The 115,343-nt window shown below is 40.4% G+C and carries 95 protein-coding genes and 10 pseudogenes (2 of these 105 only partly in view); 44 read left to right on the forward strand and 61 right to left on the reverse strand.

Annotated features, from left to right (window positions below; genetic code table 11):
* A protein-coding gene (locus ACGEDC_RS13850; protein WP_055024357.1) for a DUF481 domain-containing protein crosses the window boundary here: on the forward strand, positions 1-251 show its end. 892 nt of this gene lie to the left of the window's left edge; 251 of the gene's 1,143 nt are visible here — the last part of the coding sequence; its start codon lies beyond the left edge, outside the window; the stop codon is at positions 249-251.
* Between the two features lie 39 nt (positions 252-290).
* Here ACGEDC_RS13850 and ACGEDC_RS13855 read toward each other — a convergent pair whose 3' ends face one another.
* The 3 genes from ACGEDC_RS13855 to ACGEDC_RS13865 all read right to left on the reverse strand — a co-directional run bounded on the left by ACGEDC_RS13855 (position 291) and on the right by ACGEDC_RS13865 (position 2,533).
* Positions 291-1,001 carry a phosphatase PAP2 family protein gene (locus ACGEDC_RS13855; RefSeq protein ID WP_394493939.1) on the reverse strand — a complete coding sequence of 237 codons (711 nt, stop codon included), beginning with the start codon at positions 999-1,001 and terminating at the stop codon, positions 291-293.
* 186 nt (positions 1,002-1,187) lie between these two features.
* Positions 1,188-2,147 carry a ketopantoate reductase family protein gene (locus ACGEDC_RS13860; RefSeq protein ID WP_394493941.1) on the reverse strand — a complete coding sequence of 320 codons (960 nt, stop codon included), beginning with the start codon at positions 2,145-2,147 and terminating at the stop codon, positions 1,188-1,190.
* Positions 2,148-2,161: 14 nt separating this feature from the next.
* Positions 2,162-2,533 (reverse strand): VanZ family protein, encoded by a 372-nt coding sequence (locus ACGEDC_RS13865; RefSeq protein ID WP_065108956.1) that lies wholly within the window; start codon positions 2,531-2,533, stop codon positions 2,162-2,164.
* 169 nt (positions 2,534-2,702) lie between these two features.
* On the opposite strand from ACGEDC_RS13865, the gene ACGEDC_RS13870 reads away from it, so the two are divergent.
* From ACGEDC_RS13870 to ACGEDC_RS13880, 3 genes are all read left to right on the forward strand, one after another.
* Positions 2,703-3,188, forward strand: a complete 486-nt coding sequence (locus ACGEDC_RS13870) for a YajQ family cyclic di-GMP-binding protein (protein ID WP_055024353.1) — start codon at positions 2,703-2,705, stop codon at positions 3,186-3,188.
* Between the two features lie 174 nt (positions 3,189-3,362).
* Complete coding sequence (gene parM / locus ACGEDC_RS13875; protein ID WP_394493944.1) at positions 3,363-4,358, forward strand: plasmid segregation protein ParM domain-containing protein; 996 nt, start codon at positions 3,363-3,365, stop codon at positions 4,356-4,358.
* A 286-nt stretch (positions 4,359-4,644) separates the two neighbouring features.
* Positions 4,645-5,337, forward strand: a complete 693-nt coding sequence (locus ACGEDC_RS13880) for a hypothetical protein (RefSeq protein WP_394493946.1) — start codon at positions 4,645-4,647, stop codon at positions 5,335-5,337.
* A 214-nt stretch (positions 5,338-5,551) separates the two neighbouring features.
* On the opposite strand, the pseudogene ACGEDC_RS13885 reads toward ACGEDC_RS13880, so the two are convergent.
* The 4 genes and pseudogenes from ACGEDC_RS13885 to ACGEDC_RS13900 form a co-directional block, all read right to left on the reverse strand.
* Positions 5,552-6,915: pseudogene (locus ACGEDC_RS13885) on the reverse strand (AmpG family muropeptide MFS transporter).
* 120 nt (positions 6,916-7,035) lie between these two features.
* Entirely contained in the window at positions 7,036-7,374 is a 339-nt protein-coding gene (locus ACGEDC_RS13890; RefSeq protein WP_055024350.1) for a hypothetical protein, read from the reverse strand.
* Positions 7,375-7,679: 305 nt separating this feature from the next.
* Positions 7,680-8,264 (reverse strand): peptidylprolyl isomerase, encoded by a 585-nt coding sequence (locus ACGEDC_RS13895; protein ID WP_055024349.1) that lies wholly within the window; start codon positions 8,262-8,264, stop codon positions 7,680-7,682.
* 26 nt (positions 8,265-8,290) lie between these two features.
* Complete coding sequence (locus ACGEDC_RS13900; protein ID WP_055024348.1) at positions 8,291-8,857, reverse strand: YajG family lipoprotein; 567 nt, start codon at positions 8,855-8,857, stop codon at positions 8,291-8,293.
* Positions 8,858-9,087: 230 nt separating this feature from the next.
* On the opposite strand from ACGEDC_RS13900, the gene ACGEDC_RS13905 reads away from it, so the two are divergent.
* Both ACGEDC_RS13905 and ACGEDC_RS13910 read left to right on the forward strand, forming a co-directional pair.
* Positions 9,088-10,113, forward strand: coding sequence for a DUF2804 domain-containing protein (locus ACGEDC_RS13905; protein WP_055024347.1), 1,026 nt, complete (start codon positions 9,088-9,090; stop codon positions 10,111-10,113).
* A gap of 84 nt (positions 10,114-10,197) precedes the next feature.
* Positions 10,198-11,064, forward strand: a complete 867-nt coding sequence (locus ACGEDC_RS13910; RefSeq protein ID WP_394493949.1) for a sterol desaturase family protein — start codon at positions 10,198-10,200, stop codon at positions 11,062-11,064.
* A 315-nt stretch (positions 11,065-11,379) separates the two neighbouring features.
* Here ACGEDC_RS13910 and ACGEDC_RS13915 read toward each other — a convergent pair whose 3' ends face one another.
* From ACGEDC_RS13915 to ACGEDC_RS13940, 6 genes and pseudogenes are all read right to left on the reverse strand, one after another.
* Positions 11,380-12,318: a sugar kinase gene (locus ACGEDC_RS13915; RefSeq protein ID WP_394493951.1), complete on the reverse strand. Its 939-nt coding sequence runs from the start codon at positions 12,316-12,318 to the stop codon at positions 11,380-11,382.
* Positions 12,319-12,360: 42 nt separating this feature from the next.
* Positions 12,361-13,659 (reverse strand): MFS transporter, encoded by a 1,299-nt coding sequence (locus tag ACGEDC_RS13920; RefSeq protein ID WP_055024344.1) that lies wholly within the window; start codon positions 13,657-13,659, stop codon positions 12,361-12,363.
* On the reverse strand, positions 13,656-14,003 hold the full coding sequence (locus ACGEDC_RS13925) for a cupin domain-containing protein (protein ID WP_055024343.1): 348 nt from the start codon (positions 14,001-14,003) through the stop codon (positions 13,656-13,658). Before ACGEDC_RS13925 ends, ACGEDC_RS13920 begins: the two co-directional genes overlap by 4 nt.
* A gap of 9 nt (positions 14,004-14,012) precedes the next feature.
* On the reverse strand, positions 14,013-16,304 hold the full coding sequence (locus ACGEDC_RS13930) for a heparinase II/III domain-containing protein (protein ID WP_394493954.1): 2,292 nt from the start codon (positions 16,302-16,304) through the stop codon (positions 14,013-14,015).
* 2 nt (positions 16,305-16,306) lie between these two features.
* Positions 16,307-18,618 (reverse strand): annotated as a pseudogene (locus ACGEDC_RS13935) (polysaccharide lyase 6 family protein).
* A 205-nt stretch (positions 18,619-18,823) separates the two neighbouring features.
* Complete coding sequence (locus ACGEDC_RS13940; protein WP_055024342.1) at positions 18,824-19,078, reverse strand: hypothetical protein; 255 nt, start codon at positions 19,076-19,078, stop codon at positions 18,824-18,826.
* Between the two features lie 335 nt (positions 19,079-19,413).
* Between ACGEDC_RS13940 and ACGEDC_RS13945 the strand changes: the two genes are divergently transcribed.
* Positions 19,414-20,154 carry a FadR/GntR family transcriptional regulator gene (locus ACGEDC_RS13945; RefSeq protein WP_055024341.1) on the forward strand — a complete coding sequence of 247 codons (741 nt, stop codon included), beginning with the start codon at positions 19,414-19,416 and terminating at the stop codon, positions 20,152-20,154.
* Positions 20,155-21,057: 903 nt separating this feature from the next.
* Here ACGEDC_RS13945 and ACGEDC_RS13950 read toward each other — a convergent pair.
* Positions 21,058-22,194, reverse strand: a complete 1,137-nt coding sequence (locus tag ACGEDC_RS13950) for a methyltransferase (RefSeq protein WP_394493957.1) — start codon at positions 22,192-22,194, stop codon at positions 21,058-21,060.
* Between the two features lie 225 nt (positions 22,195-22,419).
* Between ACGEDC_RS13950 and ACGEDC_RS13955 the strand changes: the two genes are divergently transcribed.
* Both ACGEDC_RS13955 and ACGEDC_RS13960 read left to right on the forward strand, forming a co-directional pair.
* Positions 22,420-22,827, forward strand: coding sequence for a hypothetical protein (locus tag ACGEDC_RS13955; RefSeq protein ID WP_055024338.1), 408 nt, complete (start codon positions 22,420-22,422; stop codon positions 22,825-22,827).
* Between the two features lie 171 nt (positions 22,828-22,998).
* Positions 22,999-24,795 carry an ABC transporter transmembrane domain-containing protein gene (locus ACGEDC_RS13960; protein ID WP_394493959.1) on the forward strand — a complete coding sequence of 599 codons (1,797 nt, stop codon included), beginning with the start codon at positions 22,999-23,001 and terminating at the stop codon, positions 24,793-24,795.
* A 199-nt stretch (positions 24,796-24,994) separates the two neighbouring features.
* Here the strand turns inward: ACGEDC_RS13960 and ACGEDC_RS13965 are convergent, their stop codons facing one another.
* On the reverse strand, positions 24,995-26,593 hold the full coding sequence (locus ACGEDC_RS13965; RefSeq protein ID WP_055024336.1) for an AMP-binding protein: 1,599 nt from the start codon (positions 26,591-26,593) through the stop codon (positions 24,995-24,997).
* Between the two features lie 487 nt (positions 26,594-27,080).
* Here ACGEDC_RS13965 and ACGEDC_RS13970 point away from each other — a divergent pair, with 487 nt between their 5' ends.
* Complete coding sequence (locus ACGEDC_RS13970) at positions 27,081-29,666, forward strand: TonB-dependent receptor plug domain-containing protein (RefSeq protein WP_282166572.1); 2,586 nt, start codon at positions 27,081-27,083, stop codon at positions 29,664-29,666.
* Between the two features lie 55 nt (positions 29,667-29,721).
* Here ACGEDC_RS13970 and ACGEDC_RS13975 read toward each other — a convergent pair whose 3' ends face one another.
* Positions 29,722-30,252 (reverse strand): thioredoxin family protein, encoded by a 531-nt coding sequence (locus ACGEDC_RS13975; RefSeq protein WP_080915139.1) that lies wholly within the window; start codon positions 30,250-30,252, stop codon positions 29,722-29,724.
* A gap of 239 nt (positions 30,253-30,491) precedes the next feature.
* Here ACGEDC_RS13975 and ACGEDC_RS13980 point away from each other — a divergent pair.
* Positions 30,492-31,108, forward strand: a pseudogene (locus ACGEDC_RS13980) (LysE family translocator).
* 66 nt (positions 31,109-31,174) lie between these two features.
* Here the strand turns inward: ACGEDC_RS13980 and ACGEDC_RS13985 are convergent.
* Positions 31,175-31,501: a DUF3144 domain-containing protein gene (locus tag ACGEDC_RS13985; protein WP_055024332.1), complete on the reverse strand. Its 327-nt coding sequence runs from the start codon at positions 31,499-31,501 to the stop codon at positions 31,175-31,177.
* Positions 31,502-32,097: 596 nt separating this feature from the next.
* On the opposite strand from ACGEDC_RS13985, the pseudogene ung reads away from it, so the two are divergent.
* Positions 32,098-32,756, forward strand: a pseudogene (gene ung / locus ACGEDC_RS13990) (uracil-DNA glycosylase).
* 119 nt (positions 32,757-32,875) lie between these two features.
* Here the strand turns inward: ung and ispB are convergent.
* Positions 32,876-33,847, reverse strand: coding sequence for an octaprenyl diphosphate synthase (ispB, locus tag ACGEDC_RS13995; protein WP_055024330.1), 972 nt, complete (start codon positions 33,845-33,847; stop codon positions 32,876-32,878).
* Between the two features lie 277 nt (positions 33,848-34,124).
* Between ispB and rplU the strand changes: the two genes are divergently transcribed.
* The 7 genes and pseudogenes from rplU to ACGEDC_RS14030 all read left to right on the forward strand — a co-directional run bounded on the left by rplU (position 34,125) and on the right by ACGEDC_RS14030 (position 38,345).
* Complete coding sequence (gene rplU, locus ACGEDC_RS14000) at positions 34,125-34,436, forward strand: 50S ribosomal protein L21 (RefSeq protein ID WP_055024329.1); 312 nt, start codon at positions 34,125-34,127, stop codon at positions 34,434-34,436.
* A gap of 17 nt (positions 34,437-34,453) precedes the next feature.
* Entirely contained in the window at positions 34,454-34,708 is a 255-nt protein-coding gene (gene rpmA / locus ACGEDC_RS14005) for a 50S ribosomal protein L27 (protein WP_055024328.1), read from the forward strand.
* Positions 34,709-34,941: 233 nt separating this feature from the next.
* Positions 34,942-36,108, forward strand: coding sequence for an Obg family GTPase CgtA (gene cgtA, locus ACGEDC_RS14010; protein WP_055024327.1), 1,167 nt, complete (start codon positions 34,942-34,944; stop codon positions 36,106-36,108).
* A 24-nt stretch (positions 36,109-36,132) separates the two neighbouring features.
* Entirely contained in the window at positions 36,133-36,897 is a 765-nt protein-coding gene (locus ACGEDC_RS14015; protein ID WP_082419968.1) for a threonine/serine ThrE exporter family protein, read from the forward strand.
* Positions 36,894-37,361 (forward strand): threonine/serine exporter family protein, encoded by a 468-nt coding sequence (locus ACGEDC_RS14020; RefSeq protein WP_055024325.1) that lies wholly within the window; start codon positions 36,894-36,896, stop codon positions 37,359-37,361. Before ACGEDC_RS14015 ends, ACGEDC_RS14020 begins: the two co-directional genes overlap by 4 nt.
* Positions 37,362-37,389: 28 nt before the next feature.
* A pseudogene (locus ACGEDC_RS14025) lies at positions 37,390-37,865 on the forward strand (dihydrofolate reductase).
* Positions 37,866-37,952: 87 nt separating this feature from the next.
* Entirely contained in the window at positions 37,953-38,345 is a 393-nt protein-coding gene (locus ACGEDC_RS14030) for a DUF3718 domain-containing protein (protein ID WP_055024323.1), read from the forward strand.
* 580 nt (positions 38,346-38,925) lie between these two features.
* On the opposite strand, the pseudogene ACGEDC_RS14035 reads toward ACGEDC_RS14030, so the two are convergent.
* The 7 genes and pseudogenes from ACGEDC_RS14035 to lptD all read right to left on the reverse strand — a co-directional run bounded on the left by ACGEDC_RS14035 (position 38,926) and on the right by lptD (position 47,865).
* A pseudogene (locus ACGEDC_RS14035) lies at positions 38,926-40,946 on the reverse strand (HAMP domain-containing methyl-accepting chemotaxis protein).
* A 122-nt stretch (positions 40,947-41,068) separates the two neighbouring features.
* Entirely contained in the window at positions 41,069-41,884 is an 816-nt protein-coding gene (locus ACGEDC_RS14040) for a symmetrical bis(5'-nucleosyl)-tetraphosphatase (RefSeq protein WP_080915144.1), read from the reverse strand.
* Positions 41,885-41,888: 4 nt separating this feature from the next.
* The gene (gene apaG, locus ACGEDC_RS14045) at positions 41,889-42,269 is read right to left on the reverse strand and encodes a Co2+/Mg2+ efflux protein ApaG (RefSeq protein WP_394493968.1); all 381 of its coding nucleotides are present in this window, start codon (positions 42,267-42,269) and stop codon (positions 41,889-41,891) included.
* A 54-nt stretch (positions 42,270-42,323) separates the two neighbouring features.
* On the reverse strand, positions 42,324-43,127 hold the full coding sequence (rsmA, locus tag ACGEDC_RS14050; RefSeq protein WP_055024319.1) for a 16S rRNA (adenine(1518)-N(6)/adenine(1519)-N(6))-dimethyltransferase RsmA: 804 nt from the start codon (positions 43,125-43,127) through the stop codon (positions 42,324-42,326).
* A gap of 7 nt (positions 43,128-43,134) precedes the next feature.
* The gene (gene pdxA / locus ACGEDC_RS14055; RefSeq protein WP_065108973.1) at positions 43,135-44,121 is read right to left on the reverse strand and encodes a 4-hydroxythreonine-4-phosphate dehydrogenase PdxA; all 987 of its coding nucleotides are present in this window, start codon (positions 44,119-44,121) and stop codon (positions 43,135-43,137) included.
* Positions 44,122-44,130: 9 nt separating this feature from the next.
* Positions 44,131-45,435: a peptidylprolyl isomerase SurA gene (surA, locus tag ACGEDC_RS14060; RefSeq protein ID WP_394493971.1), complete on the reverse strand. Its 1,305-nt coding sequence runs from the start codon at positions 45,433-45,435 to the stop codon at positions 44,131-44,133.
* 132 nt (positions 45,436-45,567) lie between these two features.
* A complete protein-coding gene (gene lptD / locus ACGEDC_RS14065; RefSeq protein WP_394493974.1) occupies positions 45,568-47,865 on the reverse strand; it encodes an LPS assembly protein LptD in 2,298 nt (765 codons plus the stop codon).
* Positions 47,866-48,000: 135 nt separating this feature from the next.
* On the opposite strand from lptD, the gene ACGEDC_RS14070 reads away from it, so the two are divergent.
* The 5 genes from ACGEDC_RS14070 to ACGEDC_RS14090 all read left to right on the forward strand — a co-directional run bounded on the left by ACGEDC_RS14070 (position 48,001) and on the right by ACGEDC_RS14090 (position 52,247).
* A complete protein-coding gene (locus ACGEDC_RS14070) occupies positions 48,001-48,999 on the forward strand; it encodes an aminoglycoside phosphotransferase family protein (RefSeq protein ID WP_394493977.1) in 999 nt (332 codons plus the stop codon).
* Between the two features lie 47 nt (positions 49,000-49,046).
* Positions 49,047-49,727, forward strand: a complete 681-nt coding sequence (gene murU / locus ACGEDC_RS14075) for an N-acetylmuramate alpha-1-phosphate uridylyltransferase MurU (RefSeq protein ID WP_055024314.1) — start codon at positions 49,047-49,049, stop codon at positions 49,725-49,727.
* 52 nt (positions 49,728-49,779) lie between these two features.
* Positions 49,780-50,556, forward strand: a complete 777-nt coding sequence (djlA, locus tag ACGEDC_RS14080) for a co-chaperone DjlA (RefSeq protein WP_055024313.1) — start codon at positions 49,780-49,782, stop codon at positions 50,554-50,556.
* Between the two features lie 66 nt (positions 50,557-50,622).
* Positions 50,623-51,237: an outer membrane beta-barrel protein gene (locus ACGEDC_RS14085; protein WP_394493980.1), complete on the forward strand. Its 615-nt coding sequence runs from the start codon at positions 50,623-50,625 to the stop codon at positions 51,235-51,237.
* A 59-nt stretch (positions 51,238-51,296) separates the two neighbouring features.
* Positions 51,297-52,247, forward strand: a complete 951-nt coding sequence (locus tag ACGEDC_RS14090) for a D-2-hydroxyacid dehydrogenase (RefSeq protein WP_394493982.1) — start codon at positions 51,297-51,299, stop codon at positions 52,245-52,247.
* Positions 52,248-52,426: 179 nt separating this feature from the next.
* On the opposite strand, the gene purT is transcribed toward ACGEDC_RS14090, so the two are convergent.
* Entirely contained in the window at positions 52,427-53,623 is a 1,197-nt protein-coding gene (gene purT / locus ACGEDC_RS14095) for a formate-dependent phosphoribosylglycinamide formyltransferase (RefSeq protein WP_119968861.1), read from the reverse strand.
* Between the two features lie 272 nt (positions 53,624-53,895).
* On the opposite strand from purT, the gene ACGEDC_RS14100 reads away from it, so the two are divergent.
* A complete protein-coding gene (locus ACGEDC_RS14100) occupies positions 53,896-54,285 on the forward strand; it encodes a DUF3302 domain-containing protein (protein ID WP_080915151.1) in 390 nt (129 codons plus the stop codon).
* A gap of 2 nt (positions 54,286-54,287) precedes the next feature.
* On the forward strand, positions 54,288-55,436 hold the full coding sequence (locus ACGEDC_RS14105; RefSeq protein WP_055024308.1) for an HlyD family secretion protein: 1,149 nt from the start codon (positions 54,288-54,290) through the stop codon (positions 55,434-55,436).
* Between the two features lie 183 nt (positions 55,437-55,619).
* Here the strand turns inward: ACGEDC_RS14105 and ACGEDC_RS14110 are convergent, their stop codons facing one another.
* Positions 55,620-56,168 (reverse strand): DUF4136 domain-containing protein, encoded by a 549-nt coding sequence (locus tag ACGEDC_RS14110; RefSeq protein WP_394493984.1) that lies wholly within the window; start codon positions 56,166-56,168, stop codon positions 55,620-55,622.
* Positions 56,169-56,418: 250 nt separating this feature from the next.
* On the opposite strand from ACGEDC_RS14110, the gene ACGEDC_RS14115 reads away from it, so the two are divergent.
* On the forward strand, positions 56,419-56,724 hold the full coding sequence (locus tag ACGEDC_RS14115; protein WP_065108980.1) for a DUF1289 domain-containing protein: 306 nt from the start codon (positions 56,419-56,421) through the stop codon (positions 56,722-56,724).
* Positions 56,725-56,743: 19 nt separating this feature from the next.
* Here the strand turns inward: ACGEDC_RS14115 and ACGEDC_RS14120 are convergent, their stop codons facing one another.
* From ACGEDC_RS14120 to glnD, 8 genes are all read right to left on the reverse strand, one after another.
* Positions 56,744-57,997, reverse strand: a complete 1,254-nt coding sequence (locus tag ACGEDC_RS14120) for an ATP-binding protein (protein ID WP_394493986.1) — start codon at positions 57,995-57,997, stop codon at positions 56,744-56,746.
* Between the two features lie 17 nt (positions 57,998-58,014).
* Entirely contained in the window at positions 58,015-58,695 is a 681-nt protein-coding gene (locus tag ACGEDC_RS14125) for a winged helix-turn-helix domain-containing protein (protein WP_080915154.1), read from the reverse strand.
* Positions 58,696-58,725: 30 nt separating this feature from the next.
* Entirely contained in the window at positions 58,726-59,142 is a 417-nt protein-coding gene (locus ACGEDC_RS14130) for a DUF3019 domain-containing protein (protein ID WP_065108982.1), read from the reverse strand.
* A 2-nt stretch (positions 59,143-59,144) separates the two neighbouring features.
* On the reverse strand, positions 59,145-59,687 hold the full coding sequence (locus tag ACGEDC_RS14135; protein ID WP_338057699.1) for a MipA/OmpV family protein: 543 nt from the start codon (positions 59,685-59,687) through the stop codon (positions 59,145-59,147).
* On the reverse strand, positions 59,591-60,019 hold the full coding sequence (locus ACGEDC_RS14140; RefSeq protein ID WP_394493989.1) for a MipA/OmpV family protein: 429 nt from the start codon (positions 60,017-60,019) through the stop codon (positions 59,591-59,593). Before ACGEDC_RS14140 ends, ACGEDC_RS14135 begins: the two co-directional genes overlap by 97 nt.
* A gap of 176 nt (positions 60,020-60,195) precedes the next feature.
* Positions 60,196-60,456: a hypothetical protein gene (locus tag ACGEDC_RS14145; RefSeq protein WP_065108984.1), complete on the reverse strand. Its 261-nt coding sequence runs from the start codon at positions 60,454-60,456 to the stop codon at positions 60,196-60,198.
* Positions 60,457-60,635: 179 nt separating this feature from the next.
* The gene (locus tag ACGEDC_RS14150; protein WP_082419967.1) at positions 60,636-61,175 is read right to left on the reverse strand and encodes a YcxB family protein; all 540 of its coding nucleotides are present in this window, start codon (positions 61,173-61,175) and stop codon (positions 60,636-60,638) included.
* Positions 61,176-61,206: 31 nt separating this feature from the next.
* Entirely contained in the window at positions 61,207-63,825 is a 2,619-nt protein-coding gene (gene glnD / locus ACGEDC_RS14155) for a [protein-PII] uridylyltransferase (protein ID WP_394493992.1), read from the reverse strand.
* Between the two features lie 125 nt (positions 63,826-63,950).
* Here glnD and ACGEDC_RS14160 point away from each other — a divergent pair, with 125 nt between their 5' ends.
* From ACGEDC_RS14160 to ACGEDC_RS14170, 3 genes are all read left to right on the forward strand, one after another.
* Positions 63,951-64,655 carry a 16S rRNA pseudouridine(516) synthase gene (locus ACGEDC_RS14160; RefSeq protein WP_394493994.1) on the forward strand — a complete coding sequence of 235 codons (705 nt, stop codon included), beginning with the start codon at positions 63,951-63,953 and terminating at the stop codon, positions 64,653-64,655.
* 160 nt (positions 64,656-64,815) lie between these two features.
* Positions 64,816-65,724 carry a LysR family transcriptional regulator gene (locus ACGEDC_RS14165; protein WP_394493996.1) on the forward strand — a complete coding sequence of 303 codons (909 nt, stop codon included), beginning with the start codon at positions 64,816-64,818 and terminating at the stop codon, positions 65,722-65,724.
* Positions 65,725-66,130: 406 nt separating this feature from the next.
* A complete protein-coding gene (locus ACGEDC_RS14170; protein WP_394493998.1) occupies positions 66,131-68,431 on the forward strand; it encodes an OmcA/MtrC family decaheme c-type cytochrome in 2,301 nt (766 codons plus the stop codon).
* A 273-nt stretch (positions 68,432-68,704) separates the two neighbouring features.
* Here ACGEDC_RS14170 and ACGEDC_RS14175 read toward each other — a convergent pair whose 3' ends face one another.
* The 7 genes from ACGEDC_RS14175 to ACGEDC_RS14205 all read right to left on the reverse strand — a co-directional run bounded on the left by ACGEDC_RS14175 (position 68,705) and on the right by ACGEDC_RS14205 (position 78,718).
* Entirely contained in the window at positions 68,705-70,231 is a 1,527-nt protein-coding gene (locus ACGEDC_RS14175) for an MFS transporter (protein ID WP_055024296.1), read from the reverse strand.
* Between the two features lie 306 nt (positions 70,232-70,537).
* The gene (locus ACGEDC_RS14180) at positions 70,538-71,782 is read right to left on the reverse strand and encodes a hypothetical protein (RefSeq protein ID WP_394494001.1); all 1,245 of its coding nucleotides are present in this window, start codon (positions 71,780-71,782) and stop codon (positions 70,538-70,540) included.
* Positions 71,783-71,824: 42 nt separating this feature from the next.
* The gene (locus ACGEDC_RS14185; RefSeq protein ID WP_394494003.1) at positions 71,825-74,176 is read right to left on the reverse strand and encodes an EAL domain-containing protein; all 2,352 of its coding nucleotides are present in this window, start codon (positions 74,174-74,176) and stop codon (positions 71,825-71,827) included.
* Entirely contained in the window at positions 74,176-74,781 is a 606-nt protein-coding gene (locus ACGEDC_RS14190) for a hypothetical protein (RefSeq protein WP_394494005.1), read from the reverse strand. Before ACGEDC_RS14190 ends, ACGEDC_RS14185 begins: the two co-directional genes overlap by 1 nt.
* 325 nt (positions 74,782-75,106) lie before the next feature.
* Entirely contained in the window at positions 75,107-75,442 is a 336-nt protein-coding gene (locus ACGEDC_RS14195; RefSeq protein ID WP_192022295.1) for a PBPRA1643 family SWIM/SEC-C metal-binding motif protein, read from the reverse strand.
* Positions 75,443-75,694: 252 nt separating this feature from the next.
* A complete protein-coding gene (locus ACGEDC_RS14200; RefSeq protein ID WP_055024292.1) occupies positions 75,695-76,111 on the reverse strand; it encodes a hypothetical protein in 417 nt (138 codons plus the stop codon).
* Positions 76,112-76,195: 84 nt separating this feature from the next.
* The gene (locus ACGEDC_RS14205; protein ID WP_394494008.1) at positions 76,196-78,718 is read right to left on the reverse strand and encodes a carboxypeptidase-like regulatory domain-containing protein; all 2,523 of its coding nucleotides are present in this window, start codon (positions 78,716-78,718) and stop codon (positions 76,196-76,198) included.
* A 201-nt stretch (positions 78,719-78,919) separates the two neighbouring features.
* Between ACGEDC_RS14205 and ACGEDC_RS14210 the strand changes: the two genes are divergently transcribed.
* On the forward strand, positions 78,920-79,060 hold the full coding sequence (locus tag ACGEDC_RS14210) for a hypothetical protein (RefSeq protein ID WP_394494010.1): 141 nt from the start codon (positions 78,920-78,922) through the stop codon (positions 79,058-79,060).
* A gap of 308 nt (positions 79,061-79,368) precedes the next feature.
* Here the strand turns inward: ACGEDC_RS14210 and ACGEDC_RS14215 are convergent, their stop codons facing one another.
* The gene (locus ACGEDC_RS14215; protein ID WP_394494012.1) at positions 79,369-80,160 is read right to left on the reverse strand and encodes a hypothetical protein; all 792 of its coding nucleotides are present in this window, start codon (positions 80,158-80,160) and stop codon (positions 79,369-79,371) included.
* 195 nt (positions 80,161-80,355) lie between these two features.
* Positions 80,356-80,823, reverse strand: coding sequence for a hypothetical protein (locus tag ACGEDC_RS14220; protein ID WP_055024289.1), 468 nt, complete (start codon positions 80,821-80,823; stop codon positions 80,356-80,358).
* A gap of 682 nt (positions 80,824-81,505) precedes the next feature.
* On the opposite strand from ACGEDC_RS14220, the gene ACGEDC_RS14225 reads away from it, so the two are divergent.
* Complete coding sequence (locus ACGEDC_RS14225) at positions 81,506-82,006, forward strand: hypothetical protein (protein ID WP_394494014.1); 501 nt, start codon at positions 81,506-81,508, stop codon at positions 82,004-82,006.
* 131 nt (positions 82,007-82,137) lie between these two features.
* Here ACGEDC_RS14225 and ACGEDC_RS14230 read toward each other — a convergent pair.
* From ACGEDC_RS14230 to pepA, 3 genes and pseudogenes are all read right to left on the reverse strand, one after another.
* Positions 82,138-85,052 (reverse strand): annotated as a pseudogene (locus tag ACGEDC_RS14230) (valine--tRNA ligase).
* Between the two features lie 58 nt (positions 85,053-85,110).
* A complete protein-coding gene (locus ACGEDC_RS14235) occupies positions 85,111-85,563 on the reverse strand; it encodes a DNA polymerase III subunit chi (protein WP_055024286.1) in 453 nt (150 codons plus the stop codon).
* A 187-nt stretch (positions 85,564-85,750) separates the two neighbouring features.
* Positions 85,751-87,259 (reverse strand): leucyl aminopeptidase, encoded by a 1,509-nt coding sequence (gene pepA / locus ACGEDC_RS14240; protein WP_055024285.1) that lies wholly within the window; start codon positions 87,257-87,259, stop codon positions 85,751-85,753.
* A gap of 255 nt (positions 87,260-87,514) precedes the next feature.
* Here pepA and lptF point away from each other — a divergent pair, with 255 nt between their 5' ends.
* Together lptF and lptG are read left to right on the forward strand one after the other, a co-directional pair.
* Positions 87,515-88,624 (forward strand): LPS export ABC transporter permease LptF, encoded by a 1,110-nt coding sequence (lptF, locus tag ACGEDC_RS14245; protein WP_394494017.1) that lies wholly within the window; start codon positions 87,515-87,517, stop codon positions 88,622-88,624.
* On the forward strand, positions 88,624-89,682 hold the full coding sequence (lptG, locus tag ACGEDC_RS14250; RefSeq protein WP_055024283.1) for an LPS export ABC transporter permease LptG: 1,059 nt from the start codon (positions 88,624-88,626) through the stop codon (positions 89,680-89,682). The genes lptF and lptG overlap by 1 nt, the downstream gene beginning before the upstream one ends.
* Before the next feature lie 127 nt (positions 89,683-89,809).
* Here lptG and ACGEDC_RS14255 read toward each other — a convergent pair whose 3' ends face one another.
* From ACGEDC_RS14255 to ACGEDC_RS14265, 3 genes are all read right to left on the reverse strand, one after another.
* Positions 89,810-90,925: a GGDEF domain-containing protein gene (locus ACGEDC_RS14255; protein ID WP_394494019.1), complete on the reverse strand. Its 1,116-nt coding sequence runs from the start codon at positions 90,923-90,925 to the stop codon at positions 89,810-89,812.
* A gap of 307 nt (positions 90,926-91,232) precedes the next feature.
* Positions 91,233-91,742, reverse strand: coding sequence for an RDD family protein (locus tag ACGEDC_RS14260; RefSeq protein ID WP_055024281.1), 510 nt, complete (start codon positions 91,740-91,742; stop codon positions 91,233-91,235).
* A gap of 15 nt (positions 91,743-91,757) precedes the next feature.
* Positions 91,758-92,024: a DUF2960 domain-containing protein gene (locus ACGEDC_RS14265; RefSeq protein WP_055024280.1), complete on the reverse strand. Its 267-nt coding sequence runs from the start codon at positions 92,022-92,024 to the stop codon at positions 91,758-91,760.
* A gap of 274 nt (positions 92,025-92,298) precedes the next feature.
* On the opposite strand from ACGEDC_RS14265, the gene ACGEDC_RS14270 reads away from it, so the two are divergent.
* Complete coding sequence (locus ACGEDC_RS14270) at positions 92,299-92,877, forward strand: DsrE family protein (protein ID WP_394494022.1); 579 nt, start codon at positions 92,299-92,301, stop codon at positions 92,875-92,877.
* 132 nt (positions 92,878-93,009) lie between these two features.
* On the opposite strand, the gene ACGEDC_RS14275 is transcribed toward ACGEDC_RS14270, so the two are convergent.
* Both ACGEDC_RS14275 and proB read right to left on the reverse strand, forming a co-directional pair.
* The gene (locus tag ACGEDC_RS14275; protein WP_394494024.1) at positions 93,010-94,257 is read right to left on the reverse strand and encodes a glutamate-5-semialdehyde dehydrogenase; all 1,248 of its coding nucleotides are present in this window, start codon (positions 94,255-94,257) and stop codon (positions 93,010-93,012) included.
* The gene (gene proB / locus ACGEDC_RS14280; protein WP_394494026.1) at positions 94,254-95,360 is read right to left on the reverse strand and encodes a glutamate 5-kinase; all 1,107 of its coding nucleotides are present in this window, start codon (positions 95,358-95,360) and stop codon (positions 94,254-94,256) included. The genes ACGEDC_RS14275 and proB overlap by 4 nt, the downstream gene beginning before the upstream one ends.
* A gap of 946 nt (positions 95,361-96,306) precedes the next feature.
* Between proB and ACGEDC_RS14285 the strand changes: the two genes are divergently transcribed.
* Entirely contained in the window at positions 96,307-96,789 is a 483-nt protein-coding gene (locus ACGEDC_RS14285) for a MarR family winged helix-turn-helix transcriptional regulator (protein WP_055024276.1), read from the forward strand.
* 115 nt (positions 96,790-96,904) lie between these two features.
* Here the strand turns inward: ACGEDC_RS14285 and ACGEDC_RS14290 are convergent, their stop codons facing one another.
* The 4 genes and pseudogenes from ACGEDC_RS14290 to ACGEDC_RS14305 all read right to left on the reverse strand — a co-directional run bounded on the left by ACGEDC_RS14290 (position 96,905) and on the right by ACGEDC_RS14305 (position 102,064).
* Positions 96,905-97,675 carry a DUF2913 family protein gene (locus ACGEDC_RS14290; protein ID WP_394494029.1) on the reverse strand — a complete coding sequence of 257 codons (771 nt, stop codon included), beginning with the start codon at positions 97,673-97,675 and terminating at the stop codon, positions 96,905-96,907.
* A 159-nt stretch (positions 97,676-97,834) separates the two neighbouring features.
* The gene (locus ACGEDC_RS14295; RefSeq protein WP_080915173.1) at positions 97,835-98,470 is read right to left on the reverse strand and encodes a peroxiredoxin-like family protein; all 636 of its coding nucleotides are present in this window, start codon (positions 98,468-98,470) and stop codon (positions 97,835-97,837) included.
* A gap of 287 nt (positions 98,471-98,757) precedes the next feature.
* Positions 98,758-100,059 carry a DEAD/DEAH box helicase gene (locus ACGEDC_RS14300; protein ID WP_065109002.1) on the reverse strand — a complete coding sequence of 434 codons (1,302 nt, stop codon included), beginning with the start codon at positions 100,057-100,059 and terminating at the stop codon, positions 98,758-98,760.
* A 218-nt stretch (positions 100,060-100,277) separates the two neighbouring features.
* Positions 100,278-102,064, reverse strand: a pseudogene (locus ACGEDC_RS14305) (aminopeptidase P family protein).
* A gap of 221 nt (positions 102,065-102,285) precedes the next feature.
* On the opposite strand from ACGEDC_RS14305, the gene ACGEDC_RS14310 reads away from it, so the two are divergent.
* Entirely contained in the window at positions 102,286-103,500 is a 1,215-nt protein-coding gene (locus ACGEDC_RS14310; RefSeq protein ID WP_394494032.1) for a M24 family metallopeptidase, read from the forward strand.
* Positions 103,501-103,657: 157 nt separating this feature from the next.
* Here the strand turns inward: ACGEDC_RS14310 and ACGEDC_RS14315 are convergent, their stop codons facing one another.
* From ACGEDC_RS14315 to ACGEDC_RS14335, 5 genes are all read right to left on the reverse strand, one after another.
* Positions 103,658-104,128 (reverse strand): FKBP-type peptidyl-prolyl cis-trans isomerase, encoded by a 471-nt coding sequence (locus ACGEDC_RS14315; RefSeq protein WP_394494034.1) that lies wholly within the window; start codon positions 104,126-104,128, stop codon positions 103,658-103,660.
* A gap of 100 nt (positions 104,129-104,228) precedes the next feature.
* Positions 104,229-104,573 carry a DUF1294 domain-containing protein gene (locus ACGEDC_RS14320; RefSeq protein ID WP_394494036.1) on the reverse strand — a complete coding sequence of 115 codons (345 nt, stop codon included), beginning with the start codon at positions 104,571-104,573 and terminating at the stop codon, positions 104,229-104,231.
* 105 nt (positions 104,574-104,678) lie between these two features.
* Positions 104,679-105,302, reverse strand: coding sequence for a YceI family protein (locus ACGEDC_RS14325; protein ID WP_394494039.1), 624 nt, complete (start codon positions 105,300-105,302; stop codon positions 104,679-104,681).
* An 8-nt stretch (positions 105,303-105,310) separates the two neighbouring features.
* The gene (locus ACGEDC_RS14330) at positions 105,311-106,531 is read right to left on the reverse strand and encodes a DUF418 domain-containing protein (protein ID WP_394494041.1); all 1,221 of its coding nucleotides are present in this window, start codon (positions 106,529-106,531) and stop codon (positions 105,311-105,313) included.
* 98 nt (positions 106,532-106,629) lie between these two features.
* Entirely contained in the window at positions 106,630-107,103 is a 474-nt protein-coding gene (locus ACGEDC_RS14335; RefSeq protein WP_055024269.1) for a hotdog fold domain-containing protein, read from the reverse strand.
* A 337-nt stretch (positions 107,104-107,440) separates the two neighbouring features.
* Here ACGEDC_RS14335 and ACGEDC_RS14340 point away from each other — a divergent pair, with 337 nt between their 5' ends.
* From ACGEDC_RS14340 to ACGEDC_RS14370, 7 genes and pseudogenes are all read left to right on the forward strand, one after another.
* The gene (locus ACGEDC_RS14340) at positions 107,441-108,331 is read left to right on the forward strand and encodes a DUF368 domain-containing protein (protein WP_394498355.1); all 891 of its coding nucleotides are present in this window, start codon (positions 107,441-107,443) and stop codon (positions 108,329-108,331) included.
* 177 nt (positions 108,332-108,508) lie between these two features.
* Positions 108,509-109,468, forward strand: coding sequence for a YbgA family protein (locus tag ACGEDC_RS14345; RefSeq protein ID WP_372037444.1), 960 nt, complete (start codon positions 108,509-108,511; stop codon positions 109,466-109,468).
* A 51-nt stretch (positions 109,469-109,519) separates the two neighbouring features.
* Positions 109,520-110,985, forward strand: a pseudogene (phrB, locus tag ACGEDC_RS14350) (deoxyribodipyrimidine photo-lyase).
* Positions 110,986-111,246: 261 nt separating this feature from the next.
* Positions 111,247-112,458: an NnrS family protein gene (locus tag ACGEDC_RS14355; RefSeq protein WP_394494044.1), complete on the forward strand. Its 1,212-nt coding sequence runs from the start codon at positions 111,247-111,249 to the stop codon at positions 112,456-112,458.
* A 96-nt stretch (positions 112,459-112,554) separates the two neighbouring features.
* On the forward strand, positions 112,555-113,910 hold the full coding sequence (locus ACGEDC_RS14360; RefSeq protein WP_394498357.1) for an ammonia-forming cytochrome c nitrite reductase subunit c552: 1,356 nt from the start codon (positions 112,555-112,557) through the stop codon (positions 113,908-113,910).
* Positions 113,911-114,249: 339 nt separating this feature from the next.
* The gene (locus ACGEDC_RS14365; protein WP_055024364.1) at positions 114,250-114,693 is read left to right on the forward strand and encodes a nuclear transport factor 2 family protein; all 444 of its coding nucleotides are present in this window, start codon (positions 114,250-114,252) and stop codon (positions 114,691-114,693) included.
* Positions 114,690-115,343: pseudogene (locus tag ACGEDC_RS14370) on the forward strand (SDR family NAD(P)-dependent oxidoreductase) (it continues 110 nt past the right edge of the window). Before ACGEDC_RS14365 ends, ACGEDC_RS14370 begins: the two are co-directional and overlap by 4 nt.

Raw genomic sequence — 115,343 nt, forward strand, 5'->3', positions numbered from 1 at the left:
CGGTTTATGATACCGAAATAACCAGCGATATCGATTTTATCACTTCTTATCGGGTGCAATACGGTGATGATGATTCTGGTGGTTATACTCATCATGCTTTAGCGACACTTGAGATTGAGTTAACCGATATCTTCGATTTAGATTTATCGTTTGTCTGGGATCACACTGCGAGCCCTCAACCTGATTCTGACGGCAATACGCCAAAAGAAAATGATTACCAGTTTATCGTGGGTTTTGGTATCGATATCTAACCGTTAATCGGTCTCAGTTAAAGTCAACGAATCATCAAATTAGGACCTATTGAAAGGTCCTTTTTTATGTCTGAAATTCTTGTTGTGACAATAATAATTAATACTCAGTTGGCTTACGAGTAACCCAAGCGTTGCGCCCGTGAGAATATCGCCCAAATAATGATAATTTTGCAGTAATTGCTCTAAAACTACCGCCAACATCGCAAATATCCATATCAACTTAAAACGAGGGAAACATTGCCAAAACAACGATGCGAATGTAAACGTCAATAGGGTGTGTCCTGACGGGAAAGAATGAAAGCCTGCCGATAAAGAAAACGGATAAAATGCCTCTACGCCATGGGATATCCAAGAGAGGTTATTGTTAGTCCAAGTTTCTGGCCAAGTGCGGCCAAACACTATCTTGGCGCTGACTCTGATAATAGTGGCGTTGATTGCAACCAATAAGATGATATTTCTTAGATGATAAAGGCGCAGTTGATAGGGCTTAATTAGGCTAAGCACAACGATGATGAAGGCCAATATTTCCAGCACCAAAGGACTTTTGGATAATGACTCTAGCACAGCATGTGTTTGGCTTGAGTAGGCAAAGCTGGCTATTTTTACATGCATTACATGATGTATATATTCAGCTAGTGGGCGGTCAAAGTAGGTTATACAAAATAAAACCCCAAGCAGCATACTGATATACCCTGCAACAATAGCGGGCCTGAAAGGTTGGTAAGTGGGCGTAAAAGTCGGTTTGGTCATAAGACTAAGGCAGCTTTTTATTAGTGAGTACAAGGCTGTTTGTATAAGCTCAAGGCTGTTATTTTAAGGCTCAGGGCTGTTATCTTAAAGCTCAGGACTGTTATCTTAAAGCTCAAGGCTGCTATCTTAAAGCTCAAGGCTGTTTATATAAGCTCAGGGCTGTTATCAATAAGTCTAGCGTCAATCCTATAATGAGCTGACATCATCCACGAGTTGGTCATTCACAGGGGTAGCAATATGATGATATTTCGCCCGTGACGTGACATAGCCATTAATTTGATGTATTTCAGTTTGACGTTGGTGCGCAATATCTTGATGCATTGAGGAGTAGTTATTCGCCGTCAGTGCGATAACCTGATAGACGTTTTCAACCATTACTTGTTTGGATAGTATTACGCCGTCTGCATTAGCCACCATGATACATTCGTCGATAATATTATCTATGCGCGCTTGGTATTGCGGTTTAGCGAGTTGACCGTTACGGCACTGTTCTATGGCCGTAAGTGGATTAATCGCACAGTTGATGACCAGTTTTTGCCAAAGGGCTAAACGAATGTCCTCGCTTTCGTGACAATCAGGTATTGCTTGGGTTAACAGTGCCAATTGCTTCTCTGTTAATTTTTTGCCTTTTAAATGGCCCAACATTGTCTTACCTGTACCGGTTTGACGCACATGAAGCTTGTTGCATTTTAATGCCGCTTGCGATGTTGTGCCAAGATAAAGGTTAATGTCGTCTCTTTGATGTTGTGCCAATAAAGCGAGGGTATCTAAATGCGGTCCCATGCCATTATGCAACAACAGCAATGTGCATTGCTGCGGCAGGCTATCGATGAGTGGCCTGATGGCATGCGTCACTTGATAAGACTTTACACAAACGATGATTAACGAAACTGAGGCAAGTTGAGTGTGAGTTATCGTGTTTACATCGCAAATCATCCCTTCAATGATCTGCGTCTCGCTGGTGGCTTCCTTTGAAAAAGGTTCAAATGTCAGTGCGTGTTCTTTGATTATATCCCTACCGAGTAATATCGGCTGAGTGAACTCAGATAACTGCTTGTAAACCAACATGCCGATGGCGCCAGCACCAAGAATGGCAACCGTAGGTTTAGTGGCGGCAACCGTTTTGGTTGTGTGAGGCTGAAGCATAATGGGCTCGCTGATTATACTTTTGAAGCAGGTTTAGGGAGTAATTTAGCCGCTTGGTACTTTCTAAATACAAATAAAAAAAGATAGAACAATGCAATCCCCAGTACGTCAGCGACCACATCGGCAACCGAGGCGCTTCGGTAAGGTATTTGGGATTGGATAACTTCAATTAAAATCGCATAAGCAGTGAGGACAGAGCACATCCAATACCATTTAGGTTTAAACGCAAAGTAAGCGAGAAACGCCAACCCTAAAAAGCTGACCGTATGGCCGACTTTATCCATATTTGAGAAGGTAACTGGGTAATTAGGTTTGGAAAAGACTAAGTAACTCACCACAAGTACTGCGACTACAAATGCGCCTGTAAAAAAAAGTTTTAATTTCATGCTGTGGTTAACTTAGCCTGATGCAATATCGTTTCGATGCAGCAATGATAGAAAATACCACGATTAATGTCATTAACTTCCAGATAATTATTGTTTTCTATTTTATGGAGGGTTTGCCCAGTGGTGGAAAATGCTAGAATAGTGGCATCGTAAATAGGGGAGAATTCCAATGCCATCTATGGATATTGTGTCAGAAGTTGATGAAGTCGAACTACGTAATGCTGTCGAAAACTCACGTCGTGAGCTTGCTGGGCGTTTTGACTTTCGTGGTAAAGAAGCTGAAATCGAACATAAAGATAATGTGGTTACACTGAAAGCTGAAGATGATTTTCAGTGTCGTCAATTGGTAGATATTTTACGTATACAATTAAGTAAACGTAACGTTGAACCATCAGCGATGGAAGTGGATGAAAAGTCAGTTCATAGCGGTAAAACCTTCAGTTTAAAAGTAAAGTTTAAGCAAGGGATTGATAGTTTAATTGCCAAAAAGTTGGTTAAACAAATCAAAGACAGCAAATTGAAAGTACAATCGGCGATTCAAGGCGACTCTGTTCGTGTGACGGGTAAAAAGCGTGATGATTTGCAAGCGGTCATGCGCTTAGCAAAAGAGTCCGAATTAGGGCAGCCTTTTCAGTTTAATAATTTTCGTGACTGATAAGTTTCAATTCGCTTATTTGAATGATGCAAGCGCCGTAGCCGTTAAAGGTTACGGCGTTTTTTATTACCTAAATCATTAATCGATAAAAATTCATTTTTTATTTAAGTTGTGAGCGTTTGCGGTCGCCTTGTTGCTGCACACCTTTCATTAAGACACTTTAAGATTCGCGTTATGAGCACTGCAAAAATGAAATTTGCCATCGATGATGGTTCTACCAATGTCAAAATTAGCTGGATTGAAAATGACAAAGTACATTGTGTGACTTCTCCTAATTCGTTTAGGAAAGATTGGAAAAGTGCTGCATTACTCAATGGAAAGAAGATATTTAATTATCAAATAGGTTCGACCAAATACACCTTTGATGCCACATCGGACAGAGCGTTATCAACCACTCATGTGGCATATCAGTACGATGATTTAAACCTATTATCAGTGCATCATGCCTTGCTTCAAACGGGTGTAGCGCCATGCCCTGTGAGCATTTTGGTCACCTTACCAATTACTGAATATTACAATGCTGATGATTGCCAAAAGAATGAAGCCAACATCGCCCGTAAAAAAGAAAACTTATTGCGTGAAATTTCGCTCAATAAAGGTGAGTTATTCGAGATAGTGGATGTTGAAGTGCTGCCTGAAAGCTTGCCTGCGGTGTTAACAACGTTAGTGGATTCTGGTATCAATGCCTTTACTAAATCGTTAGTCATTGATGTTGGTGGCACAACCTTGGATATGGGCGTGATCGTTGGTGAATTTGATGACGTGTCGAGTGTATACGGCAATGCCACTATCGGAGTATCTATGGTGACAGACGCCGCGAGAAAAGCCTTGGCAGCAGCTGATAGTGACGCAAGTTACTTGGTGGCAAATGAGCTAATTAAGCACCGTCATGACCGTGAGTTTGCTTGTGAAGTTATTAATGATTTAAGCAAAGTTGATTGGGTGCTTGAATGTATTGAGAACAAAATTCAAGAACTCGGTAATGCAATTGCTTATGAAGCCAAAACCTTTATGCGTAACCCTAACCGCGTTTATCTTGTGGGCGGTGGCGCTATGCTGATTGAAGAAGCTGTGCATGACGTTTACCCAAGCTTAGGTGAAAAAATCGTGTTACTTGAACAGCCTCAAGAAGCCCTATCTCGTGAGATCTGTTGTTATCACGCAGCTTAATAGGTAACTTTTATGCGAATTCAGTGTACGTTTAATTTAGCGCCAGAGCTACATAAGCAACATAGCTTTGCTATTGATAATTTAAGAGCTTGGCAAGAAACGGAAAAAAGCCGTGGTGATGATAAAGATATTGCCCTTCAGCGGCGCAGTCACTTTCATCGAGACATCTACCTCAGCGGCCTTTATTTGCACCAAGTCTCGGCTGATTTACCTAGGCTAATTAGTGAGCAATATCATGTGGATGGCGTCAGTGCTGCTCGATTAATGAAGCAAATAAGCTTATTTGATGACACTGAAAGTGATCTCAGCAATAGAGCCTGGCCTTGCCACATCGCATCAAGGTCTAGAGGAAGCTCAATGGCAACAGTTAGAAGCTATATTGGCAAGTCACCGAGAGGAAGTCTTAAAGCAGCAGGAGGCGAGTGCACAGCAAGAGCTTCAAGCGCAGCAAAGCTTGTATCAAAGCCATTTTGAAAAAATGCAGCTCAATACAACAGAAGCCGTCGGCGGATTAGAAGCGTCGCTGTGTGGCAAGCTTACCACTGAACTGCAAGAGACAATTAACAGTGCTGATATTAATCGAGTTGATATTAATTGTGTTGAAATTAGTAATGCGCTAACGACATTAAGCGAGCAAGTAGCATCGGTTGAACACAATAACCAAAAAATGCTATCTGCACTGACACAACAAATTGAATCAATGTCGGCAAGCTTGCCTGATAATATGCTTTCAGCTCAAGATGACCGTGTGCCATTCACTGATATTCAAACCTCCATTGAGACTAATCAAAAAGCGATTCAGCAGTCTATTTTGCTATTACAACAACAGTTAACCAGCCAATTTCAAGCGGTAGCAGATAAGCTAAATCAAGGATTATCGGTCAGTGGCTCTCAAATGGGCGCTACAGAGTTGGCTGAGTCTCAGCTAACGTCTCAATTGGCTCGAGCCAGCAAAGTTAAGTCAAAAGGCTTGTGGTAACTGCAGTGCTGTATATGTAATGCGTATAAAAAGCCCAACGTTAAGTTGGGCTTTTTGTTGTGACTAACTGTATTCGATGACGTGTGAATGCTGCTGTGCTGTATACGTGTTAAGTCTGTTAACTCTGCTAAGTGAGTTTATTGGCGTCACTATTTACGTCAGCGCTTTTTCGTTAGCGCTATTTGCATCAGGGTTTGCTGATGCTGTTTGCTTATCAGCCTGTTGGCAGGGGAGGGTAGCGCTGTAATAAGCTAATCATCAATAAAACAGGGAAGCCAATTAAACTGGCAGCAATAAAGAAGTTAACGTAGCCAAATGCGTTTACATATACCCCAGAAAACCCTGCAATAAACTTAGGAATAGCAGCATAATTGACGACAGTAATGCATATTGGCTGGCACTGTATCCGCTGCTAGTTAAGCTGGATAGGTAAGCAATAAAGGCGGCAGTTGCAATCCCTGCACTAAAGTTGTCTACCGAAATGGCAAAGGTTAGAAATGGCACGTTGTAACCAATGTACGCCTGCCAAGCAAACAGTAGATTGGTGACTGCAACAAGTAAAGCACCGACAAATAAAATCTTCATCGTGCCATAACGCATAATTAAAATGCCGCCCGCACCAGCACCGAGTAAAGTCATGATTAATCCATAAACTTTACTTAAAAACGCAATTTCTTCTTTGCTAAAGCCCATATCGACGTAAAACACATTTGCCATAATTCCCATCACAATATCTGAGATCCGATAACAAGAAATCAGTAATAAAATCAGGATGGCACTTTTGCCGTAGCGCTTGAAAAAGTCGACAAATGGCAACACGCTTGCACTGTATAACCAGGCCATAGCACTTGCCATTTTAGTCGGGTATTTTTGAGCAAATTTTTGCTTTAATTGGCGTTCGTTCTCATCAGCATCTTTAGTATCAACTTGGGGCTCCTTACAGAATAAGGTGGTAATGAGCCCCACTGACATGAGCATTGCCATGACAAAGTAAGCGGTTTGCCATGCCTCTAAATTATAGTCAGTGTTACCTGGGTCAACCCATGCGGCTATAGATAATGCGCCAGCTGTGGCCACTATCATAGCGCCGCGATAACCCACTTGGTACGCAGCAGCTAATGCCGCTTGCATGTCTTGAGGTGCAGATTCTATTCGAAAGGCATCAATCACAATATCTTGAGTGGCAGAGGCAAAAGCCAGAATGAGAGCAAAAATGGCTAGCTGTTCTAAATCAACGAGGGGATCGCTTTGTGCCATACCTAATATCGCAGCTACAAGACCAAGTTGGGCAAAGAGCATCCAACCTCGTCGCCGTCCAAATAACCGTGTAAATACTGGCAGTGCCATTCTGTCAACCAATGGTGACCAAGCCCACTTAAAGGCATAGGTGAGGGCTATCCAGCTAAAATAACCTATAGCCGCACGGTCAACACCGGCTTCTCTAAGCCAAAAGCTAAGAGTGGAAAACACCAGCATGAGAGGCAAGCCTGCAGAAAACCCAAGCAATAACATTGCAAGGACACGTTTGTGATAATAAACAGATAAGGCTTCACGGGTACGAGATAACAGTTCTGACATTAAGGCAACTGATTGAAGGAGAATGGCTCTAGCTTATGCTGCGCTGCTCATTGGTTCAAGCCATTCTGATTGGAAATTTAACCTATTATAAAAACAGGGATAACAAAGGGAAACTTTTGGTTAATTTGTCGGCCGTAAACCGATACAACCTGATGGCATTGTGCCACCTATATTAATGTAATCGCAGCAATCATCGACTTGTTGACGTAAGAATTGATTACCTCTAATTACAATCGCGGGCCATTGGTCAAAACAATGGAGAAGATGCCAAAATACTTTTTCTGTGTCGGTAGGAGTTTGGGGTTCGAAAGTCGGGCTATCGGCAATAGATTGCCACTCTTCAAGTACGTCCCACATGTAGAGCTTAATTTCGCTGTGCTCTAATTGGTTATTTAAAAATGCTTTCCCATAATAGGCAAGCTGCGGCGCCTTTGTTTCTATGAAGTCATTTGGGGTCATTGATGACATCCTTTTTTAAATACAATCCATGAACAAAATCTGATAAATGAATACAAGAGTGTGAGCTTGTGATGTCACACGGAAATCAAAACACGGGAGTAAAACAGTGAATAGGTTAGGTAAGTATAGTCAGGATTGTTGAATATTTACTCGAATTTACATTGTCATCGAAAATTCAGTGTTTTGTTCTGGAATAATTTGTAAACCAAAGATAACAGGCTAAAAAAACTGGAGTAAAATCAGTGTTTCACTCCAGCTGTTGTTGAAAAAATGATTTAATAAAAAGTGGCAATTATGGCCCTTTTTTATTTTTTCAGTAGTGTCGCTTTATTCAGTTTGATTTCTTTGATAGGGAAATCAGGCCAGTTTAATTCATCGTTATGGCCAGTCGGCACATAAGACATAGCTTCTAAAACTGCCATTCCTTCAATGACTTCGCCAAATACCGCATATCCCCAACGGCGTTTTGAAGGGTTAAGGTTTTTATTGTCACCTACATTAAAGTAAAACTGACGGGTCGCAGAATGCGGATCATTATCACGAGCCATGGCAATCGTGCCCATACTGTTTGATAACCCGTTTCCTGATTCGTTAAATAGTGGATCCATAGATTCACGTTCTTCAAGCTCAGGGCTCAGGCCGCCACCTTGAACAACAAAGTCAGCGATAATACGGTGAAAAATCGTATTGTCGTATTCACCTTTAACGACATAAGTAAGGAAGTTGTCGACAGTGAGCGGGGCACGGGTGCGATCCAATTCAACGACGATTTTACCCATAGTGGTATCAAACTCGACTTGTGGGTAAAGCGTGTTAGGTTGAATATCAATGGCGGCTTGGCTCACCATGGATGTCAGTAACAAAATGCTGGCAGCAATCCACTTTAGCATGAGATCTTCCTTATTCGGGGTGAGTGTTATTGTTGTAAAAACTGATGCAGTTCTGCATCGTTTATGATTTTAGTGGTTAACTCATCAATGAGTTTGTTCATGTCTAATTCAAGAGTGGCAAAGTCAGGGCTAAATGGGCCTTTTAACATGCCTCTTGCATTGTAAATCTTAGTGAATTCTTGGTTCTCGTTTTTTGCGACAACATTGATAGTTAATGCTGTTTTTGCTTCAAAACCGAATGTTGACTCTGTGACATCTGTAAGTAGATAGTCTAATTGGAATTGTGCGGTGTGGCTGGCCGCTGGGTCGACTTGATAACCAGCATTTCTCATTGCCTTTTTAAATACGTCATCAAGCTGTTGCCTAATAGGTTCACTTGGGCTGACCAATTTTGCAGCTTCGCCTTCTTTGTTAAATCTCACAATAAAGTTAGCTTTACGAACGTCAATGGTGCTGACTGCAACAGAATCAAAGCGATCAATTTTATACTCTGATACAGGCACATTGGGGTTTAGTGCAATATGAGTGGGTGTATGACTGGCGCAAGCGGTTAAAAATAGGGCGGAGCAAAGCACTAATGACAATGATTTCATAACTAAAAATAATAAAAAATGGTGGGCTCAGAATAACAGATTTTAAGTACCAATCCAGCCTAATTAGTGCAGTTAATTAGCGTAACCTGATATCCATATTGAGGATTTGAGCAGTAAAAATATTATTCGCAAATTCACGCTATTTGACTTCAACTGTTAATTTGTTCACGTTAGAGTAATTAGTGCGCAAGCGTAATAAACCACATACAGAGATAACACACGGAATAAGTATGTCAATGAATCACTTACAACTTGCACCTGACAAGCTAATGAATGCTGAAGGACAACCTATATTTGGTCATTTTGATGGTGCGGTATCAGATCTAAGCATTAAACAGTTTCACTATTTCAATGAAATGGATAAGCCTTGCTCTTGGTGGGCAAAGTACTTTGATTATAAGCAGTTTCAGTTTATCAATATCACCACGCCTAGGTATATCATTGGTGTTGCTATAGCTGATATCCGCTATGTTGGTAGTAGTTTTTGTTATTTGTATGATATTGAAAAAAACCGCTTAACTGAAACTCAAGCCTTAAAACCACTGTCATGGGGAATGTCGGTTTCGCGCTCTCCTTTGCAAGGTAAAGCCCGTATTAAGCACAAACAAGGTCCTATTGTTTTTTCCATCAAAGAAGGCGTATGGCAACTCAGTATTCAAACTGACGATATTCAGGCCGAGTTAACGTTAGAGCCGCCTGTGCTGAGTTTACCTATGAGCTTATGTACCCCAACGGGGTATAACGGCTGGACGTACACCCAAAAACACAATGGCTTAAAAGTTAAAGGCAGCTTAACCATTAAGCATGAGCCACAGCCTTTACAATACGCACTTGGCGGCTATGACTTCTCTGCGGGGTATATGCGCCGTGAAACGAGCTGGCGCTGGGCGTCAATCAATGCGCAGGTTGAGCATGGCGTGCTTGGACTTAATCTTGCTGCTGGCGTAAATGAAACAGGTGCAACGGAAAATGTGCTTTGGATAAATGGCGAGCGACATTTATTGCCTGCGGTTAAGTTTGATTTTAATCGACATGTAAGTGACGATTATTGGCAGCTTAGCACCGCTGATAACCAAGTGGATTTGACCTTTAGGGCGTTAAATTGTCGTAGTGAAAAACGTAATTTTGGCTTTTTGAAAAGTAACTTCAGACAGTACATTGGTTATTTTAGTGGCCATATTATTGATAATAATAACCGTAAACATGTTTTACGAAACCAGCTTGGGCTGACAGAAGATCATTTTGCTAAATGGTAGGCCTTGTTTAATAACGACATGCAGGGTTCAGAAACTAACATCAAAAAATAAGTTCAAAATAATAATAACTAGGATGGACATTCAATGGATTTGAATTCAATTATCGATCACCCCGAAGCACTACTTTTAGTGCTTGCGCCTGTGTTCTTTATTTGCATTTTATTGGAGTGGTTTTTAGGGGATTTACGCCACAAATTACCGCTTTCTGCTCGTTATCAAAAAGCGGAGGTCTGGTGTAATGTTTGTTTAGCTGGCATGCATCAATTGACTGACATTCTTGCTGGCCTGTTAATCGCGAAAGTGTATTTATACTTTTTTGGCTGGAAGTTATTTGATATTGAGATGGGGGTACTCAGTTTCCTCTTATTGATGGTGTTACAAGACTTCTTTTATTACTGGTTTCATCGTGCAAGTCACCGGATCCGTTGGATGTGGGCCGCACATGTGGTGCATCACAGCTCTGAAAATATGAATTTTAGTACAGCCTTCAGGCAGAGCTTAATGTATCCATTGGCTGGAATGTGGTTATTCTGGCTACCCTTGATAGTGATTGGTTTTGAACCTAATTGGGTGGTGTTTGTGGTGTTACTGAACTTAGGGTTACAGTTTTTTGTGCACACCCAAGCGGTGAAGACGCTTGGACCAATTGAGTGGATTTTTAACACGCCTTCCCATCACAGAGTTCACCATGGTCAAAACCCTGAGTATATAGATAAGAACTATGCTGGGGTGTTGATCATATGGGATAAGATATTTGGTACCTTTGAGCCTGAAAAAGCGACGGTTATTTATGGGATTACAAAACCGGTAAATAGCATGAATCCGATAGTGGTTAGCTTTGCCGAATGGCGAGATATGTTCAAAGATGTCAGTCAGCCTGACTTATCGATTAAGCAGCGCTTGTCGGTGTTATTCGCGCCGCCACAACAAGAAACGTCTACAAAGAAGTAAGCACATAAGCTGCTAATTCTTGTCGCTAGATACTCTTTCAATGTTATGCGGTTCTTAGATTGGGGATTTGGGTGATTGTGGCAACTGAAGTTTTATTGATGGGGTTAGGGGCGAGATAGGAAATGGCCTAACCTACATTATTGATACCTGAAAGGGAGTGGATACCAATAAAGTAGGTTGAGCCAAATAAAAAAGGGCTCTTTGGGTACAGCCCCAGCTTAAATTATCTTTAGCTAATTCATTAGCCTGCATTAATTGAACCGCTGAGCAATGAGTAGTTAATCGGCGACTCATCAACACGAGGACAAATGTTTTTTACGATAGAGATAATGTCTTGCTAAACTGATTAAACTCGACCTTGTCTACGATTGCGCCTTTATGCTGAATAACAAATGCAGCCGATTTAGAGGCAAGGTCAATGGCATCTAATACCGCAATACTATTCATTCTTGCCCCTAAATACACACCGTTAAACGAGTCACCAGCGGAGGTGGTATCCACCACATTCGTGACAGGTTTTACCTTAAATTCAACTGGCTCAGATTGGTTAAATAATGCGACGACAGATTCAGGACCATTTTTAATGATGAGCTCGTCAATGCCGAATGGGGCTAAAAAACCTATCATGTCAGCAGCGTTATTTATGGCGTAAAGTTGTTCAAAATCGTCAATACCCGGTAGCAGAGTATCGGCGGCATGAAATGCCAGCTCAAATTGCGCTTTGGCTTCGTTCGGGCTTTGCCATAATCGAGGTCGATAGTTTGGGTCAAACACGATTTGCACACCGGATGCTTTTAATTGCTTCACCATAGACCAGAAATCATTTCTAGCCTGAGGCTCTACAACAGCTAATGAAATGCCTGAAAAGAAAAACATGTCACCAGCAGACAATTGCGCTATTTGCTCAGATTGAATGTGCTGCATAACTTGACGGGCTGCAGCATTTTCACGCCAATAGGTAAAGCTACGCTCACCATGTTCATCCAACTGTATCGAATATAAACCAGGGATCTTTGTGTCCGATGTAAACACTAAATCCGTACCAATGTTCTCATCTTTAAAATACTGAATCATATTAAGGCTGAATGGGTCTTTACCTACCGCTGTGACCAATTGCACGTTCACATCTGCAAACGTGCGCTTTAGATAAACAGCCGTGTTAAAAACATCACCAGCGAATGATTGCTTCATGGTGTTTGATGAGGTTGTCATCAACTCAATCATACATTCGCCAAGTAAAAACATGTTTTTCATTTACGGAGCCTTATTCACAAGGATTAAAAAAATATTGCTAAGTTATTGAGGCTTTTTGACAGGCTCAATTTTAGGAATCAACACCCAAACAGCAACAATGGCAATAACAGCTAATGACGCGCCAATAACAAACGCTGGTGTGTAGTTACCGTCTGCAGTGAGGTATGGCACTAATGCTGTTAAACCTAATGCACCTAATTTAGCAGCCATGCCAGAGAAACCTGCTAGTGAACCAACGGCTTTTTTACCGAATAAGTCACTAGGTAGCGTTTGCACATTACCAATAGCTGTTTGGAAGCCAAATAAGATCACCGCCATAATGATTACCGCAGTTGTTGGGCCACCAGGACTCGCCATGCTTATGAGTGCTGGGAGCATGATTAAACAACCTAAAGTGATCGTCAGTTTACGGGTCTTGTTAATATTCCAACCCGCTTTTATGCGATTTTGCGCTAGCAAACCACCGAACCAAGCTCCCAGCATTGCACCTACATATGGAACCCAACCGTAAATACCGATAGATTTAACATCCATACCGTAAACTTCGTTGAGGTAAATCGGGATCCAGAATACAAATAACCACCAAATAGGATCGATTGCAGCAGAGGCAATGATCACGCCCCAGCTTTGTTTGTGCTTTAACAGTTGACCTGTTGTTGGGTTATATTCTTCTTGGTCGCATTCACCTGAGTCGTCAGTTACTTTTTGACCTGTAAGAATATATTCACGTTCTGCTTCGGTGATCCAAGGGTGAGACTTAGGTGGTGCTTTAACCAAGATAATCCATGGAATAAGCCACAATAGACCGACTAGACCGATAACCACAAAAATCATTTGCCAGCTAAAATAAACTGTCATGTAAGCAATGAGTGGAATAGAAATAATACCGCCAATTGCTGCACCAGAATTGAAGATACCTTGTGCTAAAGCACGTTCTTTAGCTGGGAACCAATCAGCGTTACTTTTAGCCGCTCCAGGCCAGTTACCTGCTTCTGCTACACCGAGTATGGCGCGGAAAAAACTGAAACTTAATGCGCCTTGAGCGAATGCATGTAACGCAGTCGCAATCGACCAAACACCAATTGATAGAACAAACCCGAGGCGTGTACCGACCCAGTCAAAAATTTTGCCAAATATGGCTTGACCAAAGGCATAAGATAAAATGAACACAATAGAGATATTGGCGTAAATCTGTTTACGTTCTAGGGCAGACTCATCAGGGAAGATGTCTTCCACAATATCAGGCCACAGTACGCTAAGTGCAGAACGGTCAATGTAGTTAATAATTGTCGCAATGGCGATCAATAAAATTACCCACCAACGAAGGTTGTTGATTTTCATGCTAATCCCTCTACAAAATCTTCTCGAGCAGGACTGAAAGTATCAATTAAAATACCGCCAGTTGGGCAGGTTGCCCCATGGTCTGCATGGGGCGGAATGAAACAACTGTCTCCAGCTCTTAGGATTTTAGTGACACCATCGATATTGAAGTGAAATTCCCCTTCAACAACATAAGTCACTTGAGAATGACGATGGGCGTGGTTATAACCAATAGCACCTTTCTCGAACCAAATTTTGACGGCCATTAACTCATGGTTAAAGCCAAGCATTTGGCGTTTAAGACCGCCACCGATATCTTCGATTTCCGTTTCATTGCCAAATGAAAAGTGTTCACTCTGTTTCATTGTTAACTCCTACTGCGAAATTTGTATTAACTGGTATCTAGTGTCAAAACTGTATGTTTTGCCTAGATAAGAAAAGCGCTGGGTTGTGTTGTTATCTTTGTTGTTGTCCAAGCTATTCTTGGTTTGGTGGTTTATGGCAAGTACAAAAGCTGTACTACCTTGATTACTGAGAACGCTAAACCCGACAATGCTGAGATCACCTTGACGTTCATAAGTTAGGGTCTCTAAATTGCTGGTGGCATTAAGGGTGTATTCAGCCGATGGGTTATATTCGCCATGGGGCTCCAATACGCTCACAAAACGATGTTGCTTGCTATTGGTACGTTGAATAAAGCTATGCTCATTACGTAGGTTAAAGTCAGGGTCATTGGCCCCTAGCTGAGTAAATAACACGTCAGTATTGCCATCAACGATACTGCTATGGGTATAAAACAGACCGTTGTCGTTTAACCAAGTGACTTTTGCTACCCCTTTTTTAGGCGTCGCATTCGCTTTAAGCCACAGGTGTTGATAACCCGCTTGCTTACCAAGTGGGGTTAACTTTTCTGTTGCAGCTTGACGAGCAAAGTTGCTGTCGATTAGTTGCCCTTGGTAGTGTAATGGCAGATCATATTGATGTGAGTTGTCGCTATTAACCTCGACGATATCAAACACAAGTGGCGTGTCTTTGTCATCAACTTTGACAGAAACCAATGCCATGGTTCGGCTTATATTGACGTCATCATAAGCGGTATCGATATGAGCAGATGCTAGCGTTAATTTGTCATCATGATGATAGAAGTCGACGATAGGGTGATTTTTATTACCCACTTTTACATCACCTTTAAAATGACTGGTCTCGTCGACAACTAAGGTGTTGTGCGCAACGGTTTGTTTTGCCCATGTCTTATTTTCAGGTAGGTAACGTCCACCGGCTTTGGCTTCAATATTTAAGAATCTAGCAGCGCCATAATCTGAGACAATTTCTTCGCCTGCATCATAAAATTGCCATGTAAGCTTATCAAAATGACCGTGACCTAAGCCTTGAGCTGTTGCTTTGAATACGATTGCCTGATCAGTCGGGGTGTGCTGACGCATTACAATTAATGCACCTTCATCACCATTTTTACCATCAAGGAATTCACGTGAATTAAAAGGATAGTGGCTTGGCTTATTCGCATCGATTGCTTGCGCTAACTTAAGGCCATCTCCAGTGAGTAAGATTCTGTTTTGTTGTTTTGCAATATCAACTAAATCATTATTAGCTGTTAAGCCATAAGCAATGCTGACCGCAATCACAAGTTCAGTGGTATCTATGCCTTTACTCTTAATTGCATCATTTAACGGAAAGAATAAACGGTTGTAGCTTAATTCAACTGTGCTGTAGATAGCTTTGAGTAAAATATTATTGCGGTACTCAAAAATCTTGCGTTCAGGTTGATTTTGCTCGATGGCTTTTGCAAAGGTAACGAAAGGTAGTAAGGCATAGCGTTGATAATATGGCCCTTCATTGTAATAACCATCTGGTGAGAACAACTCATCTAGTTGACGTAAAAAACCGCCTTTGCCTGATTTTTCAAGATCAAGCAGTGCTGTTTCTACTAACTCAGGCTTATCTAACACAAAGCCAGTCATCCCCACAGCAGCAGTCGCCCAAGTACCATGATTATGAACCTTATTGAAGGTATGGGGTGATTGCACTGACAAGAAGTCTGCCACTGGAAGAAGAATGCCAGTTTCAATGGTTTTTCGCTGAGAGTCATCAAGCGAACTTACGATAAAGTCATACGCTTGGATGGTATAAACTAGCCATACCGCTTCATTCAGCCCTTGCCAAAATAACTTACCTTCGTTGCGTGACTTACGCTTTGGATGTAAAGGAAGGCTTGGGTATAGTTTGGCATACTCAAGTAACATATCACGCACATAATCAGCGTATTTTTGTTGTTGAGTCAGCTGATACATCATGCCAGCGTCGTACATTTGTTGATAGTTTTTCTTGTGGCGTTCGTGCGTATAACCCCCGCCAGCATCGACAGGAACAGGCACCAAAATCGGTTGTGTTAATAAGCTATCAACTTGAGCTTTTTGCGCTTCAAATGCTTGTTTAAATGAACCTGGTTGTTTAATTGCAGCACGCATAGTTAACACATCTTGCTGGTTTACAACTAAGTTTGGATGTGTCGATTGTGATGCATGCGCTGGTGATAATAAGGCGCTCACAGACACTAACAAAGTGACTGAGAAAGCAAATACACCAGAACGTCGTATGCTTTTTACTAAAGCTGATTGTTTGATTAAGGCTATCGATAAAGAAATCATAATTACTGCGCTTTATTGTTAGTGTGGTTAACCGTGTTATCAGCGATTAATGCAGTGGTTTTACCAATTGCATATAACTCTGTGACTTTAGGCTTGGCGGTATTGGTAAACTGATTGTGAGTGACCTTAGTAATGGGCTCACCAGTGGTGTGTTCAATGTTGACGTACGCACTATCTACAAATTGATTTTTATTGATGTCAGCAACTTGAGCGCCATGGAGGAACAAACTTGCATGGGTTTTATTGCGTTTGCCATTGCCGACTTGTTTAACGTCGTTATTTTTAAAGCTTAGGTGTGGGCCAAAGGTGCTTTCATCGGTGCCACCTCGATACAACTTCACAATAGCGCCTTCAATTTGGTTGAAGTGATTGTTATTGATAGTCAGATATTCAGCGTTATAAATACCTAAGTCGTCAGTTTCTTTATTGAGTCTAAAAATATCACCGGTAATGAGATTAAAGTTGTTGTTGATTATCTCGATGTTATTTGCAAATGAGCGTGCTCCAGAGTCAAAAAAGTGGAACGAATGGTTAATATTAAGCTGCTCGATATCACTGTTAAACATGCTGAAGCGGTAGTTGGTTAACATGCCCCATTTGCTGGTTCTAACAACGGTGTTGCCTGCAGAGTCTAAGCTGTTGGCACCACTAATTTTTACACTATCAAGCTTTAAGCTACCGCCATTTTGAATTTCAAATAAAGTTGGGCGACTAAAGGTGATCGTGGGCTTTTCTGTTTGCGCTGATTTAATGGTGAGTGTTTTATCAAGTTCAAGAATTTTCTCAACATGATACTGACCTGCTTTTAATAAAATGACATCACCATCTGCTGCTGACTTCACTTGATTAATAAAGGCTTCTGCATTAGCAACAGTATGCGTTTTTCCTGAATCAAATGCGGTTTCTGGCTCTGTTTTTGGGTACCAGTTAACACCTGTTTGCGACTTTAACGTTGGAGAAAGGCTTTTAGGAGCGCCAATGTTGTCATTACCTGACGTTGGGTAAAGTAAGCCATTTTTCTCGCGGGTTAATTTAATCTCTGTTGGCTTAATCCCTTGTTCAATCTCGTTATTCGATAGTTCATTAGAGATATTGTTTGAAAATGAAATTCCCGAAATATCGTCAAAAATAGAGAAGGGAGCTTGTTGATTATTATTAACAAATAGATTTTCAGAGACAGAAGAATCTTTTGGTACTGCTGAGCGTTCTTGATCGCTACCTGCAGCTAAATGAATGTGGTCGACATCGATAAAGCTATTATGGTGAACGTTAGCATTAACGACTTGGTGATAACGATTAATGGGCGAGTTAGGTACACCATTCATAATCGTAAAGCCGCTTCCGAATCGGTAACCTTTAAGACCTTCTAAATAGTTATTAGTAATGGTTTGGTCACGGTTAATAATTCGAATACCACCTGTGTGATCTACTCCATTACCCAAAAACACATTACTGTCGATGAGGTTACCATTGCCATGTCGTAAGGTAAGGGTTCCGCGTGATTCAAAAATGTATTATTGCTAACTTTATTATTAGCAGACTTAATTGAGATGATTTCTACTTCACCATCACAGCGGTCGAAATAGTTATTTTCAACAACGGTAAAAGAATCGCTCATCGAATAATGGCTGGTGCCAATGCGCAATGTTTCTCCGCCATTTGACCCAAGAATCGGTCTTGGACCAAAGTAGTTGTGATCAATTTTATGGTGATTTTCTTGGCTGGCTTCGGTATTTAATCTGACGGCTAATGTCACACCTTTATTGCGCTTTCCAACTAAATGGTTGTGGTCAAAACGGTTGTTTTTGCCATATAAAGACACCCAGTAATCAGACTCATGTCTATCTGGGTTGCTGTAATTATCAATCACGACTTCAGAAACGCGGGAGTTATTTGCGAGATCGTTTTTACTGGTTCTAAATGCAATGACTTCATTGCTTGGGGTGAAACCTGATTTAAAAACTAAGCCAGATACATGTAAATATTCACCTGACATTTTTAAGTTTGATTGACCAGAAAGGATAACTTTCCCTTTAGTCTCTGCCGTTAGTGAAATAGGAGCTTCTTTTGTACCTTGGCCTTTAAACTTAATTTCAAAATCCTGCCAAGTACCGTTAGCAAGAATAATGTTATCTCCAGCGACCAGCTTTTTTACTGTGTCTTTAAATTCATCAGGCGTGCTTACGGTATAGGAAGCGGCTTGAATATAGCTTGAAGAAAACACTAAACTCAGCATAAACGCGGACTTTAACGAAAGTGAGAACAACTTGTCATTGTTTGTTGGGCTATTTGTCGACTTGCTTTGAAAACTCATAATGACTCTCTTTTTATATTTATTAGCGCTAGGTCGTTTGATTACTTTGTTCAATCTTTACCTTGGAAATAAACTCCTATCTCAATCATCGAGATAGGAGCTGTACGACTAAGTTTTACTTGAGGTTAAAACTTAACTTTTGCACCAAGGAAATACTTAAAGCCTGAGCGAGAATAATCAGCAACTGTGGTGTCATTACCACGTGTTATGATTTTCGGCTCATTGTGCCGCGAAGTCCGCTTACTTTAATGACTTCCATATCAGGGCTGTCATTTTTATTATCTGCTTCTTGTTCTGATACTTGCGCATTTGGCGTTGTAACTTCAACAGCGTCAACTTCATTTTGTGCGAAAGCAGGTGATGCGATAAAGGCTAATAGTGCTGAACTGTAGAGTGCAGATTTTGGCTGAAAATGCCTTCTGCTTAATCTCAGTGCATTACTGATTTTATTGAGTTTCACGTTAATCTCCCCAGATTACATATTGCTTAATCAAAATGTGAACACAATCCTTTAAACACGATCTTTAAATACCACTCTATTTTAAATACAACTTTGTGTCTGAGTAGAAACTAACCAATGGTAAGGTGTTTTGTCAACCACTTTGTGTTACCAATTGTGCAAATTGTTTTTATTTTTGTTATTGCCAATAACAAATTATTAACTAGACTTAAGCTAGTGCGAAAATCGTTCAAGTACAATAAAAATTTCAAATAGGATTTGCGTTGACTTAGTAAATAGATATGATGGTAAGTAATAACTAAATCTAATTGGTTTTAACTATTGAAGGACCAGACATGAAGAATAGGCGTATGTTTTGGCGCATCGTTGAAGAGATTGAAGCGTCTATTGCTAACGGCGAATATGCACCAGGTAGTCGCTTACCGCCAGAAAGAGAGTTAGCTGAAAAGTTTGATGTCAGCAGACCCACCATTCGTGAAGCAATTATTGCACTGGAAGTGCGCGAAAAAATAGAAGTTAAAACAGGCTCGGGTGTGTATGTATTACAATCTGTTGCGACCAATAACCCTGCAAACAAGATTAATGCATTTGAATTAACTCAAGCTCGCGCCTTAGTAGAAGGTGAAATTGCTGCGTTAGCTGCCAATACTATCACTGAAGAAGAATTGGTTGAGTTAAATAAAACATTGATAATGATGGAAAATAAGTCTTATGTCGAAGAGGCTGATGAAATGTTCCATCAAATAATTGCCAATGCGACTCGTAACGGTGCATTGATTAAGTCATTTCAAAACCTATGGGCATTGCGTGCATCAAGCCAAAAAATAATTACTGATTACGACAGTGTTTGTAGTAAAGATAATAAGAAAACACTTGATGAGCATACTTCTATTTATAAAGCGTTAGCTGCAAACGATGCATCAGAAGCACGTTTAGCAATGCATAAGCACTTTAATAGATTAATCAATGTGTTATTCGATACTGTTGAAGCTCAAGCACTTGAAGAAGTCCGTCGTAAGAACAGCGAAAAACGTGATTTATACTCGATTGATAATTTGGTTAACCGATTGGGTTAATTAGTCCCTAGTGAGTAAAAGCGCAGTCGCTTTCACTAACAGATTAAAAGCCTTCTTTAACGAGAAGGCTTTTTATTTTATAAACAGTATTTTATAAACAGTATTTTATAAACAGTATTTTATTTGTATTGAACTAAGATGATTCTGTCAATATTAGTAAAAAGGCCTCTCGATATGAGAGGCCTTTTTTTCGCTCCAAACGAGGGGGGATCTGGAGCGCACAACCTGGTTAAACTAATAAAATAGATGTTTTAAACAATTAACATAGGCGTTGTTGAACCAGTTTTTATTCCTTAAAGGCATACTTTTTATGCTTAAAGGCTTAGCTGGTAAAGCTTTAACAGCTGTTTTATCTGCGTTTAAGTTCATTGAATTATATAAATGTTCTAAATTTGTAAACGCTGGAGGCCCTTGCAAGTGTGACTTGGAGCACGCTTTAAAACCAATAATATCTTTTAATAAAATTAATTGTCAACCAATTTATTTTGTGTGTTATTACCAATTAATTGTTGTGGTGAATATTGACAGATTACGGGTTGATAGTTCATTGAGTTTCGCGGCCATTTGAGCGAGAGTCATCATTGGTTTGTGCTACTAATGGTTGTTTATGGCTGGTTATGATGTGATCTAGCGAGGGCGTTAATAGTTATAGCACTAGATTTTATGTCAGCATGAATAAGACAAGCTTTAGCAATTAGTCTATTTCGGCATGTTTACTCTTCACTAATGCGTAGCGAGGAAACTGACATCTCGCTACGAGAATATCCCATTACCAAATCCATTGGACCTTGTTTTGAACAACTCGAATGTCCATTAAACTTGCCAGTTAGTCTGTTAATCTTGGAAAAAGTACCGTGGAGATAGCCATGTTGACGAAAGTTAATCGATGAGATTAACTCTCGTTTATTTAGTGGCTTGTAAAATGACAAACTTGCCATTTGATGCAACGGTAGTGCAATTTTTAAAAATACGTTTTAGTTTAATGTGGTAGGACAAATGACGGTTGCCAACAACATGTAAAATACCACCTGTCGCTAATCGTCTTTTGGCATCAAGAAACATTTGCCAAGCAATATGATCGGTAATTGCTTCTCCTTGGTGAAAAGGCGGATTACATAAGACTAAGTCGGCACTGACGTTTTCATCTAAGTGGGTTAAACAGTCATCCCAATGAAAATGTCCCTGATCATGATTGAGTCCGTTTGCTTGCCAGTTGTACTGACTTGATGCAATAGCCATTTCAGAATCATCGACAAAATGGATATGCGCTTGTGGGTACAGTTGTGCGGCACGTAAACCTAAAATGCCATTTCCACATCCTAAATCGATGATGGTTTTAAAGGCGCCTTCTGGCATATTATCTAGCATAATACGTGCGCCGATATCGAGTTTGTTGGCAGCAAATACATTACTGAAGTTATTGATGGTTAAATTAAACTCTTTAACTGGCCAAGAGACTTCTTTAAGTAATGATCGCTTTATCCCGTCAGCAGTACAGGTAATGATACGTGTTTTTTTCCACGTTAAACTTGCAGAAGATGGGCCTAAGTTTTGTTCAATGAGGCCAAGTAATGATTTATTAATATTCTTTGCTTTAGCACTAATTAGAATTTGAGTGCCCTCAGCTAATACTTGCGATAAACGTTGTAATTGCTGAGTAAAATAAGTCAGATTTTTAGGCAGTTTAACAATGACCAATTTAATGTCATCAGGCAGTTGCTCTCGGCTATTAAGGCGGGTGATGTTCGTTGGGGCCAACTCATTAGCGCTAAGGTTGTACTCTGCGCCAAGTAAACTGGTTTTAGCATCAGTTTCAATCCACAGCGGCCAGGTGTTGTCTAAACGAGTGAGGCCGCATTGAAGTGCGCCGAAATTGTCATTCAAAATAGCAGTATTAGCTGGAATATGTGCGGTTTCAACAAGGTGTTTTATTAAGTGCTCATCTGCGGCATCCCAAGCTTGCAGATTTGACTCTTGCTGCTTAGGGTAGCGAAATAACGCTAATTCAATACCTGCACAAGAAAACTCACTAACCGTCATTATTTTTTACCTAAAGCAACCATCATGAAATAGCCGGCAATTATCGCAGATAAGCTGTCAATGTGCGAGGGTAGAGTGTAAGGCAAGTCTGCAAAGGATGCCGTTGCACTAAATATTCAATGTATTGAAAAATGCGCTATCGATTACAGATGAAACAATATTGCTATTGTAGATCGCTGACAGTAACATCGAACACAAGATTACGTTTTTCTACAAAGGAGTTGTATGAACGGTGCAGGTGGTACATCAGGTGGAATTGGTTCGTTTTTTATCGGCTTAATCATGATGTGTGGCGGCTTTTACATGTTGCTAAAAGCAATAAAAGTTACCAGTTCTTTTGGTTTTAGTCATAGCTTATACAGTGTTGGTGGCATGAATCTAACGAGCGGGATGATTATGATCCCCTTCATGTTTGGTATTGGGCTAATGTTTTATAATGCGAAGAATATATTGGGTTGGATCTTAACCTTTGGTTCATTAGTCGGTTTAATATTTGGTGTGATAAGTTCTATTAACTTCCGCTTTAGCCATATGAGTGCATTCGATTTAATTGTGATTCTGGTATTAAGTGTGGGTGGTTTAGGGATCTTTTTGCGCTCACTAAAGTCGATTGATACCAATATAAAAGAGTAAGTCGGCGCTCAACTCATTCTTTGTTCAATGTGGTTACTCGTATCCCTGTAACCACTTTTTTGACCTTACAGCCAATCTGACTTCTTGCATTAACTTGTTATTGTTATTCCTTCATTTTATTCGTTGTTTGTTGATACTATTGATGCCCTTATGTGTTTATGGGTATTTATTTTGAACTCTACCTCAGCAAGTGATATCACCAACATCAAACCTGAACCCGCCACTCAATATGACGTTTTTCCTTGGATTATGGGATTTTTAAAGCCCCATAAACTAAAAGTGGTTGCCGCTATTACTTTTCTTTTTATTGGCTCTTTTGCTTGGTTGTCTCTTGGCCAAGGAGTCAAAATGATGGTCGATGAAGGCTTTGTTGCAGATAATGCTGACCGACTCAACGAGATTGTTTTGTTTATTTTGGGCATCACAGCTATCAGCGGCACAGCGGTATTTTGTCGTTTTTATTTGATGACTTGGCTCGGCGAGCGTGTGATTGCGGATATTCGTCTGAAGGTCTATAACCATTTACTTAATTTATCCCCTGCTTTTTTTGCGGAGCAAAGAACGGGTGAAGTGATCTCTCGTTTTACCGCTGACAGTACCTTATTGCAAAGCGTGGTTGGTAGTAGTTTATCGATGGCATTTCGCTCATCAGTTACGGTTACTGGTGCCTTAGTGATGATGGCAATTACCAGCTTAAAGCTGACTGGCCTTGTACTGCTTGCTGTGCCTTTAGTGTTTGTACCTGTGATATTACTGGGTAAAAAAGTGCGTGAGTACTCGCGTAAGAGCCAAGATAAAGTTGGCGATTTAGGCGCTAATATTGATGAGACCTTGCATGAGATACACACAGTGCAAGCTTATGGTCACGAGCAACAAGACCGCAATGTATTTAATCATCAGGTTGAAGCGGTGATGTCTGTTGCTCAAACTCGTATTTTATATCGTTCGATATTAATTTCGTCGGTGATGTTTTTAAGTATTGCTGCAATTGCTGTCGTGCTTTGGGTGGGCGCTCAAGATGTCATGTTGCAAAATATTACCGCTGGAGAACTATCCGCATTTATGTTTTACGCTGTTATGGCGGCGGGCTCTGTGGCCACCATTAGTGAAGTTTTTAGTGAAATACAACGAGCTTCAGGTGCAGCTGAACGACTAATTGAGCTGGTCAATACCCCTATTGATATCCCTGAGGTTAAAGCGCCTAAGTCTTTGCCTGCTGTAATCAATGGCAGTTTGTCACTTGAGTCGTTAAGGTTTGCTTACCCAAGTAGTAATGAAGATGTGATTAAGGGAATTAATCTTGAGATCAAAGCGGGTGAAAGAGTGGCATTAGTTGGTGAGAGTGGCGCAGGTAAAAGCACCTTATTTGAACTATTACTGCGATTTTATCAACCTAAATCAGGAAAAGTGCTTTTAGACGGAGTGGATGTGGCTGAAGTCACTTTACAGCAGCTAAGGGAGCAATATGCCTTAGTGCCGCAAGAGTCAGTTATTTTTGCCACTAATGTCTTTGAAAATGTCCGCTACGGGCGAGCTGATGCAACAAAAGAAGAGGTGATAAACGCCTGTGTAACAGCAAAAGCCCATGAGTTCATTCAAGAGTTGTCGGATGGCTATGATACGTATTTAGGGGAACGTGGGGTTAAGTTGTCTGGCGGACAAAAGCAGCGTATTGCCATTGCTAGAGCTATTCTTGCTGACAGACCAATCCTATTACTTGATGAAGCCACGAGTGCGCTTGATGCTGTTAGCGAAATAAAAGTTAAGCAAGGCTTAGATAATTTGATGCAAGGTAGAACGACGTTAATTATTGCCCATCGATTAGCGACAGTGATCAATGCTGATAGGATTATTGTGTTAGAAAAGGGTCAAGTGGTGGCGATTGGTTCACATCAAGAGCTTATGCAATCGAGTGAGACCTATAAAGAGTTTGCTAGTTTGCAGTTACTGACTGACACATCAATATAAGGATTTGGTGAAAGCGCTAGGTTTAAAGAGCGAGATATGAGTGACCAGCTATTTCAAACCATGTTTTGAATATTAGTAGGCTAATTATTTAAACCTTGAGTGCTTAAACCTTGGGTATGCATGCCTTGAGTGTTGATGGCCTAACGAACAGATAAGCAGCCCACTTTACTCATTGTCGTGGGCTGTTTACCAATAAGTGTTATTTTCTGAGTTCTCGTCTAAGAATTTTACCAACGGTACTTTTAGGTAGTTGCTCGGTAAATTCAATTAACCTTGGAATTTTATAGGCGGTTAATTGGCTGCGACAATAGTCTGAAATGAGCTGTTTTGTGGCTGCATCATCAGATGTTGGCTCTTTTAAAACGATTACGGCTTTAACTGCCTCACCAGATTTATCATCACTAACCCCAACGACAGCACATTCAAGGATTAATTCGTGCTGCGATAATACATCCTCAACTTCGTTAGGATAAACATTAAATCCTGACACAATGATCATATCTTTTTTGCGATCGACAATTTTATGAAAACCATCAGGCGTTGCAACTGCAATGTCACCGGTTTTGAAATATCCATCTTCGGTCATGACATTGGCCGTTTCTTGCGGTTTATTCCAGTAGCCTTGCATGACTTGCGGGCCTTTTACTGCAAGCTCTCCTGCTTCACCTAGCGGGACTTCATTATCATTGATATCGAGAATTTTTACCTGCGTTTCGAGAACGGGTTTACCAATCGTGCCTAATTGTTGATAACCAGGAGCATTTAAACTCACGACAGGTGAAGTCTCTGATAAACCATAACCTTCTGAAATCATACAACCTGTGGTTTTTTGCCATATGTTTGCTGCAGCACTTGTAAGCGCCGTTCCGCCAGAGATAGTAATGGTGAGTCGGCTAAAGTCTAGTGCTTGAAAATCTGGTTGGTGGCATAAACCAACAAATAACGTGTTAAGTCCTGCAAAGCCAGTGAAAGGGTAGCTACTCATGGTCTTAATTAACCCTGGGATATCTCTTGGATTTGGGATCAAAACCGAGCAACTTCCTGATTCGAAATAGAGTACTAGATTCACCATAAAGGCATAGATGTGATATATCGGCAATGGCGCAACGAAAACGTCTTTACCTGGTGTCATCGTGCTGGCAATTCTAGATTTTACTTGAGCCGAGTTAGCTAGCATATTGCGATGACTTAACATGGCTCCTTTTGATAAGCCAGTGGTGCCACCAGTGTATTGCAGTGCGGCTAGATCTGTTTGTTTTGGGTAAACAGCAGTGAAAGTGGATTGCTCACCTTCAAGTAGCATCTGATTAAATTCAATTTTATTGAATGGGGTATCTATTTGCGGTTGAGGCGAAATTAAATCCAAGGCGTGGGTACTAATGACTAATGAGATACCTGTATTTGAGACGACATTATTGAGCGTGGGTAGCAAATCAGAAAGTACAACCAAGGCTTTAGCACCTGAATCATTAAATTGGTGGATCAGTTCACGTTCTGTATAAAGTGGGTTTGTATTGACGATAACCAACCCTGCTCGCATGGCTCCGTATGCGGCAATGACAAACTGAGTAATATTGGGCAATTGAATAGCAATGCTGTCCCCAGCAGTTAAATCAGTGTGATTTTGTAGATACGCAGCAAAATGTCGTGAGGCGGACTCGATTTCTTTAAATGTGGTGTTCTTTCCTAAACACGCATAAGCAATGTTATTTCCGTACTGCTGACAGGTCTTTTCGATTAAATCGACTAGAGAGTGGTATTGATCTAAGTTGAGCTGTGATTCTGCGTCATACGCCATGAGACTGTCCCTTTTATTCATGATTTATTGTTATTCGAGAAAATCAAACACTTGTTTAGATTGGTTGAATTACATTAAAAGGTCTACTGAAAATAGTCAATCTTCATCTATCTTATTAATTAATCTAGAGTTTGTACTCTATTAACTTGTTGGTTGATCTAACTTTTAAATTTGCAGGTTGTTGGTTTTTTGAGCTAACCATAACGATAGCATTAGTAGATTCTTTTTTAGCAAAAGCTTAATCATAGTTAATATAACTAAAATTGTAGGTTATTTTCATAAGGTTAAGTTATTTATCCTGATTTAGCCTGCTTATGGCGATTATTATTTTGAGTGGAAGTAGAAATAGTTAGCAATTACGTTTTATTTGTTATAGAAATGTAAATGAAAGTGAAGGAATTTCATTTTGGGAGAGACGATTATTTAATTGTAAACACCTGATTAAATTACCCGTCACAAGCATAAATATAATAATTTGAGACAAAAAATGATGACTAATCTAAAGAAAAGGAAGTTTGGCTTAAATTCGTTAAGTCTTGCTGTAACGGTAGCTTTAGCAGGCTCAGTTATGTCTACAGCAGCAATGGCTGAGGATGAAGAAGTCGCCGAAAATGTTGAAAAAATTGCCGTAGTAGGTAGCCGAGCGGCGCCTCGATCTGTTGGTGAATCACCCGTGCCAGTAGATATTATCAGTAGTGATGACCTGAGAAAAAATGGCTCAACTGATATGATTGATATGCTGGTGACATCAGTGCCTTCTTTTAACTCGCGTGCCCAACCTATTAGTGATGCCGCCACACTTGTTCGCCCAGTCAATTTACGTGGTCTTCCTTCTGACAGTACCCTGATCCTTGTTAATGGTAAGCGTCGTCACCGTGCTTCTGTTATTGCTTTCCAAGGTGGTGGTATTAACGATGGTGCTCAAGGACCGGATATTTCTGTCATACCAAGTATTGCACTTAAGCAAGTTGAAGTATTACGTGATGGTGCTGCGGCACAATACGGTTCTGACGCTATTGCTGGTGTGATGAACTTCCAACTAAAAGATAGTGCTGAAGGCGGTTCAATTAGTATCAGTCAAGGCGAGTACTATGAAGGTGATGGCGCGACAACGACTATCGATGGCAACATTGGGTTACCTTTGACCGATGCTGGCTTTGTTAATATTAGTGCGCAGTATAAAACCGCAGATGCCACCAGTCGCAGTGTGCAGCGTCCTGATGCTGGCAATTTAATCGAACAAGGCAATACTTACGTTAATGATCCTGCTCAAGTTTGGGGTAACCCAGAAATTAATGATGATTACACCGTTTTTGTTAATGCGGGTTTTGACTTAAATGATAACCATCGTATTTATGCATTTGGTAATGTGTCTTCTCGTGAAGCAATTGGTGGATTTTATTATCGTAACCCACATAACCGTGGCAACGTTTACTCAGTTGATGGCGGTGAAAACTTATTAGTAGGGGCTGTTAACGGCGACCAATCAACCTGTGCTCCAGTGCCAATCCCGAAAAATGCTGATGGTTCAGATGGCAACGTTTTAGACACTGCGGCATATCAAGCAATGGTTGCTGATGCTAATTGTTTCTCTATGAACCAAGTGCGTCCAGGTGGTTATACTCCGCAATTTGCTGGAACCATTGAAGATATGTCTTTCTTTGCTGGTATTGAAGGTGAGTTAGGTGAGTGGATGTATGATGCCAGTGCGGGCACAGGCTCAAACAAATCAAGCTTTAGCCTTTATAATTCATTAAACCCATCACTCGGTCTTGCTGCGAATCCTGAGGACACACAAACCGATTTTGATACTGGTGCTTATGAGCAAGTTGAAACAACGGTAAATCTCGATTTTTCACGATACTTTACACTTGGCTCGATTGAAGATATTAGTTTTGCAACGGGTTTTGAGTGGCGAGAAGAGTCTTTTGAAATTACTCAAGGCGAAGAAGCATCTTGGATAGCTGGTCCTTATGCTGATCAAGGCTTCAATATTGGTTCTCATGGCTTTAAAGGGTTTGGACCAGAAGCTGCAGGTAAAAATGACCGTAGTAATATTGGTATTTACGCTGATGTTGAAGCGTATTTAACGGATGACTGGTTGTTAGGGGTTGCACTTCGTTACGAAGATTTCTCAACCTTTGGCGATACACTAAACTATAAAATTTCGACCCAGTACTCTTTCACAGATTACTGGTCTATGCGTGCATCGCACAGCACAGGCTTTAGAGCACCAACTGTTGGTCAAGAAAATGTCGTGAATACTCAGACATCTATTGTTAACGGTGATTTAATTCAAACCTTTATTGCGCCTCCAACCGATCCGTTAGCTGCATTTTATGGCGGTGAAGTATTAGAGCCTGAAGAGTCAATTAACTATGCCATTGGTACTGTATTTGAGTATGACGACTTCTTCTTAACTGTTGATTACTACAATATTGAGGTGACAGGTCGTATTGCTCAGTCAAGTCAAATTGCAGTAGAACCAGAAGATTATGATGATTTAAGAGATGCTGGTGTTGAGTTCCCTGAGCTCATCTCTGCGGTAACTTATTATACCAACGACTTTGATACCACGACGCAAGGTATCGATATTGTCGGCTCTTATGAAACTGAGTTAATGTCAGGTGATACTATGTTCAGCTTAGCGTATGGCTGGACTGACACGAGTGTTGATAAGTTCGATCCTGAGACGACTGATGAAGGTAAAGTTCGCCGCTTAGAAGATGGCATTCCGGCTCACCGTGCGACATTGACTTGGGGGCAAACCTGGGATGATATCAGTGTGTCATTGCGTGGTAATTACTTTGGTGAATACTATGCAACCCATGCGGATGATACCTCAGATTGGGGCTCTGAAACGGCAGACTCAGCTGTTACTGTTGACTTAGAAGTCAGTTACACCATGTTTGATCAATTAACGCTTTCTGTTGGAGCAAACAACTTGTTTGACCAAGAAGCGCAAGAGTTAAAAGATGGTACTCAAGGCGTGCTAGGTGCAGTGTATTATGAAAGTGGTCCATTTGATTACAATGGTGGCTTTTACTACGGTAAGTTAAGCTATATTTTCTAAATTACGTTAACGTCGTACATAAAAGACTGCCTAGGCAGTCTTTTTTGCGTGGAGATTATTTAGCTGCTTCTAACGCCTGAAACACGGCGTTTATGGTTAACTCTACAGGTAATAAGATACCTTGAGGGTGTGATGGTCCATAGACTTTGTTAAAAGGCGTTCCTATTCCACCTTCTTTACCAACGTAATCCTCAATCATTTTATTAGGTTGACTCCAGTTACCTTTCATCAAAATAAGGTTATCTGCCTCAAGTGCGTTTACCACGATTTCACGATGGGTCACATTGGCCTTATTGGTGCGGCAAGGAAGACACCAGTCTGCATCGACATCGACAAATACGGTGTAGCCTTGCTCAACCAATGGCATAATTTGAGCGGGGTTAAGGGGTTGCCACTGCAATCGCTTATAGGCATTGTAGTCTTCGGTTTTTTCCAAAAAAGCATAAACCCCAGTAAAACAGATTGTCATAAAACCCAATATTACGATTACGATACCAGGAATGTTTTTTCCTTTAATTTTAAAAAATATGAGTAGAGCAATTCCGGCAAGTAATAATCCAAGTAAAATCGGTAGCATTAATGACATTGTGGTTTCTCGAGTAAAAAGCATGTTAATACAGTGTACTATATCAAGGTTTGCTTAAATTGAGGTTAAATGAATGTTGTAAAGGCTCATTCATGATAACGTACGTTTTTTGCGGCATGATTTCAGTATTTTTATCTATTCTGCGCGGAAATATAACGCTGAACTCATTAATAGGGCCTCAGAAAGGCTCAAGCATAGTGAGCATGAATAATCACGGTAGAATGAAGGATTTATAAGTAATGGCATTAAGTACATGGCTTGGATTACTCGCCATCTGTTGTTTAGGAGCGATGTCTCCCGGTCCGAGTTTAGCTATGGTGCTAAGACATACGTTATCAGGAGGGAGATTACACGGCGTTGTGTGTGCTTGGGCTCACTCAATTGGCATTGGTGTGTACGCATTAGTAACGCTATTGGGCTTGGCCGTTGTGCTTGAAAAATCACCTTTAGTGTTTAATGGTATTGCTCTTATTGGAGCGTGCTATTTAGCGTGGATGGGATTTCAAGCCTTGCAATCTAAAGGGGGATGGAGCAGAAATTACAGTCAGGTGAGTCAACTTCATTACTTCAAGCAGCTCGCGATGGCTTAGCTATTTCGTTATTTAACCCTAAAATTTTGTTGTTCTTTTTAGCGCTGTTTAGTCAGTTTGTATTGGCAGCAGAATCGCTAACGGGACAAACATTAATTGTATTAACCCCACTGGTTGTAGATGGACTCTGGTATACCATCATTGCTGTCGTATTATCTCATGGGCCGATATTGTCTCGCTTACGTGACAAGGCTGCGCTTATCGATAAGCTGTCAGGCGTGGTGCTTATTCTACTGGCCTTAAGGGTCATTATAGATATTATTTAGTGATAAATTCTCCAACAAAAAAGCCATCGTAATGATGGCTTTTTTACATGCTTAATATCGGCATGCTTAATTTTTGAAGACCTGCACAGAATCGTCAGCTTTTTCTTCTTTGGCTTCTTGTTGACCACCCGGTGGGTTTTTAATGTGGTCATTTAAGTTTTCGTTCAACATGCCTTTGTATTCTTCAGTGAACCAGCTCAATGCATTTTCTTTTTCTGCTTCTAGATTGGCTGATTTAATCGCAGCTTCAAACGCATTGTAGCGCGCTGCAGCAAAACGCAAAGCAGTACCGACTTTACCGATATCATTTTCTGTTTGACCTAGTTGATTGGCTAGCGCAATAAATTGATCAGCTAGTTGGTACATGGTTGTTTCAGTTTTTTGTTCTGACATGAGTTCTACTCGTAATAGTGACTTAATTTAGCAATGAGTGTACCGATTTTATTGACAGAATAAAGTCTCAATTCGCTATCAGGGGCGGAATCTGTAATCACCTGTCCATTACGTGGATCATAATATATTGATAATGGCGTGAGAGGATTGTAGAGGTAGAGGCATTGAACAGGGTTATTGTTAGTTACTAGATATAACGAATCGTTGCGATGCTTCAAAAGGAGCCCAGTTTTGTGCAGGGTAACCCCATTGATTGATAATGAGCTGGTCATCGGTACTTGGATTAGTGAAAATATGAACGTTATCAGCGGGGCCTGAATCACTTCACTCGGTCATTTTACTCGAGCATTTTATTCGATCATTTCATATTAGCTAAAGCGACGACGGCTAATTGGCCGAGTATAATGATAACCATCACTAATGGATAAGTTTGAAACTTGGATGTTGATAGGTGTTCAGTGATTCATAGTATGATTGAGCATCTTCTTAATTATTTGCTTCGACTCAACCTTTGTCTTAGTAAGTGTAATTGAAAGGCTGTATTTCGCGAATTAACACCATAATGAGATTGACTCTTTTACAAGGTAGCCCCCTAGATGAACGATTGGCAAACATTGATTAAAACGCAGCAAGCGGAGCCGTATTTTTGTGAATTAAATGAGTTTGTTGCTCATCAAAGACAGCTAGGAAAAACGGTTTACCCTGCCGATGAAGATGTATACCGCGCATTTGAATTGACTCCTTTGAGTGATGTGAAAGTGGTGATTTTAGGGCAAGACCCTTATCACGGAGCAGGTCAAGCTCATGGGTTATGTTTTTCTGTACAACAAGGAGTAAAAACACCGCCTTCTTTAGTGAATATTTATAAAGAACTCCAACAAGACATTAATGGCTTTGTCATTCCTGACCATGGTGATTTGACTAAATGGGCTAAACAAGGTGTGTTAATGCTTAATACCGTGCTAACGGTTGAAGAGGGGAAGCGCATTCCCACTCAAAAGCCGGCTGGGAGACTTTTACAGATAAAGTGATGCAAACCCTTAACGATAAAGGTGAGCCTATTGTATTCATTTTGTGGGGCGCTCATGCCATTAAAAAAGGTAAGTTGATTAATGCGAAGCAACATCGAGTTATAACGGGGCCACATCCTTCTCCACTGTCTGCTTATCGAGGCTTTTTTGGTAGTGGTCACTTCTCTAAAACAAATCAACTGTTAATAGAGTTAGGGCAAACACCTATAGATTGGCAAGTTTAACGATTTAAATTGTATTGATAGCAATAAAAATGCCCGCTACTAAGTTGTAGTGGGCATTTTATGATGGTTGGCTTAATTACGCTCAGATTCCAGAGCGTAGATAGTTAACCAAATACAGATTAGTTATTTCGTTGAACTGAAATTTTCGCTAACGAGATTAATGCTGTCTTATATTCACTATCGGCAATTGGGGCCAGTGCAGCAATCGCTTTGTCAGCTTCTTGGTTCGCTTTTTGTTTAGTGTACTCAAGGGCGCCTGAATCATTTAAGGCTGCAACAATTTCATCAATTGCTTTCGTACCATCGCCTTTTTCAATCGCTTCTTTAATCAACGCTTTTGCAGTATCGCTACCGTGAGCCATAGCATAAATTAATGGCAGTGTAGGCTTACCTTCGGCTAAGTCATCACCAATGTTTTTGCCAAGTTCATCAGCATCGGCCGTGTAATCAAGTAAATCATCGGTTAATTGGAAAGCGGTACCTAAAAATTTACCGTATTCACCAAGGGCATGTTGTTGCTCTTCGCTTACGTCAGCAATAACACCTGTGAGCAAGGTTGCAGCTTCGAATAATTTTGCTGTTTTACAGTAAATCACCCGCATATAATTCTCTTCGGTGGTTTCTGGATCATTACAATTCATTAATTGTAAGACTTCACCTTCAGCAAGAATATTAGTGGTGTCGGCAAGGACTCTTAACACTTTCATGCTATCGAGTTCGGTCATCATTTGAAATGAGCGGGTATATAAAAAATCACCGACTAAAACACTTGCGCTGTTTCCAAATAAAGCATTGGCTGTTTTACGACCACGACGCAATGTTGATTCATCGACAACGTCATCGTGTAATAAAGAAGCAGTATGAATAAATTCAATAATAGCTGCTAACTTAAGATGCTCTTCACCTTTATAGTCGATAGCACGAGCAGAAAGTACCGAAAGTAATGGGCGTAATCTTTTACCGCCACCATTGATAATGTAAAAACCGAGTTGGTTTATTAGTGCAACATCAGACTCAAGTTGTTTGTAAATTAACTGATTTACGGCTTGCATGTCGTTATCAGCTAGTTGACGAATGGCGTTTAAATCCATAATGGTCTCTAGTTATTAGGCTATCAGGCAAATTATATTGCCCACTATATAAGGTTCAAATTGTATATTAACAAATTTTAACTAAAATTCATGCCTTAGACAGCTTTTGTTCTTAGATTGTGGGAGTTAAACCGAGCTTTTTTATTGATTCACATTTAACACTTGCCAGATGGTAAATCTTAGCGTAGACTCCGCGCCCATTGTCATTAAAAGTTTTTAGCACCCGGTATCTACATATAATGAACCGGAGTGTTAGTCCATTTGGAGTGAAATAGCTATGTACGCTGTTTTTCAAAGTGGCGGAAAGCAACACCGTGTTGCTGAAGGTCATACAGTTCGTTTAGAAAAAATTGAAGTTGCTACTGGTGAAACTATTGAGTTTGATCAAGTATTATTGGTTGCTGACGGTGAAAACGTTCACGTTGGTGCTCCATTAGTAGCTGGTGGTAAAGTTGTTGCTGAAGTGGTTAGCCACGGTCGCGGTGAGAAAGTAACTATTCAAAAGTTCAATCGTCGTAAGCATCACGAAAAGAAAATGGGCCATCGTCAATGGTTCACTGAAGTTAAAATCACTGCGATTAGCGCATAATATTAGGAGTCTAACTCATGGCACATAAAAAAGCTGGCGGTTCTACTCGTAACGGCCGCGATTCAGAAAGTAAACGTCTTGGTGTTAAGCGTTTTGGTGGTGAATCAGTTGTTGCTGGTAACATCATCGTTCGTCAACGTGGTACTAAATTCCACGCTGGTGTAAACGTAGGTATTGGTCGTGACCATACTTTGTTTGCATTAACAGACGGTAAAGTTAAGTTTCAAGTAAAAGGTCCTAATAACCGTAAGTTTATTAGCATCGAAGCTTAATTCTAGACTTTAATCAGTCTTTGAAAGCCCCGCCTTCTGGCGGGGCTTTTGTGTTTTTTACTTCATTGTTGGAGTTAGTTAACTAAACTTCATTGAAGTATTTTCGGTGTGTTACATCGATGGTTATTTATTTTGCAGTAAGCGATTTATGGTGATTGAATCTTCTACGCTTCCCTGCACATCTCAGTCTTTTGAGGTTATAATTGGCACATTAAGTGGTGTCAGGAGTATGTATGAAGTTTATTGATGAGGCTAAAATCAGAGTTGAAGCGGGTGACGGTGGCAGTGGCTGCGTTAGCTTCAGACGTGAGAAATATGTGCCAGATGGCGGTCCTGATGGTGGTGACGGCGGTGACGGCGGTAGCGTATTTTTAGTCGCAGACGAAAACATGAACACGCTTATTGATTTTCGATTTGTACGTTCTTACATCGCTGAGCGCGGTAAGAATGGTCGTGGTCGTGATTGTACAGGTCATGGCGGCGAAGATATGTTATTAAAAGTACCTGTGGGTACTCGCGCTGTTGATTTTGAAACAGAAGAGTTACTAGGTGACTTAACCACTCATGGTCAAAAACTGTTAGTGGCTAAAGGTGGTTTCCACGGTTTAGGTAACACTCGTTTTAAAAGTAGTACTAACCGAGCGCCTAGACAAAAGACATTAGGTACACCTGGCGAAGTACGCATGCTGAAGCTGGAACTATTGTTACTAGCCGATGTTGGCTTGTTAGGTTTACCGAATGCGGGTAAGTCAACTTTTATTCGTTCAGTTTCTCGTGCTACACCAAAAGTCGCCGATTACCCATTTACCACTTTGGTGCCTAATTTAGGTGTTGTCAGCCCTCGTCCTGGTCAGAGTTTTGTTATTGCTGATATTCCTGGCTTGATCGAAGGCGCGTCAGATGGTGCGGGTTTAGGCATTCGTTTCTTAAAGCATTTAGAGCGTTGTCGTGTGTTATTACACATTATCGATATCGACCCTATTGATGGTAGCGATCCGGTTGAGTCTGCGCGTTCAATTGTGGCTGAACTTGAGAAATATTCTCCTAAATTGGCTGCTAAGCCGCGTTGGTTAGTATTTAACAAGATTGATTTACTACAAGAAGATGAGCTTGCTGAGAAAATGGAGCACATCGTTAAGGAAATCGATTGGAAAGGTGACATATACACTATGTCAGCATTTAATCGCACCAATACTGAAGAGTTAAGTTTAAAACTTCTCGACTTTATTTCTGCATTGCCTGACGAAGATGAATCAATCAGCCCTGACGATGAAGTCGAGTTTAAGTGGGATAATTACCATCAAGCGAATGTTGAATCTGTTAACGAAGACTACGATGATGACTTCGACGACGATTTCGACGATGATGACTATGATGTGGAAATTATCTACCAACGTTAAATTGAGTTAAATAAGAGAAAAATTGTGTACGCCGACACTCAAAATGATATCACTCGTCTTGTAGTACGAAGTGCACAACTTCTCTTAGCTTATGGCGCTGAATCTGATCTTGTTGAAGAGATCAGCCAGCGCCTAGGCAAAGCCCTTGGCCTAGCCAGTGTCGAACTGTCGATTTCTTCAAATTCCCTCGTATTGACCAGCCTTGTCCATGGCCGTTGTATTACCACGACGCGCCGTTTACGCGAGCATGGCATTAACATGATGATTGTATGTGAAGTGCAACGCATCTGTATCTTGGCCGAAAAAGGCATTTACAACGACAAGCAAGTTAAACGCCGTTTAGAAAAAATTGAACCCAAAACGTATCCAGCCAAATATGTCATCGCGATGATTGGTTTGTCTTGTGCGAGTTTCTGTCATTTATTCGGTGGTGATTTAGCGGCATGCTTTATTACGTTTATCGCTTCAGCTGTCGGCATGTCGGTTCGTTTATCCTTAGTGAAAAAACATTTCAATCTGTTGATAATTTTTGCTATCACCGCCTTTATTACCACCTTGGTTGCGCAACTTGGTCACCTTTTGGAATTGACCTCAACACCGAAAATTCCAATGGCTGCAAGTGTGTTAATGCTTGTACCGGGTTTCCCACTGATAAATGCTATTTCTGATATGGTCAAAGGCCATATGAATGTCGGTATATCTCGTTGGGGACATGCCACTTTACTTACACTGGCAACGGTTATCGGTATTACGCTAGCGATGGCATTTGGAGGGACGTTGATCACATGAATCTTGTGCTGACTTTACTTAATGATGCATTCTTTTCTGCAATTCCAGCAATGGGGTTTGCGATGGTATTTAATGTCCCAAGACGATTTTTACCTTATTGCGCTCTTGCAGGTGCAATCGGTCATAGTTTTAGAACCTTGTTATTGCACCTAGATATGCCAATTGAATGGGCCACATTTGCAGCTGCCGCGCTCGTTGGAGTGATAACCATCCGTTTTGCTAAAAGACATCTTGCTCCACCGCTGATGTATGCAGTGGCAGCAATCATTCCCATGGTACCAGGGACTTATGCGTATAATACGTTAATTGCAATTGTTCAGCTAAGTGTGCAAGAGCAGGTGAGTTCAGATCTCACCACTATGGTTATTCAAAATGGGTTAAAAACAGTTTTCATTCTGGGGGCGCTGTCAGTAGGCCTGGCTATGCCGGCCTTGGTTTACTATCGCACTCGACCAATTATTTAATTTCTCCAGCATCAAATAAGGATTTTACATGCGCATCGCTATGATCGCCGCTATGGCCAATAATCGTGTAATCGGTAAAGACAACAAAATGCCATGGCACCTGCCTGAAGATTTAAAACATTTTAAAGCTATGACACTCGGCAAGCCTGTAGTGATGGGGCGTAAAACCTTCGAATCAATTGGTAGACCATTACCGGGTCGCCACAATATCGTCATTACCCGTCAAAGCGACTATCAACCAGAAGGCGTTTCTTGCGTCAATTCTTTTGAGGCTGCAAAAGCCCTTGTGACAGGTTGTGAAGAATTAGTTGTTATTGGTGGCGGACAACTCTATAAAGAAATTTTACCTTTGGCCGATACCCTATATCTAACCTTTATCGACTTAACGGTTGATGGTGATACTTTTTTCCTGAATGGGATGACGGTAGCTGGACGTTAAAAGATAAGGTAGTTGAGATAAATGAATCACAATTGCAATATAGCTTTAACACTTTGGTGAAATAATGTTAAATTGTGGCCTGTGTTACCCTGAATAGATACTTGCCCTTGATGGCAGGTACAAAAATAAAAATACCTAAAAAGGAGTGTCAGATGCGTTTAATGCCTGTGGCCTTAGCAGCCCTAATCGCAGCATCTTTTGTGTCAACCCCTGCCGAAGCGAATACTGATCAACTTGTCGCGAACATTTGTGATTATGTAAAATCTAATGACAAAAACCGTTTGCGTAAAAAGTTGAAAGAAAGCCGCGTAAAATTACGCAATATTTACACTGGTGTTTCTTGCGACGGTAATAGCTTATTAAGAACTGCATACAACTCTAACGCCTTAGAAGTGGGTGAGTACATTGCAAAACGTCTTCCTGCTGGAGATTTAAATACTCCTGAAGCAGACGGACAAAGCATTCTTGATTGGGCAAATGCAAATGGTCATAGCGGTAGTGCAATCACTGCTGCAGTACAACAACGAATCAGTAGTGGCGAATAAGCCATCTCGTTGGAATGACTTGCTTTAGCATTATGTAACTGTTGTGAGTGTTTGTATTCATAACGTGTAAAGCAGACTCAGATACATCTGATTAAAAACCGCCTTTGGGCGGTTTTTTTATGGCTAAGCTTTTTCGTCTCGCTCATTTTACTAGCAAGAGTTCTCAAGAGCAGCACAGACATCTGAATTTAAATAAAAGAAGCGTATAAAAAGGCTTGAATAGAAACCGATAACAGTGAGCTATCATAAACAGTTATCACAGACTGCTATCCAAGACTGCCACCCTAGATAGTCAACAGAAATAGTCAACATAGATAGCCACCCTAGATACTTGTCACTGACACTGTTAAAACTTTATCGAAATCTAACTTAATGAGTGAGATGTATTATTGGGGAAGTGTGGTTGAGTGAAATAATAACCGAGCTGATACGGTTCGGCATATTGGGTAAAATGATTTTTATACTGACAAGTTGAGTAAACTATATAAATCCAGGTAGAACTGAGTTTATATTATTAAGTTTAAGCCACTAAAAAAGGCTCCTGAGAGCCTTTTTAGTAAAATATGAATATCTATAGCAGTTAGACCTTAAATTCACCTACAGAGCCTTGTAGCTCTTCAGATAACATTGCAACTTGATGGCTTGATTGTGCAGTTTGATCAGCACCCGTCGCCGTTTCCTCTGATATTGCAGCAATATGTTCTAGCATCTCAGAAACCTGTTGGCTCACTAAGTTTTGCTCTTGAGCAGCTTGAGCAATGTGGTTACCTGAATCATAAGCTTTGTGCACTGACTGGCTAATCGTTTCTAGTGCTAAATTCGCTTGCTCTGTCTTATCAACACAACTTGTAGCTTGGCTGCGTCCTAGCTCCATCACTGATACAGCTTGTTGCGCGCCTTGTTGCAGCATTTCAATCATTTGCTGAATTTCGCTGGTTGATTCTTGTGTTCTAGAAGCAAGGCTTCGAACTTCATCAGCAACAACAGCAAAGCCACGACCTTGCTCACCTGCACGTGCAGCTTCAATTGCCGCATTAAGTGCAAGTAGATTGGTTTGTTCTGCAATTCCTCTAATAACATCCAAAATAGAACCAATTGAAGCGCTGTCAGAATGAACCTTGTTAATCACTTGTCCTGCTTTGGCGACTTCATCTGCAAGTGCGAGAATAGTGACTTTGTTTTCTTCTGCAAGTTTACGCATGTGCTGAGTTTCTTCGTCAGCTTGCTTAATTTGCTCTAAGGCTTGGTCAGCACTCATTGAAACCTGCTGAGCACTTGAACTTAATTCAGTTGTTGCTGTTGCCACTTGGTCGACTTGGCTCTTCTGTTCTTGAATGCCACTGGTCGTTTGCGTGGTAATTGCTGATGTTTCTTCAGCTGCTGCTGCAAGTTGATTAGAGCGATCTAAGATACCTACAATCAGGTTTCGTAAGCTATCAACTAAGCTATTACAGTTCTTCGCTAACTCGGCAAACTCATCGTGACCTGAGTCGTCGAGTTTATGGGTTAAGTCACCTGAAGCAAGAATGTTAAGTGCTTGATTAACCTTGGCAAGTGAGCGAGTCAGTGGTTTTACTACTGCAATACTGACGATAATAGAAACCAAAATCGCTAAGACAACAACAAACATAGTTTTGAGGCTGGCTGAATCAATATTTTCAATAGCACTATTACCAATGTGACTAGTGAAGTTTTCGATATTATCGGCGAGACTAAACATTTTAGCGTTGACTTCTAAACGATCTTTGTCTGTTGCAGCTAATAGGTTGGCAGCTTGTTTATTGTGTTTAAGTTGTTGTCCTTTTAGGGCAACGATTGAGTTATTACCATTAATCAAAGCAAATACTGCGTTACTTTCAGTATTTAAATCGTCTAATGTACTGTCGCTGATAATGCCACGACCTTGAAGATTAATATGTTCAATCTTTCTTCTCGTGTCACTCACCATGTACTCAAGCTCTTTAACGATAACATTGTATTTACTGTCATCAGTAGCAGCAACTAAGTCATAAATGGTGGTGATAATATTAATAAAAGTACTGTCAACAACCCCTGCTGTTGCTGCAATGCTTTGTTCGGTCGTATCGTCGCTCATTTCTAAATCGATCAGATCAAGTAAGATAGACGAGGCTTCGTCAGCACTGTCTTCAAGATCATCACGTAAAGATAATAATTGTTCATTCTTAATTAATGCATTTTCATGCTCTTTAAGCATTAATTTACCGTTCTTTTCAAAACCAGCGTAGCTAGATTTTAATTGCGATAAATTACTTGAGAACTCTTGTCTATCTGAAATCAGTGCAGTCAATCTGTTAAGCGTTTTATGAAATTCACTCGACTCTATTTGGATTTTTTCTCAACAGCGGGGATTTTATTTGATTCATTAGTGTAATAACCAAATAAAATTTGGATTTGCTGGGCACTTAAATTTTTTGTTAATTCACCTGTTGCAGTCAGCGCGGGTAAGCTAACTTCTTGCAAAGTTGTTGTACTATCTTTAATGGTATTATTGGTCAGTAAAGATACGCCACCTAATACAATTAAAAGCAGTGTCACAACAGTAAAACCGCCAATAACTCTGGTGGCAACATTAATTTTCATAGCATACTCCGGCTGTTATTATTTTATCCCGAATTTGTCTCAAGATCGCTCAGGGTTATGTGATCATATGAGATCTAATAGCTTTATCGGCTAAGTTTATTATTAGTTTAACAATTTATTAATTATTTTAGTTTTGCTTGAGTGAGTTGTTCATTCGTTTCAGCATGCCAAAGTGTCATATATTCACCCCAGCAGCATCCTGTATCTAGTGCCTTTACATTTTCTTGGTGAGTGATTCCCATTAAAGCAGCCCAATGGCCAAATACGAGTGTATGGCTAGATTTAAGGACTGAGTCGAATTCAAACCAAGGAGTTAATTCAGAAGGTTTATCACTGATTGGCGTTTTGCAGGCAAAATCCAAGCTGCCATCAGGAAATAAATAGCGCATGCGCGTGAGTGCGTTGATGCAATATCTCAACCTTGGTAAACCTTTTGCCTTACTATCCCATAAATCAGGCGCTTCAGTGTACATTTTCGAGATAAGTGTTTTTAAATAATCATCTCGTTTTAGCGCGTCGCTGACAGCTTTTGCTTCTGCTAACAAGGTCGTTAAATCCCATTGAGGCGGCACGCCTGCGTGAGTCATGATGATGTTGTGAGAAGGCAAGGTGTGAACTAAAGGTTGTTCACGCAGCCAATCAATTAACTGGCTTAAATCATCGGCATTTAGGAGTTCAGTGAGATTATCTTTGGGGTTTGCTCTTTTGATTTTACCGTGTAGCGCCAGTAAGTGGAGATCGTGATTGCCTAAAGTGATTTTAGCGCTATTATCTAATGACTTTAAATACCTGAGCGTTGCAAGCGAGTCAGGTCCTCGAGCAACGAGATCCCCAACAGCCCAGATTTCGTCTTTTGACGGGTTAAAATCGACCGCAGCAAGTAAGCGTTGAAGTTCTTTAAAGCAGCCCTGAATATCACCAACAAAATAATGTGCCATAGGATTACTGAAATATTCCTGGGACAGCGAGTCTGAATGTTGGGATCTGCGCACTAAAGCTTTCGCCTTGGTCTGTCACCATGCCATAGCTTCCTTCCATAAAACCGACAGGCGTTTCCATTACAGTACCGCTTGAATATTGATAAGCAGTATCAGGATCTATGGTTGGGGTTTCACCTACCACGCCAGGTCCTTTCACTTCGCTTGTCTCACCGTTGGCATTAGTAATGATCCAGTGGCGATCTTTTAGTGTAACGGCAATTTCACCGAGGTTGATAATAGTGATGGTATAGCTGAATAAGTACTTTTCATCTTCTGCTGAAGATTGATCTTCGAGGTATTTTGTTTCAACTTTAATTTTGACGTTTGAGGCTACAGAGGTCATTCAACATCCTAAAAAGCAGAAGGGCATTTAACGATATAAATGCCCTTGAGGTGACTAACTTTTATCGCAAACTAAATTAGCGAGCGCAACGTATTGCTCGACGCTGATTTGTTCTGGTCGTAACGACGAGTCTATATTGAGTTGTGTAAACTCTTCGTCAGTGACCATTTGCTTTAAGTTGTTTCTTAATGTTTTACGGCGCATGTTAAACGCTGTGGTACAAACATGTCTTAATACATCGACATCTTTGCATGGGAATGGTTTTTCATCAAAAGGCAATAAACGTACTACCGCAGAATCTACTTTTGGAGCGGGTTTAAAGCTTTCAGGTGGTACTTCTAATACTGGAACGACTTTACAGAAGTACTGAGCCATAACAGTTAATCGTCCATAGGCTTTGGTGCCTGGACTGGCTGATAAACGAAGTACAACTTCTTTTTGCAGCATAAAGTGCATTGTTTCGATAATTTCAGCGAATTCGAAAAGATGAAACATCAGTGGCGTTGATATGTTGTATGGCAAGTTACCAAACACCTTGAGCTTTTTATCACCTTGCTGCAGTTGGCTAAAGTCAAAATTAAGCGCATCACCTTGATTGATGGTTAACTTATCTTTTAATACAGGGTGGTTTTCTAAACGCTCAACGAGGTCTTTATCTAACTCAACCACGGTTAAGTTATCAACGGCTTCAGCCACAGGCTCAGTTAATGCACCTAGACCAGGGCCAATTTCGACCATGACATGATCATTATCAGGAGAAATTGCGCCCACAATTCTACTGATGACGCTTTCATCAGTTAAGAAGTTCTGTCCGAAACGTTTTCTGGCCGTGTGGCCTAAATGTACTTTATTGCTCATTGGAAAATTATTTACTTACTTTTGAGGCCAATTCAATGGCTTTATTTAATGCGCAGGTAAAACTACCGCAATCTGCTTCACCTGTACCTGCAAGTTCTAATGCAGTGCCATGATCGACAGAGGTTCTGATATACGGAAGACCTAAGGTAATGTTAACCGATTTTCCAAAACCTAATGATTTAAGTACAGGAAGTCCTTGGTCGTGATACATAGCAAGAACCACATCTGCTTCTTGTAAGTATTTAGGTTGGAATAAAGTATCCGCTGGTAACGGTCCTACAATATCAATATTTTGCTCTCTCAGCTCATCTAAAGCTGGGATCATTATATCAATTTCTTCTCTACCTAAGTGTCCATCTTCACCTGCATGTGGATTTAGTCCACATACATATATTTTAGGTGAAGCAATACCAAATTTCTGCACTAATTCGCGGTGCAAAATTTGAATAATATGATGTAAACGATCGCGCGTAATCGCTTTAGCAACATAAGCTAAAGGAATATGCGTAGTCATCAACGCAACTTGTAAGCCTGGTGCTGCAAGCATCATGACCACATCTTGGCAATTTGCTTGTAATGCAAAGAACTCTGTGTGACCACTAAACGGAATACCCGCTTGGTTAATAATGCCTTTATGTACTGGGCCTGTTACAACAGCGGCAAACTCATTACTCATGTTTTTTTCACCAGCGTAACGCAAGGTGTCAACGACATAAGCACTATTTGCTTCGTCCAACTGACCACATTTAACCTCAGCAGCCAGTGTGAAAGGTGCAATGGTTAATGTGCCCGCTTCTTGAGGTTTTGGCTCAAGGGTTGGCTGATAAGGACGAAGGTTAAGCGGCAAGCCTAACATCTTAGCTCGGCTGATTAATAAATCAGGATCTGCACAAACAACTAACTCAGCAGGCCAAGCCTGCTGAGCAAGTTTTATAACGAGATCGGGGCCGATACTTGCCGGTTCACCCGGTGTTATCGCAATTCGTTGTGTCATTAAGTTAGCTTAACCTCGAATAATCTCTGGTTCAAAAACTTCAATGTAAGCTTCAGAACGCATTTCGTCTAACCAGTTCTGCAGTTCTTCATTGAACTTACGACGATAAATCAATTGGTGAGCACGATTACTATTAAACTGATCCGTTGCATCCGTTGTACGTTTTTCTTCTAACTGAGCAATATGCCAGCCATGAGTTGTACGGAATGGTTCACTAATTTCGTTAATTTCTAAGCTATTTAATGTCTGTGCAAACTCAGGTACGTAGACAGTTGGTTCAGCCCAACCTAATTCGCCGCCTTTTGCTCCTGAACCCGGATCTTCAGAGTATTGACGAGCAAGGTCAGCAAAGTCTGCTTCACCAGAACGAATTTGAGTTAGGAAGTTTTCTAACATCGCCTTAGCACGTTCTTCTGACAAAATTGGCGAAGGCTTTAGCAGGATATGGCGAGAGCGAACTTCATTAATTTCTTGAGTTTGTAAGCCTCGAGCATCCATGATTTTAATAATATGAAAGCCTGATGCACTTTTAATTGGCCCAATAACATCACCGGTTTTTGCATCAGTGACGACTTCTGCAAATAATGTCGGCATTTCATTAATGCTCATGTAGTCCCAGATACCGCCTTCAAGTGCTTTAGGACCAGACGATGATGCAATTGCTGTGCGGCGGAAGTCTTCACCATCATTTAGACGTTTTAACACGATGTTGGCACGTTTACTTGAGGCTTCAAGTTGCTCACTTGTTGGATTGCTTGGTACTTCAATGAGAATATGACCCATTTGGAACTCAACGTCTTTAAGACCTTGTTCTTGGATCATTTTTACCAGGTTATTGATTTCTTGCGGTGATACTTGAATACGGCGTTGAACCTGAATACGTTGAATTTCACCTAGGGTGATTTCTTCACGTAGTTGCTCGCGGTATTGAGCAAAGCTCATACCTTCGCTTTCAATCTGTTGTTTCATTTGGTTAACAGATAAACCTTGTTCTTTTGCGATGTTTTCAATGGTTTGGTCTAACTGTAAATCACCAATAGATAGACCGATTCGCTCAGCCATTTGTAGCTGTAAATGCGTTAGAATAAGTCGCTCGATAACCTGTGTACGCAGTGCGTTGTCAGAAGGAAGACCTTGACCGGCTTTTTGCGCATTGGCTTTAACCGAGGTAACCATGTGACTGATTTCGCTTTCGAGTATAATGCCTTCATTAATCTGCACAGCAACTCTGTCCAACTGAACAGGCGCCGCAACTGATACTTGGCTAACCGCCAGAGTAAATAAAGCAAAAATCATTTTCTTACAGTGTTTCATCCACAGAATCCTTGGCACTTAAATTTCTAATTATTGTTGGCGTTTCGCCAAAATAGTGTTGTTAACTTTTATTAGGACTATTTGTTTTCCACTAGGTTCAGCAATCTATCACAATTGATGGATAAATGATGGCTAATTCCTTAAGTAAAGCGGTTTACGGTAGTTAAATAACCCTTCGTTAAGCATATCTTCAACCCCTAATGGACCTGAACCGCCTAAGCCTTTAATAATAAAGTTTAGATAAACACCACTTTCAAATTCTTCACGAGCATCAACACTCGGGTTTAAATCATCATCGTAGTTGGTTTTAATACGGTAATGATAACTTAGGCGCATTGCCCAGCAACAAGATTCGTATTGCACCCCAGTATAAGTTTCAATACTACGAGATTCGTTCAAGTCGTAGTAAAAATTACCAACAAAGTAAAAGTCATCATTGATAGGCCAGGTCGTACGCATACCGAGCTGAGAAATATTCACTCTATCGTTGGTATTGGTATTTAATAAATCTGGCACGTAACGATAACTGAACTGAAGTAATTTATCATTACTTGGGCGAAAATCGAGTGTCATTTCGCTCTTCTTGGTATCACCGTTTTCAGTATCAAATTGAACTGCGCCACTAACAAACCAATCGTTATAAAGGTTCGCATCAAGCTCGGCTGCTAATACTGAGGTTGAAGGCGCTGCCTCAATATTTTCATCAGTGTAATTAATCTTACTGTCTTGGAAGAAGATAATTTGGCCTAGGCTAAACTTTAACTTCTCGATGTTAGCATCATCAAATAAGCGTGTTGTTAATCCTAAAGTCATTTGGTTAGCATCAGCAATTCTATCTAACCCTGAATAACGTCTATCACGGAATAATCCGAAGTAATCTTCCTGGAGTTGTGCAGAATCATAGATACCAATGCCATCTTGGTTTTCATATCCTACATATAAGTATTGGAACTGAGGTTCCAGTGTTTGTTTATAATCCATTTCAAACATTTGAGTTTGACGCTCAAAGTTAACTTGGCCATGTACTCGGACTTGAGGAATAGTACGGCTAACGGAGTCATCTAGGTCACTATCATCAGCAATATCTTGCCAATATTGTGTCTGCATTAGTTTAACTTCACTGGTTAAAGAGCCTGCTGGTCCTTGAATAGGTAAGCTAATGCTTGGCTCCATATGGAAGCGGGTTGCAGTTGAATATTCGTTTTCTTTGTGCTGGAAATTGGTCAATTCTGAATTAAATTTAAAGTCCAAACTGTTCCAAAAGTCATTGGTTTGGTAATTAAAATTAAGTTGCGGCATAACTTGATAAGGCACTTCATCTTCGCCCAAAACTTTAATGTCTTGCACTTTCATGCCGAAATCCCAATCTCGCTCAAAATAGCTTATTTCACCCACTCGAGATAATTGGTTGTCAGTTGAGCGGTTGACGTCAGAATTCAAATCATTGAAATAGTTATTATCTGATACATCAGTGAAGTTGGCTTGAACACGCCAGTTGTCATTGATGGCACCTTGATGACGCCAATGGTAAAGGTAACGGTCTGGGCTGTTATCTAATTTATCGTCGTTAGCTAAGTATTCGAAGTTTAATTGACCATCTTGATTCTCACCCGCTAAATAACGGAACTCGGTTTTTGAATAAAAGCCGCGAGTTGACATATAGGTTGGGGTGAAAGTGAGGTCAAACTCAGGTGAGATATTCCAGTAATAAGGGGTACTGACTTCAACACCGTTAGTTGTACTGGTACTAAAATCTGGAAATAAAAAACCAGATTTACGCTTGTCAGAAACGGGAACGGTCATGTAAGGAATATACATCACTGGCACACCGCCAATACGCATTTTTGCTTCCCAAATTTCTCCCCACTCTTCAGTGCTATCAATGCGAATTTCTTTGGCTTCTAATAGCCAAGATTCATCGCCAACAGGGCAGGTAGTGAAATTGGTATTGGTTAACTCTAAGTTATTTTGCTCGGTAATGTTGAGTTGCTCTGCATCACCGTGAATTTGTTGGCCGTGTAACCAATATTTAGCGCCTTTCAAGGTTGCGCTATTGGTAACCATTTGGGCATTTAATGAATCAGCGGTAACGGTAAACAGTTCGTCCGAAAAAATGAGATTGCCGTTGGCATCTAATTTTTCGTTTCGTTGATCAAGAATCGCTTCGTCTGCACTGATGTGTCTTGAACCTTGACTAAAGCTCACATTACCGGAGAAGTGGGCTTTGTCACCCATAGCAGCTTCAGAGCGATCAGAAATGATGACAATATCTTCAGGAGATAAATTAGTCAGTTGTTGACGGTCATCAACAGAACTAGAAACAGGCGGTTGAATCACACATTGAAGTTGAACCGTTTCTGTTTCAGAAGGTTCTTGCGCCGAGACTAGGTTTGGTAACAGGCTTAGTGCCAGAAAATAGCGGATCTGCATTTTAATTAATGATTATGAATTCTTAGTCTAGACAAAATGAATCGAAAAAAAGCCGCAGCTAAACAAGTTATCTTTAGCTGTTTCCAAGTGTTATGTTGGCTATAATAAAGCAATTTTCCCATAAGAGCCATTGAGATGACTTTATCTGATACAAGATTTATTTTACTTAGGAAGTGGTTAAGTCAATATTTTAAGACAGAAGTCGAGATAGAGCTAATCTGTGGAGACGCAAGTTTTCGCCGTTATTTTAGAGTTAAACATTTAGCAAAGTCTTATATAGTCTCAGATTCACCGATCGAGCTTGTGCCAATACAACCTTTTATTGATATGGCAATTTCGTATCAAAAAGTCGGATTAGTTGTACCTGAAATTATTGCTCAAGATAATGTGTCAGGATTTGTTTTGCAGTCTGATTTAGGTGATGAGCAGCTAATTAATCAGTTAAATCTGCAAACAGTTAAGCCGCTTTATAGTCAAGCACTCGAATTACTACCACAAATTGCACAAGTCAAAGCTACCGCCTCAGGTGAGCTGCCTTTATATGATCGTCAATTTGTTGAACGTGAATTAACTATTTTTAGTGAATGGCTGTTAGGAACACATCTGAAATTAACTTTATCAGACCATGATAAGCAAATTATCTCAAACGCATTTAGTGTGCTGATAGAAAATGCTATCGCTCAGCCACATGTCGGCATGCATCGAGATTATCATAGCCGCAATATTTTACTGGTGGATAAGCAACTCGGTGTGATTGATTTTCAAGATGCAGTGATAGGCCCTGTGACTTATGATGCCGTGTCTCTTTTACGAGATTGCTATATCAAATGGCCAAAAGACATCGTTGATGAGTTAAAGCAATCTCATTTTCGTCTTTGTCAGCAGCATCAGTTCATTGATGAGTCTGTGTCATTTGAGCAGTATGAGTCTTGGTTTGATTTAATGGGATTACAACGCCATATCAAAGCCGCAGGTATTTTTGCAAGGTTACATCACCGAGATGCAAAACCGGGTTATTTAAAAGATATTCCGTTAACACTCACTTATATCGTCGAGGTCTCGGCGCTTTATCCTCAGCTAGAAGAGTTTGGCTTATGGGTTAAAGAGCGAGTGATCCCTCTGATATCAAAATAAAGAAATCAGTAGCGAATTAATAAGTTATCTATTTTGTTGGAGATAGAATGAAAGCAATGATTTTAGCTGCTGGCCGTGGTGAGAGATTACGACCTTTAACTGACACATTACCTAAACCAATGGTAAAGGCGGCTGGAAAAGCATTAATTGAGTACCATTTAGACAAATTAGCTCAAGCAGGATTTCAAGACGTTATTATTAATCATGCTTGGCTTGGGCATAAGCTTGTCGACAGTTTAGGCGACGGAAGTCGATGGGGCATAACGATTAAATACAGCGCCGAGCAAACAGCTCTGGAAACGGCAGGTGGTATTAAGCAGGCTTTGCCTCTTATCGGTCATGAGCCTTTTTTTGTTATTAATGGTGATATTTATATCGATAAGTTACCTGATATAACGCAGGCAATAGATGTGATGGCGTCAAATTCAGCATTAGATGCTTTTTTGTGGTTAGTGGATAATCCTACGCATAATCCTAGCGGGGATTTTGCTATAATAGACAATATGCTAGCTGAAAGTGAACAGGACAAATTAACCTATTCAGGTATGGGAATTTATCACCCTAAGATGTTCACAGAACTAACAGCGGGTAAAAGTGGTTTAGGACCATTGTTAAGGCAAAAACTAGCGAGTGAAACATTGGCGGCGAGCCACTTTCAATCCTATTGGTGTGATGTCGGTACAATCGAGCGATTAACACAGTTAACACATTATATTGAGAATCAATAAATTCATTACATGGTGAGCTCATGTTTACCATGATTAATTAGCAGGAAATTCAATGCGCATTTGGGGTAAGTTTTTTGGGTTTGTCATTGGATTTATGGCGGGCAAATTTTTTGGCGCTTTAATCGGTTTATGGCTGGGGCATGCTTTTGATAAACGGGCAGGGTTGGCCGATTTAGTGCGCAAAGGACATGAGAGGCAAGCTCAATTTTTTAACACTACATTTATGGTGATGGGTCATGTTGCTAAAGCATCTGGACACGTAACCGATGTGGATATTCGCATTGCTACTATGCTGATGGACCAAATGAAGCTCACCGGTGATGCGAGGCGTGATGCACAAGCGGCCTTCAGAGCTGGTCGAGATGCACAATTTGATTTGGTTAAAACCTTGCAAGAATTTCGAGCTATGGCGCAAGGCCGTCGTGAAATTCTACAAATGTTTTTAGAAATACAAATTCAAACAGCGCTTTCAGATGGTGAATTACACAGTAAAGAAAAACAAATTTTATCCACAGTTGCCAAAGAGTTAGGTTTGGGGCAAGCTCACTTAGACGCACTACTTAGTCGTTGGCAAGCTGAGTTTCATCATCACCAGTCTGGCAAAGGCAACAATATGCAGTTGGATGATGCGTATTCTTTACTGGGTAAGCAAGAGTCCTCCAGTGACCAAGAGATTAAACGTGCTTATCGTAAATTAATGAATGAACATCACCCTGATAAGTTACTTGCAAAAGGCTTACCTGAAGAAATGATGGAGCTTGCTAAATCTAAAGCCCAAGATATTCAATCTGCGTATGAAACGGTTAAAGCGTCAAGAGGGATGCGTTAGTATTCGATTAATGCGGTATTTACCGTGTTTTGCTTATGACATTGGTTGTTGTACATGGAGTTACACATGAAATTACGTTCTTTTATTTGTGCGCTATCTTTATCCGCTGTGGCTTTGCCTGCAAGTGCCGAGATATATGTATCACCTTTTGGCGGCTACAGTTTTGGTACATCTGAATTTGATATTTCAGAAGTGAGTACCGATGAAACTGGCAAACTGAAAATATCAGAATCAGAGCACTATGGTGTCATGATAGGTACAACCACAAAAGATCCTGGCAATATCTACTTCCTTTATAGTACACAAGCGACAGATGTTAGAAGTGGCGCATTTAGTGATGAAATTTTTAATGAACTGGATGTCGATTATTTCCATTTAGGTGGCAGTCTATATTTCCCTAATGGCAAATTTAAACCTTACGTCACTGCCACTGTCGGTGCAACTCATCTTAGACCAAGCGGTAACTACTCATCTGAAACGCGATTTTCAATGGGATTTGGTGGCGGTGCAGCATTTGAAATAACTCCACAAGTTGCTTTATTTGCTGATGTGAGAGGTTATGCCACCTTTATAAATTCCGATAACACCTTCCTTTGTGGTCCTAATGAATGTCTTTGGCATATTTCGGGAGATGTTATGTGGCAAGGGCAAGCGAATGTGGGTTTAGAGGTTAGATTCTAAAAACGCTTTTTAGCACGGTTAAATTCAAGCACTGTAAAATTATAGGTGGGTGAGCGAGTATGAAAATTGTAGTGCTTGATGGTTATACGCTTAACCCAGGCGACCTAAGTTGGGATGCGCTTTCACAGTTCGGGGATATAGAGGTTTTTGAGCACACTGTACATGATCAAATCATTTCTCGAAGTCGTGATGCCGATATAATACTAACCAATAAAGCCGTTATAACGAACAAGGTTATTGAGCATTGCCCAAAGCTTAAATATATCGGTGTGACGGCAACAGGAACCAATGTCGTTGATATGACTGCGGCCAGTTCCCGTAATATCGTTGTGACGAATGTGCCAGCATATGGTCCTGATGCAGTTGCGCAAATGGTGTTTGCTCTTATTTTGCAGCATAGCCAGCAAGTGTCTTTGCATGATGAGGCGGTTAAGCAAGGTCAATGGTCGAATGCGAGAGATTTTTGTTTTACCTTATCACCATTAATGTCACTAAAAGGCAAAACCATTGGCATTGTGGGTTATGGGGATATTGGTCAACAGGTTGCTACATTGGCCTTAGCATTCAATATGAACGTCATTATTACTAGTGGCTCAAAGAAAACCAATTTACCTCTTAATGTAAGTTGGCAACCCTTAGAGTTATTACTGACTCAAGCTGATATTGTTTCATTGCATTGCCCGCTAAATGAGACGACAGATAAACTCATTAACAGTCAGAGTTTAGGTTTGTTAAAACCTGGTGCGTTATTAGTCAACACAGCTAGAGGCGGTTTGATTGATGAGGATGCACTGGCATTAGCGCTAAATCAGCGTAAGTTATTTGCCGCTGTGGATGTGCTTTCGACTGAACCCCCAGCAAAAGATAACCCCTTATTATCAGCTAACAATATTGTCATTACTCCGCATATTGCTTGGGCGACGATAGAAGCTAGACAAAACCTGTTAACAATAGCAGTTAATAACATAGAACAATTTTTACAGGGCAAGCCTTGCCATCAAGTTAACTAGACTTTGCTGGATAAATTAACACGGTCTGCAAAATGTAGTGATAACCAACAATCATAAAAAAGCCTAACAACAGATGTTAGGCTTTTTTAATTTTAAAGCTACCGTCATTTAGCTAATGTCACTTAGTTAATGCCAGTAAGCTCAATGTCGGCAAGAGAGAGGCCATAAGTCGTCAAGCCCTAGGTAATCACGTTTACTTTTGCAGCTGCTCGTTTAGCTTTAGCTATTGCTAAATCAATATCGGTATCTCTAGCTAATGCAACGCCTAATCTTCTGCGGCCGTCGATATCTGGCTTACCAAATAACTTAACTTGAGTATCAGGCTCAACTAATGCGTTGGCAACGCCTTGGTAGCGAATATTATCTGAGCTACCTTCAGCTAAAATGACTGCAGAAGCACTCGAACCATGTTGCTTAATTTGCGTAATAGGTAAGCCCAAAATCGCACGTACATGTAGCGCAAATTCTGATTCATCTTGGCTAATTAACGTCACCAGTCCGGTATCGTGTGGACGAGGAGATACTTCTGAAAAATACACATCATCGCCTTTAATGAATAATTCAACGCCAAATAAGCCGAAACCGCCTAATGCCTTGACTACCGCTTGGCCGATTTCTTGCGATTTTGCTAATGCAATGGCTGACATGGCTTGCGGTTGCCATGATTCACGGTAATCGCCGTCTTCTTGTCGATGACCAATTGGGGCACAATAATGAATACCGTTGACTGCACTGATGGTGAGTAAGGTAATTTCATAGTCAAAATCCACAAAGCCCTCGACAATGACGCGCCCACCGCCTGCACGGCCGCCTTCTTGAGCATATTGCCAAGCTTGTTCAATTTGCTGTGCTGATTTGATCACACTTTGGCCTTTGCCTGATGAACTCATGACGGGTTTTACCACGCAAGGCAAGCCAATATCTTCAATTGCTTTAGTAAATTCAGCTAAGGTATCGCAAAAATAATAAGGTGAAGTCGGGATACCTAAGGTTTCAGCTGCTAAACGTCTGATCCCTTCTCGATCCATCGTCAGCTGCGTTGCTTTGGCTGTAGGGATGATATTAATACCAGTGGCTTCAAGTTCCACTAAAGCTTGAGTAGCAATAGCTTCAATTTCTGGAATGACTAGATGAGGCTTTTCTAGCTCAATGACAGCTTTTAACGCCGCTTCATCCAACATATTTACCACATGACTTCGGTGTGCCACTTGCATGGCTGGTGCGTTAGGGTAACGGTCTACACCAATCACTTCTATTCCGTATCGTTGTAGCTCAATTGCTACCTCTTTGCCTAGTTCACCACATCCTAGCAGCATAGCTTTAATCGCACCTTCAGTACCGGCAGTACCAAAATCTAATGGGGTCTTCGCGTTCATTGTTTTACCTTCTAGGAAACCTGTAGGGAGTTTGCTGCAGAATGTTAACTTGTATTCAAACTTGATTGATTAGCAAAGCCTATAAATGTGTAAAAGATCACGTGAAAAGAGTTATTTTTTTAACGAATAAACAGTGTTTTATGGTTATTTTATTGATATTCATGTGTTATCTTGAGGTTGCGTTTGTGTTGCGCTAATTGGTTGCGAATTGGTGAGGTTAACTTAAAACAATACTGGTTGGTTTTCTGGCTATGAGTCGATAGGAGAGTCATATGTTTTTGGATTATTTTGCATTAGGGCTGCTGTTTTTTGTAGCGCTGGTGATTTTTTACGGTGTGATTGCAATTCATGATATTCCCTATGAAATTGCCAAGAAACGTAATCACCCTCAGCAGGATGCATTGCATATAGCGGGTTGGGTGAGTCTTTTTACCATGCATGCAATTTGGCCATTTTTATGGATTTGGGCAACCTTGTATCGTGAAGATAGAGGCTGGGGATTTAGTAATGGTAAAAAGCGAGAGTTAATTCTTGAAGGTGAGGTACGCGAGTTAATGGAAAAGGTTGAAGATTTAAATCAGCGCTTAGCCTCTATTGAGACGCCAAAAACTGACAAGGTTTCAGAAAACACGACAGAACAACAACCTAAGCAAGAGGTGTAATCATGGATCTACTACTGATTTTAACTTACACCGCGTTTTGTGTAGCAATATTCAAGATATTTAAGATTCCATTAACCAAATGGACAGTACCGACAGCAGTATTAGGCGGTATTGTGTTAATTGGTACACTGCTAATCTTAATGAACTACAACCACCCTTATACTCGTTTTGCACGTGAGTACTTTGTATCTATTCCAATCAACCCTGCTGTGCGTGGATTAGTGGTTGAAGTGAATGTGAAGCCTAATATTCCAGTGAAGAAAGGCGATGTTTTATTTAAAATAGACCCGACACCATTTATTGCTGCGGTTAAACAAAAGCAAGCAGCACTAGAAGATGCTAAGCAAGCAGTACCGCAATTAAAAGCATCTTGGGATAGTGCTATTGCTCGTGTAACTCAAGCAGAAGCTAATCGCGATAGAGCGAAATCAGCTTTTGAACGTTATGATGAAGGTAAGCGAAAAGGTGGTAAAAACTCGCCATTCTCAGAAATTGAACTCGATAACAAACGTCAGTCATATTTATCTGCTGAAGCACAGTTTAAAGCCGCTGAAGCAGAAGAAATTCGCTATCGATTGGCTTATCAATCCAATATTGATGGGGTGAATACCGATGTTGCGGTTATTCAAGCGCAACTAGAAGAGGCGCAATTTAATTTAGACAGTACAGAGGTACGTGCACCCGTTGACGGTGTTGTTACGCAAATGGCTCTTCGTCCTGGTGTAATGGCAGTGCCTATTCCCCTTAGACCTGCGATGACGTTTATACCTGATGAAGATAGATACTTTGCTGGTGCGTTTTGGCAAAACTCATTATTACGTCTTAAAGAAGGTGATGAAGCTGAAATTATTTTAGATGCAATGCCTGGGGTTGTTCATAAAGGCCGAGTAGCTAAGGTGTTACCAGCCATGGCTGAAGGTGAGTTACAGTTTGGCGGGGCACTTAGGTCTTCTAATCAATTGTTCCAGCGTGGTCGTGCTCTGGTATTGATTGAGCTTGACGATGAAAATGAATTGCTTAGAACATTACCTGCGGGTGTCGCTGGGCAATCTGCCATTTATACAGAGCATTTCACTCATGTATCGATTATTCGTAAAGTATTACTGCGTATGCAAGGTTGGTTGAACTACTTGTTTGCTGAAGGTCATTAACCGCTATTTTTCTGATACTGACGATAGTAGTAGTCAATCATGGCAATAGTAAATAGTGACGATAATTGAACCAGCGCCATAATAGATAGTCACGAGCTAACCTTATAGCAGTAAAATAAAAGTCCGCACTATGCGGACTTTTTGTTTTTGATTAAGTACCTTGAAGTTGTTTTAACACTTTGGTTACTTAGTTAACCTTAGGGCTAGGGGGAATAAGGCCAGTATATTGGTGATGGTTTTACTGGTTTCTACGACTTTCTCGTCGCCGCCAGATTCAAAATCAAACTCATCTGTTCCACGCCAGATAAGGCGGTTCTCTTTTGCATCGATGATGTCTACTTGAATAACTTGGATTTTCGCACTGTCACTACCGATTGGGATCCCCATACTGGTGCCCACACCGACACCACCGTGGCTCCCACTGGTGCCAGTGCCTAAACCAATCGATAACCCAGAGCTTTTAGGTTTATCTTTGGTTAAAAAGCCATAACTAACAGTAAAATCGCTATTTTCTTGTTGTTCAACAAACCCCTTAGCAGTGAGAGTAGAAAGAATATTTGCACGAATGCGTTCAGCGCTTAGTGGATCGCCTTGATCTGGCGTATCAATGAAATGGAACGTTTTTAGATCAGAGAAATCATACTTGGTATCATAATCAGACTGAACATTGGTGCTTTGGCAAGCCCCAAGACACAGTAGCATGGTAAATAACATCATATATCGATAAAACATAAACTCTCCATTAATTCGAACGTTTCAGACTGCAACTCATGCTTTAATGAAATGTTTTAAGCACAATGTAGTTATTAATTTAACGGCAGTTTGTTCATAAACTTACTGTTAGCTTAATGCAAATTCAGTGCTTTAACCAATGTTAGCGATGGCATGCTACTGATTAATTGATGAATAATTGTTTAGTTATATGGCAATCTGCTTATTTAATGCTAAGTTAGAATGATTATTGTGCAATACGAAAGAGGTTATGGAGCAACTCAGTTTTCTGTCGGTACCCAGTCCGTGTATAGGTGTGTGTCAAACAGATGCGCGCGGATATTGTGTGGGCTGCTTAAGAAACCGAGATGAACGTTTTAACTGGCTTCATTTTAGTGATGCGCAAAAGCACAATATTATTCGCTTATGTATACAGCGTAAACGTCGTAGGCAATATGCAAAATATAAAGCCCATCAAATAGCGGTAAAACAGCAGCAAGCCGAAGTTAACCCTCAATTTGATTTTGATGAAAAGCCAGATGATGACCTTGATTTTGGGGATTTTTCGTTAGATTAAACTCGTTGAGGTGTTTGATTTACCTTGGCCATATTAACGTAAAAGTCGTGGCCTCGTGGTCACTTTCTAACTTCACTTGTCCTTTATGGCGCTGCATTATTCGTTTAATAATCGCTAAGCCTAATCCGTGTCCTTTATTGCCTTTATGTTGAGATTTACTGCGATAAAATGGCTCAAAAAGTTTAGGCTGATCTTCTTCTGGGATAGCTTCACCATCATTGACTACCGCTAAATAGACTTGCCTTTCATCATAACTTAGATAGATATGAATATCGGTGTTGGCGTATCGTTGTGCGTTTGTCACTAGGTTCTGAATGGCCCGCTCGACAAGCGATGTTTCCGCCATAATACCCATGTTATTCATAGAGTGATGAAAGTGAATAGGTTTCTCATTCAATGGCTGCAGGCGGCTGACGAGATCCTCTGTAAGACTCACTAGCTCGCATTTTTCTAATGTCGGCTCTAGTTGAACCTCAAGGCTTGCATAGGTTAATAGCTCTTGCAGTAAGGTTTCCATTTCTTTTATGTCTAACTGCATTTCATCTAGAAAAGCTTGTCTGCGCTCTGCATCACTTTTAGGAAGGCAGTATTGAGGTAGAAGCGCTAAAGCAAACTTTAATCTCGCTAAAGGGGTTCTTATCTCGTGTGAGACTGCATTGGATAGGTGTTTCTGGTTCTCAATTAAGTCACTGATATGTTTTGCCATATCATTGAATGTATTGGCCAGTGGTGCAACCTGTGAACCTGCATTAAGTTCAATGCGAGTGTTCCACTTGGCCTCACCAAAGTTTTGGGTCGCTTTTTTTAATGTTTTAAGGTCTTTTGATAAAGGCCAAACCCAAATTAGCGCAACAAATGCGAGTAATAAATAAAAGAAAATGGTGAACAAGTTTCTAAGCTGCCCCCTAGGGTCAACATCCACAGGGCCAGCCATCAGGACTTGATCGCCTACAGCAATGAATTGCAGTTCATGATCTTTATCTGCTGTGGTGGTAATGATCTGATTGTCAGAGAACACCACTTCAGCACTGAGTGCTATTTCATGTTTTTCAAATAGTTGTAAGGGGTATGGGTATTTTTCGATGATCGCTTCTAGCTGCTGTTGTCGATCAGCTTTAGGTTGTTGCGCCAATAGAAGGGCAAAAGCGATTAAAGGCGAGTCTATGTTGTCGTGTTCGTCGACTTGTTGTTGCCAGAGGCTATCTAAAGTCCAGCCTATACCTAAAAAGCTTAAGCTTAATAATAGGTATAGGCTGATGAAGAGTCTTTTCAAAGTCTTCTATAACTCGATTAGTTATTCCACGCTTCCGGCGCGAATAAATAACCTTGTCCCCAAACAGTTTTAATTCTGAATGGTGTCTCAATACTGTCGCCTAGCTTTTTACGCAAACGCGAAATACGGACATCGATTTTTCTATCTTTACCATCAAAGTCAATATTAAGCAGGTATTGGTAAATATATTGACGACTCAACACTTGGCCCGCTTGTGATGCTAATAACCATAATAACTCAAACTCATGGCTAGTTAGGTCTACTTCCGTATTCCCCAAGCGAATAGCTTGAGTATGAGGATCAATACTTAATTTACCAAAACTTAAACAGTGTGACTCAGGTTTTGAAGGCTGTGCTTGACGGCGAAGTAAGTTATTGATTCTAGCTACTAATAAACTAGGATCAACAGGCTTCACTACGTAGTCGTCTGCACCCAATTCTAATCCTTTAATTTGATCTTCAGGTGAGCCTAATGCGCTCATTAATAAAATTGGACCTGCAAAATAGTCAGGTAATTTTTCACAAAGGCTTAATCCATCAAGTCCAGGTAGCATGATATCCAGTAAAATAATATCAGGCTTGTAACTAATTAATCGTGTTAGAACGGTATCGCCACGTCGCTCAACTTCAACGTGCATATCGTGTGACTTTAAATAGTCCACAATCAAATTGGCAAGACGAATATCATCTTCAACCAATAAAACTCTATGAGTTGATGGGGGTTGCCATTAAAATAAACTCCAAGGGTTTCGGTAACGTCGTCGAATTTTGGGCTCAGACGTTTTTGTGACTTTTAGGATTACTTCCGCCAGTTCATTATTATTGTTTTTATTTATTAAGATAAAATGAATATCTTCATTTGTACTTACTGATATTTGCAACGAGTGTTCATCAGTTGAATCACTACACCAGCGAGCAATAGGTTGGTAATTTGACTGGATACAAACCAATTGTTCGTTTTCGACCTGCCAATTTAGCTCAATGTCAATTTCACAAATACTATCATTTGCATCAATAAGACATAAACGAGGCGTAGCCGAAAGCTGTGCTTGCCCGATAAGCGTATCAGCTTTGGCAAAGAAAGCACTAAAAATCAGTATTAATATACCGAAAAGGTGATAGACCTTATGTTCTTTGAGGAACAAGGTTAGAACCTATATGCAGCTCCTGCAAAATAGGAGTTGGAGTAATCTTCATTTATTATTGGGCTGTCTATAATTTCATCTGCAAGTAGAGCATGGCGCAAAGCTAATAATAAGTCCCAACGCTCTGATATACGGTATCGCGTTGTTAATTCTATTGCTTTATTCCAGCCTGAACTTGGTTGGTATTGTTCACTCCAGTATGCATTTTCACTGGGGCGAATACCATAGTAATAATCAATGACTTCAGCGCTTTTCCATTCAGTTTCTAGAGTGAGATCAAAACGCCAATCACTCACAGCTAAAGAATAGTTCCAGCTAATATTTACTTCTTGCCCGTTATGGACATTCAGTAAGTCATGAGCGGCTGCGATTTTCAGCACGCCAAACTGGCCATACCAAAATAATTCAGCACCACCATATACGGTGAAGTTTCGACTTTCAAGTTCATTTAAAACAACGGGTTGCTCAACACTCTGTACTCCAAACCCTCCAATATTAGGTAGAGAAGAAACCGGGTCAGTATTAGCAGATTGAGGAAGAAAGATATTAGAAGGATCCCAGCGATAAAAAAAGCGCGTTCATCGCTATAGCTTGTTGCTAAGTTGATGGTAAAGGTTTCTTGTTCTGTTAGGGTATAGCCAAAATTAAAGTTGTCAAAAAACCAGCTTTCACCATAGTAAGCTATTGATGGTATTGCATATAATGGAATGTCGTCGTAATTGGCAATAGGATTAGTTTTATTGCCATAGCCAACTGCAACACTAATATCCCATTCACCTACAACAACGCAATCACCGTCAAGTTGACAAGGTTCATCCGCAATGGCAGGAAAAAGAATAAATTGTGATACAAATAAGGCAAAAAATAATCGATACATCAAAAACAAACAACCTATATTTATCAATTAAACCGATGAATAGGTGCTACTTTAACACCTATTTAATCAATGAAAAATTTGTTTAATTGATTTGATACAAACTGATACTTATGTTTGCTTGGTGTTGTTTAGGTTGTGCGTTGGTTCGTTTTTGGCTATATCAATGTTTTTGCAGGTTAAATGTTTTCTTTTGTCTCATCTGTTTTTGCTAGCTGACGTTGGCGTTGATAGCCCATTTCAATCAGTTGAGCATTGATGCAATCAGATACAAACTGTTGCCTTTCGTTTTTATCCACTTGTTCTTCTGTTGCTGTTGTTTCACAGGCGACAGTAAGTGAATTAACAATATCAATTGGCGCTTGCGTATTATTGGCTAAACTGGCTGAACTCACTATGAGTGATAATGAAATGAATGTATAAAAAGCTGGCTTTTTCATGTGTTGTCCTTTGAGAACTTATTATTGGTTTAAGGCCACTGTGACATCTTTTTTCATGGTTAACTCATTAAAATGTGGACAAATAATGTGAAGCATTTATCCACTTAAATTTACTAATGACTTAAGCTCGTTACGCTCATAGGTAGCCTTGTACGTTATTTAGTCAGCTTAAAATGGTTTTAGTTCAGTTTTAGATTAATAAACGCTATGGCAGCATCATTTAAGCAACGCTTAGAAATGTAATGCTTTAATGATTGAGTGGTTAATAAGAAGCCTTCATCGGTCTCTTTAGCACGACAGATATCTGTCCAAGGAAGAAGGTGATCAATATAGTTAGATTTAGAATGTATTCCCTGCTCATTAATCGTAATAGTAACGGGATTGTTGGCCGACTTACTGATCATTTGTCTCATTAGCCACCATGCGCGATTAAAGCGAACCTGTAATGCTTCAACGCCACCTAAACCAATAAAAAAGTAGGCAAGATAAGGTGTCACATCGGTGAATGTCATTAAAAATCCTGCAACAGTAAAAGCGATCGCTTTGAGATACCGTTTGGGACTTAAATTAACTTCGACAGATTGGTCGTAGGTTTCTTCAAAATGAGATTTATCAAGGATATATTCTTTAATGTAACTGAAACCGACGGTATTAGTGTCATCGGTTTCAGCAACATTATTAATAGTACTGGCTTCAGTTTGATTATGACTTTCAGACATATAAGGCTCTAATACAACAAAGATAGGGCAATTATAATGTTGAAGTGATCGATTTGACTAATTTTTCCTGCAGTTCAGCTTGCTCCAATTCAGTTAATTGAGCGCCATGTTGATTAGATAAGGCAAATACATTATCCGCACGTTCGCCCACAGTACTAATTGCAGCTGAATGAATGTTGAGATCGAGTGCTCTAAAGGCACTGGCAATTTGCCCCATAAATTCATGGGTTTCTAATGCCAGTACATGCACTAGTGTGCGGTCGGCCTTCTTAGAATGTATAAACTCAATCGTGGGTTTATTATCAAAGTTTTTGGTATGGCGAGAAGGTCGAGTTTTAGGCGGTGACATATTGTCATCGAGTACCTGACGTAATTTTTTAATGACTTGTTTACGGCGTTGGGCACTAAAAATAGGTTTGCCATCAAAATCGAGCACTTTAAATGCTTCAACAACATATCCGTCTTTGGTTTTAGATATTTGAGCTTGGTTTACGGAAATTTTTAGTGTCGACAGTGTGTTAAATAATGAAATAAATAATCCAGGTCTGTCTTTAGTGTAAACAAAAACATCACTACAGCCTTTAACGCTACTGTCATCAAGTATGATGAGTGAGTGATCATCAGGATGATTTTCTTGTTCGTGGCTTAGAATACCTAGGCTGTATTTAGCGATTTCACTTGGAATTGCATTACTAAAGAATGATAACGGCAACCGTTTCCACAAGGTATTTATTTCATTAAGTTGAGCTTCACTAGGACTAATAATACCTAAAGCATCTTGTTTGTGCTCTCTGACGAGGGTTCTTAATTGCAACACATTTTCTAAACCATTTCTGAGCGCTTTTCGCGTTGCAAAATAGAGGTCGGTAAGTAAGCTTGCTTTCCAGTCATTCCATAAATCGTCATTGGTTGCTTGAATATCTGCAACTGTGAGGCAATATAGTGCATCAAGTTTTGTGATACTACCAACTGATTTTGCAAAGGTTTTAACCACTTCTGGGTCGTGTATATCCATTCGTTGAGACGTAATAGACATTAATAAATGTTGCTCAACTAACCAGCTGATTAATTGCTGTTGTGAGTTTTTTAACCCGTGAAACTTTGCGAATAGTTTGGCATCTACTGCGCCAAGCTCACTATGATCGCCGCCACGACCTTTTGCTAAGTCATGGAATAACGCTGCAAATAATATGGATTCTTTTGCTTGAAAACGTTCAAAAATATCAGCAGCCAGTTTTTGATCTGCTGGCACTTCATCTTGAGTTAAGCCATATATTTTTTTCAGTAGTTTATGAGTATGCTCATCTACTGTATATGCATGGAATAAATCAAACTGCATTTGACCTACGACTTCACGCCATTGAGGTAAGTAGGAGGCTAAAATACCGTGCTGATGCATTAAGGTTATTGCCAGACCCATTCCATGAGGGTGCTTAAATAAGCTAACAAATAACTCTCGGCAAACCTGATAATCTTGCAAATCACCCATTAATCTTCGTCGGACTTGGCGCAATAGTCGTAATGTTTCTGGGGTGATACCCGTTACTTGCTCATGGTAAATGGCAATAAAGGTAAACATCGACATGATTTGGGTACGATCAATAAAAACGTCTTGGTTTTGAGCGTGAATTTGCCCATTATAAATTTGGAAGTTTTCATTTATCTCAATTATCACAGGTGTTTTTTGTGGCACAATTTCACGTTCGAAATAAGCCATTAACATTAGATTTAGCTCACGAATACGTTTCATGGCTCTAAATAATTGACGCATCATTTTTTCAATGGCGATATTACCGCTATCGCCAAAACCTTGCAGACGTGCAACTTCAGCTTGGTGCTGGAGTAATAATCGATTTTCAGAGCGGTTAGAGGCCTGATGCAAAGCAAAACGGACACGCCAGATGAAGTTTTGACACTCCATAAACTCAGCGTATTCATCGTCAGTTAAAAATTTAAGTCGGCGTAGATCTTTTAAACCATCAATAGAGAAATGCTTACGAGCAATCCAGGTAATGGTTTGGATATCCCTCATGCCACCGGGACTGTTCTTTAAATTTGGCTCAATATTAAATGCGGTGCCTTGCGCCTTATTGTGACGCACTTTTTGTTCATTATATTTAGCATCAAAAAATGCTTCACTTGACCAAATCGTTTCGCCATAAAGCTTACTCAGAACTTGGTGTTGGTGATTCTCGTGGCCACAAATATGTCTAATTTCTAGCAGTGTTGTCGCAATAGTGACATCTTCAGCGCAGGCTTTAAAAGTATCATCAAGTCGTCTTACTGCATGGCCCAAATCTAACCCTAAATCCCATAATTGAGTTAAAAAATGGCTTAAGGAGTTTGCGTCATGTGTTGATAAGTCACTGTCATGGATAATGCAAATATCAATATCAGAAAAAGGGTGAAGTGTTTTACGCCCATAACCACCCACTGCATTTAAGGAAATGGTGCTGGTTTCAAACGAGGTAGCTTGCCAAAGGTGATTTAGTAAAATGTCGAAAAACTGCGCTCGATGCTGCAGTATTTCTGCGATAGAACAACTATTTATTTGTTGTTCTAACCAGGTATCAAACTCAGTAATGGATTGTTTTAGGTCTACAATGCTCATTTCTGGCTGTAAAATCGGATAAGCTGGTTGCAAAGACATGTTACTCCTTTATTGTTTTGCCTTTAAACAGGGTATTCGATTTGGTTTGTTAACTCAAACGAAGTAACTAAATGAATCGGAATAAGTTAATTCTTTTAATTAGTTAATTGAGAATAAATTATAAAATGCGAAGTAAGCGAAGTCGGTTAGATCAATTTTTTGCTCAAAAGCTGCAAATTTCTAAGAAAGCTGTCAGGCAGTTATTGCTTGATAATCGCATTGAAGTGGATGGTGAAATTTGTAAGTCTGTCGATTTACAAATTGATGAATTTACTCATATACGCTTTGATGGTGAATGGTTACAACATCATGCTCGGCAATACTATATGTTAAATAAGCCTGATGGTGTCGTCAGCGCAACTAAAGACCGTATCCATCCCACTGCTTTGTCATTACTTGACAATATCGATCTGGATTTGATGCATATTGCAGGTCGGCTAGATTTACATTCGACTGGATTACTATTAATTACCAACGACAGCCGTTGGTCTGAAATGCTGATGGCACCTGATACTAAGGTTAATAAGCAATACTTGGTGACGTTAGCAAACCCACTAGATGAAAGCTATATTGCTGGTTTTTTACAGGGGATGCATTTTGGATATGAAGATATAGTCACCAAGCCAGCAAAATTAGAAATTCTATCGACTTTTCAAGCTAGGGTGACTTTACAAGAAGGTAAGTATCATCAAATAAAGCGAATGTTTGGGCGCTTTAGAAATCCGGTTTTGGCATTACATCGTGAGTCGATAGGCAGTATCAAATTAGATACTCAACTCGAGTGTGGAAAATTTCGTCATTTAACTGAGGAAGAGATTTTAATGAAATAATTTAGATAGATATGAGCAGATTCAAGCTTAATAAGTCTGCACTGGATCAATATACTTTGTAAATATTAGTGCTAATGTTTTGGCTTGATGAAATTTAAACAGGCAATAACATGGATATAAAAGCACTAAAAAAATTAGCGAACTTGATGTATTCAGTTTATTGGTTTTCAAAATTATCTATGAAACGGGGTTTGCCAATCTTGCTGCAAAAGAGCTTGGCGTTTCAGCGCCTAAAATTAGCCGCTGCCTCACAGCACTTAGGCTGACCTTTGACGACGAGTTGTTTTATCGTCGCCAGCAAGGTTTAAAACCTACCGCGTTAGCTGAACACCTTTATCAACCCATCTGTGAATTTTGTGAATCTGCCTCAAATATAGAAAGAATTGTTTGTGCAGGGAATAAAACCAATTCTTCTAAAGTCCTCAATATTGCTGTCACTCCTATCATTATTAATTCGCTGGCTTTGTCTTTAGGCCGTGAAGAGGTGATGGATAAATTGGGTAAAGTGAGGCTTCATTTATGGAACGAATACTCAGAAGAGAAAATTCATCAAGGTGATATCGACCTCGGAATTAATTTTGGCGGGGCATGTGTGACTGAATTAGAGTCTCAAGTTATTGGTATTTCTACTTCTACTTCTATTGCTGCTCGGCGAAATCACCCTATTTGGAACAGCGGTTATATTGATTTAGAAGAAATTAGCAACTATCCGTTTTTGATACTTGAAGGAAAGGGGTTTAATGACAAATTAGATCCGTTTGAAATCTATTGTCGTCAATCGGGTATCGAACCCCCAAGCATCAGCCGAGTGACTTCAGTTTCAGAGTGGTTTTGTCATCTATTGACGATGAGAAGCTTCAGTTTTATGTCGACTGCTGAATCCAAAGTGTTGGGTAGCTTAGACGATTTACGTGTAGAAAAGCTCCCCGCTTTTGAAAGACAAAAATTGGTGGGTAAATGTTTATCCCCTGAGTACAACATTATTGAACGTTCATCGCCTTATAGACGTTACTGTGAAAATAGCAGAGAAATTATATTGGACTCAGTGAAGTATTTGATCAGTTTGTAACGCATAGCATCTCGAAAAAAACGCCTAAAATGAAGCCGAAAGGCTTCTTTTTTATCCTTCAAAATAAGTCTGGTTTTTGAATTTGTTTATCGTGTTTAAATAAGTTTATTTCTACTCAGACGATAGTACCTATTACCCATCATTTTGTTACTTTGTTTTCCTCCCAGTTTTGCTGATTATAAAATTGTAAATATCATAAATTGAACTCAAACTATCAAATAAAAGCAATAAGTTATGTGAGTTTTATATAGCGAAATTGCTAAGATCGAATTGTGCAATTTTTAGCTAAGAATCTTTAAATTTCAATCACAATTACCACACAAGTTTAATACATATTACAGGCTGTCTTTTATATTGGAATCACTGCCACGGCAGAGTCAAATACCTAAAATAAAGGGATACGATAATGAGAACTTATAAGAGAACAATACTCGCAACAGCGTTGATGGCTGTTATCGGGTTAGTGGGATGCAGTGATGGTGAAGATGGCCAAGATGGGGCTCCGGGTGAGCCAGGGGCACCTGGTGAACCGGGTACACCTGCGGGTAATGTTGTTTCTACAGTAGAATCTGCAGCAGACTTTATATTAACGCTTGCACCAGAAGATATCGTTGTAGTTGGGAGCGAAGAGTTTTCTGTTAAATTTACTGCCACAGGTAAAAATTCAGCAGGTGAATCTTTACCTTTTACTGGTTTAGAGCAAGTGGCTATTTATGTGGCTAACCAAACGGAAAATATGACTGATACCGGTGCACCTCTTGTTTGGGAAAGTAATGGTTTAGCAAATGATTTTAGTTACAGCATGTACTGTACGCCTACGGGCAAAGCAGATTCATGGGGAACAGAGGTAGATGCCTGTACTCTCGTTGAAGATGAAGCCAACCCTGGTACATATACCGGGACTTGGGAGCATGATGGTAATGCGCCTATTGTCTTAGAAAATGGCGATGCTAATAGTCTTCATCGTGTCATGGTTCGAACTTATAATATTGTCGATAGTTCTGGCACATCGGTTTCAGATAAACTGCTTTCTACCCCAATTGACTTTATTCCTGCGACTAATGAAATCGCAATTTCAGAGAAAGACTCCGTTTCAAATGCGGCATGTATTAAATGTCACGGCCAGTTAGATGGTTATGAAGATACTGATTCACGTATCGCTGATCTTAGCGCGCACCATAATTATCAAAAAGTAGAAAACTGTGTGTCTTGTCATAACCCTTCTTATCCAGTGACGGATGAAGAAGCGGAAGCCTTAGGTTATAACCTTAACTTTAATGCCATGATCCACACCATTCACGCTGGTCATCATATTGATAATCTAGAAGGTGCAGCTAAAGAGATGTTCTCTGAAATTGCCTTCCCTGCAGAGTTGAATGAATGTACAACCTGTCACGACAACGGTACTCAGTGGAATGACAATGTTTATGCAGAAGCCTGTGTGTCTTGCCATACCAATGTTGATTTTGAAACTGGTGAAGGTCACTTAGGAATTGTGCCTGAAAGTGATGCTTCATGTTCAGGTTGTCATGGTGCGGGCAGTTTAAGCCCTATGCAAGCACATGGTGTTGGCGGCAGAGATGAGTTAGCTGATAAGTTTATTATTGATATTCAATCAGTAGAAGTAGAAGCTTCAGTAACTGCTGGGATGTCTACGTTAGTCGTTACGTCAGAAGTGAGCATGAACGGCTCCTTACTTGATGCTACAACCTATGCGTCAATCACAGATTATATGACTAATGCAGGTCGTGGTTTATTAATTGGCACGTTAGATGCGGATACAGGCGCTGTGTCACATGGCTACGGTGCCGATGGTGGATTTAAAATGGACTTCGTTGGTGGCGTGATGAGTTCTGATGGCGTAGTCGTTAACGAAGCTGAATTTGCGACTGATTTATTAGTTGGTCCAATTTACGCAACGGCTGAAGTGCAATTATGCGGCTCAGGAAGTGAAATTGTCGAGTGTACCCAAGATGATGATGGCAATATTGTTGAAATGGGCGTGGCGAATCTGGCTGAGACTAAGTACTTTAACCTAACGCCTGATGCAGATATTGTTGAGATGCGTATCACTGATGCAGATCGTACTTCAATTAGTGAAGCTAAGTGTAATGATTGTCATGGTAACTTAACGCATATTAAAAGCACTCACGGTGTCACTGAGTTCACACAATGTGCTTATTGTCATAGCGAAAACTTAGGTGGTTCTCCTACTTATCACCCTACAGCATCGTATAAAACTGACGAAGTAGATGCTGATGGCAATGCAATATGGGATGTCGTTGAAGGTTTATCTTTTGCTAACCGAGACCTCGTTACTGTTGCTCATAGATTCCATGCTGGCTACTGGGATGGCGAACCAGCTGTATACCGTGATTCTGAAGGCAATCTTAATGGGTACTCTGCAATGTTAAATAACTGTCAAGCTTGCCATAAAGAAGATAGCACCGTATTTGCTGCAGATGGTGGATTAACATCAGGTAAACGCTCAGTCGAAACTGATGCTGGTTTCATCTCGCCAATCTCTGAAGCTTGTCGTAGTTGTCATGTGAGTGCCTCTGCATTAGCTCACTTCAAGAGTAATGGCGCTTATGTACAGGATGAACCTGGTTCAGTGGTTGATTTACCGATTGAGTCTTGTTCAACGTGTCATGCCGAAGGTAAAACCTATGGTGTTGACGTGATGCATAGTGGAACAAGTCATTAAAGATTTTTCGGTTTATTAGCATGCTAAAAAGGTTACGATAACTTTTTGTGATTAGCATAATGATTAAAGGAGCCTTAGGGCTCCTTTTTATGTTTTATTGCTTAGAAAAGGGTTAATAATGCTATCGCGAATTCAAATAGTTCAGAGTGAAGAGTTTAACGTGTAGCGTCATGAAGTATGACCTTGAATTTTTACACTACTTTAATAACATTTACCCCATAAAAAAGCTGACATCATAGTCAGCTTTTTACTATTTACATGCAGAGTTTGGTATTAGCTTTGTTGTAATTTGTACAACCATTTACCGTAAAGGAAAATACCTACTGCTGAAATAGTGCCGATGGCAGCGATGATATACCACGCCATACCAATGTTATGGGTGTTATACAGCAAGGTTGTGAGTTCTTGAGCAGGTTCACCTGTGAAAGTCACTAATGTACTAAAGGCTTCACCTTGCGGAATAGCGCCAATTGTAGCAGCATCCATGCCTCGCTCAGCAAGGAGTTGTAGTGAGAATACTTCTTTTGATGCGTACATTTCATATAACTTAGGGCCAAAGTAGCCTTCAAGAGTCCAGCCAATCCCTTGCGGTAACATCACAAAACCTAAGTACATCGCTTTTTTGCCTTCAGGGGCAATATTACCCATGAACTCGTTTTTCTTCGGGCTAATCATCATTTCACCGAAAGAGAACATAGCAATGGCTAGTACAATCATCCATGCCGCATTAGTTGCACCTATAAATACAAATGCGAGGATACTCAGCAAACAACCACCTAGCATTGCTGTGGTAATACGGTATTTAGCAGTAAGCGCAGCCACCAAAAAACAACTGGTCATAATCATACCGGCATTGAGGTTAAGCATGCCTTCTGGCATGACCTTAGTGCCTGTGTTATCTAGGCCTAACCAGAATTGGAAAAAACCATTAGATGTGCCGTCGGGGCCAAATAGCGAGGTCACAATCACACTGGTATCGACCCATTCTGCAATATGAATAGGCAATACATCAAATAAGGCATTGAACAAGAACCAGAAACCAGCAAACACTAGCATGTAGTAAATCACCACTGGTTTTTTAAGCTCGTTTAAGGCATCACGCCATAGCGCTTCTTGTTTAATTTCACCAGATTTAATTTTACGATTTCGCTCAAGGCGTTCTTCTTTTCCTGGCTCTTTATAAGCTAATAGAAATAAAAAGTTTAACGAGATAATGGCAGCACAGGCATAAAACACATTATCCCAAGATAATTGGCGCATATGCACAGCAACTAGCGGACCTAAGAATCCACCAATATTAACAACTTGGTAGAATATACCCCAAGCCATTGAGGTGTTTTGTCTGCCAGTGGATAGCACTAAGGTACCTTGAATACCCGGTTTAAAAATACCTGTACCCGCCGCCAGCAAAATGGCACCAAAGAGGAAACCATAAAAGCTTGGGAAGAAAGCCATGACAAGATAGCCAGCGATTTTAATTATCGTGGAGGCAAAAATGGTTTCTTTGTAACCAACGCGATCTGATATGCCGCCCGTAAAGACAGGTATGAAGGTTTGCATGAAGGCCCAAATTGCGATGATCACACCATAATCGCTAAGGCTAATACCTAAGCCACCTTCAGAGGTGGGGGCTTTTGCATAAAGACCAGCACTGGCCTTTACACCGTAGTATGCGATACGTTCAACCAGCTCCATGCCGCCGACGATCCAAAAAATATAACTCAAGCTGGCAATCGATGCCCACATCCCAAGTTGTTTTACTTCACTGAGGTCGTTACCTGAGTGTGAATTTTCACTCATATCTCACCTTTTATTATGATTATTATTAACATTAAGCTGGCAGACACTTTACCTAATTTGAAACAAAATACAAAAGAACTGTGATAAAAATTGCGCTTTATATTGAATGTTAAATCTTTGAGGGGAAGATTGGCGTCATGCGAGGGTTACACAATTGAAATATGGACTGATTATTGCGCAGGTTGCTGCTTTTTTAATTATGGATAACCGTTCTTCAAATTATTTTTTAACCACTTAGGCATGATTTGTTATGAAGTAAAAAAGCGGTAACAGCCAATCCATGGCTAATGAAGCGGCAGCTGGGTGTTAGAAATACCATCTAGTGGCTAATTGCCACTGCTGCTCTAGCATCTCTTTGGGTAAACCTTGTTCAACTCTGGCATCACGAGTCGCGTCTATACGGTTATACTCAGCTTGGATAAACCAGCTTTTTTGTAAACGATATTGATACGACAAGGTGAGGGCATTGCCTTGTTCATTATTGTTATCGTCGAACGTGGCATCATTGTCTGATACCTCAAAATCTTCTGCTCGAATAGTCAGGCGATGTTTATCCCAACGTTTAGTTAATAAAACAAAGGCGGCTTGATAGTCATTATTAACCACATCTACAGCTTCTGGTGACTGCATCAACGTGCTGCCATACATGATTTGGCTGATGAGTTCGATTTGGTAGGGTAAACGCCATTTGACACCAGCATGAGTAAACTTTGTCAGCCAAGCATATTGGCCATTCTTAAAGACGAGAGTATTGGCATTGTTATCATAATAACCTAATGACACTTCGCCATTTCCTTTAAATCGCCATTGACCATGTACGTGATAACCAAAACGATCATCTAGTTCGATAAAAGGATCTGATTCATCGGCCTGATCATCTAAACTGCCTCCTGCTAAGCTGGGCATATTACTTAATGGCAAGGATTCATGGAGTAAGGTTTGACGGGAGCTGAGTGTCCAACCATGCCAAGCGAGTATGGCGCCAGCGGTATCATTATATTGGAATAAAGCTGCAGATAAGGCTAAGTCATGTTTTGAGTTATGCAATTTTCCTAAGCGCTCAAGGGTGAGTTCTGCACCAAGATGGCGAAACTCCTCACCTAACCAGCTGTTTATCGCCGAATAGCTTAATGTATAAGGGGAAGACCAAGCCGTGGCGATATTTTCCAGAGAAAAATCAGGGTACATTAAGCCTAATCGACCTTTTAACCTAAGGCCATTTTGCCAGGGCAAACTGCGATAATTTAAAAATGCTTCGGTAATACCAATATCATTACGGGTATTATCAAGATAACCATTGGCTGTCACATGTGCTGAAAATGCGTTTTCCCAATCCACTTTATAGGTCAGGCCAACTTGGGAAAGTGATAATTGAGTGCCGTCATCAAAGCGAAATTTTCCTAAACCACCATCGACATAAGATTCAGTGCCATCTGTGTAACTGGCTCTTACATCAATCAGGCCTGAAAAGTGATGTTCTGCAGCAGTGGCTGAATGACAAGCTAAACATAAAATACAAATCCATTTTCCTGTTCTTTTCCAATATTTCATCCGCGTACCTTATTGATTTATTTATAACGGATTAGTGACGTGTTAACGGTAATTTGATTGTGATAACCATTGGGTTAACTTTTCGGCATCAACGGGTTTTGACAAGTAAAAGCCTTGGCCCATTTCACAGCCTCGCTGGGTTAACCATTTCAGAGAACCTTCATCTTCAATGCCTTCAGCAACCACTTTTAAACCTAGGTTATGGGCAAGCTGCAAGGTTGAACTGACAATAATTTTATCGTCTTCGCTGCTCATCAAGTTTTGCACAAATGACTTGTCAATTTTTAGCTCATCCACGGGAAGTTGTTTTAGCTGGGCTAAAGAGGAGTAGCCTGTACCGTAATCATCAATTGATAGCTTAAGCCCATGCTGCTTGAGCTCTGTAAGTTGCTTGATGGCATGTTCAGGGTCGGCAACAACGGCATCCTCGGTGATCTCCAGTGTTAATGCTTCGATAGGCACTTTCTTATCTTTAATCATTTGCAAAATATGCTGGCAAAATTGATCATCCTTTAAATTCTCAGCTGAAATATTGATTGCTATGGACAGCTCAACTCCTTGTTGTTGCCATAGTAGGTATTGGTCTAGCGCTTGATTGATTACCCAGTTCGTTAGAGCATTCATTTGTCCCATTTTTTCAGCGATAGGAATAAAGCTATCTGGCGGGATCATGCCTCTTATCGGATGTTGCCAACGAACCAATGCCTCTACATGGGTCACTTTATTGAGCTTGAGGTTCAGCTTAGGTTGGTAAAATAACACTAGCTCATCTTGCTCAATTGCCGGTTTTAGGTCGTTGACTAATTGCAGTCTGTCTACGGTATTAACATCAATTTGCTGGTGGTAAATCTGTAAATGCTGACGGTGTTTCTTTGCATACTGTAAGGCGGTGTCGGCTTGGCGTAATAGTGTTTCGAGATCACTTGGGTAATAAACAAAACTGATGCCGATAGTGGTTTGTAAATGCAACGAAATGTCTTGATAGCAGTAATTGGCTTCAACAGTTTGTTGGACATGATTAATTAATGCGGTAAGTGATTTTTGCTCTGTGTGCTCAATAGCAAGGACAAATTCATCGCCGTTAATACGGCAGACGAGATCTATTTCATCAAAGCTTGCTAATCGACGGCCAACTTCTGTGATCACCATATCGCCAACAACATGACCTAACGTACCGTTGATTTCAGTCATACGACGAATATTAATCAGGCATATTGCTAATGGAGATTTGCTTTCGAACCAACTCGAGGTGATGCGGATTAACTCGTTTTTATTACCTAGATTGGTCAGTGGGTCATGATAGGCTTGAAAGGCGATTTTGTTTTCACGGCTTAATATGGCTTGTTGCATGGCAGTGATTTCTTCAGCGAGTTCTTTCATTTCTGCACTGTTGCCAACTTCTACCTTTGAATTGTAATTACCTTTTGCAATAAATCGAGCTTGTTTTATCAATAATGTAAGTGGCTTAGTGACACCTCGAGCAATAATGTAGGCCACAAATAGTGACATCGGCAACATTAATAAAATCAATAATAATTGTTGAAACCAATGATCTTGTGCTGATTCAAGCGCAGCATTGCGACTCAAATACATAAAGGCATGTAGTTGAACATTATCTTGGCTATCACGCTTAACCTCACCTAAATCTGATTGCCATAAAATGTATTCATCATTGGTTTGATCGTGTTCAATAAAGTCACTGATGACTTGATGGTCTTCGTGGGTGAATCTGGTATTGGAGAGGCTAATTAATTGGTTACTTTTTTCAGATGTGAGCAAAAATCCTGTGTTCAAGCCGGTTTGCTCCGATAACGAATGCGTTAACTCGTCGCCAATAATAAAGCCAAAGCCCACCCAGCCAATAATGTTTGCTGCGCCACTGGTTAATGGTGAAAACCTTAACTGATAAACATGCTCGCCAAGAGGGTATATGGGGCTATTGGTTTCAAATTCTGTTGCGAGCGGGAATCTAAATGGCTGACCTTGCTCTGGTCCAACATTAACTTTGCCTTTGTTAGGTCCTTTTGCTGTCGTTAACAGCTCGCCAATCACATTCCCTTGATGATCAACTGCAATAGCTAAGTCTGCATTGATGCGTTTTCGATGATTATTTAATGCCACCAAAAAACTGCGGCTGTCACCATCAATAAAAATATCTTTAAGACCAAAGTCTTTTGCAGCCGTTTCGGCAAAAGCGGATAAATAGTAATTTCGGTTGTCATATTCTGACTTAAATACCAACTCAGCTACTGACAGTTGGTTTTCTAACTGCTGTTTTTCTAAACGTTTATTCGAATAGTAATTAATGGCAAAAGAAATAGCTTGAACAGCTATTAATAACACCATGAAAAAGATGAATATTCGAGTTTGAATACTATTGAACGTATTTCGCATTAATATCCATCCAGAAAGTCAAAGTCATCCAAACTTTGTTGAGTTGGGATGTCGTCCATTGATGCAGTTATTTGTATGGTTAATGCCTCTGCTAAAGGCGTTATTATCGTCTGGCTAAATTGATTGTTATCTGCCCGTAATTGCGGGTGCCAAACAACGAGTTGATATTCAGAATCAGGTAGCTCATCGAATGTGACGTTACCATTTGAATCAGTCACGCCGTAATAAGGAGTATCGACCACCAACACATGTCCGCTCATCCAGTCATGGATGTTACACCCCATTGAAATGTGGCCTGCTTGATCAAATAACATATCTTGTTGAGTGCTATCTTTGCGTAGTTTAAACGAAAAGCGTTTGGGGCCTGATGCCGAATAAATGTGGTGAGTAATATCATCATCATTAACAAATTTGAGTTGGTAACCTTGTTGAATAACCGTGATATATGGGCTGAACTGTTTGTTTTCTTGATGTATTTCAATTGGAGGCTGAGTTGATTCAGGGGCTATCTTTTTTGCTGAAGAGGGAGAGGTAGGAGTGAGATATACCACCATATTTGCCATAGGAGTATGGTTACTGTTGACGAGACTAAATTGTTGACTCATGACGGGCCAACTTAGGGTAGCGCAGCACAAGATGCCCACCGTTATCAAGGACTTTACTGCTATGACTGTGTTCACTCTGACCTCTAGTATCACGTTGGTTGATTAATTAACCTGTTGATAAAAGTGTTGCCTTTTATTAAGCACACTATGACTGAGTATAATAAGAACGAAGTTAAGCTTATAATATTTCACAAAATAAAGATATTTTCATAACAAAAAATGGAATCAAAAACATGTTTTGATTCCATTTTTATTGTTATAGCTAAAGTGGTGCTTAGTGTGTCGCTTTAAGCTGTACTAATTAATTGCTTAAGCCAAGGCATGATTAACCACAGCACTTTTTGTATTTTTTGCCACTGCCACAGCTGCAAGGATCGTTGCGGTTAATTTTTGCTTCGGCTGTTACTGCGGTAGGCTTATTGATAATGCCCTCTAGCTCAATAATATTTTCAGGGTTATTTTCATCAACAGTCATGTTCGCAAACAGGTTTTTGTCATCTAGTATTTGCTGTACTTGCGCAGCTCTTTCTGCGGTTTGAACTGACAAGGTTAGTGGCTTAACTTTAGTGCCAAGCTTAGCCTGACGTTTAGTATTGTAACCACTTTCGCCATAGGCAGGTTTAGGCGTTTGACGGCCTTTGAAGAAAAATTTGTCTGACATAATCGTACCTGCCCATCTTATAAATATGAAAAATTGAATCTTTATATTGATTGACTTTTATAACGTGCAAGCTTGTTGGTTTTGATATTTGCAAACAAAGTGCTTGGTTAAGAAAGTTGAAAAATATTCTAGAGGCGATGCTTATACAGGAAATCAGAGCAATTGACTAGAAACACTTGCCAATATGCGAGTATTGTTTAGCACTTACAATAAAGACCTGTGAAAGAAAGAGCCATTGCGTTGTTTTGTCGGTTAGTGATAATTCACTTCAATGGTGTATGACAATTGCTGTTGCCCAACATTTTCATCGTTAAGCACATCCACTTTGCCACCGACATTGATAATTGTTGCTGTTTCAGATAAAGCAAATGATTGCTGCTGATTGCCATTGGGCAGAATAGGGGTAAATAATACGTTGGACGTGGAAGTTGGGTAAACCCTCACGTTAATGGAAGACTCGCCATTACCTTGAATTTTAAATTGACCGAGCTGATTATCGGAAGTGAGGCAGCCGTTACCCTGACGGTTAAATTGATCTAACTGGCAATTAACGTTGGCTTGGTTGTATATCATTCCAAGATCCATTGGTCGAATTTGCTCAATAGACACAGGGGTCACTAAGTTAAAATGGGCTTGTGAAACGGCAACCACCAACATAAAGAGTGACATGCTTTACTTGTTTCCACATCAATAAATCCATAATTTATTCTAGTTGTTGCTGAATAAATGCGCACTTATTTATCTTGTTTTGGTTTAACGAGAAATGGTTTGTGTGGCGAGGGTCACATATTCACCTGGCTTCAGTTCGATTGGTGTGGCTTGGCGTTGTTTATTGATTTCAATTTGATAGCGACCGGGTACCAGTTGCTCAAAGATAAACACTCCATCGTACTCTACTCGGGCATGATATTGATTATCAGCGTCATCAATTAACGTCACCAGCACACCTTTTGCCGCAACCCCATCATCATAAAATATCTCGCCATCTAGCTCTGCAGTAAATAACACAGGAAATAGCACTTCTGCTACATTCCCTGGATGAGCGTTTACTAATAAAATGCTGTTTTGAGGCAGTAAAAATGGGTCTGGTAGTGATTGCTCATTTAGCACAAGGCGATGTGGTCTTGAAGTTTGTATGTGGGTAATTAATAACTGGCCGCGCTCATCCGTTGCGCTATCAGCTTGACTATGGCCTGAAAAACGTAGACCACTGAGTGGCAATTCATCTTCATCAAATAGGCCGTTGTTGTTGTCATCTTGAAAAGCGATAATTTTTATACTTCCAGTATTTAAATGGCTAACTCTGTCGAGTAACCAAGTGTTATCGGGTGCAATTAATAGCGCAGAACTACTCCACTTAAATTGTGCAAACCAATCACCTTCAGAGTCATTTTCTAATGTCAGCCTTAAGGTACTGGTATCTAAAAAATAAGATAAAGAGTTTCTCACCGTGACTTCTGCTAATGCCGTTGGTTGGTAACGAACTTCAAACTGATAGTTACTTTGCTCGCTTAAAGACGTACTGGCATTAGACACTAACTGAGTGAGTTCTGTTGTGGGCAGCAGTGCAATATCAGCATAGCTACGTAAGTACCAGTCGGAGACTCGACCTGAAAGAGCTAATCGATTGGCCCAACGTTGTGTATCGGCAATGTTTTGCCAACTTAACTCGTTACTCAATGCTAGGTGCTGAAACTGGCCTGCTACAGTTGCTCCAAGGTAAATACTGTCTGTACCAAAGTTTTGTTCTTGCCATGAGCCATTGAGCCCCCAGCTCATATTCGTGTGGTCTAGGTTGCCATTCACATTAATATTGGCCAGTTGTTTTACTTGGTTATTTGGATTTTCCCATGATTCAAAGTCTTGGTAGTGTGCCCATTCAGCTTGCCAGTCAATTAGGCTATTACTTCCTTGGGCAATAATGTTAGCTGCTGTTCCAGTTTCATTTCCTGTGAGATTAAGTTGCCAGACGCTGTTGTCCGTTAACATACTGAAAGTCAAAGAAGGGTTGAACAGCCATTTGTTATCACTAACCTGTTGCTCAATTAAGGCAATACCAGCCGAGAAGTTATCAGATACCGCCCAGTTCGCACTCGCATAAACTTGTTTTAAATCATCTTGCTCTCGTTGCATCACGCCAAAGTTCATTCCGAAGCTGTCGGCTTGCATTAAAGAAGGGTCGAGCAGTTTACTAAAGGACTCTGTTCGTGTTTCACCATTTGGCCCAAATAAACGTAATTGGTATTGGTTAGTTCCAATATAATAGGGCACTTGTTCAAAGCGATATTGTCCATTGTCACCAACACGTTGGACACTGATTAAACCGCCATTTCGGTATAATTCAACATCCCACCCTGGCTCTAACTCACCTTCAACGACAATGTATCTAATGTCATCTGAAAATGCGTCACCAGCATTAAGAATGAGACCTTCACCAGAGCTGGCGCCTGAAACCAACGCCAAATTATGGGAGTCGATACTGCCAAGTCGATAGTATTTAACCCAAGTGTCGGCCATTGCTTTTTCTATATAGGCGTTAAATGTTTCGCCGTATTCCGACCAAGAGTAACCAGCATAGGCACTATGTCCGAGTAAATCAGTCCTTGCTTGGATAAACCCATCAACATTCGGTTGTTGGGTTTCTATTTGTTTACGTTGTGAGACGCCGACATCTGCATGTAACGCCAAATCGCCAATCGTGGCATACTCGCTAGTTACTTGACGCATTCTTTGTTGGTCATTGGCATTTTTTTGATGATTAAATTGCTGGTGGCGCTTTTGCCTATCAAGCAACTGACTTAGTGGAATTAAGGTATTTTCATTCACCGCAAGTAACTGACGAGCATGATCAAAGTGAATTTCTAATCCCAGTATTTGCTCTACCACCTCAATATCGACATAGATGTCCCAATCATCAAAATAGACGTCAGTTGAGGTTTGATTACAATCACTATTTTGCGCAGTAAATTGCATGAGGTGTTGGCTTATATCGACAGTGTTTTCCGTGGTCAAATACCAGCCGCTCACGCTTAATGGTTGCATGTTAACTTGTAACGGTAGCATCAAATTATCGGCTAAAAATTGTATTGGCAGGTAAAGGGTTGCTTTATCTTGATAGATAAAAATCTCATCGCTTAGCTGCTCAGAACCATAATTAAACTGCCCGACAAGAAATTGCTCTTCATTTGCTGCAGAGCTTGTGTAACTTCGAGTCAGTCGTCGAGAACAATTCGCTAATGCTATTTCAGGATTATTTGCTGTTGAGGCTACAGTCACTGGCGAGGTAGCTTGAATGAGCTTTGGCGCGTCAGATAGTGTCGCTTGTTGGCTAGTTTTTTGACTAGATTGTTGACTAAGTTCTTGATTAGGACGCTGGTTGCTAAGGCCATTAATGGGGGCAGAGTCAATTGTTGATGTTGTCTTAGAAGAGACTGTTTCAGGCTTAATGTTAACTTTTTCTTGCTTTCAGAGTTCACTATGGCGGGGTTGACTAACGCTGAAGTAGAAGCTGAAGTTAATACTGTTGATGTAAGTGCTATCGGCTTTGATGTGATAGTTAACTCAGGTTCTGGCGTAGTTGTTATTGATTCTGACGCCATTTTTTTTGATTTGGTTTGACGTTGAAATGAAGTGCTTTGCTGTAATGATGAGCCCGTTTTCGTTAACGAGTCATTGACGGTAGCTTCTTTGTCAGGGATTTCCCTTTCTTTATGTTGGGATTGGTTGTTTGAGGCGGCGAGATTGAGATTGGCAATAAAATCAATTGAATCGGTTCTCCAGGGCGTTGATGATTCAAGCCCTGGATTGATTGTTTCTATGTATAGCAATAATAAACAAATACAAAAAGTATATTTTGCTATACGGTTGATATGCCGAAAAAGCATAATCTGCCGAGATAAAGTAGGTGTTTTTCAGTCACACTGTCCTTATAATTTGATCACTGATTCGATTGTTTTAGCCTCGAATAAAGTGTCATTTTCAACATATCTAATCAGTAGATCCGTCCCAGGTTTTACTGCTTGGTTAAGTGTTATAGCAAATCGACGTTGATCGTTTTCAGTATAGATGGATGCATTTTTTAAACTGCCAACTAATTGATGAGATGCACTGTCATACACTTCAATATCACCGTAACTGCTACGTTGACCGCTGCGGCCGATATCAACAATTAGTTGTTGCTGATTATCTGGGCTTGCTAGCAATTCTCCGTTCACTGTTAATTCTGCGATTAAATCACCGACTCTCATGATCACCGGAATGGCAATACGTAAATAGGCTGTGACTGATAAGTTCATCGTGTCATTGGATTCGGTGGTGTCTGAAACTGTGGTCGGGGCTAAAGGGATTTGATGAAAAACGATGTAGCTTCGGTATTCACCAGCTTTGATGTCTTTTGGCGGACGCACAGCAAGCCTTACTCTTGCACCTTGCTCAGGGGATAAACTGACTCGTCGAGGAGAGTAACGGGTGAAACTGACAAGTGAAGTTGGACTTGTTTTAGGCTCTAAAGTTAAAAACTCGTCATTGGAGAGTAACTGTTTGTCTTCAAGGTAAATTTCGTAGCGAGCGGTGTCGCTGCTTTTATTAACTAATGAAAAAACGGCGCTTTTGTTGCGCTGGTTGTCAAGTTCGACACGGGTTGGTGTCACGAGTAAGTTTGCGCTCACACTAGGTATAAGACTTAACACCAAAGTGGTTATAAGTAGTAAGTTTTTCATATTGTTGCCCAGCTAAATTTTGATGCATTAAATGCAAATTTATTAATTATTATTGTTAGCTTACTTCGAGCTTATTTTAATTTTGTTTGTTAGTGGGGTGAATATAATCCCGCAACCACGTTGCGGGATTCATCAATGTTACTGGTGATGTAAGCAATATAGGTTAGGGTAAATTGCTTAAATCAGATAACAGGTTTAGTAAACCACTGAAAGAGTGTAAGACAGTGCGTGAGTCCCTTCAGTTGCTGAAGCTGCAACGATATCAAGTGTACCAGCAACATCAACGTCTAACGTATTACCAGAGACAGTACCCGTTGCACTAGCAAGAGTTGGGGTAAACGTAACGCCAGAAACAGACGTATCAGGACCAGATACTGAAAGGTTTACTGTTCCGTCAGCGGCAGCCACATTGAACACACCAGTACGTGCAGCATTACCACCAGCAACACATGCAGCTCCAGAAGTTGTATCTGAGTAATCAAGAGCACACTGGCCATCAGCAGCGATAGATACATCACCAAATTCCATTTGGGTCGTTTCAGATACAGTGATTGGGTAGATTAAGTTGAAGTTAGCAGTACCTGTTTCGTCTGCGGCACCCACTTGAGTAGAAAGAAATAGTGTAGAGGCGATAACAGATGATAGTAGTATTTTTTTAGTCATTTTATTGTTCCCAGGTGTAATATTATAATTTTAATAGCCCATAATTTTTATGTGGATATTTGTCGCTTTTAAACAAGGACTTAATCAATGGGCAAAGTCAAAATAGCAGTATTGAAATAATTTGCAACACTTTGGTTACAATTGTGTCTTGCATTTCTTTATATAGCGAAGAGTTATAAGTTATTGCTAAAGTTTAATTTAAAATACTAGCTACAAAGTATTAGATTTCAAACTAGCGTTTAACTCTATGAAAATTAGAATAATATCGGCTATGAAAGATCTTATTTATTAGTTGAGTAGTTTAGTTGGTTTTGTGATGCTGTTGATATAACGGTATTTTTTGTTTGTTTTTTGGTCAGCTAACAAGGTTTCATCTAGACGATCTTTTGATTTAAAAATGTACAATATTGATCTTAGGCTGAGAGTTTTACAGAATTCAACGAAAAATTGAGTAGACTGAACTCGTCAACATTGTCTGACTTTCTTAAATGAGTTTGTTGATTTTTTGTAACATTATTGAGATGATGCGAGAAAATATTGATAAGACTATTTGATACAAAATGTTTTTATAGACTTAATTTAGCTTTTATTTTCTTAAGGTTTATTAATTACATTTTTGTTTTTAAAATAACTTAAAATCAATGACTAATAAAAATAATAATAAAATTGGGTGGTCAGCGGTATGCCGACTTGTATTGACTCTTCCAGATATCTCCAGCTCATAAAGTTGACCTTGTTCACTGCGTTAAGTGTGCTGTGTTGTTCTTCAGCCTTCGCACAAATTGTTATTACAGAAATTCAGCCTATTAAATTTCCTACGGTGTTACAAAATAGTGGAACAAGTTCTACTGTGGTAGTGAACTGGAAAGGCGGGATTGGTAATTCAACCAATGCGACGTTGCTTGATGATGATTATTATCAAGGGCGCTATTTTATTACTTCTGATACTAGCGATCCCATAACGATTAATTTTATTAGTTTGAATAATGAGCCGCTAATCCAAATAAAAAACATTAAAATTCGCTATAAAAATACCACTTATAAAACGTTTCCTGCAATGGGGTTAGACAATCCTGGTGTCGATGGAGAGTACATCGAAATAGGCGCTAAGGTTGTGGCGAATAAAAAATCTAGCCAAGGGGCTAAATATCCGCAATATACCTTAAGCGTCAATGAGCAATAAGTTTCCCCATCTAGCATCTAAGATCGGCAGCCGTTCACAAATAGGGCTTTGACTGTGCAAGTCAATTTAGACATAGAAGAAATAAAAAAGGCCATCAACTTTTGTTGATGGCCTTTTTCGTATTACTGAGGTTAACTTTCTAGTTTAGCCAGTTCAGCTTTTTGTTCGGTTAGCTTTTCAATATCTCGTTGGTATTCCGCTTGTTTAGCACGCTCTTTTTCAATCACGGCTGCAGGTGCTTTAGCGACAAACCCTTGATTCGATAACTTGCCTTCAATACGTTTGAACTCGCCAGCTGCTTTTCAAGTAGCTTGTCGATACGAGCCACTTCTTTAGCAACATCAATTAATCCAGCCATTGGAATTAACAACTCCATATCGCCTACAAGCTGTGTTGTCGACATTGGCGCTGTTTCTCCGTCGGCAAGAATAGTCATAGATTCAAGCTTAGCTAGGGTATTGAAGAAGGTTTGGTTTGCTTCTAGACGTGCTTTGTCTTGTTCACTCACGCCGCGTAGTAGGGCGTTAAGTGGCTTAGAAGGAGCAATGTTAAGTTCTGCACGAATATTACGTACAGCCGTAATCACTTGCTTAACCCACTCAAGATCTTCCATCGCTTGAGAGTCTACTTTAGTGGCATCAAATTCAGGGAATTCAGCCAACATTAACGTCTCTCCCTCAACTCCTGCTAGCGGTTTAATGCGCTGCCAGATAGTTTCGGTGAGATAAGGCATCATTGGGTGCATTAAACGCTGCATTTGTTCTAGTACAGTGACTAGAGTATGACGTGTACCACGAAGCTGTGCTTCGCTGCCGCTTTGCATTACAGGCTTCGTTAGCTCTAAGTACCAGTCACAGAACTGATTCCAAGTGAACTCATAAATAGTGTTAGCGGCTAAGTCAAAGCGGTAGTTTGCCATATGCTCATCATAAGCTTTTACCGTTTGATTGAACAAACCGATAATCCAGCGATCAGCAAGAGACAACTCCATCGCACCTGGCTTGCCATCAACGAGCAGTTGACCGCAATCTAACGCTTCACCGATAGCATCATCATCAGCGCCTTCAGCTTGTACTTCGGTGTTCATTAGAACGTAGCGTGAAGCATTCCAGATTTTGTTACAGAAACTGCGGTAACCGTCTAGGCGTTTCATGTCCCAGTTGATGTCACGTCCTGTTGAAGCCATTGACGCTAAAGTGAAACGTAGCGCATCAGTACCATGTGCTTCGATACCGTCTGCAAACTCTTTGCGCGTGCTTTTTTCAATTTTAGCTGCAAGTTTAGGCTGCATCATGTTGCCAGTACGCTTAGTCACAAGTGACTCAAGGTCAATACCGTCAATCATGTCTAATGGGTCAAGTACATTACCTTTAGACTTCGACATTTTGTTACCCGCTTCATCACGGATAAGACCTGTCACATACACAGTCTTGAACGGGACTTGCGGTTTGCCATTTTCATCTTTAATGAAATGCATGGTCATCATGATCATACGGGCAACCCAGAAGAAAATAATATCAAAGCCTGTAACCAACACATCTGTTGGGTGGAAAGCTTTTAATTCTTCGGTGTTTTTTGGCCAACCTAATGTTGAGAATGTCCATAACGCAGAGCTAAACCATGTGTCTAACACATCGTTATCTTGGCGTAAGACAATAGACTCATCTAAGTTATGCTTTGCACGAACTTCAGCTTCGTCACGACCTACATAGACTTTACCTGCTTCGTCGTACCAAGCAGGGATACGATGTCCCCACCAAAGTTGGCGAGAGATACACCAGTCTTGAATATCGCGCATCCAAGAGTTGTACATGTTCTCGTATTGTTGTGGTACGAACTTGATGTCACCGTTATCTACGGCTTCCATCGCAGTTTTCGCCATAGGTGCAACTGATACATACCATTGGTCGGTCAGTAATGGCTCGATTACCACACCTGAACGATCGCCATAAGGCACTTTCAATCCGTGAGGGTCGATTTTGCCAAGTAAACCTAATGTTTCGAACTCTTCAACAATGGCTTTACGGGCGGCAAAACGTTCAAGACCGGCATAGCGTTCAGGCAAGCTGTTATCAAGTTCATTATTTGCTGTACCATCTGTATTGACGACTTCTGCAGCACTGCGGATTTCAGCATTGATGGTTAATATGTTGAACATTGGCAGGGCATGACGTTTACCAACTTCGTAATCGTTAAAGTCATGTGCGGGTGTGATTTTTACACAACCTGTACCAAATTCCATGTCGACATAATCGTCAGCTACGATAGGAATAAGACGGTTTACGATTGGCAATAAAATGAACTTACCAATCAGTGATTGATAACGTTCATCGTCAGGGTGAACTGCAACAGCACTATCACCTAACATGGTTTCAGGACGTGTGGTGGCGACTTCTAAATAGTCTTTACCATCAGCAGTTAATGCGCCATCAGCAAGCGGGTAGCGGAAATGCCACATGCTACCTTGCTTTTCTTTGTTTTCAACTTCAAGATCAGAAATTGCAGTGTGCAGTTTTGGATCCCAATTTACTAAGCGTTTACCACGGTAAATCAACTCATCATCGTATAGACGTACAAACACTTCTTGTACGGCTTCAGACATGCCTTCATCCATGGTAAAACGTTCACGGTCCCAATCAACTGATGCGCCTAAACGACGTAGCTGTTTAGTAATAGTACCGCCAGATTCATTTTTCCAATCCCAAATGCGTTCAATAAAGTTATCGCGGCCTAAGTCGTGGCGGCCTAATCCTTCTTCTGCAAAGACTTTACGTTCAACCAGCATTTGAGTTGCAATACCGGCATGGTCAGTACCCACTTGCCAAAGGGTATTTTTACCCTTCATGCGTTGGTAACGAGTCAAGGTATCCATGATGGTATCTTGGAATGCATGACCCATGTGCAAACTACCCGTCACATTCGGTGGCGGGATCATGATGCAATAGTTACCTTTTGACTCATCGCCATGTGGTTTGAAGTAGCCTTGCTCTTCCCAGTTTTGGTAAAGAGATTGCTCAATTGACTGCGGATTATATGTTTTTTCCATGGGATTTTTGTTTTCTCAATCTAAATTAATAGTTGGTATTGTTAACGAATCAACTGACTTAAACGCCAGTGAACTCAGTTGTTGTGAGTTCAATGCCTAATTGCTTATATTCGCGATAGCGAGCACGTGCAATTTGTTTAAGCGCATCATCATTAGCAACAAAATCGATAATATGCGGAAAGTTAACCGCAAATGATGGCACTTGATCTGCGAGGTTAATGAGTAAATGGCGGCTTTTATTCGCGCCTAATTTATCAAAACCAATTTCCACAGGTGAACCGGTTACCGGTCCTTCCCCTTTTAAATTGTGGGGAACAAATGCCGTTGGCTCAAATTGCCAAAGTAATTCGTCAATGGCGTATGCCTGCTGCTTGTCTTGGCAATGAATATAAATTAATTGCTGCTGACGATAATGCTTTTCTGCTAATTGGCAGGCGCTTAAAAATACACTTTCGATTGCACTTGGCTGTGTATTGATGGCGGGCATTAAGTAAAACAGAGTCTTTGGCATGCTTTTACTATATTTGACGAAGTAAAGACGGATTTTACACTAAAAGCAACTCGTGGGGCTAGGGCGGACAGCGGTTAAATTAACATTTAGATGTGATTAGTTTTAAATCATTTATAAATAAAAAAGGTGAAGAATGATTTCTTCACCTTTTTTCATAAAACGCATTGTCTAACTTGGATAATAAGGTTTATTCGCCTTGATCAACACCAGCTCTGTTAATTAAGAACTGACTTAATAATGGCACAGGGCGACCTGTAGAACCTTTATTTGCGCCGCTGTTCCAAGCTGTACCAGCCACATCGATATGTGCCCAGTTATATTTCTTAGTGAAACGAGATAAGAAACATGCTGCAGTAATAGACCCTGCTGGACGACCACCTAAGTTAGTCATGTCAGCAAATGGGCTCTCAAGCATTTCTTGATACTCATCCCAAATCGGCATACGCCATGCTCGGTCACCTGATTGCTCACCCGCATTTAATAGTTCGTGAGCTAACGGGTTATGCGAAGAGAATAAACCAGAGGCATGTTTACCTAAGGCAATCACACAAGCGCCAGTTAGTGTTGCGGTATCGATAACCAATTCAGGATCGTAACGTTCAACATAAGTCAGTACATCACAAAGCACTAAGCGTCCTTCTGCATCAGTATTTAATACTTCGACAGTTTGGCCTGACATAGTGGTTAAAATGTCACCTGGACGGTAAGCATCACCTGATGGCATGTTTTCACAGCCAGCAAGAATACCAATAACGTTTATAGGTAAATTCATTTCACATAAGGCTTTCATTGCGCCAATAACACCTGCTGCGCCGCCCATGTCATATTTCATCTCATCCATGCCATCACCTGGTTTTAATGAGATGCCGCCTGAGTCAAACGTCAGGCCTTTACCAATGAGGACAATTGGCTTTTCTGTTTCATCAACAGCGCCTTTGTACTCCATGATTGTCATAATGGATTCATTGGCACTGGCACGGCCAACTGCTAGGTATGAGTTCATGCCTAGCTTAGCCATTTGCTCTTCACCGACAGTCGTTACTGTCAGGTTTTGGTGAACTTCACCAATCTGACGAGCTTGAGATGCAAGGTAAGCAGGATTACAGATATTAGGTGGCATATTGGCAACGTCACGACATAAATCCATACCTGATGCGACAGCCATTCCATGATCGATTGCACGTTCACCAATCGTTAGTTCACGACGTGTCGGTACATTAAACACCATTTTACGTAATGGACGACGAGTTTCGCCTTTACGTGTTTTTAAGGTGTCAAAACTGTATAAGCTGTTATAAGTCGTCTCAACGGCTTGGCGAACTTTCCAGTACGTATCGCGACCTTTAACGTGCAATTCAGTCAAGAAGCAAACCGCTTCCATCGAACCTGTTTCGTTTAAAGTATTGATGGTTTTGGTGATGATTTGTTTGTATTGGCGCTCATCAAGTTCACGCTCTTTACCACAACCAACCAATAAAACGCGCTCACTTAGCACATTCGGAACATGATGTAATAACAACATCTGTCCTGGCTTGCCTTCTAAATCACCGCGTCGAAGTAGGTTACTGATGTAACCTTCACTGATTTTATCCAATTGCTCCGCGATACCAGATAAACGACGTGGTTCGTATACACCGACAACGATACAAGCTGAACGTTGCTTCTCGGGGCTGCCGCTCTTTACGCTAAACTCCATGAGCACTCCTAGATTATTAAAGACAAATTTTTATATTTATTAGATAATGTTTTAATTAGGCCTGTTAGGCCATATTTACAACCCTTTAAGGAAATAAATCCTTGGTAATTTTCTGCTATAGCTGCTAAATGAATTACACTAAAGGAAGCTCACGAGCTGGTCAGAAAACTATCAATAACTGCTAAAAGCAGACATTTTATAGTGAACTTACTCTGATACCAGCAAAAAGACAAGTTTAGACAGTGGATCCTACCTGTGATTGTATTTAGATACTTGATCGTTGAAGTTTTAAAAGCGCAATTTGCGATACTTTTGGTGCTATTAACTATTTTTATTAGCCAGCAATTTGTGCGTGTATTAGGGGATGCCTCAAATGGCGAATTTCCCGCCACATTAGTATTGACCTTATTAGGTCTAAATTTACCGCAATTGACGGTATTGGTGCTGCCATTAAGTTTTTTCTTGGGCATTTTACTTGCTCACGGGCGAATGTATGCCGAAAACGAAATGGTGGTGCTCCATGGCGTTGGGATCAGTGAGTGGTATGTTACTCGCGTTACCTTACTGATTGCCGTGGCCAATTTAATATTCACAGGTATTTTATCTGTGTATGTTGGCCCGTGGGCGGAAGAGAGGCAAAATCAAGTATTAGAGCAGGCCCAGTCAGAAGCAGGTCTTGCTGCGATTGTTCAAGGGCGTTTTCAGGCAAGTCCAAATGGTAGGGCGGTTCTTTTTGTAGAAAAAATATCTAAGTCCAATGAACTTGAAAAAGTTTTTGTTGCGCAACTTCCTGATCCAGAAGACGAAGAAGGCCTAACTAATATTGTTGTTTCTGAGCAAGGTCGTGTCGTTGAAGACAGCTTTGGCAGTCAACAATTACAGTTAGATAATGGTATTCGTTATCAAGGTAGCGCTCAAAACCTCGACTATCAAATGATTGAGTTTGGTGGTTATCGGATGGAAATTAAAGAGCAAGAAGTGGATGAAAGGCGGCGTAAAATGTCTGCACTGCCAGTGGGTGAGCTACTTGATACACCTGGGCCAGAGGCGGTTGCAGAGTTCCAGTGGCGATTAGCGTTACCACTAGCTATTCCACTGATGACGTTAATTGCTGTGCCATTAGCTCGTGTCAATGTAAGGCAAGGTAAGTTTGCTAAAATGTTCCCTGCTATTTTGCTTTATTTGGGCTATTTCGGATTAATGGTTGCAGGTCGAAAAGCCTTGGAAGATGAAGTTATACCACTTGCTTTAGGCATGTGGTGGATCCATGGGTCCGCATTAGTGATAGGATTATTTTTGTTAGGTAAGGAACGTCCAAGTGGCGCCAAATTACTGCAAAGCTTTAAGCGCAAGCAGGTGGCATGATGAAAATATTAGACCTCTACATTGCTCGCGTTATTATTAGTACATCTGCCTTATGTCTACTTATCTTGACAGGTTTGTCAGGAATTATTAAATGGGTTGATCAACTGCGAGTTGTGGGGCGTGGTGCTTATACCATGTTAGATGCAGTAATTTATGTGCTGTATTTAATTCCGCGTGATATTGAGTTGTTTTTCCCTATCGCGGTATTACTGGGTGCGTTAATTGGTATGGGGATGCTCGCCTCTAATTCAGAATTAGTCGTGATGCAGGCTTCAGGCATGTCTCGATTACAAATCACTGTTTCTGCAATGAAAACAGCTATTCCCCTCATGATTATTGTTATGGCATTAGGCGAGTGGGGCGCTCCAGTTGCTGAACGAAGTGCTAAAGAGCTACAAGCAACTAAGGTATCTGGCGGTAGTTTGATTAAGTCTCATCGTGGTGTATGGGCGAGAGACGGTGATTTATTTGTCAATATTGGCGAGGTAGAGTCCATTAACACCCTCAACAATATCACTTTTTATGAATTTGATGATGACCTTAAATTAAAAACCATGACCCAAGCGATGCGAGCGAATTTCGCTAATGGTGTATGGCGATTAATGGATGTGAAAAATACGCACATCACAGAAGAAAAGATTACCCTAGAGTACCAAGAAGAAAGAGTGTGGAACTCAACACTCACCCCAGATAAGCTAAGTGTCGTATCGGTAAAACCTGAAGCCTTGAGTATTCAAGGACTCATTGGCTATTTGGATTACTTGAAAGTAAATCAACAAGATCCTAGTCGTTATGAATTAGCGCTTTGGCGTAAAATTATGCAACCAGTGACGGTCGCTGTGATGATTTTGGTTGCCTTATCTTTCGTATTTGGACCTTTACGAACGGTAACAATGGGCGCACGAGTGTTATTAGGCGTGGTGGCTGGGTTTAGTTTTTATATCTGTAGCGAAATCTTTGGACCGTTGAGTATTGTTTATGGTCTGCCAGCATACATCAGTGCTGGGATGCCGCCGTTATTATTTAGTTTAGGTGCGCTTTACTATATTCGTAAGTAACTTAATTGCGCCAAATACAAACGACATCTTATTTAAAAAATAGTCCTAAAAAGCCAGCCGTTGCTGGCTTTTTTATTCATGGAATATCAACAAAGAATGTTAATGATGGGAATAGAAATGTAAATGGCTAGGCTATTTTGTCCACTTTGGGATAGACACTATCACGTCCTTCTTCTTTAGCTTGATATAAATGTTCATCGGCCTGAGATATTGCCGAGTCAACAGAATGATGGATATCAGCTTTACCTATACCGATACTGACCGTTATCTCAATCGTTTTATCATCGAATGTTATTGGGTTTTGTTGGATAGTTTTCCTGATTTTTTCTGCCACTTCAAATGCGTCATTAAACCCCGTGTGAGGCAATAAAATCAGAAATTCTTCACCACCCCAACGTGAAATCATATCTTGCTTACGCAAAGTGGCAGTAAAGGATTTTGCCAACTTAATAAGCACTTCATCACCACATTGATGACCGTATTTGTCGTTAATCTTTTTGAAAAAATCCACATCAATAAGCAGTATGCTCATATCATAATTATTTCTAACGACTCTGGCATACTCGTAGTTAAGTTGCTCCATCATGGCTCGTCGATTAGGAATATCGGTTAAGTGATCCCGTAAAGCTTGTTGTTCAAATTTGGCGCTCAATTGCTTTACATGCTGAAATGATTGATGGCGAGAGTATTCGTAATAACCAGATAAGAAAGTCAGTGTAATTAATGAGTACAGCACACGGGTTTTAAACTCATGTGTGTAACTCGCTTCAAGTAATTGATTGTCTGGGTAAAACATGATGATGCAGTAACACGTGATAAACACACTGGTATTGCGTAAACCACCTTTAAGCCCGCCAAAGAACATCATGACAGGAGGGACTAAAAAAACCCATAATGGCCCAGTGTTATTGGCCCCACCGCTATAAACTAAATACAGCATTAAGGCGAGCAAACTAAGCTGGATGAGTGTGGCAGAGGTTTCAAATCGATACTGTTTTAAAAACTTCCAGTGATTCAATAAAGATAAGAAAAAAAGAACGCAAGATAGCAGCAGAACAATGGCAAGTCGGTCGTTATTTTGAAAGTGAGCGTTGATACCTAAAATAAATGTAATCGAAAACCCAACCATCCCGAACCAATTGATAATGAGTATTCTATGACGCTTTTCTGGATCGTCATAAAGCTCAGTACCTCGGTTAAGATAATTGACAAGCAATGTTTTAATCGCTGTTAAAAATTTCAACTGTTAATCAGCTTCCTTTTGAGAACTTAATATTCCTTTATTAAGATGTCACTTCACAGAGTCTCTTAGATTACTCAACACCTTGTCCCCTAAGATAGCGTAGTATTTAACCAACGCCAAGTTAGATTGAACTTGCTGTGCAGGAATTGTTGGAGTAAATAGAGTATTTTCGACTTCTTTTGAGAGGACAACACCTGTCACAAAGGCTTTTTTATCGGATAAGGCAGTAATTCCATTAAAAAAGCCAACTGAAAATTCAGTTGGCTTATGAAGATTGAGCAGGTTTTCTCGTTAGCTAATATTGCGGTTAAGCACCATGCCAGTTGCGCATTTGATTAGCCTCAACCGATAGCACTACAACTTCGGAGCGTGTCATTTTATCTTGTAGGGCAAGCTTGTCAGGATTAATTAAAATAAACAGGTTACTAACCCCTGCAAATGACCATACAACGCGAGCTACGGCTGTGATGAAACTTAAATTTTGTCCGTTTGGGTGCTGAACTTTCAAGCGCCACGCTCGCATGCCGAGAGTTTGGCCACCACGACTCCAAAATAGCGCATAAAAAGCCACAACACACATCACCAACCAAAGCTGATAAATTCCTTGATAAAGCGGTGTTTGATTTAGTAGATCTGATACATGCTCGTGACCATTCATGCCGATAACACCTGTGCTGGTTAGGCCTAAAAATAAACCAAAGCCGACAGCCCCTGCCACCATATAAACGGCAACGGCTAATAGACCGTCATAAATCATTGCACCGCAACGTCTCGTGAAGCTGGCTCGAGGAAAGTTTGCGTGTTCTGTGTTGATCATGTGATTTCCTATCGATTAGCTATTTGATGTTTCTTCGTCGTCTTCGCGCACAAACTTAATGCTTGAAAAGCCAAAGCGAGCAAACTCAGTTTTACGGAAATCCTTCTCGGCGCGAGCCCCTTTTTTAGAAGTGAGCGCTATTTGCTGTTCCATCGCTAAAAAGCGGCTTAAGTCGATACCTTCAGCTTCTGCAGCAGCTTCGTAAAGATCATGATGTTTGTCGTAACTGAATGCGATAGTTTTGGTTTGACCTTTAAAGGTATAAATGACTTGGCGAGCCATGGGAACTCCTGAAACAAATGCTGTAGGTATAAGGTTTATGGCTTATACAAAAATAGTGTATGACAAAGTTAGTTCACAATAACTACTGTCAACAGGCGCCATTATAACCAAACTGATCTGTGCAAGATAGTTTTGTTATTGCTCAGCTATACGCATACGCTCGGCAAATACCGACAGCTTATCTATTGCTTGTTAAATCAACATTAACTGATTAGAGTTTGAAAGGTTTATTACGCATCTTCATAAATCGTATTACCACAAGGAAGCAGATTAAATGGTTAACTATTATCAGCAGGTTTTCAATGTCAGCACAGTGCTATTTATTGGAGCGCTTATGCTGATGTCACCGTCAGCCATTGCAGGCAAAGAGGCTTTTAAATCCGGCGCGACCATAAAAGAATACGGTAAGATTGCGCCAGTGACGTCGAGCTTAGTGATCCCAAAAGGTATGGTATTTAAAGTGGCATTTGATATGAGCAAAGCTGCTAAGCCCAGTGAAGTTAACCGTAGCCTTAATACCTTAGCACGGTTTATTAATATGCATGTTGAGGCAGACGTTAAGCCACAAGATATTCAATTAGCTATGGTCGTTCATGGATCGTCGATAACTGACTTGGCTAATGATGCTTTTTACCAACAGGTTCATGGCAAAGATGTTAGTGAGGGAAATCCTAATAAAGAGTTAGTGCAGCAGCTGATAAATCAAGGCGTTAAAATTTATATTTGTGGCCAAAGCGCTGCTTATTATGGTTTAGAACACACGGCATTATTACCAGGTGTCGATATGGCTTTGTCGGCAATGACAGCTCATGCCGTATTAGCCCAAGAAGGTTATAGTCTTAACCCATTTTAGCCAAGATGTCTGGCTACCTTAATTTAGAAGATAAATAGTAAAGCCCTCGAAAGGGCTTTATTTTTATCCAAATACCGTTGATTTAAGTACAAGGACGTCAATGTGATTACTATTTATTGGCTGGTGATATTACTAATCTCGAACTTGACCATCACCTGAAACTAAAAATTTTTCAGCCGTTAACGATTCCAGTCCCATTGGACCATAGGCGTGTAATTTTGTCGTAGCAATACCGATTTCAGCGCCTAAGCCTAATTGGCTACCGTCAGAAAATCGCGATGAGGCATTCACCATCACGACTGAAGCATCAACACTGCGCTGAAATAACTCACCACGCTGTTTGTCTTCAGTGCAAATAACCTCGGTATGATTACTGCCAAACTGATGGATATGATCCAGTGCTCCATTCAAACTATCGACAGTTTTAACCGCTATTTCAAGGTCGAGATATTCTGTACCAAATTGGTCATCTTGCAATAATTGAGCTTGGTTAAAAAATGGGAGGCTGGTTTGGCAGGCGTTAATTAAGACATTTTGCTCTGCCATATGTTTAGCAACTAACGGTATAAAGTCATTTAAAATGGCTTTATGAACGATTAATCCTTCTAGCGCATTACACACACCTGTTCGTTGTGTCTTACCGTTTAACAGTAATTTAATGGCTTTTTCGAAGTCAGCATATTTGTCTATATATAAATGGCAAACTCCTTTAAAGTGCTGAATCACAGGCACTTTACTGTTATCTGTGACAAAGTTAATTAACCCTTCACCGCCTCGAGGAATAATGACATCAATGTATTCACGTTGTTGCATTAAATCCATTAATAAGGCTCTATCAGCGTTGGGCACGACACTAATGAGTGCTTCAGGTAAATCAAATTTGACTAAGGTTTTTTGTAGTATTGAGGCAATGGCTTTGCTTGAATGCAATGCTTCTTTACCGCCACGTAAAATAATGGCATTGCCTGATTTAAAGCATAATGCGCCAGCATCAGCGGTGACATTGGGTCTTGCTTCATAGATCATGCAGACAACGCCAAGTGGGATGCGCATTTTACTGATCTTAATGCCATTAGGCTGCTCACCTAAGTCGCGGATTTTACCAACAGGATCGGGGAGTAGTGCTACCTCTTCTAGTCCTTTTGCCATTAGTTCAATTCGTTGTTCGTTTAATAGCAATCTGTCTTGCATGGCACTGGCTAAGTTATTTTGTTTTGCATTGTCCATATCCAGTTGATTCGCTTCGAGGATCGTGGTCACCGCATTGCGCAATTCTGCTGCCATAACGTTTAGAATATGGTTTTTAGTTTCGGTGTCTAAGTTAACTAAAGAGCGTGAGGCCTGAGAGGCCTGCTTTGCAATATCTGTAATTAATTTCATTCGTTCTCCAATACGGTTAAGTGCTCTTTCGAAATAATAGAATCGTTTTGCGCAAAATAGCTTTGGCTTGTATTCTCGTCATCCTGTTCTTGAGCGATATAATTAAGTAAACAGCTACTGTAATTGGTTTTAGCTTTAGCCACTTTGGTGCCATCATCGGTCGATACTAAGATGGTATCTCCTGCCGAAAACTGCCCCTTCACTTCAAGGATATTGCCACTTGTGAGCATATCTTCATCACTTGCAAAGTGGGTGGTTGTGGTGTCATTAATGATGACTTCACCACGCTCTTTCACAGTGTGCGTCATCCAATGAATCGCGGGTGAGAGTGGCTCGATATTGGCTAGGAAGTGGGTGCCAGGGTTTTTACCTGCCAGTAGTTGCTCAAAAGAGGCATTCTCAAACCCATTAATAATTAAGGTATCAATACCATGTGCAGTGGCTTTTTCTGCCGCTTGGATTTTAGTTAGCATCCCTCCTGTGCCAGTTGCGCTTACCGCGCCTCCCGCCATTGCATATATCTTGGAGGTTATCTCATTCACTTGCTGAATAAGTTGGGCGTTATCGTATTGATGTGGGTTTTTATCATAAAGGCCGTTAACGTCTGTGCACATGATAAGGGTATCAGCATCAATTGCCGCCGCTGCCATCGCTGCTAGGTTGTCGTTATCACCCACTTTAAGTTCTTCAGACGTCATGGTGTCATTTTCATTAATTACAGGCAGTACATTGTGCTCTAGCAATGACTCAATGGTGTCTTTGATACTGACGTAGCGTTCTCTATTACATAAATCTGCATGAGTTAACAGGATTTGGGCTAATGGCATATCGAGTAACTTAGCCCATATTGCCATCATGTCATTTTGACCTGCCGCTGCCATGGCTTTCTTTAACGCTTTAGTTGGCGAATCAACATCAAACCATTGTCGCCCTGCAGCAACAGAGCCAGATGAAACAAGTATTACTTGTTGTCCTTGCTGGCGACAGTTTTGAATAAACTGAGCAATATTTTTAAGGTATTTAGCGCTACAGCCATCGTTTCCTGGTGCAATAAGGGCACTGCCAACTTTGACTACGATGCGCGTGTTGTGACGTAAAGACATAGTTCCTCTTGTGATGTGCTTTTAACAAGCTTTCGATTAACTAATTTAAATTTAAGGGTTATTTGTTGAGGTAGTAGACGGCTAAAGAAGAAAGCGACTTTTGTGGCTAGTGCGTTAATGCTTAATTTAAGTCGTAAAAGAATGGCAAGCCGAATAACTGAAAAACTACCTTGTAGCACTGTTAAGCAGAACCAGTTAATCAATACACTGATACTGATAAATGTGTTTTTGAATGAAGTGTAATATGAATAATATCGTTGGGATAAATTGAAAGTAGGGCCTGAAAGCTCGGCAACGAAAGTTGTAAAAACTAAGCTAAAGTAAAATTGTGGTGTGAACTTGAAACCAAACACAGCAAAAGAGCTGATAAATAACCCAACAGCAGTATTGGTTTTCTTAGAGCTAAAAAATACTCATACAGCCTGCTACACGCCTGTAAGTAAGAGTGTATAGGCCTTTGGGCGCAGCAAATGCGATTCAGCTTGTTGTTTTTACGCTGAATGAGGGATTTGCTTGTACTGGGATAATTGATCGTATTGCCAGTTAACATCAATATCAAAAAATAATTTAATGCGAATGTTAAATACGAATTTTTCATCACTTTATATTATTATCGTTTGAGTACGATTTATATATTGTATACAAAGGGCTGAATATATAACTTGCGAGGATTAACCAAAAACAAACGAATTCCAGTGAATTTCTTGCTATTAGTCTAGATTTTGAGATTGAAAACAGTGACGACTTTAAAACGCGTGGTTGCAACATGTGTTTACTACTAATAATTAGAATACAAACTATTATGATACGGAGTTGTTAAATAAGATCAACCTATGTTGCATGAAAAGTTTACAGGTTCGGGTTTTATTAAGACTAAAGGCGGTATTTAGGATTGATTACGCATTTGATAGAATTGAAATCATTAGTATTGAACTGAGTTTGTCTTATGAAAAAGTATGAAGAGTTACTCGTCTCTTTGCGGCAAGTGATTCGAGCCATTGATTTATATTCAAAAAAGCTGAGTAAAGAAACTGGATTGACTAGCCCACAATTATTAGTGCTCCAAGCAATTGCAGATCATGATAATGCGATGGTAAAAGAGGTCGCACTGACAATTAATCTCAGCTCTGCCACGATTACGAGTATTTTAGATAGATTAGAAAAACGTGAACTGGTGACGCGTACAAGGTCATTAACGGACAAGCGTAAAGTGGGGATTAGTTTAACGGAAAAAGGCAAAGACATCATAAAAGACTCGCCAACACCGCTACAAGAGCACTTTATTACCCGTTTTGAATCAATGGAAGAATGGGAACAGTCGCAAATGCTGGCCACTATGCAGCGTATTTCAAGTATGATGGATGCTGAAGATTTAGATGCATCACCTGTCTTAGAGGTGGGTCAGTTACATACCCACGAGCATCAATAAATCCAATCTCAATAGGGCGCTAAAAGTTTGTCTAAAGCGCCCATATCTTCATGGCTATTTCGTTGTTACTCATCGCTTTGTTTAGCGTTAAGGCGTTATCTTATTGAGGTGACGACTAAATAGAGACAAGTAAGCAAAGCTCACCTAATTGATTGTTTGGTGCAATTAAATAAGTTTTGTGGTGCTTAATCATACTGGTTTTTTTATTTCCAGGGCTGACTAATAAGCCTTTATCTAACGCCTTTTGTGCAAAATGCTTTTCGTCACCTCGAACATAAATTGGCAATGCTTTAGTGAGTTTATCACCTTCAAAGTGCTGCGCTAGTTGATCTTCACATACCACCAAACTTGATTGACCATTTCCTGCAAGCTTTAGTTTAGTTTTAGGCTCATTTGAAAAAGCGCTATCTGCGATAACAAACCAGTCGTCCGTTTCCAGTTCTGCAAGTAACTCCTGTACTGCTTGATGTTGGGATATGGCAGGTTTTTCTACTAGGCGGTACTGAGTCGCAATAGCATCAAACAATTGCGGAAGCATGGCGCCGGCGCCTTTACTACGAGCTAACGTAATCCAGCCAGAAATATCATTGGCAACGATTTTAGGGAAACGTTTAACTTTATACATTTCCACTAACCAAGCACACAAGAAGTGGCTTTCTTGGGCGGATGTTCTTTTGGCTTTTTGTTTTGCTGCAGACTCTGCTAATGCGATTTGAGCGGCTTCTGCCACAGCTAAAATGGCTTGGTTATAGGTTTGGGTTTGCACTTTGTTTACACCGTTAGGTTGAATTGCCGTATCAGATAAATCGTTCAGTGATAGGGCGTTGTCATCAGACGAATAATATAAGATGTATTGTAGCAGAGGAGCTTGAATTGCTGCTACCAACTTGGCTTCAGCGATTAAATAATTATTATGTCAAAGCCTTTTGATAAGGTGATAATGATTGTGTTTAAAAGAAAAGAAAAAGGCTAAACCAGACTGATTAAAGAAGAGGGAGTAGGCGACAACAATAAGTTATCGCCAAGGTTGACGCTAAGATTCAGGTTACTGATTTTGCAGTAATTCTGCAGCAGTCAAAATTAACTCTGGCGCCGGACGGACTTTGTAATTCGGATTAATATATTGAAAATGCACTAATCCACTTTTATCTGCTACATAAACCGCAGGAACAGGGAGAACTAGGCGTTTGTCACCTTCAGGTGTCGTCCATAAGGTATTGTCCACATTAAGTTTAGCTTGATACATGCTGGTGACTTTTTCGCTAGTATAGAATGCAATACCAAATGCTTGTGATGCTGCCATTTTTTCATCAGAAAGCAGCAAGTAATCTAATTCATTATCAGTCATTGATGCTTTTAATTTAGCGGGTGAGTCAGGTGAAATCCCCACTAATTGAAAGCCCATTTCAATTAGCTTAGGCTCAATCGCTTTTAGCTGACCCATTTGGATATTACAGAATGGACACCAGCCACCACGGTAGAAAAAGAAAATGGTTGGCTTTTGCGCTGTTAGCTCTGCTAAATCTACTTTGTTGCCTTTCACATCTTGTAAAACAACACTTGGGATCTGCTGACCATTCATTAATGGCATGACGTGGTATTCATCACTGGCTATTGGTTTAGCCAGCGAAGGCAAACTAAACAAGGTGATTGCTGCGGCTAACATAAGTTTTTTTAACATGCTGAAATCCATATTCAAATAAAAAGGGTTAGTCTTATTGAATGCCAAGCAAGGCATTACTTCATTGTTGTCTCAATTTAAAGTGTGCATAGCAGTGACTTTACTTTCACAATCTACTAGACCCGAGCATAACAGTTTTTATTTCATGATATAGACTTAAAAGTGAATTTAAATTTACATCTTAGGTGTGCAGCGATAAAAATGACAGCTATTGAACTTTGAGGGGCAATAAAAAAGGCGCGTGTAGCGCCTTAATTTAGATTAGCTTGTGATATTAAGTTAATGAACTATTTTAGTTTTTTATACTTAACTGTGCTGGTTGATTTACCAACAGTGACACGGCGTCCTTGCATGTTTCGCTCTGCAACAACTTGTGCACCCGCATTGTCAACTCGTTGCTGTTTTTTGGCAAAACTACGACGTTTTTGAATTTGTTTTAGCAATAACTCTCTGCTGCCGACTTCGTAACCTGGCATGGTAATTCTGCGAATAGGCTGATCGATTAACTTTTCAATATCCGCAAGAGTTCGCTCTTCTTCACGGCTAACAAATGAAATTGCAGTGCCAGATTTACCAGCTCGACCTGTGCGACCAATACGGTGAACATAATCTTCAGCGAGGAAAGGTAAATCATAGTTAACAACATAACCTAGGTTTTGAATATCTAAACCACGGGCTGCCACTTCTGTTGCAACTAGCACACGAACTTTACCTTCAACAAATTCACGCAATGCACGGCGACGGCTGCCTTGGCCTTTTTCGCCATGAACAACTGCAGATGGAATCCCATCTAAATTCAGTTCTTTAACCAATACATCGGCGGCATCACGTGTTGCGGTAAACACTAATACTTGTTGCCAATTCTTGGTACCGATGAGCTCTGATAATAACTCACGCTTACGGCGCTGCTCTACGGGGTAAACTACTTGGCTTACTGTTGCTGCTGTGGTGTTTTGCTTATCAGCGGTAATCACTTTTGGCTTATTAAGCATTTCATTGGCTAACTTTTTCACTGATGTTGAAAAAGTAGCTGAGAAGAGTAAGTTTTGACGTTGCTTGTTAACGGCTTGCAGGATTTTTTGAATATCAGTGCTAAAGCCCATATCTAACATACGATCGGCTTCATCAAGCACTAAAAACTCCACGTTTGATAAACTTAAATTACAGGCTAATAAGTGTTCTAAAAGGCGACCAGGGGTGGCAACAATAATATCTGCGCCGCGCTTTAGTTTTTGCGCTTGGGTTGCCACTTTTACACCACCATAGATGGTCAGCACTTCAATGTTAATATTTTTACTGTAATCGGTGATGTTTTCAGCAACTTGTGCAGCAAGCTCACGTGTCGGCGTTAAAATAAGCGCGCGGGTGTTTGAGTGTTGCACTTCACGTGGGTTCTCAACCATTTTTTGTAGTAAAGGCAGTGCAAAAGCAGCTGTTTTACCTGTGCCCGTTTGCGCACTTGCAAGTACATCTTCACCACGGCGGATAGCTGGAATAGCTTGTTGCTGAACGGGTGTCATAGTTTTATAACCGCAATCAGCGATCGCACTTAATATTTCAGGGGCGAAGCTAAAAGATTCAAATTTCATCGGTATATGTTCCTATCATTATCACGTCGTTCAACGGGTTATTTACAAGCTCAGTATAACTGCTATAAGAAGCGGCGGCGGAGTATAACAAATATAATTGATTAATTCTTAACTTAATCTAATGACATTTTGAAGAAACAGGCAAAAACACAAAAAAATACCAAGTTTTTGTTCAAAACTTGGTATTCAGTGCTCGTTAGCGTTGACTTATGGCGTTGTTATAACTCACTAGTCACTTGAGTAAGCCAAGTTAAATCTTCGCCCTGCATGAGTGGCGATAACGTGCTAAATACTTTGGCATGGTATTGATTGAACCAATTGATTTCGGCTTTAGTTAACAGTGATTTATCAATTAGGCGTTTATCCATCGGAATTAAGGTGAGTGCATCAAATTCCATCATCTCACGTTCAGCATTAACCAGTGTCGGTGAAGGGATAACTGCCACCAAGTTTTCAATTCGAATACCAAATTCATCAGCACGGTAATAACCTGGCTCATTAGAAAGCACCATTCCTGGTAATAATGCTACGCCATTAACATTTTTACCTATGCGTTGTGGGCCTTCATGAACACTTAAAAAATGTCCCACGCCATGACCCGTGCCATGATCATAATCAAACCCATGTTGCCATAAATACTGGCGAGCAAATCCATCAAGTTGTTGGCCTGATGTGCCTTTCGGGAACTTAGCTTGATCAAGAGCAATATGGCCTTTAAGCACTAAGGTGAACATTTTTTGTTGTTCAGCAGTGACATGACCAATTGCGATGGTGCGAGTGACATCAGTCGTACCGTCAATGTATTGAGCACCAGAGTCAACAAGGTAAATGCTGTTCATGGTCATTTGGCTTGGCGTGCCATCAAGGTGATTGTAATGGCACATCGCGCCGTTACCACCCGTTGCAGAAATGGTGTCAAAGCTAGGCTCACGGTAAAGTGGATCCGTTAAACGAAATGATTCAAGCTTATCAGCGAGCTGCGCTTCATCGTGCATCACATTAGCGGCCACCTCACGGTCAAGCCATGCAAGGAAACGACTAACGGCTACGCCATCTCTGACATGGCTTGCGCGCATTCCGTTAAGTTCTGCTGCATTTTTTGTGCTTTTGGTAAAGCGACAGGGTCGCTACCTGCAACTAATACTGCACCCGCTTGTTGGGCCGAGAGTTGGCTCCACGCATTGGCAGTATTTGGGTCAGCTAATAGTTTTACACCGTTAAGTTGCGATAAAGAATCAGCTAGAAGTGACTCATCTTTGAAATCAACACCAGCGCCAACATGTTCAATGAATCCAGCTGGCATTTTGGCAATATCAGCAAATAAGGTCATATCACCATTGGTTGATAATAATGCACAACCCAATGTGACAGGTAGACGTGGAACGTCATTGCCACGGATGTTAAGTAGCCAGCAGAAAGAATCTAACGCAGCAATCAATGCCATATCTGCGCCTTCTTTAGCGACTAGTGCACCAATCTGTTGACGTTTTTCAAGGCTATTTCGCCCGGCGCCTTCATGGCTAAATAGGGTAATAGGTTCACTAGGTAATACTGGGCGGTCATGCCAATGAATATCAATTGGGTTTTCTGCAACACTGATTAGCTCAAGTCCCGCTTTGGTAAGTTTATGCTCAGCTTGTTGGTACCAAGCTAATGTATGCAGTCGAGTGTCGATTCCAACACGTTTACCTGAGCCTAATTGATCAATGAGCCATTCAACTTGCGGGGTATCGTATAAGCTTTCGTAACTAAATAGTTCGCCATTAACCTGTTGCTTAACTTGTACGGTATAGCGACCATCAACAAAAATTGCCGCAGAATCTTTTAAGACAATTGCCATCCCAGCAGATCCAGTAAATTCCGTTGCCCATAGTAGGCGCTCATTTCGCTCAGGGACATATTCTCCGAGGTATTCATCAGCTCTAGGAATAATAAACGCATCGAGATTATGTTTAGTTAGTTCTTCACGAATGGCCTGCAGGCGCTGATTAATAATGTCTGACATGATAACTCCGTTGGAGAGGGCTGATTGATTCAGTCTTATTGATGAAAGGCGATTATCGCAATTGCCCGAGGCGCTTTGCAAGTTAAAGACTATATTGGGCAAATGTTACATGAGCGATAAGCCAGTAAATACTGATATGAATTTATATTGTATACATTTTCAAATTGCAGTTTACACTAAGACAAAAATCTCATCACCTTTAACTTTTTTTGGAGTCATTTATGACGATTGGAGTTGGTACTCAAACTCAAGAGCAAGCGCTGGCAAGTTTATCGGACATGACAGAGGATGTAGTTAGTATTGCACTTGTGGAATTTGAACAACGTATTGCTAAAGCGCAACAGTTAATGCAGCAGCAGGGCATAGAAGCCATTTATGTTAATGCTGGTACCAATTTATACTATTTTACTGGAACTAAATGGTACGCCAGTGAGCGCATGGTTGGAGCCATCATCCCTGCAACAGGTGACGTTGAATATATTGCACCTGCGTTTGAGCTAGATACTTTAGAAGGCTTCATGGCGATTAAAGGTAAGGTAAATACGTGGCATGAAGATGAAAGCCCTTACGCACTTTTTGCCAACACAGTCAGCCAGATGGGGATTTCTTCCGGTAAAATTGGCATCGATGAGTCAACTGCATTTTTCATTTTTGATGGCATGCGTTTAGCGAACTCTGAGCTTGAATATGTCAATGCTAAAAGCATTACAGCTGGCTGCCGGATGATTAAGTCAGCATCAGAACTTGCTTTATTACAACATGCCAAAGACATGACTTTGGCTGTTCATATTGCAGCAGCTAGCATATTACGTGAAGGGATCACGACTGCTGAAGTGGAGCAATTCATTCATGAAGCGCATAAAAAGGTTGGCGCCTCTGCTGGTTCTTATTTCTGTATTGTGTTGTTTGGTGAAGATACTGCTTATCCTCACGGGGTTAAGTCGCCTAAATCTCTTGAGGTAAATGATACGGTACTTATTGATACTGGCTGTCAGCTACAAGGCTACAATTCTGATATCACTCGTACTTATGTTTTTGGTGAGCCTAATGAGCGCCAACGTGAACTATGGCAGCTAGAGCAACAAGCTCAGTTAGCTGCTTTTGAGGCTGCTCAAATTGGTAAAACCTGTGCGAGTGTCGATAAAGCCGCGCGTGAGGTCATTGTAAATGCGGGGTTTGGCCCTGGTTACGATGTACCAGGTTTACCCCATAGAACTGGTCATGGTGTTGGACTAGACATCCATGAGTGGCCTTATTTGGTATTAAATGATCATACTGAACTGACTGCTGGAATGTGCTTTAGTAATGAGCCTATGTTATGTGTGCCGGGAGAGTTTGGCGTGCGCCATGAGGACCATTTTTACATGACCGAAAAGGGAGCGGTTTGGTTCACTGAACCCGCTAAATCAATCGATGATCCTTTTGGCCTAGCGTAGATTTAGTTATCATTTGATTAAATCGACATCAGGCAGTAAACGTTTATATTTACCTAATGCTGAAAAACGCCCATTAGCAATGACTAATGGGCGTTTTGTTAAGTATTAGAGTGATAATTGAGTTGAGTTAATACTTTGATTTAGTTGAACGCTTGATTTAGTTGATCGCGAGTAATTCAACTTCAAAAATTAACACTGAACCGCCTTCAATTTTACCTGCCGCGCGGTTACCGTAAGCCAAGGTGCTTGGTACAAAAAATTTAAATTTATCACCAACTGTCATTAGCTGAACACCTTCAGTCCAACCTGGAATTACACGATTAAGTGGGAAATCGATACTTTGACCACGCTCTACTGAGCTATCAAACACTGTGTCATCAATCAAAGTGCCATGATAATGCACAGTAATTGTGTCCGTTGCTTTAGGATGCTCAGTTCCTTCACCTTTATGCATGACTAAATATTGAAGCCCTGACAGTGTTGTTACAACCCCTTCTTTTTTCTGATTTTCTAGTAAGAACGCATCACCTTTAATAATGTTTTCTTGAGCTGCTTTTTTATTATTTGATTGAGTAAAAAAATAAAAGATGAGTCCAGCGATGACGCAAATAGCCAATAAGACTTTCATAGTAAGTTCTCGTGTGTATTCTGGTGGATTGTCGTTTTACGCATGTTACTGATTGATAGTGCTGGGGTAAAGTCTCACGCTTGCTTAAGGTGATTTTGCGTTAATTTATGTCTGTGTGTCTTAACTGCAAGTAACACATGCTTATAACTAATAAAATATTTAAAACAATCATCACCCAATAAATCCACTTAAAGGGCGTTTTTTGCGTTTTATGTCGGAAATATTGCTGCGCAAGAACGCCCGCAGGCCAGGCGCCAATGAAGGCTAAAATATATAAGGTACGCTCTTTCACTCGCCATGTTTGCTTACTGGCAGCACGTTTATCATGCCAAGTCACGGCGGCACAAATCAGGTTTATGAGCAGCACGTAATAACCTAAATAGCTAGATAGGCTAAAGCTTGTAATGATGAGTGCTAGGCAAGATATCAATCCAAATAGTTTCATTGGTGCTCGTTTGGTTAAATGTTCATGGCGATGTTAATAAGGGGTACTTTACATAAGGGATGCCATAAAAGGGTTATTTTAAACAAGAGCTGCTTTAAGCAAGAACTATTTTAAAAATTCAGCATAAATTTCTAAATCTATTTCATCACCCACAATCGGTATATAACTGCTCATGTTAAAGTCAGAACGCTTAATGCGACCTATGGCACTAAACCCTACAGTGTACTTACCTGTCATCCAATTATCTGCGCCGCCATGAAAGGTTGCTTTGAATGTGACAGGTTGAGTGACCCCTTTAAGCGTTAAGTTGCCAGTAAAATTAAATTGGCTCTCAGATATTGGGGTGACTGTATGGCTTGCAAATACCGCTTGAGGAAAAGTCTCAGAATCAAACCAAGTGGGTTCTTGTAGGGTCTCAGCTAAGCCTGGATTGTTGATATCAACAGATTGAATATCGACTACGGCGGTTAAGCTCGCTGCGGTCATATTGTCTGGGTCAAAAGTCAGTTCAGCATCAAACTGATTAAAACGCCCCACATAAGTCGATAAACCAAGATGCTGAATTTTAAAGAGAAGTGCAGCATGATTCTTATCGAGTTGATATTCACCACGCTGCAGTGCAACCAGTTCAGATTTAACATTGGGGGCCACCCAGCTGACGCAGCTTGATAACATCAATATTGCGCCGATTGAGCACACAAGCGACTTGTTAATAATCCATTTATTCATAAGGTAGCTCACTGTGAGGTCATCTTGTTTTGACTATGGCGAACTCGATTTCGCCATAATGCTTCTAATGGCCCTTGTTTGAAGAACCGCAAATACAATGGGGCAAACACTAGCTGTAATCCAATGATTATCCCAGCAATAAAGACGTAATCAATTCTATTCAGTTTTAAATGTAATTCAGGTGCATAGTATTGAATAATATAGCGAAATAATATCACGCCAATAACGGATTGGATAATGTAACAACTCAAGGCTAGTTTACCGACATCTTGCAAACGACTTAATGCATGTGGACTGTTTTTGCACAGGTTAACGATCAAATGGATATAAATCATCGCCATGGGAATGGCACTTATTATCACTGTGGTTGCGGAGATCTCTTTTAGCACCGGATTAGATGAAAAACCCAATAAAGTATCAATAACAGAGAAAATAATGGTCCACGTAATGCATTTTAGTAACGTGACTCTATCTAACCCGTGTTCAAATATTCCTTGCCTGTAAAGCGCCATTCCCCACATCATCAAGCCGCCAATAAACCAAATGAGTGTAAAGGGCGTTATGATAAGCATGAATCCCACTTGAATAAGCTGCAATATTACGGTGTTGAAATAGCCAGCTGACCATTCTTGTAATTGCTCAAGGTGCAGTTCGGAGCCCCGAAAGTACAGATCATCTTCAATTGTTAAACTAAACAAAGCGACTAAAATGAGTGAAAGAGCAACAAATTGAGTTGCACGCTTTTTGAGTATTTCGAGATCGCTATTGATATAATTAAGCGCTAAAAAAGCACTGATACCATAAGTTAATAATATATCGCCAGCCCAAATAAATACGCCGTGCATTAGCCCAATTAACATAAGCCATAAGAGGCGTTTTTTCATTAATGGGTAAGCAGGTAGACTTTGCGATTCATAGCGCTGAAATTGCACCAATAAACCTGCACCAAATAAGATGGAAAGAAGGCTTAAAAATCGGCCTTCCAGAAATACATTACTAACTACCTCAGTGAATATATCCATCTTAGGCTGTATTAAATGCGGGGCATAACCGTAAAAACTATCATTCATAAAAAATATATTCATGAATAAGATGCCAAGAATAGCTAATCCCCTTAAGGCGTCGATATTATGGTTACGGTTTCCATGGCTTTCGTTGATGGTATTGACTTGATTTGGGCCAGTATTGGTGACGCTGGTAGGCGTACTAATATGAGCTGCAGAATCCATTTCGCTATTCATATTGTTTTTGTGTGGTGATCGATGATTAAAAGCCTAACAGTCACTGAATCAAAAAGATAGCAACAGCTAGGCTGTAATAGAAAGGCTTATTTTTGTGGTTTTTCAGAGATCCACAATTTAATTGTGCCGCGAACAACCACATTACCATCGGTGTCATAGGCATTGACAGGAACCAGTAAGTCACCAACTTGCCATTGTTCGGGGGTGACTTCTGCAACACATAAAATATCACTGCCTGCCTTGGCGGTATAATCGACTGTCATTCCTTTTGGGATCCAGCGTAGGTGCTTAGGTATCGATGCTTCGGCCATCACACCCATTGCCATTTCTAAGCCATTACAAATAGCAATCACATGTACAGTTTTAATATGATTGTGCACCGCTTTGCGCTTTTTGATTAAACAAGCACAGCGATTGACTTTTAGTTCAGTAACGAGAGGCTTTACCGTGGCAAAATAGGGAGCCATACGTGACACCATAATCGAGAAAATTTTATTCCCGAATGGGTATTTGGTTACTTTGTTATATAAAGCTAATACATGGTTAGGCTTGTTGCTCATATCGATCCTTCTCTTATTAGAATTATTTTGACATCTGGTCTGATGAGTTGGTTTAGGTTAGTTTAACATCCTTGTAACGCCTTGCACATATGCCAAGGAAATTGAAAAAAGATTAATGACAGAGATTAGAGAATATCGAGGTATAATTTATTTAAATTAATGATGAGGCTTGAGAACTTTACTCATAGGCCTAGGTCATAGGACGCATCAAGAACATCATACAAGCTACCACTGAGTTAAAGCGCATGTTTTGACAAGGTAATGCAATTTTAAATAATTAAATTCAGCGTTTTATTAAGGATTAGCTTTGCAGCAACTATTAAATTTTTTCAAAGGAATGGCGATGGGCGCCGCGGATGTTGTACCGGGCGTATCAGGCGGCACGATTGCGTTTATCACAGGGATTTTAGATCCACTTTTAGACGGTATTCGAAAGATCAATCCGTCTTTGTTTGGAGTGATAAAACAACAAGGTATCAAAGCGGCTTTTTTACATATTAACGGTCCATTTCTAGTCGCTGTTTTCGGCGGTATTCTGACCAGTATTTTTACACTGGCTAAGCTCATCTCATGGTTACTGACAAATCATCCAATCCCTGTGTGGTCGTTCTTTTTTGGGCTTATTCTCTTTTCCGTTGTGCATATGCTCAAACAGGTGAGCAGGATTAATTTGATACGTTGTATCTTGTTTGTACTCGGTGTGGCGTTCGCCTGGTTTATCACCGTACTTAACCCTATTGAACTTGATGTCAGTTACCTTACCTTTTTCTTTGCAGGCTGCATTGCCATTTGCGCCATGATTTTACCTGGGATCTCAGGTAGTTTTATTTTATTACTTCTAGGACTTTATCCTGCGGTATTAGCGGCAGCTAAAAGCTTTGATGTGCTTATGCTTGCGTGTTTTGCATTAGGCTGTGTGGCAGGTTTATTGAGCTTTAGCCACGTATTGTCTGCCATGTTACGTAAGTTTCATGATGAGACATTGCTATTTTTAACTGGATTGATGCTGGGCACCTTAGGGAAAATCTGGCCATGGAAAGAAGTACTAACTTGGCGTGAAAATTCGAAAGGTGAGCAAGTCCCTCTAACTGAGCAAAATTTATCACCAATGCAGTTTGAGCAGTTAACTGGGGAGTCGTCACAACTGCTTGCCGCTATTGCCTGTTTATTGGTCGGTATTGGACTGGTGTGGGGCTTGGAAAAATTTGGTAAGCATTCTGCTAAGTAGGCAGACTAATATTGAGAATTGGCCGTAATGGGCTAATTCTCGCTAATGTTACTTTGAGAATAAATTAATTTTACTTTTTATTATAATTTAATGAGTTAAAGACTAATATTTAAAGACACAAGTGATCTCAATAGCATGACATGACGTAATGCTTATTAAGCCACAAGGAGTTGTATCGTGAACAAAGAAATCTTTAACCCTGAAAAAATTCAAATTGGTATTAGCAGCTGCCTATTAGGTCAAAAAGTGCGTTTTGATGGCGGCCATAAAAATTCTAACTATTGTAATATCGATCTAGCCCCATTTTTTGACTACATCAGTGTATGTCCTGAAATGGCGATTGGAATGGGGGCTCCACGAAAAAGTATACGTCAAGAGCGTGATGGCGATAAAATCTTCGTCAAAAGTGCAGACGGTTCAATTGATGTTACTGATAAATTAAACGAATACAGCGAAAAACGAGTTGGCGAGCTCGATTTTATTGGCGGATATATTCTCTGCGCTAAATCACCGACTTGCGGTATGGAACGTGTTATCGAATATAAATACGGCACCAATAACGGGACTAAAAGTGGCGTGGGTGTTTTTGCCAAAAAGCTGATGGACAAATATCCTCATCTTCCAGTCGAAGAAGAAGGGCGTTTACATGACCCTTTACTCAAAGAAAACTTCATTACTCGTGTTTATGCATATCATGAATGGCATTGTTTACAGGCTGAAGGTTGGACAAAGCACAAACTGATGCAGTTTCATGCTCGTTACAAGTATTTACTCATGGCGCATAGCCCACAATGGTATCGAGATTTAGGTCCAATATTAGCCAACATAGAAGATCTAAATGAGTCAGCTCAAACTTATTTTGAAGGGTTTATGACGGCGCTGAAACTTATCGCGTCACGAAAAAATCACACCAGCACACTGCAACATATTCAAGGATACTTTAAAAAGCATCTGTCAAAAGAGCAAAAGCAAGAGTTGAGCGAATCAATTATGAAGTACCGTGAAGGTGTGTTGCCTTTGTTGGTACCAATAACCCTGATTAACCATTACTTACGTGAGTACCCAACGCCATACATTGAAGGCCAGGTGTACCTAAATCCTCATCCTGAGGCATTACGACTACGTTACGCCTACTAAATTTATCTCACTGATAATATTAATAATTGTTCCTATTGAGATAGAGGCTTAATGATGAAAACACTCATTTGGTTTAGGCAAGACTTGCGTCTTGCTGACAACCTAGCGCTTTGTGAAGCATTTGCTTACGCGAAATCTGCGTTATCAAGTCCAACAAAAGCGAACAACGAACAAGTCGAAGCCTTGTATGTTGTCAGCACAGAGCAATGGCGCCGCCATGATGTTGCTCCTATTCAAATTGATTTTATTGAACGACATGTCAATATTTTAGCCAAAGGGTTAGCAACACTTGGGGTTAAACTTCACGTAGTGCACCTTCCTTTATTTGATGATGTTGTTGAGTGGATGCCATCGTTTTTGGCGCAACACCAAATAGAAAAAGTGTTTGCGACTCAAGAACCCGAAATTAATGAACGTCAACGTGATGAGAAGCTGCTTAAATTAGGACTTCCAATTGATTTTGTGGCTCAAGATTGCATTGTTAACGCTGGTTGCGTGAACAACCTATCAGGGCAAATGTATAAAGTTTTTACTCCCTTTTCTAAAAAGTGGCGTGAGATCACTGCAGGTATGGCTATAGCACCGCTTGCTGTTCCGAAACCAATTGCTGCGGCCTTACCCGAGCCAAGTGCAATTGTCTTTGATGCAGAAAAAAGTCGAGTCATCTTTGGCGTGCAGGGGAAGGAGAGGCAAAACGCATTTTAGAGCAATTTTGCTCTCAGAGTATTCAAGATTACCATTTAGAGCGAGATTTCCCTGCTTTAGACAGTACCAGTAAATTATCCCCCTATTTAGCGATTGGAGTGATTAGTGCTAAGCAGTGTTTAGCCTCTGCCCTTAATCGATTTCCTGAAGCGCTGTTGGACGACACTAGTCCTGCGAAAACTTGGATTAATGAACTGGCATGGCGTGAGTTTTATCGTCATTTATTAGTGGCTTTTCCAAGGCTATCAAAAGAAAAAAGCTTTAATGAGAAAGGAGATTCCGTTCAATGGCGGAATAACATTGAAGAGTTTTCTGCTTGGTGTGAAGGACGAACAGGTTACCCGATTGTTGATGCTGCCATGAGGCAACTTAATCAAACTGGTTGGATGCATAATCGATTAAGAATGGTGGTGGCAAGTTTTTTAACCAAGCACTTACTCGTAGATTGGCGGTGGGGAGAGCGCTATTTTAGACAACAATTAATTGATGGTGATTTAGCCGCGAATAATGGTGGTTGGCAATGGTCGGCAGGAACAGGTTGCGATGCACAACCTTATTTTAGAGTGTTTAACCCGATGAATCAAAGCAGTAAGTTTGATCCCGATGCGAGTTTTATTAAACACTATGTACCTGAATTGAAAGATGCGCTGCTAAAAACAATTCACCAACCTACCTTTACTAAAGACACTCAAATGTTTGATGATTTGTTTAGTGATAAGCAAGCCAAGTCAGTGAACTATCCTTCGCCTATTGTTGAGCACAGCTTTGCACGCAAGCGAGCTATAGAAGTATTAAGTTTGCTAAAGCGTTAATGCCTTATCTAATTTTTATCAATACAAGCCACTTTTAAGTGGCTTTTTTGTTGTTAACACTGCCTTTTCAAATCTAACTTAAACCAAAGTCATCAAAATAGTTCATTGCCTTTATTTGCGAGAGATCACAGTTTCAACTAGGTTAGTAACATTGACCATTTTTAATGATTGCTGGAATAGAATTAACAACATACAATAAACATATATTTTAAATGCATCTTTAAAGTAATTCCTCACGTTAAGTTAAAAGGTTTGAATATCATGCTAAATATTGACGATCCGGCAGAAACTGAAAATACCGCAGCAATATGGCGATTAGCATTTAGGCCTTTTTTCTTAGGCGGTGCGGCGTTAGCTATGCTTTATATTCCATTGTGGTTAATGGGTTGGTACATTCCCGAATACAGTTTGTTTAATAGTCAATTTTGGTCAAATGTATTGCCTTTATGGTGGCATCCACATGAACTGTTATTTGGCTTTGCAATGGCTATCGTGTGCGGTTTTTTACTGACGGCAGTACAAACTTGGACTAATCAACCTAGCTTGAAAGGGTCAATGTTGGCTTTAACATTTACCAGTTGGTTTTTAGCCAGACTATTGTTGTTATTGCCTTTTGATATTCCACTATTTTTACCTGCTTTTTTTGATAGCGTGTTTTTAGGCATTGCAGCCTTCACCATGTGGCGGAATGTTTATCGTGTGAAGCAATGGCAAAATATTGGTTTTTCTATCATGCTTACAGTGGCGCTTGTGGTTAATCTTGTGAGTTATTACGCATTACAAGAACGTAATTTCATTTTAGCTAATCAAATTTGGCAAGGAATGTTATTTTGGTTGGCTTTGTTGATTACGATAGTAGGTGGTCGAGTCATTCCTTTTTTCACGGCGATGAGAGTAAAGCTGCCAAAAGCTGAACCAATTTTTGCCATTGAGAAAAGCTTACTTGTGTTAATGATTACGCTTGTTATACAAGCCATTTTTAAAATCTTTCCAATAGCGGTTGAGCAAGTGCTATTGCTAAGTGCTGGCGTATTGCACTTAGTCAGAATCAGCCGCTGGTTACCGCACAAAACAGTGAAAGAGCCAATGCTATGGTCATTACATCTATCGTATCTATCCTTGCCTATTTCATTGTTGGGTTTAGGTTGGTTTATCAATGATGAATTTGCCTATCGGAGTTTATTGCACCTGTTTGCCATTGGCTGTTTAGCTTCATTGTGCTTATCAATGATTTCAAGGGTGTCACTTGGACATACCAGCAGAAACATTTATCAAGGTCCAAACATGGTATTAGCATTTGCGTGCCTACCTATTGCAGCTTTATTTCGAGCGGTGATGCCGCTACTTATGCCGGCTAATACACAGGTTTGGTTATGGATTGCGGGTGGCTTTTGGTTTACGGCCTTTGCGCTATTCGTTTGGCATTATAGTCCTATTTTATCTCGTCCAAGAATTGATGGACGACCTGGTTAATAGCCTGATGAGCTATGACATTTTATTACGTTGGAAGGAAAAACTGTGAATAAGCAATTAGCTTTGTTTAAACAACATAACAGCAAGGTGTTGGGGATGACTAAAAAGTGTGTAGCGAGTTTTGTGGCTGTATTGGGCTTAGCTTCATGCTTCGCTGCAAGCGCCAAAACAGATATCAATCAAACTAAGTTTCCTGACCAATATAAAACTTGGGCCGAAACAGAAGAGCAAACAGAGCGAGAAGATATGTTAGCAAGTTACCCTGCTAACATTATCTTATGGGCAGGCTCTTCATTTGCCAAAGAGTACCACAGTCCCCGTGGGCACCAATTTGCGGTTGCAGATGTCACCCACACATTACGCACTGGCGTGCCACCTAAGGAAGGTGAAAAAGGCACGTCAGCAAGCTGTTGGACATGTAAAACACCTGATGCACCTCGTTTAATTAAAGAGATGGGGTTTGAAGGGTATTCAGCGTCTAACTTTACAGACTTAGGTACGGAGATTAATAGTGTTGTTTACTGTACTGATTGTCATATAGATGGCAGTGCTGAACTCGCACTACCTCGTCCGCATGCTCAAAATGCAATGAGTAAAACAGGTATTCCTTTTGAAAAACAAGATGCATCAATGCAAGGGGCACAAGTATGTGGTCAATGTCATGTGACTTACTACTTCCAACCTGAAAAAAGTAACGTCGTTAACATGCCATGGATTTTTGGCAGTGATACTGACAACATTTTAAAATACTACGACACTCGCCGATTTTATGAGTGGATCCATCCTATTTCTAAAACGCCGATACTCAAGGCGCGTCATCCTGAGTTTGAACACTGGAGCCGCAGTAAACATGCAGAGGCTAATGTGACTTGTATTACTTGCCACATGCCAGTTGAAGAAAATGCAAAAGGTGAAGAGTTTACCAACCATAAAGTTGATAAAGCATTACCGCACTTTGATAAGACATGTATAGCGTGCCATGAAAGCAAAGAAGCGATCACAGCCCAACTTGATGCTGATAAGCATGAAATTGAAGCAATGGCTCGTGAGGTTGAAGGCTTGTTAGTGAAAGCCCATTATGAAGCGAAAGCAGCTTGGGATGCTGGTGCTAATTGGGAGCAAATGAATAGTGCGATTATGTCTATTAGGCATGGTCAATGGCACTGGGACTTTGCGATGGCTTCACACGGTTTATATGCCCATAACCCAGACGAAGGCCGTATGCTGCTGAGCCGAGCAACATCTCAAGCTAAAATGGCAAGAGCGGTACTTGCACAAGTATTAGCAGGTCTTAAAGTGGACAAGGTTGAGTATCCAGATATTAGCTCGAAAGAGTCAGCACATGCCGCTGTGGGAATTAATGAAGCTAAACTAAGTGAAGCTAAACAGATGTTTATTAAAGATGAAGTTGAAAAGCATTGGAACCCAATTGCGGTAAGAGGCTATCAATAAGCTATTCAGTCAATTTTGGCAAGCAGGTGAATCAATACTAAGTTTATCATTTAGCTGAATAGCATTAGTAAAAAGCACCTAGGGTAACCTAGGTGCTTTTTTTGATCTTTAGAAGCTAATTCAACGTACTTAAGGGTATATAAAATATTTAGGTTTTGTTTGATTATTTTTAAGACAAATCCAGTAACTAAGCTTATTATCAATAGATAACTACTCGTTTTAATTGCTTTTGTTTACTGTACTTCAGCTTTTAAAAATTAAACATGATGTTTAGTGAAATGGTTCAAGGAGAGTTAAATGCACAGTAGCACTAATACCGTTAGTGAGTTACCTGAGCCGATGAATTTCGATACGCCTGTTCAGGCGCAAATTGTTGATGACTTCATTAACATGTATCAACAGCTCAATAAGAATACTTTGCACCTTCTGAATCAGGTCTACAGTGAGAATATCGTGTTTCAAGATCCACTACATAAAGTAGAAGGATTAGCTGATCTGACCCAGTACTTTGCGAACATGTATGCCAATGTTGAGGCTATCAACTTTGATATACAGCAAGTAAGTGCCTCTGCAAGCCAAGCTTCAGTTTTTTGGATCATGACTTACCAGCATTCTAAGCTGAATCATGGCCAGCCTATTAATGTTGAAGGCATGAGCCATCTGCAATTCACAGATAAAATCTATTCTCACCGTGATTACTTCGATCTTGGCCAGATGCTATATGAACCCATTCCACTATTGGGAAAATTGATTCGGATGGTTAAGTCTAGGGCATCGTCATGAAAACCAATACAGCTAAACAGGAAGCGATTTTAATCACAGGTGCAAGTTCTGGTATTGGGCTTGCGTTAGCACGTCATTATATTGAGCTGGGATACCATGTGTTTGCGTGTGGTAGAAATGAGCAATCGCTCAACACCATTGGCGGTGCATATCCGTTAGTGTTTGATATCAATGATAAATATCAAATAGAACAAGCATCAATGCAACTTAGCACTATGCTGAATAATAAAGGATTAACGCTAACAACCGTTGTTCTCAATGCGGGGAGTTGTGAGTATATAGATAATCCGCTTCAATTTGATGGCGCTTTATTTGAAAGAGTGATTAACACTAATCTGATTGCAATGGGGTATTGTTTACAGTTTTTTTACCACTTATTGCTGCTCATGGCCGTATCGGTTTAATGAGCTCAAGTGCGACCTATTTACCTTTCCCTCGTGCGGAAGCTTACGGCGCGTCAAAAGCCGCTGTTAATTACCTTGCAAGTAGCTTGCGGTTAGATTTAACACAACACGATATTGGAGTCAGTGTGATATGCCCAGGCTTTGTATCAACGCCACTAACTGATAAAAACGATTTTTCGATGCCGATGAAAATCTCTGCGCAACAAGCGGCTATTGATATTTTTAGTGGATTGAAAAAAGGTCGTG

Source organism: Shewanella sp. ENK2 (genome assembly GCF_043568515.1).
Taxonomy (GTDB): domain Bacteria; phylum Pseudomonadota; class Gammaproteobacteria; order Enterobacterales; family Shewanellaceae; genus Shewanella; species Shewanella japonica.

What these genes read in the sequence shown, in the direction of transcription:
- ACGEDC_RS13865 (WP_065108956.1), bottom strand. Translation starts at nt 2,533, where the DNA reads ATGAAATTAAAACTTTTTTTTACAGGCGCATTTGTAGTCGCAGTACTT.
- rsmA (WP_055024319.1), bottom strand. Translation starts at nt 43,127, where the DNA reads ATGAGCAATAAAGTACATTTAGGCCACACGGCCAGAAAACGTTTCGGA.
- ACGEDC_RS13955 (WP_055024338.1), top strand. Translation starts at nt 22,420, where the DNA reads ATGAACGGTGCAGGTGGTACATCAGGTGGAATTGGTTCGTTTTTTATC.
- pdxA (WP_065108973.1), bottom strand. Translation starts at nt 44,121, where the DNA reads ATGACACAACGAATTGCGATAACACCGGGTGAACCGGCAAGTATCGGC.
- ACGEDC_RS14300 (WP_065109002.1), bottom strand. Translation starts at nt 100,059, where the DNA reads ATGAAATTTGAATCTTTTAGCTTCGCCCCTGAAATATTAAGTGCGATC.
- ACGEDC_RS14295 (WP_080915173.1), bottom strand. Translation starts at nt 98,470, where the DNA reads ATGTTAAAAAAACTTATGTTAGCCGCAGCAATCACCTTGTTTAGTTTG.
- ACGEDC_RS13920 (WP_055024344.1), bottom strand. Translation starts at nt 13,659, where the DNA reads ATGAAAATCAACAACCTTCGTTGGTGGGTAATTTTATTGATCGCCATT.
- ACGEDC_RS14275 (WP_394494024.1), bottom strand. Translation starts at nt 94,257, where the DNA reads ATGAAATTAATTACAGATATTGCAAAGCAGGCCTCTCAGGCCTCACGC.
- ACGEDC_RS13895 (WP_055024349.1), bottom strand. Translation starts at nt 8,264, where the DNA reads ATGCTAAAGTGGATTGCTGCCAGCATTTTGTTACTGACATCCATGGTG.
- ispB (WP_055024330.1), bottom strand. Translation starts at nt 33,847, where the DNA reads ATGGATTTAAACGCCATTCGTCAACTAGCTGATAACGACATGCAAGCC.
- ACGEDC_RS14085 (WP_394493980.1), top strand. Translation starts at nt 50,623, where the DNA reads ATGAAATTACGTTCTTTTATTTGTGCGCTATCTTTATCCGCTGTGGCT.
- apaG (WP_394493968.1), bottom strand. Translation starts at nt 42,269, where the DNA reads ATGACCTCTGTAGCCTCAAACGTCAAAATTAAAGTTGAAACAAAATAC.
- ACGEDC_RS13860 (WP_394493941.1), bottom strand. Translation starts at nt 2,147, where the DNA reads ATGCTTCAGCCTCACACAACCAAAACGGTTGCCGCCACTAAACCTACG.
- ACGEDC_RS13890 (WP_055024350.1), bottom strand. Translation starts at nt 7,374, where the DNA reads ATGACCCCAAATGACTTCATAGAAACAAAGGCGCCGCAGCTTGCCTAT.
- proB (WP_394494026.1), bottom strand. Translation starts at nt 95,360, where the DNA reads ATGTCTTTACGTCACAACACGCGCATCGTAGTCAAAGTTGGCAGTGCC.
- lptD (WP_394493974.1), bottom strand. Translation starts at nt 47,865, where the DNA reads ATGCAGATCCGCTATTTTCTGGCACTAAGCCTGTTACCAAACCTAGTC.
- ACGEDC_RS14140 (WP_394493989.1), bottom strand. Translation starts at nt 60,019, where the DNA reads ATGTATCGATTATTTTTTGCCTTATTTGTATCACAATTTATTCTTTTT.
- ACGEDC_RS14320 (WP_394494036.1), bottom strand. Translation starts at nt 104,573, where the DNA reads ATGAAACTATTTGGATTGATATCTTGCCTAGCACTCATCATTACAAGC.
- ACGEDC_RS14335 (WP_055024269.1), bottom strand. Translation starts at nt 107,103, where the DNA reads ATGAGCAACAAGCCTAACCATGTATTAGCTTTATATAACAAAGTAACC.
- ACGEDC_RS13970 (WP_282166572.1), top strand. Translation starts at nt 27,081, where the DNA reads ATGATGACTAATCTAAAGAAAAGGAAGTTTGGCTTAAATTCGTTAAGT.
- parM (WP_394493944.1), top strand. Translation starts at nt 3,363, where the DNA reads ATGAGCACTGCAAAAATGAAATTTGCCATCGATGATGGTTCTACCAAT.
- lptG (WP_055024283.1), top strand. Translation starts at nt 88,624, where the DNA reads ATGAAAATATTAGACCTCTACATTGCTCGCGTTATTATTAGTACATCT.
- ACGEDC_RS14215 (WP_394494012.1), bottom strand. Translation starts at nt 80,160, where the DNA reads ATGAAAAACTTACTACTTATAACCACTTTGGTGTTAAGTCTTATACCT.
- glnD (WP_394493992.1), bottom strand. Translation starts at nt 63,825, where the DNA reads ATGTCTTTGCAACCAGCTTATCCGATTTTACAGCCAGAAATGAGCATT.
- ACGEDC_RS13900 (WP_055024348.1), bottom strand. Translation starts at nt 8,857, where the DNA reads ATGAAATCATTGTCATTAGTGCTTTGCTCCGCCCTATTTTTAACCGCT.
- pepA (WP_055024285.1), bottom strand. Translation starts at nt 87,259, where the DNA reads ATGGAGTTTAGCGTAAAGAGCGGCAGCCCCGAGAAGCAACGTTCAGCT.
- ACGEDC_RS14160 (WP_394493994.1), top strand. Translation starts at nt 63,951, where the DNA reads ATGCGAAGTAAGCGAAGTCGGTTAGATCAATTTTTTGCTCAAAAGCTG.
- ACGEDC_RS14175 (WP_055024296.1), bottom strand. Translation starts at nt 70,231, where the DNA reads ATGAGTGAAAATTCACACTCAGGTAACGACCTCAGTGAAGTAAAACAA.
- ACGEDC_RS14220 (WP_055024289.1), bottom strand. Translation starts at nt 80,823, where the DNA reads ATGACTAAAAAAATACTACTATCATCTGTTATCGCCTCTACACTATTT.
- ACGEDC_RS14225 (WP_394494014.1), top strand. Translation starts at nt 81,506, where the DNA reads ATGCCGACTTGTATTGACTCTTCCAGATATCTCCAGCTCATAAAGTTG.
- ACGEDC_RS14110 (WP_394493984.1), bottom strand. Translation starts at nt 56,168, where the DNA reads ATGTTTTATCGATATATGATGTTATTTACCATGCTACTGTGTCTTGGG.
- ACGEDC_RS14365 (WP_055024364.1), top strand. Translation starts at nt 114,250, where the DNA reads ATGAATTTCGATACGCCTGTTCAGGCGCAAATTGTTGATGACTTCATT.
- murU (WP_055024314.1), top strand. Translation starts at nt 49,047, where the DNA reads ATGAAAGCAATGATTTTAGCTGCTGGCCGTGGTGAGAGATTACGACCT.
- ACGEDC_RS14150 (WP_082419967.1), bottom strand. Translation starts at nt 61,175, where the DNA reads ATGTCTGAAAGTCATAATCAAACTGAAGCCAGTACTATTAATAATGTT.
- ACGEDC_RS14210 (WP_394494010.1), top strand. Translation starts at nt 78,920, where the DNA reads ATGGCGGGGTTGACTAACGCTGAAGTAGAAGCTGAAGTTAATACTGTT.
- ACGEDC_RS14105 (WP_055024308.1), top strand. Translation starts at nt 54,288, where the DNA reads ATGGATCTACTACTGATTTTAACTTACACCGCGTTTTGTGTAGCAATA.
- ACGEDC_RS13945 (WP_055024341.1), top strand. Translation starts at nt 19,414, where the DNA reads ATGAAGAATAGGCGTATGTTTTGGCGCATCGTTGAAGAGATTGAAGCG.
- ACGEDC_RS13905 (WP_055024347.1), top strand. Translation starts at nt 9,088, where the DNA reads ATGTCAATGAATCACTTACAACTTGCACCTGACAAGCTAATGAATGCT.
- ACGEDC_RS14200 (WP_055024292.1), bottom strand. Translation starts at nt 76,111, where the DNA reads ATGTCACTCTTTATGTTGGTGGTTGCCGTTTCACAAGCCCATTTTAAC.
- rplU (WP_055024329.1), top strand. Translation starts at nt 34,125, where the DNA reads ATGTACGCTGTTTTTCAAAGTGGCGGAAAGCAACACCGTGTTGCTGAA.
- cgtA (WP_055024327.1), top strand. Translation starts at nt 34,942, where the DNA reads ATGAAGTTTATTGATGAGGCTAAAATCAGAGTTGAAGCGGGTGACGGT.
- ACGEDC_RS14315 (WP_394494034.1), bottom strand. Translation starts at nt 104,128, where the DNA reads ATGAAAGTCTTATTGGCTATTTGCGTCATCGCTGGACTCATCTTTTAT.
- ACGEDC_RS14185 (WP_394494003.1), bottom strand. Translation starts at nt 74,176, where the DNA reads ATGCGAAATACGTTCAATAGTATTCAAACTCGAATATTCATCTTTTTC.
- rpmA (WP_055024328.1), top strand. Translation starts at nt 34,454, where the DNA reads ATGGCACATAAAAAAGCTGGCGGTTCTACTCGTAACGGCCGCGATTCA.
- ACGEDC_RS14115 (WP_065108980.1), top strand. Translation starts at nt 56,419, where the DNA reads ATGGAGCAACTCAGTTTTCTGTCGGTACCCAGTCCGTGTATAGGTGTG.
- ACGEDC_RS13915 (WP_394493951.1), bottom strand. Translation starts at nt 12,318, where the DNA reads ATGAAAAACATGTTTTTACTTGGCGAATGTATGATTGAGTTGATGACA.
- ACGEDC_RS13910 (WP_394493949.1), top strand. Translation starts at nt 10,198, where the DNA reads ATGGATTTGAATTCAATTATCGATCACCCCGAAGCACTACTTTTAGTG.
- ACGEDC_RS14235 (WP_055024286.1), bottom strand. Translation starts at nt 85,563, where the DNA reads ATGCCAAAGACTCTGTTTTACTTAATGCCCGCCATCAATACACAGCCA.
- ACGEDC_RS13965 (WP_055024336.1), bottom strand. Translation starts at nt 26,593, where the DNA reads ATGGCGTATGACGCAGAATCACAGCTCAACTTAGATCAATACCACTCT.
- ACGEDC_RS13870 (WP_055024353.1), top strand. Translation starts at nt 2,703, where the DNA reads ATGCCATCTATGGATATTGTGTCAGAAGTTGATGAAGTCGAACTACGT.
- ACGEDC_RS14360 (WP_394498357.1), top strand. Translation starts at nt 112,555, where the DNA reads ATGACTAAAAAGTGTGTAGCGAGTTTTGTGGCTGTATTGGGCTTAGCT.
- ACGEDC_RS14195 (WP_192022295.1), bottom strand. Translation starts at nt 75,442, where the DNA reads ATGTCAGACAAATTTTTCTTCAAAGGCCGTCAAACGCCTAAACCTGCC.
- ACGEDC_RS13930 (WP_394493954.1), bottom strand. Translation starts at nt 16,304, where the DNA reads ATGATTTCTTTATCGATAGCCTTAATCAAACAATCAGCTTTAGTAAAA.
- ACGEDC_RS13950 (WP_394493957.1), bottom strand. Translation starts at nt 22,194, where the DNA reads ATGACGGTTAGTGAGTTTTCTTGTGCAGGTATTGAATTAGCGTTATTT.
- ACGEDC_RS14145 (WP_065108984.1), bottom strand. Translation starts at nt 60,456, where the DNA reads ATGAAAAAGCCAGCTTTTTATACATTCATTTCATTATCACTCATAGTG.
- ACGEDC_RS14265 (WP_055024280.1), bottom strand. Translation starts at nt 92,024, where the DNA reads ATGGCTCGCCAAGTCATTTATACCTTTAAAGGTCAAACCAAAACTATC.
- ACGEDC_RS13880 (WP_394493946.1), top strand. Translation starts at nt 4,645, where the DNA reads ATGACACTGAAAGTGATCTCAGCAATAGAGCCTGGCCTTGCCACATCG.
- ACGEDC_RS14285 (WP_055024276.1), top strand. Translation starts at nt 96,307, where the DNA reads ATGAAAAAGTATGAAGAGTTACTCGTCTCTTTGCGGCAAGTGATTCGA.
- ACGEDC_RS14340 (WP_394498355.1), top strand. Translation starts at nt 107,441, where the DNA reads ATGGCGATGGGCGCCGCGGATGTTGTACCGGGCGTATCAGGCGGCACG.
- djlA (WP_055024313.1), top strand. Translation starts at nt 49,780, where the DNA reads ATGCGCATTTGGGGTAAGTTTTTTGGGTTTGTCATTGGATTTATGGCG.
- ACGEDC_RS14040 (WP_080915144.1), bottom strand. Translation starts at nt 41,884, where the DNA reads ATGGCACATTATTTTGTTGGTGATATTCAGGGCTGCTTTAAAGAACTT.
- ACGEDC_RS14190 (WP_394494005.1), bottom strand. Translation starts at nt 74,781, where the DNA reads ATGAGTCAACAATTTAGTCTCGTCAACAGTAACCATACTCCTATGGCA.
- ACGEDC_RS14170 (WP_394493998.1), top strand. Translation starts at nt 66,131, where the DNA reads ATGAGAACTTATAAGAGAACAATACTCGCAACAGCGTTGATGGCTGTT.
- ACGEDC_RS14270 (WP_394494022.1), top strand. Translation starts at nt 92,299, where the DNA reads ATGGTTAACTATTATCAGCAGGTTTTCAATGTCAGCACAGTGCTATTT.
- ACGEDC_RS14355 (WP_394494044.1), top strand. Translation starts at nt 111,247, where the DNA reads ATGCTAAATATTGACGATCCGGCAGAAACTGAAAATACCGCAGCAATA.
- ACGEDC_RS13925 (WP_055024343.1), bottom strand. Translation starts at nt 14,003, where the DNA reads ATGAAACAGAGTGAACACTTTTCATTTGGCAATGAAACGGAAATCGAA.
- ACGEDC_RS14030 (WP_055024323.1), top strand. Translation starts at nt 37,953, where the DNA reads ATGCGTTTAATGCCTGTGGCCTTAGCAGCCCTAATCGCAGCATCTTTT.
- ACGEDC_RS14180 (WP_394494001.1), bottom strand. Translation starts at nt 71,782, where the DNA reads ATGAAATATTGGAAAAGAACAGGAAAATGGATTTGTATTTTATGTTTA.
- ACGEDC_RS14260 (WP_055024281.1), bottom strand. Translation starts at nt 91,742, where the DNA reads ATGATCAACACAGAACACGCAAACTTTCCTCGAGCCAGCTTCACGAGA.
- ACGEDC_RS14325 (WP_394494039.1), bottom strand. Translation starts at nt 105,302, where the DNA reads ATGAATAAATGGATTATTAACAAGTCGCTTGTGTGCTCAATCGGCGCA.
- ACGEDC_RS13855 (WP_394493939.1), bottom strand. Translation starts at nt 1,001, where the DNA reads ATGACCAAACCGACTTTTACGCCCACTTACCAACCTTTCAGGCCCGCT.
- ACGEDC_RS14020 (WP_055024325.1), top strand. Translation starts at nt 36,894, where the DNA reads ATGAATCTTGTGCTGACTTTACTTAATGATGCATTCTTTTCTGCAATT.
- ACGEDC_RS13975 (WP_080915139.1), bottom strand. Translation starts at nt 30,252, where the DNA reads ATGTCATTAATGCTACCGATTTTACTTGGATTATTACTTGCCGGAATT.
- surA (WP_394493971.1), bottom strand. Translation starts at nt 45,435, where the DNA reads ATGAAACACTGTAAGAAAATGATTTTTGCTTTATTTACTCTGGCGGTT.
- ACGEDC_RS14090 (WP_394493982.1), top strand. Translation starts at nt 51,297, where the DNA reads ATGAAAATTGTAGTGCTTGATGGTTATACGCTTAACCCAGGCGACCTA.
- purT (WP_119968861.1), bottom strand. Translation starts at nt 53,623, where the DNA reads ATGAACGCGAAGACCCCATTAGATTTTGGTACTGCCGGTACTGAAGGT.
- ACGEDC_RS14070 (WP_394493977.1), top strand. Translation starts at nt 48,001, where the DNA reads ATGACTTTATCTGATACAAGATTTATTTTACTTAGGAAGTGGTTAAGT.
- ACGEDC_RS14100 (WP_080915151.1), top strand. Translation starts at nt 53,896, where the DNA reads ATGTTTTTGGATTATTTTGCATTAGGGCTGCTGTTTTTTGTAGCGCTG.
- ACGEDC_RS13985 (WP_055024332.1), bottom strand. Translation starts at nt 31,501, where the DNA reads ATGTCAGAACAAAAAACTGAAACAACCATGTACCAACTAGCTGATCAA.
- ACGEDC_RS14310 (WP_394494032.1), top strand. Translation starts at nt 102,286, where the DNA reads ATGACGATTGGAGTTGGTACTCAAACTCAAGAGCAAGCGCTGGCAAGT.
- ACGEDC_RS14330 (WP_394494041.1), bottom strand. Translation starts at nt 106,531, where the DNA reads ATGGATTCTGCAGCTCATATTAGTACGCCTACCAGCGTCACCAATACT.